Annotated in this window: 112 protein-coding genes, 1 tRNA gene, 1 other RNA gene and 1 pseudogene (2 of these 115 only partly in view); 86 read left to right on the top strand and 29 right to left on the bottom strand. The window is 50.8% G+C overall.

The features are described from left to right. Both hrcA and ACO0LH_RS09985 read left to right on the top strand, forming a co-directional pair. Positions 1-614, top strand: partial view of a heat-inducible transcriptional repressor HrcA gene (hrcA, locus tag ACO0LH_RS09980; RefSeq protein ID WP_422940919.1) — the 3' portion only. Its footprint begins 406 nt before the window's first position; 614 of the gene's 1,020 nt are visible here — the last part of the coding sequence; its start codon lies off the left edge, out of view; it ends in the stop codon at positions 612-614. Positions 615-706: 92 nt separating this feature from the next. Then, positions 707-1,090, top strand: coding sequence for a response regulator transcription factor (locus ACO0LH_RS09985; protein ID WP_422940920.1), 384 nt, complete (start codon positions 707-709; stop codon positions 1,088-1,090). A gap of 123 nt (positions 1,091-1,213) precedes the next feature. Here the strand turns inward: ACO0LH_RS09985 and fur are convergent, their stop codons facing one another. Further along, a complete protein-coding gene (gene fur, locus ACO0LH_RS09990) occupies positions 1,214-1,642 on the bottom strand; it encodes a ferric iron uptake transcriptional regulator (protein ID WP_422940921.1) in 429 nt (142 codons plus the stop codon). 76 nt (positions 1,643-1,718) lie between these two features. Between fur and ACO0LH_RS09995 the strand changes: the two genes are divergently transcribed. From ACO0LH_RS09995 to ACO0LH_RS10070, 16 genes are all read left to right on the top strand, one after another. Continuing rightward, positions 1,719-2,291: an outer membrane protein assembly factor BamE gene (locus tag ACO0LH_RS09995; protein WP_422940922.1), complete on the top strand. Its 573-nt coding sequence runs from the start codon at positions 1,719-1,721 to the stop codon at positions 2,289-2,291. Between the two features lie 7 nt (positions 2,292-2,298). After that, positions 2,299-3,105 carry a 4-hydroxy-tetrahydrodipicolinate reductase gene (gene dapB, locus ACO0LH_RS10000; RefSeq protein WP_422940923.1) on the top strand — a complete coding sequence of 269 codons (807 nt, stop codon included), beginning with the start codon at positions 2,299-2,301 and terminating at the stop codon, positions 3,103-3,105. Between the two features lie 39 nt (positions 3,106-3,144). Beyond that, entirely contained in the window at positions 3,145-3,813 is a 669-nt protein-coding gene (locus ACO0LH_RS10005) for a MotA/TolQ/ExbB proton channel family protein (RefSeq protein WP_422940924.1), read from the top strand. A gap of 65 nt (positions 3,814-3,878) precedes the next feature. Beyond that, on the top strand, positions 3,879-4,262 hold the full coding sequence (locus ACO0LH_RS10010) for an ExbD/TolR family protein (RefSeq protein ID WP_422940925.1): 384 nt from the start codon (positions 3,879-3,881) through the stop codon (positions 4,260-4,262). A gap of 162 nt (positions 4,263-4,424) precedes the next feature. Beyond that, positions 4,425-7,052, top strand: a complete 2,628-nt coding sequence (leuS, locus tag ACO0LH_RS10015; RefSeq protein ID WP_422940926.1) for a leucine--tRNA ligase — start codon at positions 4,425-4,427, stop codon at positions 7,050-7,052. Positions 7,053-7,136: 84 nt separating this feature from the next. After that, on the top strand, positions 7,137-7,673 hold the full coding sequence (gene lptE, locus ACO0LH_RS10020) for an LPS assembly lipoprotein LptE (RefSeq protein WP_422940927.1): 537 nt from the start codon (positions 7,137-7,139) through the stop codon (positions 7,671-7,673). 1 nt (position 7,674) lies between these two features. Continuing rightward, positions 7,675-8,694 carry a DNA polymerase III subunit delta gene (gene holA, locus ACO0LH_RS10025; RefSeq protein ID WP_422940928.1) on the top strand — a complete coding sequence of 340 codons (1,020 nt, stop codon included), beginning with the start codon at positions 7,675-7,677 and terminating at the stop codon, positions 8,692-8,694. Positions 8,695-8,894: 200 nt separating this feature from the next. After that, positions 8,895-10,160, top strand: a complete 1,266-nt coding sequence (locus tag ACO0LH_RS10030; RefSeq protein WP_422940929.1) for a glutamate-5-semialdehyde dehydrogenase — start codon at positions 8,895-8,897, stop codon at positions 10,158-10,160. Positions 10,161-10,189: 29 nt separating this feature from the next. After that, complete coding sequence (locus tag ACO0LH_RS10035; RefSeq protein ID WP_422940930.1) at positions 10,190-10,612, top strand: CopD family protein; 423 nt, start codon at positions 10,190-10,192, stop codon at positions 10,610-10,612. A 130-nt stretch (positions 10,613-10,742) separates the two neighbouring features. Further along, a complete protein-coding gene (locus ACO0LH_RS10040; RefSeq protein ID WP_422940931.1) occupies positions 10,743-11,957 on the top strand; it encodes a THUMP domain-containing class I SAM-dependent RNA methyltransferase in 1,215 nt (404 codons plus the stop codon). 117 nt (positions 11,958-12,074) lie between these two features. Continuing rightward, a complete protein-coding gene (locus tag ACO0LH_RS10045) occupies positions 12,075-13,556 on the top strand; it encodes an NAD-dependent succinate-semialdehyde dehydrogenase (protein WP_422940932.1) in 1,482 nt (493 codons plus the stop codon). Between the two features lie 74 nt (positions 13,557-13,630). Next, entirely contained in the window at positions 13,631-14,866 is a 1,236-nt protein-coding gene (locus ACO0LH_RS10050; protein WP_422940933.1) for a multidrug effflux MFS transporter, read from the top strand. 363 nt (positions 14,867-15,229) lie between these two features. Further along, positions 15,230-16,306 (top strand): porin, encoded by a 1,077-nt coding sequence (locus ACO0LH_RS10055; protein WP_422940934.1) that lies wholly within the window; start codon positions 15,230-15,232, stop codon positions 16,304-16,306. Between the two features lie 209 nt (positions 16,307-16,515). Beyond that, a complete protein-coding gene (locus tag ACO0LH_RS10060; RefSeq protein ID WP_422940935.1) occupies positions 16,516-16,965 on the top strand; it encodes a hypothetical protein in 450 nt (149 codons plus the stop codon). A 37-nt stretch (positions 16,966-17,002) separates the two neighbouring features. After that, entirely contained in the window at positions 17,003-17,968 is a 966-nt protein-coding gene (locus tag ACO0LH_RS10065) for a homoserine kinase (protein ID WP_422940936.1), read from the top strand. After that, positions 17,965-18,744 carry a BPSS1780 family membrane protein gene (locus tag ACO0LH_RS10070; RefSeq protein ID WP_422940937.1) on the top strand — a complete coding sequence of 260 codons (780 nt, stop codon included), beginning with the start codon at positions 17,965-17,967 and terminating at the stop codon, positions 18,742-18,744. Before ACO0LH_RS10065 ends, ACO0LH_RS10070 begins: the two co-directional genes overlap by 4 nt. On the opposite strand, the gene ACO0LH_RS10075 is transcribed toward ACO0LH_RS10070, so the two are convergent. Next, positions 18,729-19,184: an OsmC family protein gene (locus tag ACO0LH_RS10075; RefSeq protein ID WP_422940938.1), complete on the bottom strand. Its 456-nt coding sequence runs from the start codon at positions 19,182-19,184 to the stop codon at positions 18,729-18,731. The genes ACO0LH_RS10070 and ACO0LH_RS10075 overlap by 16 nt on opposite strands. Positions 19,185-19,602: 418 nt before the next feature. Between ACO0LH_RS10075 and rplM the strand changes: the two genes are divergently transcribed. From rplM to ACO0LH_RS10130, 11 genes are all read left to right on the top strand, one after another. Further along, positions 19,603-20,031: a 50S ribosomal protein L13 gene (gene rplM / locus ACO0LH_RS10080; RefSeq protein WP_422940939.1), complete on the top strand. Its 429-nt coding sequence runs from the start codon at positions 19,603-19,605 to the stop codon at positions 20,029-20,031. Positions 20,032-20,040: 9 nt separating this feature from the next. Then, the gene (rpsI, locus tag ACO0LH_RS10085) at positions 20,041-20,433 is read left to right on the top strand and encodes a 30S ribosomal protein S9 (protein ID WP_110255177.1); all 393 of its coding nucleotides are present in this window, start codon (positions 20,041-20,043) and stop codon (positions 20,431-20,433) included. A 153-nt stretch (positions 20,434-20,586) separates the two neighbouring features. Next, the gene (gene argC / locus ACO0LH_RS10090) at positions 20,587-21,624 is read left to right on the top strand and encodes an N-acetyl-gamma-glutamyl-phosphate reductase (protein WP_422940940.1); all 1,038 of its coding nucleotides are present in this window, start codon (positions 20,587-20,589) and stop codon (positions 21,622-21,624) included. 4 nt (positions 21,625-21,628) lie between these two features. Beyond that, on the top strand, positions 21,629-22,354 hold the full coding sequence (locus tag ACO0LH_RS10095; protein WP_422940941.1) for a DUF6776 family protein: 726 nt from the start codon (positions 21,629-21,631) through the stop codon (positions 22,352-22,354). A gap of 78 nt (positions 22,355-22,432) precedes the next feature. Further along, on the top strand, positions 22,433-22,822 hold the full coding sequence (locus ACO0LH_RS10100) for a bactofilin family protein (RefSeq protein WP_422940942.1): 390 nt from the start codon (positions 22,433-22,435) through the stop codon (positions 22,820-22,822). Between the two features lie 49 nt (positions 22,823-22,871). Further along, positions 22,872-23,222, top strand: a complete 351-nt coding sequence (gene erpA, locus ACO0LH_RS10105; protein ID WP_422940943.1) for an iron-sulfur cluster insertion protein ErpA — start codon at positions 22,872-22,874, stop codon at positions 23,220-23,222. Positions 23,223-23,405: 183 nt separating this feature from the next. Next, complete coding sequence (locus ACO0LH_RS10110; protein WP_422940944.1) at positions 23,406-23,894, top strand: ankyrin repeat domain-containing protein; 489 nt, start codon at positions 23,406-23,408, stop codon at positions 23,892-23,894. Positions 23,895-24,072: 178 nt separating this feature from the next. Beyond that, a complete protein-coding gene (locus ACO0LH_RS10115) occupies positions 24,073-25,551 on the top strand; it encodes an FAD-linked oxidase C-terminal domain-containing protein (protein ID WP_422940945.1) in 1,479 nt (492 codons plus the stop codon). 31 nt (positions 25,552-25,582) lie between these two features. Continuing rightward, on the top strand, positions 25,583-26,647 hold the full coding sequence (gene glcE, locus ACO0LH_RS10120) for a glycolate oxidase subunit GlcE (RefSeq protein WP_422940946.1): 1,065 nt from the start codon (positions 25,583-25,585) through the stop codon (positions 26,645-26,647). A gap of 5 nt (positions 26,648-26,652) precedes the next feature. Further along, positions 26,653-27,951 carry a glycolate oxidase subunit GlcF gene (gene glcF / locus ACO0LH_RS10125; protein ID WP_422940947.1) on the top strand — a complete coding sequence of 433 codons (1,299 nt, stop codon included), beginning with the start codon at positions 26,653-26,655 and terminating at the stop codon, positions 27,949-27,951. Between the two features lie 3 nt (positions 27,952-27,954). Continuing rightward, positions 27,955-28,491: a DUF2867 domain-containing protein gene (locus ACO0LH_RS10130; protein ID WP_422940948.1), complete on the top strand. Its 537-nt coding sequence runs from the start codon at positions 27,955-27,957 to the stop codon at positions 28,489-28,491. A 499-nt stretch (positions 28,492-28,990) separates the two neighbouring features. Here ACO0LH_RS10130 and ACO0LH_RS10135 read toward each other — a convergent pair whose 3' ends face one another. Genes ACO0LH_RS10135 through ACO0LH_RS10145 form a run of 3 tightly spaced genes read right to left on the bottom strand, consistent with a single transcriptional unit; the run spans position 28,991 to position 31,674 of the window. Further along, positions 28,991-29,473 carry a glutathione peroxidase gene (locus ACO0LH_RS10135; protein ID WP_422940949.1) on the bottom strand — a complete coding sequence of 161 codons (483 nt, stop codon included), beginning with the start codon at positions 29,471-29,473 and terminating at the stop codon, positions 28,991-28,993. Beyond that, the gene (locus ACO0LH_RS10140) at positions 29,470-30,606 is read right to left on the bottom strand and encodes a PilT/PilU family type 4a pilus ATPase (protein ID WP_422940950.1); all 1,137 of its coding nucleotides are present in this window, start codon (positions 30,604-30,606) and stop codon (positions 29,470-29,472) included. The genes ACO0LH_RS10135 and ACO0LH_RS10140 overlap by 4 nt, the downstream gene beginning before the upstream one ends. A 24-nt stretch (positions 30,607-30,630) precedes the next feature. Then, complete coding sequence (locus ACO0LH_RS10145; protein ID WP_422940951.1) at positions 30,631-31,674, bottom strand: type IV pilus twitching motility protein PilT; 1,044 nt, start codon at positions 31,672-31,674, stop codon at positions 30,631-30,633. A gap of 151 nt (positions 31,675-31,825) precedes the next feature. Between ACO0LH_RS10145 and ACO0LH_RS10150 the strand changes: the two genes are divergently transcribed. The 3 genes from ACO0LH_RS10150 to ACO0LH_RS10160 are packed head-to-tail and all read left to right on the top strand — an operon-like array spanning position 31,826 to position 33,724. Continuing rightward, a complete protein-coding gene (locus tag ACO0LH_RS10150; protein WP_422940952.1) occupies positions 31,826-32,530 on the top strand; it encodes a YggS family pyridoxal phosphate-dependent enzyme in 705 nt (234 codons plus the stop codon). Further along, positions 32,520-33,347: a pyrroline-5-carboxylate reductase gene (gene proC / locus ACO0LH_RS10155; protein WP_422940953.1), complete on the top strand. Its 828-nt coding sequence runs from the start codon at positions 32,520-32,522 to the stop codon at positions 33,345-33,347. Before ACO0LH_RS10150 ends, proC begins: the two co-directional genes overlap by 11 nt. Before the next feature lie 11 nt (positions 33,348-33,358). Continuing rightward, positions 33,359-33,724, top strand: a complete 366-nt coding sequence (locus ACO0LH_RS10160; protein WP_422940954.1) for a glyoxalase superfamily protein — start codon at positions 33,359-33,361, stop codon at positions 33,722-33,724. A gap of 27 nt (positions 33,725-33,751) precedes the next feature. On the opposite strand, the gene ACO0LH_RS10165 is transcribed toward ACO0LH_RS10160, so the two are convergent. The 3 genes from ACO0LH_RS10165 to ACO0LH_RS10175 form a co-directional block, all read right to left on the bottom strand. Next, positions 33,752-34,804 (bottom strand): NAD-dependent epimerase/dehydratase family protein, encoded by a 1,053-nt coding sequence (locus ACO0LH_RS10165; RefSeq protein WP_422940955.1) that lies wholly within the window; start codon positions 34,802-34,804, stop codon positions 33,752-33,754. Between the two features lie 8 nt (positions 34,805-34,812). Continuing rightward, a complete protein-coding gene (gene tviB, locus ACO0LH_RS10170; protein ID WP_422940956.1) occupies positions 34,813-36,087 on the bottom strand; it encodes a Vi polysaccharide biosynthesis UDP-N-acetylglucosamine C-6 dehydrogenase TviB in 1,275 nt (424 codons plus the stop codon). Positions 36,088-36,228: 141 nt separating this feature from the next. Next, positions 36,229-37,281 carry a DMT family transporter gene (locus ACO0LH_RS10175; RefSeq protein ID WP_422940957.1) on the bottom strand — a complete coding sequence of 351 codons (1,053 nt, stop codon included), beginning with the start codon at positions 37,279-37,281 and terminating at the stop codon, positions 36,229-36,231. Positions 37,282-37,468: 187 nt separating this feature from the next. Between ACO0LH_RS10175 and ACO0LH_RS10180 the strand changes: the two genes are divergently transcribed. Then, a complete protein-coding gene (locus ACO0LH_RS10180) occupies positions 37,469-37,723 on the top strand; it encodes a hypothetical protein (RefSeq protein WP_422940958.1) in 255 nt (84 codons plus the stop codon). A 113-nt stretch (positions 37,724-37,836) separates the two neighbouring features. On the opposite strand, the gene ACO0LH_RS10185 is transcribed toward ACO0LH_RS10180, so the two are convergent. The 4 genes from ACO0LH_RS10185 to ACO0LH_RS10200 form a co-directional block, all read right to left on the bottom strand. After that, positions 37,837-39,252, bottom strand: coding sequence for an MATE family efflux transporter (locus tag ACO0LH_RS10185; RefSeq protein ID WP_422940959.1), 1,416 nt, complete (start codon positions 39,250-39,252; stop codon positions 37,837-37,839). Positions 39,253-39,554: 302 nt separating this feature from the next. After that, the gene (locus ACO0LH_RS10190) at positions 39,555-39,854 is read right to left on the bottom strand and encodes a hypothetical protein (protein WP_422940960.1); all 300 of its coding nucleotides are present in this window, start codon (positions 39,852-39,854) and stop codon (positions 39,555-39,557) included. 36 nt (positions 39,855-39,890) lie between these two features. Continuing rightward, a complete protein-coding gene (locus ACO0LH_RS10195) occupies positions 39,891-40,097 on the bottom strand; it encodes a hypothetical protein (RefSeq protein ID WP_422940961.1) in 207 nt (68 codons plus the stop codon). Between the two features lie 363 nt (positions 40,098-40,460). Beyond that, on the bottom strand, positions 40,461-41,426 hold the full coding sequence (locus ACO0LH_RS10200) for a hypothetical protein (protein WP_422940962.1): 966 nt from the start codon (positions 41,424-41,426) through the stop codon (positions 40,461-40,463). A 409-nt stretch (positions 41,427-41,835) separates the two neighbouring features. On the opposite strand from ACO0LH_RS10200, the gene ACO0LH_RS10205 reads away from it, so the two are divergent. The 3 genes from ACO0LH_RS10205 to ACO0LH_RS10215 are packed head-to-tail and all read left to right on the top strand — an operon-like array spanning position 41,836 to position 45,433. Further along, complete coding sequence (locus ACO0LH_RS10205; RefSeq protein WP_422940963.1) at positions 41,836-43,272, top strand: GH39 family glycosyl hydrolase; 1,437 nt, start codon at positions 41,836-41,838, stop codon at positions 43,270-43,272. A 2-nt stretch (positions 43,273-43,274) separates the two neighbouring features. After that, positions 43,275-44,654, top strand: a complete 1,380-nt coding sequence (locus ACO0LH_RS10210) for a glucoamylase family protein (protein WP_422940964.1) — start codon at positions 43,275-43,277, stop codon at positions 44,652-44,654. After that, on the top strand, positions 44,651-45,433 hold the full coding sequence (locus ACO0LH_RS10215; protein WP_422940965.1) for a glucose 1-dehydrogenase: 783 nt from the start codon (positions 44,651-44,653) through the stop codon (positions 45,431-45,433). Before ACO0LH_RS10210 ends, ACO0LH_RS10215 begins: the two co-directional genes overlap by 4 nt. A 1-nt stretch (position 45,434) precedes the next feature. Here the strand turns inward: ACO0LH_RS10215 and ACO0LH_RS10220 are convergent, their stop codons facing one another. Then, entirely contained in the window at positions 45,435-45,887 is a 453-nt protein-coding gene (locus ACO0LH_RS10220; protein WP_422940966.1) for a MarR family winged helix-turn-helix transcriptional regulator, read from the bottom strand. Positions 45,888-46,018: 131 nt separating this feature from the next. Between ACO0LH_RS10220 and ACO0LH_RS10225 the strand changes: the two genes are divergently transcribed. After that, a complete protein-coding gene (locus ACO0LH_RS10225; RefSeq protein WP_422940967.1) occupies positions 46,019-46,975 on the top strand; it encodes a quinone oxidoreductase family protein in 957 nt (318 codons plus the stop codon). 27 nt (positions 46,976-47,002) lie between these two features. Here ACO0LH_RS10225 and ACO0LH_RS10230 read toward each other — a convergent pair whose 3' ends face one another. Next, positions 47,003-48,187 (bottom strand): hypothetical protein, encoded by a 1,185-nt coding sequence (locus tag ACO0LH_RS10230; protein WP_422940968.1) that lies wholly within the window; start codon positions 48,185-48,187, stop codon positions 47,003-47,005. A gap of 206 nt (positions 48,188-48,393) precedes the next feature. Here ACO0LH_RS10230 and ACO0LH_RS10235 point away from each other — a divergent pair, with 206 nt between their 5' ends. Further along, complete coding sequence (locus tag ACO0LH_RS10235) at positions 48,394-49,248, top strand: MIP/aquaporin family protein (RefSeq protein ID WP_422940969.1); 855 nt, start codon at positions 48,394-48,396, stop codon at positions 49,246-49,248. Positions 49,249-49,261: 13 nt separating this feature from the next. Next, positions 49,262-50,824, top strand: coding sequence for a GMC oxidoreductase (locus ACO0LH_RS10240; protein WP_422940970.1), 1,563 nt, complete (start codon positions 49,262-49,264; stop codon positions 50,822-50,824). A gap of 16 nt (positions 50,825-50,840) precedes the next feature. Here the strand turns inward: ACO0LH_RS10240 and ACO0LH_RS10245 are convergent, their stop codons facing one another. Together ACO0LH_RS10245 and ACO0LH_RS10250 are read right to left on the bottom strand one after the other, a co-directional pair. Next, complete coding sequence (locus ACO0LH_RS10245; RefSeq protein WP_422940971.1) at positions 50,841-52,979, bottom strand: hypothetical protein; 2,139 nt, start codon at positions 52,977-52,979, stop codon at positions 50,841-50,843. Beyond that, on the bottom strand, positions 52,976-54,913 hold the full coding sequence (locus ACO0LH_RS10250) for a prolyl oligopeptidase family serine peptidase (RefSeq protein ID WP_422940972.1): 1,938 nt from the start codon (positions 54,911-54,913) through the stop codon (positions 52,976-52,978). The genes ACO0LH_RS10245 and ACO0LH_RS10250 overlap by 4 nt, the downstream gene beginning before the upstream one ends. Positions 54,914-55,278: 365 nt before the next feature. Here ACO0LH_RS10250 and ACO0LH_RS10255 point away from each other — a divergent pair, with 365 nt between their 5' ends. The 3 genes from ACO0LH_RS10255 to ACO0LH_RS10265 all read left to right on the top strand — a co-directional run bounded on the left by ACO0LH_RS10255 (position 55,279) and on the right by ACO0LH_RS10265 (position 60,287). Continuing rightward, entirely contained in the window at positions 55,279-56,193 is a 915-nt protein-coding gene (locus ACO0LH_RS10255; RefSeq protein WP_422940973.1) for a helix-turn-helix domain-containing protein, read from the top strand. A gap of 239 nt (positions 56,194-56,432) precedes the next feature. Further along, positions 56,433-57,332, top strand: coding sequence for a hypothetical protein (locus tag ACO0LH_RS10260; RefSeq protein WP_422940974.1), 900 nt, complete (start codon positions 56,433-56,435; stop codon positions 57,330-57,332). A 312-nt stretch (positions 57,333-57,644) separates the two neighbouring features. After that, positions 57,645-60,287 carry a TonB-dependent receptor gene (locus ACO0LH_RS10265; protein ID WP_422940975.1) on the top strand — a complete coding sequence of 881 codons (2,643 nt, stop codon included), beginning with the start codon at positions 57,645-57,647 and terminating at the stop codon, positions 60,285-60,287. 249 nt (positions 60,288-60,536) lie between these two features. Here the strand turns inward: ACO0LH_RS10265 and ACO0LH_RS10270 are convergent, their stop codons facing one another. From ACO0LH_RS10270 to ACO0LH_RS10285, 4 genes are all read right to left on the bottom strand, one after another. Next, positions 60,537-61,292: an EAL domain-containing protein gene (locus tag ACO0LH_RS10270; RefSeq protein ID WP_422940976.1), complete on the bottom strand. Its 756-nt coding sequence runs from the start codon at positions 61,290-61,292 to the stop codon at positions 60,537-60,539. A gap of 1,182 nt (positions 61,293-62,474) precedes the next feature. Next, positions 62,475-62,864: a LysR family transcriptional regulator gene (locus ACO0LH_RS10275; protein WP_422940977.1), complete on the bottom strand. Its 390-nt coding sequence runs from the start codon at positions 62,862-62,864 to the stop codon at positions 62,475-62,477. A gap of 62 nt (positions 62,865-62,926) precedes the next feature. Further along, on the bottom strand, positions 62,927-63,781 hold the full coding sequence (locus tag ACO0LH_RS10280) for an SDR family oxidoreductase (RefSeq protein WP_422940978.1): 855 nt from the start codon (positions 63,779-63,781) through the stop codon (positions 62,927-62,929). Between the two features lie 59 nt (positions 63,782-63,840). Continuing rightward, positions 63,841-64,806, bottom strand: coding sequence for an MBL fold metallo-hydrolase (locus ACO0LH_RS10285; protein ID WP_422940979.1), 966 nt, complete (start codon positions 64,804-64,806; stop codon positions 63,841-63,843). Positions 64,807-64,973: 167 nt separating this feature from the next. Between ACO0LH_RS10285 and ACO0LH_RS10290 the strand changes: the two genes are divergently transcribed. Continuing rightward, the gene (locus tag ACO0LH_RS10290; protein WP_422940980.1) at positions 64,974-65,918 is read left to right on the top strand and encodes a LysR family transcriptional regulator; all 945 of its coding nucleotides are present in this window, start codon (positions 64,974-64,976) and stop codon (positions 65,916-65,918) included. A gap of 209 nt (positions 65,919-66,127) precedes the next feature. Here ACO0LH_RS10290 and ACO0LH_RS10295 read toward each other — a convergent pair. From ACO0LH_RS10295 to ACO0LH_RS10305, 3 genes and pseudogenes are all read right to left on the bottom strand, one after another. Continuing rightward, positions 66,128-66,418 (bottom strand): annotated as a pseudogene (locus tag ACO0LH_RS10295) (integrase core domain-containing protein); the annotation flags it as partial. A 236-nt stretch (positions 66,419-66,654) separates the two neighbouring features. Then, positions 66,655-68,616, bottom strand: coding sequence for a CocE/NonD family hydrolase (locus tag ACO0LH_RS10300; protein ID WP_422940981.1), 1,962 nt, complete (start codon positions 68,614-68,616; stop codon positions 66,655-66,657). A gap of 208 nt (positions 68,617-68,824) precedes the next feature. Next, positions 68,825-69,403: a YceI family protein gene (locus ACO0LH_RS10305; protein WP_422940982.1), complete on the bottom strand. Its 579-nt coding sequence runs from the start codon at positions 69,401-69,403 to the stop codon at positions 68,825-68,827. 100 nt (positions 69,404-69,503) lie between these two features. Here ACO0LH_RS10305 and ACO0LH_RS10310 point away from each other — a divergent pair, with 100 nt between their 5' ends. Then, complete coding sequence (locus ACO0LH_RS10310; protein WP_422940983.1) at positions 69,504-70,415, top strand: LysR family transcriptional regulator; 912 nt, start codon at positions 69,504-69,506, stop codon at positions 70,413-70,415. Positions 70,416-70,901: 486 nt separating this feature from the next. Here ACO0LH_RS10310 and ACO0LH_RS10315 read toward each other — a convergent pair whose 3' ends face one another. Then, the gene (locus tag ACO0LH_RS10315) at positions 70,902-73,388 is read right to left on the bottom strand and encodes an adenosylcobalamin-dependent ribonucleoside-diphosphate reductase (protein ID WP_422940984.1); all 2,487 of its coding nucleotides are present in this window, start codon (positions 73,386-73,388) and stop codon (positions 70,902-70,904) included. A 663-nt stretch (positions 73,389-74,051) separates the two neighbouring features. Between ACO0LH_RS10315 and ACO0LH_RS10320 the strand changes: the two genes are divergently transcribed. Beyond that, positions 74,052-79,193, top strand: a complete 5,142-nt coding sequence (locus ACO0LH_RS10320; protein ID WP_422940985.1) for a two-component regulator propeller domain-containing protein — start codon at positions 74,052-74,054, stop codon at positions 79,191-79,193. A 21-nt stretch (positions 79,194-79,214) separates the two neighbouring features. On the opposite strand, the gene waaA is transcribed toward ACO0LH_RS10320, so the two are convergent. Both waaA and ACO0LH_RS10330 read right to left on the bottom strand, forming a co-directional pair. Next, positions 79,215-80,498 carry a lipid IV(A) 3-deoxy-D-manno-octulosonic acid transferase gene (gene waaA, locus ACO0LH_RS10325; protein WP_422940986.1) on the bottom strand — a complete coding sequence of 428 codons (1,284 nt, stop codon included), beginning with the start codon at positions 80,496-80,498 and terminating at the stop codon, positions 79,215-79,217. A gap of 4 nt (positions 80,499-80,502) precedes the next feature. Then, complete coding sequence (locus ACO0LH_RS10330; protein ID WP_422940987.1) at positions 80,503-81,405, bottom strand: DMT family transporter; 903 nt, start codon at positions 81,403-81,405, stop codon at positions 80,503-80,505. 387 nt (positions 81,406-81,792) lie between these two features. On the opposite strand from ACO0LH_RS10330, the gene ACO0LH_RS10335 reads away from it, so the two are divergent. Beyond that, positions 81,793-82,719: an AraC family transcriptional regulator gene (locus ACO0LH_RS10335; protein WP_422940988.1), complete on the top strand. Its 927-nt coding sequence runs from the start codon at positions 81,793-81,795 to the stop codon at positions 82,717-82,719. A gap of 104 nt (positions 82,720-82,823) precedes the next feature. Then, entirely contained in the window at positions 82,824-83,933 is a 1,110-nt protein-coding gene (locus tag ACO0LH_RS10340; RefSeq protein ID WP_422940989.1) for an alpha/beta hydrolase family protein, read from the top strand. Between the two features lie 182 nt (positions 83,934-84,115). Here the strand turns inward: ACO0LH_RS10340 and ACO0LH_RS10345 are convergent. The 3 genes from ACO0LH_RS10345 to ACO0LH_RS10355 all read right to left on the bottom strand — a co-directional run bounded on the left by ACO0LH_RS10345 (position 84,116) and on the right by ACO0LH_RS10355 (position 85,573). Then, positions 84,116-84,200 (bottom strand) — tRNA-Leu (locus tag ACO0LH_RS10345). Between the two features lie 243 nt (positions 84,201-84,443). Then, a complete protein-coding gene (locus ACO0LH_RS10350) occupies positions 84,444-85,118 on the bottom strand; it encodes a hypothetical protein (protein ID WP_422940990.1) in 675 nt (224 codons plus the stop codon). Between the two features lie 23 nt (positions 85,119-85,141). Beyond that, positions 85,142-85,573 (bottom strand): helix-turn-helix domain-containing protein, encoded by a 432-nt coding sequence (locus ACO0LH_RS10355; protein WP_422940991.1) that lies wholly within the window; start codon positions 85,571-85,573, stop codon positions 85,142-85,144. A gap of 175 nt (positions 85,574-85,748) precedes the next feature. Between ACO0LH_RS10355 and ACO0LH_RS10360 the strand changes: the two genes are divergently transcribed. The 39 genes from ACO0LH_RS10360 to ACO0LH_RS10550 all read left to right on the top strand — a co-directional run. Continuing rightward, entirely contained in the window at positions 85,749-86,129 is a 381-nt protein-coding gene (locus ACO0LH_RS10360) for a helix-turn-helix domain-containing protein (RefSeq protein WP_422940992.1), read from the top strand. Between the two features lie 2 nt (positions 86,130-86,131). Then, on the top strand, positions 86,132-86,638 hold the full coding sequence (locus ACO0LH_RS10365; protein ID WP_422940993.1) for a hypothetical protein: 507 nt from the start codon (positions 86,132-86,134) through the stop codon (positions 86,636-86,638). After that, complete coding sequence (locus ACO0LH_RS10370) at positions 86,635-88,887, top strand: DDE-type integrase/transposase/recombinase (RefSeq protein WP_422940994.1); 2,253 nt, start codon at positions 86,635-86,637, stop codon at positions 88,885-88,887. Before ACO0LH_RS10365 ends, ACO0LH_RS10370 begins: the two co-directional genes overlap by 4 nt. Before the next feature lie 2 nt (positions 88,888-88,889). Further along, complete coding sequence (locus ACO0LH_RS10375; RefSeq protein WP_422940995.1) at positions 88,890-89,645, top strand: AAA family ATPase; 756 nt, start codon at positions 88,890-88,892, stop codon at positions 89,643-89,645. A gap of 2 nt (positions 89,646-89,647) precedes the next feature. Beyond that, positions 89,648-90,292, top strand: coding sequence for a hypothetical protein (locus tag ACO0LH_RS10380; RefSeq protein WP_422940996.1), 645 nt, complete (start codon positions 89,648-89,650; stop codon positions 90,290-90,292). After that, complete coding sequence (locus ACO0LH_RS10385) at positions 90,285-90,971, top strand: hypothetical protein (RefSeq protein WP_422940997.1); 687 nt, start codon at positions 90,285-90,287, stop codon at positions 90,969-90,971. Before ACO0LH_RS10380 ends, ACO0LH_RS10385 begins: the two co-directional genes overlap by 8 nt. Continuing rightward, the gene (locus tag ACO0LH_RS10390; protein WP_422940998.1) at positions 90,968-91,198 is read left to right on the top strand and encodes a hypothetical protein; all 231 of its coding nucleotides are present in this window, start codon (positions 90,968-90,970) and stop codon (positions 91,196-91,198) included. The genes ACO0LH_RS10385 and ACO0LH_RS10390 overlap by 4 nt, the downstream gene beginning before the upstream one ends. 1 nt (position 91,199) lies before the next feature. Beyond that, complete coding sequence (locus tag ACO0LH_RS10395; protein WP_422940999.1) at positions 91,200-91,460, top strand: hypothetical protein; 261 nt, start codon at positions 91,200-91,202, stop codon at positions 91,458-91,460. A gap of 15 nt (positions 91,461-91,475) precedes the next feature. Further along, positions 91,476-92,237, top strand: a complete 762-nt coding sequence (locus ACO0LH_RS10400) for a hypothetical protein (protein ID WP_422941000.1) — start codon at positions 91,476-91,478, stop codon at positions 92,235-92,237. Positions 92,238-92,380: 143 nt separating this feature from the next. Beyond that, a complete protein-coding gene (locus ACO0LH_RS10405; RefSeq protein WP_422941001.1) occupies positions 92,381-93,001 on the top strand; it encodes a DUF3164 family protein in 621 nt (206 codons plus the stop codon). A 119-nt stretch (positions 93,002-93,120) separates the two neighbouring features. Next, positions 93,121-93,193: hammerhead ribozyme type II (locus ACO0LH_RS10410), an RNA gene on the top strand. 8 nt (positions 93,194-93,201) lie between these two features. Next, positions 93,202-93,615 carry a hypothetical protein gene (locus ACO0LH_RS10415; RefSeq protein ID WP_422941002.1) on the top strand — a complete coding sequence of 138 codons (414 nt, stop codon included), beginning with the start codon at positions 93,202-93,204 and terminating at the stop codon, positions 93,613-93,615. A 2-nt stretch (positions 93,616-93,617) separates the two neighbouring features. Further along, positions 93,618-94,040: a gp16 family protein gene (locus ACO0LH_RS10420; protein WP_422941003.1), complete on the top strand. Its 423-nt coding sequence runs from the start codon at positions 93,618-93,620 to the stop codon at positions 94,038-94,040. Next, positions 94,037-94,456 (top strand): Mor transcription activator family protein, encoded by a 420-nt coding sequence (locus ACO0LH_RS10425; protein ID WP_422941004.1) that lies wholly within the window; start codon positions 94,037-94,039, stop codon positions 94,454-94,456. Before ACO0LH_RS10420 ends, ACO0LH_RS10425 begins: the two co-directional genes overlap by 4 nt. Before the next feature lie 15 nt (positions 94,457-94,471). Continuing rightward, positions 94,472-95,113 carry a DUF4124 domain-containing protein gene (locus ACO0LH_RS10430; protein WP_422941005.1) on the top strand — a complete coding sequence of 214 codons (642 nt, stop codon included), beginning with the start codon at positions 94,472-94,474 and terminating at the stop codon, positions 95,111-95,113. Between the two features lie 148 nt (positions 95,114-95,261). Continuing rightward, positions 95,262-95,612 carry a putative holin gene (locus tag ACO0LH_RS10435; RefSeq protein ID WP_422941006.1) on the top strand — a complete coding sequence of 117 codons (351 nt, stop codon included), beginning with the start codon at positions 95,262-95,264 and terminating at the stop codon, positions 95,610-95,612. Position 95,613: 1 nt separating this feature from the next. Beyond that, a complete protein-coding gene (locus tag ACO0LH_RS10440; RefSeq protein WP_422941007.1) occupies positions 95,614-96,249 on the top strand; it encodes a transglycosylase SLT domain-containing protein in 636 nt (211 codons plus the stop codon). Further along, a complete protein-coding gene (locus ACO0LH_RS10445; RefSeq protein WP_422941008.1) occupies positions 96,246-96,803 on the top strand; it encodes a hypothetical protein in 558 nt (185 codons plus the stop codon). Before ACO0LH_RS10440 ends, ACO0LH_RS10445 begins: the two co-directional genes overlap by 4 nt. Then, positions 96,796-97,026, top strand: a complete 231-nt coding sequence (locus ACO0LH_RS10450; protein WP_422941009.1) for a TraR/DksA C4-type zinc finger protein — start codon at positions 96,796-96,798, stop codon at positions 97,024-97,026. The genes ACO0LH_RS10445 and ACO0LH_RS10450 overlap by 8 nt, the downstream gene beginning before the upstream one ends. Beyond that, complete coding sequence (locus ACO0LH_RS10455; RefSeq protein ID WP_422941010.1) at positions 97,023-97,337, top strand: hypothetical protein; 315 nt, start codon at positions 97,023-97,025, stop codon at positions 97,335-97,337. Before ACO0LH_RS10450 ends, ACO0LH_RS10455 begins: the two co-directional genes overlap by 4 nt. Further along, positions 97,334-97,549, top strand: coding sequence for a hypothetical protein (locus tag ACO0LH_RS10460; protein ID WP_422941011.1), 216 nt, complete (start codon positions 97,334-97,336; stop codon positions 97,547-97,549). Before ACO0LH_RS10455 ends, ACO0LH_RS10460 begins: the two co-directional genes overlap by 4 nt. Before the next feature lie 4 nt (positions 97,550-97,553). Then, positions 97,554-98,054, top strand: coding sequence for a DUF1804 family protein (locus ACO0LH_RS10465; protein WP_422941012.1), 501 nt, complete (start codon positions 97,554-97,556; stop codon positions 98,052-98,054). Between the two features lie 11 nt (positions 98,055-98,065). Then, positions 98,066-98,380 carry a DUF6527 family protein gene (locus ACO0LH_RS10470; protein ID WP_422941013.1) on the top strand — a complete coding sequence of 105 codons (315 nt, stop codon included), beginning with the start codon at positions 98,066-98,068 and terminating at the stop codon, positions 98,378-98,380. Then, positions 98,368-100,014 carry a phage terminase large subunit gene (terL, locus tag ACO0LH_RS10475; protein ID WP_422941014.1) on the top strand — a complete coding sequence of 549 codons (1,647 nt, stop codon included), beginning with the start codon at positions 98,368-98,370 and terminating at the stop codon, positions 100,012-100,014. Before ACO0LH_RS10470 ends, terL begins: the two co-directional genes overlap by 13 nt. Before the next feature lie 15 nt (positions 100,015-100,029). After that, positions 100,030-101,571, top strand: a complete 1,542-nt coding sequence (locus ACO0LH_RS10480; RefSeq protein ID WP_422941015.1) for a DUF935 domain-containing protein — start codon at positions 100,030-100,032, stop codon at positions 101,569-101,571. 2 nt (positions 101,572-101,573) lie between these two features. Then, a complete protein-coding gene (locus ACO0LH_RS10485; RefSeq protein ID WP_422941016.1) occupies positions 101,574-102,749 on the top strand; it encodes a phage minor head protein in 1,176 nt (391 codons plus the stop codon). A gap of 99 nt (positions 102,750-102,848) precedes the next feature. Continuing rightward, positions 102,849-103,385: a phage virion morphogenesis protein gene (locus ACO0LH_RS10490; protein ID WP_422941017.1), complete on the top strand. Its 537-nt coding sequence runs from the start codon at positions 102,849-102,851 to the stop codon at positions 103,383-103,385. Between the two features lie 233 nt (positions 103,386-103,618). After that, a complete protein-coding gene (locus ACO0LH_RS10495) occupies positions 103,619-104,725 on the top strand; it encodes a phage protease (protein ID WP_422941018.1) in 1,107 nt (368 codons plus the stop codon). Positions 104,726-104,782: 57 nt separating this feature from the next. Then, positions 104,783-105,202 carry a hypothetical protein gene (locus ACO0LH_RS10500; RefSeq protein WP_422941019.1) on the top strand — a complete coding sequence of 140 codons (420 nt, stop codon included), beginning with the start codon at positions 104,783-104,785 and terminating at the stop codon, positions 105,200-105,202. 64 nt (positions 105,203-105,266) lie between these two features. Then, the gene (locus tag ACO0LH_RS10505; protein ID WP_422941020.1) at positions 105,267-106,160 is read left to right on the top strand and encodes a Mu-like prophage major head subunit gpT family protein; all 894 of its coding nucleotides are present in this window, start codon (positions 105,267-105,269) and stop codon (positions 106,158-106,160) included. 73 nt (positions 106,161-106,233) lie between these two features. Continuing rightward, on the top strand, positions 106,234-106,458 hold the full coding sequence (locus ACO0LH_RS10510; protein WP_422941021.1) for a hypothetical protein: 225 nt from the start codon (positions 106,234-106,236) through the stop codon (positions 106,456-106,458). 18 nt (positions 106,459-106,476) lie between these two features. Then, positions 106,477-106,893 carry a gp436 family protein gene (locus ACO0LH_RS10515; RefSeq protein ID WP_422941022.1) on the top strand — a complete coding sequence of 139 codons (417 nt, stop codon included), beginning with the start codon at positions 106,477-106,479 and terminating at the stop codon, positions 106,891-106,893. Next, positions 106,893-107,342 carry a phage tail terminator protein gene (locus ACO0LH_RS10520; RefSeq protein WP_422941023.1) on the top strand — a complete coding sequence of 150 codons (450 nt, stop codon included), beginning with the start codon at positions 106,893-106,895 and terminating at the stop codon, positions 107,340-107,342. The genes ACO0LH_RS10515 and ACO0LH_RS10520 overlap by 1 nt, the downstream gene beginning before the upstream one ends. Next, positions 107,339-107,548, top strand: a complete 210-nt coding sequence (locus tag ACO0LH_RS10525; RefSeq protein ID WP_422941024.1) for a DUF7210 family protein — start codon at positions 107,339-107,341, stop codon at positions 107,546-107,548. The genes ACO0LH_RS10520 and ACO0LH_RS10525 overlap by 4 nt, the downstream gene beginning before the upstream one ends. A gap of 57 nt (positions 107,549-107,605) precedes the next feature. Next, positions 107,606-108,361: a hypothetical protein gene (locus ACO0LH_RS10530; protein ID WP_422941025.1), complete on the top strand. Its 756-nt coding sequence runs from the start codon at positions 107,606-107,608 to the stop codon at positions 108,359-108,361. Positions 108,362-108,468: 107 nt separating this feature from the next. Then, entirely contained in the window at positions 108,469-108,954 is a 486-nt protein-coding gene (locus tag ACO0LH_RS10535; RefSeq protein WP_422941026.1) for a hypothetical protein, read from the top strand. Positions 108,955-109,102: 148 nt separating this feature from the next. Next, positions 109,103-113,032: a hypothetical protein gene (locus ACO0LH_RS10540; protein WP_422941027.1), complete on the top strand. Its 3,930-nt coding sequence runs from the start codon at positions 109,103-109,105 to the stop codon at positions 113,030-113,032. Continuing rightward, positions 113,029-113,430 (top strand): hypothetical protein, encoded by a 402-nt coding sequence (locus ACO0LH_RS10545; protein ID WP_422941028.1) that lies wholly within the window; start codon positions 113,029-113,031, stop codon positions 113,428-113,430. Before ACO0LH_RS10540 ends, ACO0LH_RS10545 begins: the two co-directional genes overlap by 4 nt. Before the next feature lie 2 nt (positions 113,431-113,432). Continuing rightward, positions 113,433-115,343: the 5' portion of a hypothetical protein gene (locus ACO0LH_RS10550; protein ID WP_422941029.1), read on the top strand. Its footprint extends 159 nt past the window's final position; only the first 1,911 of its 2,070 coding nucleotides appear in the window; the start codon lies at positions 113,433-113,435; its stop codon lies beyond the right edge, outside the window.

Consider the following 115,343-nt stretch of genomic DNA (forward strand, 5'->3'; position numbering starts at 1 on the left):
TAGAATTCTTGCGCCTGTCTGAAAAACGTATCTTGCTGGTCGTGGTCGCTCCGAATGGTGAAGTCCATAACCGCCTCTTGCTGACCGATGTCGATTACAACGCTTCACAGCTCGTACATGCGGCCAATTACCTGAACCAGAATTTTGCCGGGCTGAGCTTTAGTGATGCCCGTACCCGTATCAATAGCGAATTGCGACAATTGCAAAATGATATGACCCGCCTGATGCAGGCGGCGGTAGAGGCCGGCGGTGATGCGATGGATGCGCAAAATGAAGAAGTCGTCATTTCTGGTGAGCGTAATTTGTTGAATGTGCAGGACCTGTCTTCCAACACCGCGTCGCTGCGCAAACTGTTTGATATGTTTGAACAGAAAAACAGCCTCATGCAATTACTTGATGTTTCCAGCAAGGCTACGGGTGTACAGATCTTCATCGGTGGCGAATCGCAACTGGTGCCTATGGATGAAATGAGTATCGTTACCGCACCTTATGATGTTAACGGTAAGATAGTCGGGACTTTAGGCGTTATTGGGCCAACCCGCATGGCCTATGAACGGGTGATTCCTATTGTCGATATTACGGCAAAATTGTTGTCAAACGCTTTGAGTCAGTAGGGTTTGCCTCTGATGGATTCAACAATTGACAGCATTGTTTTAGCTTTACCAGCAGTCTTTCCTTTATATGCACTTAAAAGACAGATACTGATATGAATAATAAAGACGTCAAGATTTTACTGGTGGATGACAATGAAGTAACCAGGGAAGTGCTGCGTGTGATTTTGCGTAGTGAAGGTTATAACGTTGTTGGTGAAGCAACCGATGGGGGCACAGGCCTGGAAATGGCCTTGAAGCTCAAGCCGCATATGATCATGCTTGACGTGGTGATGCCAAAGATCAGTGGTATAGAAATTTTGCCACGTATCAGGGAACTGGTACCCGATGCCTGCATATTGATGGTGACCGCCAACAAGGACCAGGCCACCATAGCAGAAGCGGTCAAGACTGGCATACATGGCTACATTCTGAAGCCATTCAATGCGCAAAAGATTATTGATACTGTCGCTGGTGTGGTTGCCAAGATAGGTAAATAAAAATGCAAATGCCCGGTTTTGCCTGAAGTTACGGGCAATCCGCACAAGCTGTAAACAAAAAGCCCGATTTTCAGATCGGGCTTTCCTATTTTTAATTCCGGAACGACTTCCTGACAACTTGCCTTAGGTCTTATGCTCGCAATTGGGTTTTGTGCAATTACCGTAGATTGCCAGCGCATGCTCAGCTATCTTGAAGCCGCGCTGCGATGCCACCGTCTGCTGACGTTGTTCGATTTCTTCATCAAAAAACTCTTCGACCCTGCCGCAATCCAGACAGACCAAATGGTCATGATGCGAACCTTCGTTGAGTTCAAAAATGGCCTTGCCAGTTTCAAAGTGGTTGCGGTTTAGCAGGCCAGCCTGTTCAAATTGCGTTAATACGCGATATACAGTTGCCAGACCGACATCCATATTTTCGTTCAACAGGATTTTGTATACGTCCTCTGCCGTCAGGTGGCGCACCCGGCTATTTTGGAAAATCTCCAGTATTTTCAGACGTGGCAGGGTGGCTTTCAGACCGCTTGCCTTGAGGTTTGGAGTGCTGTTTGTCATGTTTTCGATCAAAAAATTGCTATCTGCTTTATGATATCGGGTTTTAGGGCATGTTGCTCGATATCTGAGGTTACCTATGCGATTGTTGTTTTCAGATTTAAACCGTACCAGGGTTTGCCGTGTGGCGGGTTTGGCTGTGCTTGCTTCCCTGACTGCTTGTACGACAGGGTTGCCGTTCTTGTCATCTGCTGACAAGACCTCAGTGTATGCGACACCTACGACAAGTGGCGACACCAGCGGCACGCAGGTGACCGCCCCTAGCGGTTTTAACAGGCTGCTCAGTTATATTTCGCCCTACAAGATTTCTATACAGCAAGGCAACTTCGTTTCGCAGGAAATGGTATCGCAATTAAAAGAAGGCATGACGCGCGAGCAGGTGCGTTTTGTGCTCGGTACAGCCTTGCTGACGGATATGTTTCATGAAGACCGCTGGGATTATCCTTTCCGCCTGAAAAAGCCAAATGGCGAGCAAATTACCAGCCGCGTTTCGGTATTCTTCAAAAACAATACGGTTTCCAAGTTTGAAGGCGGTAACCTGCCAAATGAAAAAGATTACCTGGCACGTATTACCGAGTCTTCTTTGGGGATCAACCGTGTTCAATCGGTAGTGGATATCGACGCGCCGAAGAAAAAAGACAAAGAGAAATAAGCAAACTATGACAGCCTTGAAAATTGCTGTGGCTGGTGCGTCTGGCCGCATGGGTAAAATGCTGATAGAAGCCATCAGTAATGCCGATGACCTGGTATTGGCAGGCGCATTGGGCCTGCCAGGTTCGCCCGAAGTCGGTACGGATGCTGCCGCAGGTCTGGGTAAGCCATCGGGTGTACTGATTGAATCTGATTTGGCAAAGGGCCTGGCAGATGCGGATTACCTGATCGATTTCACCCGTCCTGAAGGGACTTTGACGCATCTGGAATATTGTGCTGCGCATGGCATCAAGATGATCATCGGCACCACTGGCTTTGATGAAGCTGGCAAGGCAGCGATTGCCGCCGCCGCGCAAAAGACTGCCATCATGTTTGCGCCCAATATGAGTGTGGGCGTCAATGTCACCATGAAATTGCTGGAAATGGCAGCAAAAAGTTTCGCCGAAGGCTATGACATCGAAATCGTTGAAGCGCATCACCGTTTCAAGGTCGACGCGCCGTCTGGCACTGCGCTGAAAATGGGTGAAGTGATTGCTGGTGCCCTTGGGCGTGATCTCAACGAAGTTGGCGTATTTTCCCGTGAAGGCGTCACTGGTGAGCGCGATCCTTCGTCCATCGGTTTTGCCACTATCCGCGGCGGTGATATCGTCGGTGACCATACCGTGCTGTTCGCCGGTATCGGGGAGCGTGTTGAAATCAGCCATAAATCATCCAGCAGGGTCACTTATGCGCACGGCAGTTTGCGTGCTGCACGTTTCTTGCGCGACAAGCAAACAGGCTTGTTCGATATGTATGACGTGCTGGGTTTTCGCTGAACATTGAATATTAAGCTCGATCTTTGACAAAGTGTCTGCATGAATTCTGCGATTGCACATTACTGGGAGCAGGCTGACACGCTGGGTCAACTGGTTGGCTGGTTTCTCTTGCTGATGTCGGTATTGAGCTGGACCCTGATCCTGTTTAAAGCCTGGACCTTCTGGCGTATCAGAAAAACGGCCCTGGTTTTGCAGACCTTCTGGCTTGCCCCCACAATGACAGATGCCATTGCGATGCTGCGACATGCTGACAAGGCTGCCATGTTTGTCACACTGGCAGATACTGCCAGTGCCGCAGTCGACACCGGCCAACGTGCCACGACCTTCTCTGCCCACAGCGAATCAGACGAAGTGCTGACCCGCAACCTGCGTCAGGAATTGCAGAGACTGACAGTCAAGCTGGAGTCCGGCCTGACCTTGCTGGCATCGATAGGCGCTACTGCGCCCTTTGTTGGTTTGCTGGGAACAGTCTGGGGTATTTATCACGCGCTGACGGCCATCTCTTCATCAGGCGCGGTACAAATTGACCAACTGGCGGGGCCAGTGGGCGAAGCGCTGATCATGACGGCGCTGGGTTTGGTGGTTGCGATACCCGCCGTGCTGGCCTATAACGGCTTTAACCGCATCAACCGCATTACACTGGCTGAACTCGATGGTTTTGCCTTTGACTTGCATGCGCATATGAGCCAATCCCCGGCTAAGTGCTGAACGTCCTGACCATGTCCTTCGGTAAATTCCAGCATTCCGGTTCTTCTCCGCGACCATTAGCAACAATGGCAGACATCAATGTCACGCCCATGGTGGATGTGATGCTGGTGCTGCTGGTCATCTTTATCATTGCCGCGCCTTTCATGGCGCCGGCAATTCAGCTGGATTTGCCGCAGACGCGGGCAAGCGCCTTGCCAGACAAGGGTGAAGCTGTCCATATCGCCTTTGATGCAAAAGGTGTCTTGTACTGGGAAAAGCAGGCCCTGAGCATGGCTGAGCTGGAAACACGTCTGGCGGCGCTGGCGCAGCAAAATTCGCAGGCAGAATTGCAATTGCGCGCTGACAAGGCCACCCGTTACGAAATTATCGCCCAGGTCATGGCGGCGGCGCAGGCGCAGGGTCTGGCCAAAATCTCATTTGCCACAGAGAATAAGCTGCAAAAAAAATAGATATCCTTCTGTTTGCAGGCGGTAGCCCTGCATTTTTCTGCTGCTTTTTCCTTTCTTGATGCCTCTGGCAGGCAGATCCCGCCTGGCTTTGCTCAATAATGACGCTGAACCAGTTATAATCAAAGGTTCTGAGTCATTTCCGCATCTACTTCTGCTTACGCCATGCAAGAAAAATACACGCCTTCCGACGTCGAGCAATCGGCGCAATCCCATTGGAAAAAGATCGACGCCTATACGGCGATAGAAAATAATCCACGTTTCCCTAAAGGCAAGTATTACGCCTGTTCCATGCTGCCTTACCCTTCCGGCAAGCTGCACATGGGCCACGTGCGCAATTACACGATCAACGATATGCTGGCACGCCAGCTGCGCATGAAGGGCTATAACGTCCTCATGCCCATGGGTTGGGATGCATTTGGCCTGCCTGCAGAAAATGCGGCGATCGCCTATAAAAAGTCACCAGCAGAATGGACTTACGCGAATATCGAAGACATGAAGTCGCAAATGCAGCCCCTGGGCCTGGCATTTGACTGGACGCGCGAAGTCGCTACCTGTGACCCGGATTACTACCGCTGGAACCAGTGGCTGTTCCTGAAGATGCTGGAAAAAGGCGTCGCCTACAAAAAAACCCAGGTCGTCAACTGGGACCCAGTTGATCAAACCGTACTGGCGAATGAGCAGGTCATTGATGGCCGCGGCTGGCGCTCTGGTGCGCTGGTAGAGAAGCGCGAAATCCCTGGCTATTACTTTGGCATCACCCAATACGCAGATGAACTGCTGAACAGCATCGACAATCTCGACGGCTGGCCTGAGCAAGTGCGTACCATGCAGCGCAACTGGATAGGCAAGAGTGAAGGCGTGCGCTTTGCTTTCCCGCATCAGATCGCTGACGAAACCGGCGCACTGGTACAAGATGGCAAGCTGTATGTCTTTACTACCCGTGCCGACACCATCATGGGCGTGACTTTCTGCGCAGTCGCGGCAGAACATCCTATTGCGACGCTGGCAGCAAAGAATAATGCCGCACTGGCAGCCTTCATCGAAGTCTGCAAAGCCGGTGGCACGACAGAAGCCGAAATGGCGACCAAGGAAAAAGAGGGCATGCCGACTGGCTTGTTCGTTACTCACCCGCTGACTGGCGAGCAGGTCGAAGTCTGGGTTGGTAACTATGTGCTCATGACGTATGGCGATGGCGCTGTCATGGGCGTACCAGCACATGATGAACGCGATTTCGCCTTTGCGAAAAAATACAATATCGCCATCAAGCAAGTCGTGGCGATTGAAGGTGAGACATTCACGACTGAGGCCTGGGCAGAATCCTATGGTGACAAGCAGCGCGGCGTTACCATCAATTCCGGCAAGTACGATGGCCTGAGCTTCAAGGCGACTGTCGATGCAGTCGCTGCCGACCTCATTGCCAAAGAACTCGGCGAAAAGAAAACCACCTGGCGCTTGCGTGACTGGGGTATCTCCCGTCAACGTTACTGGGGCACTCCTATCCCTATCATTCACTGCGCAAGCTGCGGTGACGTGCCTGTGCCTTATGAAGATTTGCCGGTGGTCCTGCCTACCGACTGCATTCCTGACGGTTCTGGCAATCCATTGAAACATCGTGAAGATTTCCTGAATGTGCCTTGCCCTAAATGCGGCAGCCCGGCACACCGCGAAACTGACACCATGGACACCTTCGTTGATTCCAGCTGGTATTTCATGCGTTATACCTGCCCGGATGCGCCGACCATGGTCGATGAACGCAATGACTACTGGATGGCGATGGACCAGTACATCGGCGGCGTCGAACATGCAGTGCTGCATTTGCTGTACGCACGTTTCTGGACCAAGGCCATGCGTGACCTGGGTCTGGTCAAGATAGACGAGCCTTTCAAAAACCTGTTCACTCAAGGCATGCTGCTCAACGAGTCTTACTATCGTGAAGATGACAGCGGCAAGAAAACCTGGTTCTACCCGAATGAAATCGAAGTCCAGCATGATGACAAGGGGCGTCCAGTTTCGGCATCGCTGAAAAGCGATGGTCAGCCTGTGCAAATGGGCGGCATCGAAAAAATGTCCAAGTCCAAGAACAATGTGGTTGAACCTAAAGACATCATTGAGCAGTTTGGTGCTGATACCGCCCGTCTGTTCACCATGTTTGCCGGCCCTCCAGATCAAAGTGCGGCATGGAGCAGCAGTGGTGTCGAAGGTGCTTCACGTTACCTGCGCCGTTTATGGGCGTCTGCGCTCAAATTGTCTGCTACGGTCGCCGCCAGTACTGTTGCACCTGCCAGCTATGCGGCAGATGTCAAACTCTTGCGCCGCGAAGTGCACCTGACTCTGAAGCAGATTGATGCGGATTATGACCGTCTGCAATACAACACGGTTGTGTCCGGCGCGATGAAGTTACTCAACACCATAGAGTCGTTCAAGTCAGAAGCCGAAGGCCATGCAGCCGCTTTGCGCGAAGCTTTCAGCATCCTGTTGCGCGGCTTGTATCCAGTTTGCCCGCATATCACGCATGCCTTGTGGCAGGAACTGGGACTGGCAGCAGAATTAGGTGAAATCATTGATGCTCCATGGCCGCTGGTGGATGAGGCAGCATTGGTGCAGGATGAAATCGAATTGATGGTACAGGTCAATGGCAAATTGCGCGGCAGTATCAAGGTTGCCAAGGATGCTGACAAGGCAACGATAGAAGCGACCGCACTGGCCAATGAAAGCGTGCAGCGCTTCATCGAAGGTGCACCGAAGAAAGTCATCATCGTGCCTGGCAAGCTGGTCAATATTGTTGCCTGAGTTGTTGATAATATGTTGATACATAGTGCAGGCAGTCTGAGAAACCAGCTTATCAGGGCATTTAGCTATATTGGGGAAAACCGCATGCAAGCATCTCTTCGTCATTCATTTCGTCATTTCGTTTTAACACGTCTGCCATTGCTGGCGGCAGTGATGATGGCGATGAGCTTGCTGACGGCCTGCGGTTTTGCCCTGCGTGGCCCGGTCGCTTTGCCTTTTAAAAGCATCTACATAGGCATGCCAGAAAGTTCGTCACTTGGTGGTGAACTGCGCAGGCAGATTCGTGCCAATGGGCAAACGCAGATCATGGCCAATGCCGCCGATGCACAAGTCATTCTCGAAGTGATGGGCGAAACCAGGGACAAGCAAATCCTGTCGCTGAACAGCCAGGGTCGCGTGCGTGAATACAACCTGATCTATAACTTCCGTTTCCGCTTGCGCGACAATGTCGGCAAGGAATACCTGGAACCGGTAGATATCCAGCTCAAGCGCAATATCAGTTTTAATGAAACCCAGGTATTGGCAAAAGAGGCGGAAGAAGTCTTGTTGTACCGCGATATGCAAAGTGACCTGGTGCAGCAAATCATGCGCAGGCTGGCCGTTGTAAAGATGGACGACTGATATGCAATTGCGCTTTGATGCCCTGGATGGCCATCTGGCGAAAACACTGGCGCCACTGTATGTGATCACCAGTGATGAGCATTTGCTGGCGCTGGAAGCGGCGGACAAAATACGCCGCACCGCAAAAGCACAGGGTTTTTACGAGCGCGAAATCCTGACGGTGGAGCGCAGTTTCAAATGGGGCGCCTTGCTGGCAGCGAATCAGTCGCAATCGCTGTTTGGTGACAAAAAACTCATCGACTTGCGCATCCCCACCGGCAAACCCGGCAAGGATGGTGGCCAGGCCTTGCAGGAATATGTGACGAATCTGTCGCCCGATAACCTGACCCTGATCACGCTGCCCAAACTGGACTGGGCAAGCCAAAAAGCTGCCTGGGTAAGCAGCCTGCAACAGGCGGCGGTGTATATTGATATTCCGCTGGTAGAACGCAGTCAGTTACCAAACTGGATCAGTCTGCGCTTATCAGCCCAGCAACAAATGGCAGACCGGCAAAGCCTGGATTTTATTGCTGACAGGGTAGAAGGCAATTTATTGGCCGCCCATCAGGAAATCCAGAAACTGGCTTTGTTGCACCCGGCAGGCAAGCTGAGTTTTGAACAGATTCATGATGCAGTGTTGAATGTGGCACGCTACGATGTCTTCAAGCTGAATGAGGCCATGCTGGCAGGCGATGTCGCCCGTCTGGTGCGTATGCTGAATGGCCTGAAAGGCGAGGGCGAAGCCCTGCCATTGGTATTGTGGGCGATGGCAGAAGAAATACGCACACTGTTGAAATTGAAATCAGGCATGCAACAGGGGCGGCCCTTGTCAGCTTTGTTGAAGGAATACCGCATCTGGGGCCCGCGTGAAAGATTGATGGACCCGGCCTTGCGCAGGGTCAGTCTGACGACTTTGCAAGGCGCACTACAAGAAGCCTCGCAAGTCGACAAGATGGTCAAGGGTTTGCGCGCCAGGGCTTTTGCAGGCGACCCCTGGGATGCGCTTTTGCAATTGGGCCTGAAAGTGGCACGCGCCGCCTGATCTCGGTTCAGGATGAATCAAAAAAATAGTTTTGCCGCACCCACGATCTGGGCTCGGTCAGAAATCAACGTGATCAGCGTTTTTCATGTTTCCCCGGCGCCTTACTCAGGTGCTGCGAATGAACAGAATTATCCCGCGCTTTGCTGACGCGGCTTATCAATAAACTCTAAGGGTGCATGTGCATCCCGCCATTGATGATTATGGATATCAAGCAATATATGAAGGACCTCGGCGTCCGTGCCCGCGCAGCCTCGCGCGCCATGGCCAAAGCCGATACCGCTGCAAAAAACCAGGCCTTGTCGCTGATCGCTGCCGCTATCCGTCGCGAAGCACCGGTTTTGCGTGCAGCCAATGAACTTGATCTGGCTGCCGCCAAAGCCGCAGGCATGGAAGCGGCCATGCTTGACCGCCTGACTTTATCTGACAAGGCTATCGCCACCATGGCTGAAGGCCTGGAGCAGATCGTCAGTCTGGCTGACCCGATAGGCGAAATCTCAAACATGAAGTACCGTCCCACCGGCATACAGGTCGGGCAAATGCGCGTGCCTTTGGGCGTCATCGGTATTATTTATGAAGCACGCCCGAATGTGACTGTAGACGCTGCCGGTTTGTGCATCAAAAGCGGCAATGCCACCATCCTGCGGGGTGGTTCAGAAGCCATCCATTGCAACCAGGCTTTGGCAAAACTGGTCAAGGAGGGGCTGGCAGGCGCAGGTTTGCCTGCCGATGCAGTGCAGATCGTGGAAACCACAGACCGCGCAGCCGTAGGCGAACTGATTACCATGCCAGAATATGTGGATGTCATCGTGCCACGCGGTGGCAAGGGCCTGATTGCCCGCCTGATGCAGGAAGCCACCGTGCCCATGATCAAGCATCTTGATGGCATCTGCCATGTGTATATCGATGACAAGGCTGACTTGGAGAAAGCCGTCAACATTGCCTTCAATGCCAAATGCCATCGCTATGGCACCTGCAATACCATGGAAACCTTATTGGTAGCGCAAGGCATTGCAGCCGAGGTGTTGCCAGCAGTTGCCGAATTGTATGCAGGCAAGCAGGTTGAATTGCGTTGTGATGATGCCGCTGCCGCGATCCTGGCAGGTTATCCTCATCTGGCTAAAGCCACAGAAGAAGACTGGGGCACTGAATACCTGGCAGCGATACTGGCCATCAAGGTCGTCGCCGATATGGATGAAGCCATTACCCATATCAATGACTATTCGTCCAAACATACTGAGGCTATCATCACTGAAGATTACAGCCGGGCCATGCGCTTTTTGCGTGAAGTGGATTCCGCATCTGTGATGGTGAATGCGTCCACCCGTTTTGCTGATGGTTTTGAATATGGCCTGGGTGCCGAGATTGGTATCTCCAATGACAAATTGCACGCACGCGGCCCGGTTGGCCTGGAAGGTTTGACGTCCTTGAAATATGTGGTTTTTGGTCACGGCGAAGTACGTCAATAATAATGAAGATTCAATAAAGAAAGTTCATCATGCTCTGGGTTAAAGCTTTTCATATCTTGTTTGTCATGTCCTGGTTTGCAGGTTTGTTTTACCTGCCGCGCATTCTCGTCAATCTGGCCATGGAAAGCCATGCGGCAGCGACCGAGCGCCTGCTATTGATGGCGCGCAAGCTATATCGTTTCATGACGATACTGGCAGTGCTTGCCTTGGTCTTTGGTCTGTGGCTGTGGCAAGGTTATGGCATAGGCAAGGGGCCGGGCAATGGCTGGTTGCATGCCAAACTGGCCTTCGTCATTTTGCTGATCGGTTATCACCATGCTTGCGGCAGTTTATTGAAGAAATTCGAGAAGGGTGTTAACAAGCGCAGCCATGTCTGGTTCCGCTGGTTTAATGAAGTGCCGGTAATTTTGTTGCTGGCGGTATTGATATTGGTCGTCGTCAAACCCTTTTGAATTTGCATGGCGATAGCAGTAGATGCATTTGCTGATGCGAATCAGCGTGTATCAAATTTGTGAGCGTTTGCTTGCATTTGGCGGTGAAAATTTTTCACCATAGTTTTTTACAACGGATAAAAGGTTCCCCATGACACGTTATTCTTATTTTTGCCCATGCCCACGCGGCCTGGAAATTGCCCTGGCTGAAGAGCTCGGTGAAATCGCCGCCCTGGATAAAACCATGACGGTCCATAACCAGGTACCAGGCGGCGTGCATTGCTCAGGCAGCCTGCATGATGGCTGGCGCATCAACCTGCATTCACGCATTGCATCGCGTGTGTTGATGCGCATGGCGCATTCTGGCTACACCAATGAAAACGATATTTACGACCTGGTGCTGGATCAGCCCTGGGAAGACTGGTTTGGTTATCACCACACCATCCGTGTTGACGTCACGGCAGTCAAGTCACCGTTGAAAAGCCTGGACTTTGCCACGCTTAAAATCAAGGATGCGATCTGTGACCGTTTCCGTGACCAGTTCACCCAGCGCCCTTCGGTCAACACCAAGAACCCTGACATGCGTATCGTCGGTTTCATGGATGCACGCAATTTCACGGTGTATCTGGATATCTCAGGCGAGCCCTTGTTCAAACGTGGCTGGCGCATGGAGACCGGTGATGCACCTTTGCGTGAAAATCTGGCAGCAGGCTTGTTGCGCACCGCTGGCTGGAAACCGGGTACGCCTTTGTTTGACCCCATGTGTGGTTCCGGCACCATCCTCATTGAAGCAGCGCAAATCCTGGCAGGCATACCACCTGGCCTGAAACGTGACTTCGCTTTCGAGAAAATGCATCAGTTTGATGAAGATGCCTGGGCACAGATCAAGGCCAGCGCCAAGCCACATCCTCTGCCTGCTGAACCAACAATTTTTGGCAGCGATATTTCTGGCGACATGATCGTCATGACACGCAATAACCTGAACAAGGCGGGCATACGTTTTGACGTGCCACTGAAGCAGATAGAAGCGCAGGAAATCAAGGCACCAACGACAGAGCCAGGCGTCTTGCTGACCAACCCGCCATACGGCGAACGTATCGGTGTGCGCGGTGACAGCAGCATGGAAGAAGATGATATGGCCAAAGACTTCTTCAGCGCTTTCAGTACCACGCTCAAACAGCGTTTCGCTGGCTGGAGTGTATTCCTGTTTACTGCTGACCTGGGTTTGCCAAAAATGTTGCGCCTGAAAGAATCGCGCAAGACGCCGTTCTTCAATGGCGCACTTGAATGCCGGCTGTTCCGCTTTGATATGGTGGCAGGTTTCAACCGCAGGGAAGAAGCCAAGCCCAAAGATATTGCTGAATAATTTTCACGCGGCGCGTCACTCAGCTTCAGACAAAACGGCCAGGTCCAAGCAGACCTGGCCGTTTTGCTTTAGGCTTACTGGTATTGTGCTAATTTGCAAAAAAGTGGAGTTACTCTGATGTCACAACAAGCAACAGCAAAACAATTGAATCTGAAAGATCCTTCGCTGCTGCGCAGCCAGGCGTATATCAATGGCGCATGGGTCAATGCCACCGGCACTTTTGAAGTGAACAATCCGTCTACACTGGCGATCATCGCTACCGTGCCAAACATGGGCGCAAGCGATACCGAAGCCGCTATTGCCGCTGCGCAAGCAGCGTTTCCGGCGTGGGCGGCAAAGACGGGTAAGGAACGCGCTGGCCTCATGCGCAAATGGTTTGATCTGATGATAGCCAATGCGGATGACCTGGCCGCCATCATGACGGCAGAGCAGGGCAAACCACTGGCAGAAGCCAAGGGCGAGGTCATCTATGGGGCCAGCTTCATAGAATGGTTTGCTGAAGAAGCCAAACGGGTTTCCGGCGATGTCATGGCGTCGACATGGACAGACAAGCGCATGGTGGTATTGAAGCAGCCCATAGGTGTGTGTGCATCGATTACCCCGTGGAATTTCCCGATAGCAATGATCACACGTAAAGTCGCGCCTGCCGTGGCAGCCGGTTGTTCCATCGTGATCAAGCCGGCAGAGCAGACACCTTTGTCGGCGCTGGCGATGGCAGAACTGGCGCATCGCGCGGGTATTCCGGCAGGCATCATCAATATTATTACGGCAGATTCTGAACAATCCATCGCAGTGGGTAAAGTGTTGTGCGACAGCCCTGTGGTGCGTCATTTGTCTTTCACCGGTTCGACACCCGTTGGTCGCATTCTCATGCGCCAGTCAGCCCAGACCGTGAAGAAAATGGCACTGGAACTGGGCGGGCATGCGCCTTTCATCGTTTTTGAAGATGCCGACCTCGAAGCCGCCGTTGAGGGCGCCTTGTTGTCGAAGTTCCGCAATGCCGGACAGACTTGCGTCTGCACCAACCGTTTTTATGCGCATGAATCGATTTACGATGCGTTTGTTGAAAAGCTGGCTGCCGGTGCCAAAAAGATCAAGGTTGGTGACGGCTTTGCCGAAGGCGTTAATCAGGGGCCGATGATCGATGAGCAAGCCGTTGCCAAAGTCGCAGAGCATGTGGCTGACGCCTTGAAACAGGGGGCTACTTTGCTCACTGGTGGCAAACAAGATGCGGCTGGAGCACTTTTTTATGAACCAACTGTGCTGTCCAATGTCACATCAGGCATGCTGGTCATGAATGAAGAAACTTTTGGCCCGGTTGCTGCTGTGGTCAGGTTCAAAACCGAAGAAGAAGTTATCGCTGCGGCCAATAATACGGATTTTGGTCTGGCTTCTTATTTTTATTCACGCGATATTGGCCGTGTCTGGCGTGTCGCTGAAAAACTGGAATATGGCATGGTCGGTATCAATACCGGCCTGATATCAAATGAAGTGGCACCGTTCGGTGGTGTCAAGCAATCCGGTCTGGGGCGCGAAGGTTCCAGCTACGGCATGGATGAATATCTGGAAATGAAGTACCTGTGCATGGGCGGCATCTGATGTAAGCCCTCCAATTGTTTGTCCAAGCCCAATCAGTCGCTAGCGGCTGATTGGGGTGAAAGCTGAATCCGCTAATGACCTCTGCAATCAAGATCAGTAATGCTGGCCTGGCAACTTTGCTTGCCGCGCTGGCGATGCTGGGCCCGTTTTCTATCGATACTTACCTGCCTGCTTTCCCCAATATCCAGGCAACGATACATGCCACCTCACTGGAAGTACAGCAAACCCTGACGGCGTATATGCTGTCGTTTGCTGTCATGACCTTGTGGCATGGTGCCCTGTCGGACGCATTCGGGCGGCGCAATGTGATCTTGATCGCACTGGCAGTGTTTGCTGTTGCCAGTTTTGGTTGCGCATCTGCGCATAGCATTCACTACTTGTGGGGTTTCCGCATCCTGCAAGGTGTTTCAGCCGGTGCTGGCATGGTGGTAGGGCGAGCGATCATCCGTGATCTCTATGCAGGCGCACCTGCTGAACGGCTCTTGTCGCTGGTGACCATGATTTTTTCCATTGCCCCGGCGATTGCGCCTATTCTGGGTGGCTGGGTAGTCAGTTTTGCCAGCTGGCGTGCGATTTTCCTTTTGTTGTTTGGCTATACCATCCTGTTATGGTGGGCCTGTTACCGTTATTTGCCTGAATCCCTGCCCAAAGAAAGTCGTCAGCCCTTCAGTGCCGAGTTTTTATGGAGCAGTTATAGAAAGGTCTTCAAGTCTCCCCTGTTCCACTTAAAGGCAGGCACGATCGCGTTTAATTTTGCTGGATTGTTCCTGTATGTATCTGCAGCACCTGCTTTCATTACCCAGCACCTGAAACTGGGGCCGGACCAGTTTGGCTGGCAATTTGTACCGTCAGTGGGAGGTATCTTCCTCGGTGCACTGGCGGCTAATCGCCTGGCCGGGAAAATGACGGTCTGGAAGCAAGTCAACATCGGGTTTTGCTTTTTGCTCGGTGCGGCGTCGTTTAATGTGGTATTTCACTATTTTTCGCCACCCGTGTTACTGTGGTCAGTGATGCCCTTGTTTTTTTATACATTCGGTATGTCACTGGTTGCACCAGGGGCAACCTTACTGGTATTGGACCTGTTTCCTACCATACGCGGTATTGTCGCCTCTTGCCAGTCAGCGACAGTCACCATGCTTGGGGCCGTCATTGCAGGTGTCGTTGCACCAGCACTGGATCATTCAGTGTTGACACTGGCTTTAGGGCAACTTGCATGTGCTGGCATTGCCGCTATGATGTGGTATACGGGGCGCGCCTACTGGCGTGCCATGACTGCGCAAAAACCTAATGCATGGGAGGCCATAGAGTAGTTCAATACGTAAAAATAAGTAAATTTCGAGTCAGTTACTTGAAATGTAGATCAAGCACCATATATAATTGGTGCTTTGCAGCAAATTGTTAAATGTCATCTGGTATTGCTTTAAATATGGATGGCTACAATTTGTTTTGCATATGCAAATAAGATTTCCATCGTGTCCTTTTATTGCGAACTTGTCTAAAGTGTCGCTTTCTGGATATGCCGAATTCATCAAGTTGTCACTTTTCGCAGGTATCGTGCCGCTTGTCATTGGATCTCTTACCGATTCAAGGCTGTAAAACACCTGTAATTCTGTTTTTGCCGTGCTTGAAATAAAATTGGTAAAAACTCAACATTCATTTTTGGATACTAGATAATGAAAAAATCATTCCTTGCACTCGCTCTGATGAGTGCTTTCTCCGGCGTAGCTTTTGCTCAATCTTCCGTCACGGTCTATGGTATCGCTGATGCTGGCTTCCAAAGCCTGGATAACGGCACACCTGCTGGTCGCTTCAACAAAATCCAGAGCGGTCAGGAAAACGGTTCCCGTCTCGGCTTCAAAGGTACTGAAGATCTGGGCGGCGGTCTGAAAGCCAATTTCGTTTTGGAAATGGGCCTGAATATCGATGACGGTAGCTCTGCTCAAGGTCGTACATTTGGTCGTCGTTCCACAGTTGGCCTGTCTGGCGATTTCGGTGCTGTTGATCTGGGCCGTGACAAGACACCAACTTTCAAATTCTTCGACAACTTTGATCCGTTTGCATCCGGCTTTATCAACAGCGGCAATGGTTTGTCCAATTTGTACTTCATCGGTGGCACAGCGACAGTTGCTGGTGTTAACGCCAACTCCGGCGGCCGTGCAAGTAACGCAATCTACTACTACACACCAGCTAACCTGGGTGGTTTCTCCGCTGTTGGCGAATATGGCTTCGGCGAAGCAGCTGGCGACAATTCTGCTGGCCGCACATTGGGCTTGAACCTGCGTTACAACGCTGATGGCCTGGATGTAGCTTACTCTTTCGTTAAAGATAATGGCCAAGCTGCTGCTAACGGTCCTATCAATGCACGTAAAGGTAACACTTTGGCTGTTGCCTATGATTTCGGCGTAGCTAAACCAGTGTTTATCTATCAAAAAGTGAGCGACGACGCTGCTCTGCCTGTTGATCAAAAGATCTTCTCCCTGGGTGTAACAGTGCCGTTTGATCCAAGCAACAAAATTTTGGCTACTTTCACCAAGATCAAGGATTCCACTCTGATCGCTGCTAATTCTTCGGCAACAGTGGGCGATGCCAAGCAATTCGCTATCGGTTATCAGTACACATTCTCCAAGCGTACTGACCTGTACACAGCATTTGCAAGCACAACCCAAGATGCAAATTCTCAAAAAGTTGGCGCAGCTGTTAAAGGCGCAGACGTAAAAGAATTGACAGTTGGTATTCGTCACCAGTTCTAAATTGATTTTCATTAATCGGGCTATAGCCCGGTTGGTGTGAATGCGGAAGAGGCGCTATCGTCAAGGTAGCGCCTCTTTTATTTTACCCTCAGGTGTTGACGGATCTTGGCGCTGCGTTAGTTGATAGGTGCAGCAAAATCCTTATATTCCTGTCAGGCCGGGCAGGGTTTGTTACAATGCTTGCATACTTAGTTCAACAGGGCAGTATCATGAAAACCACTTCAAAAGCTACCTCCATATTGATTTCCTCCATGTTTGGCCTGTTCGTTGCCTTACCAGCGATGGCACAGACGCCACCACCTGCAAAAATTGATCCCGTTCCCCCAAGGCTGGAAAAACTGGAAGAAGGCCCGGCTGAGTCAGGTGTTGCGGTAGGCGCCAAGCCAGAGGCAAAAAATAAAACCACTGAAAAACGCAATAACGGCGGTAAAGTGACTGAAGTCCAGGTCAAATCCGGCAAGAGCAATTATGTCGTCAAGGCCAATCCTGAGTATGGCAATGCCCCTAAAGGTACCGTGCAGGGTGATGCCAATCGTGGCGCTCAGTGGAGCATACTTGAATTCGGCGGCAAGAAAGAAGTGAAGGAAGGCAATCCTCCTGATGTTCTGGCACCTGCACCAGTCAAACCGGCATCTGCCAGTTCTTCCGCAAGCAAATAAATATTCCCTCCGTTTCAGCTTCTAATTTTTAAATAACATGGCAGTTTTTACACCGGTAACACTGGAAGACCTTGGCCCCTGGATGACGCAATTTCCGCTAGGCCGGGCACTTGGAATCAAGGGCATTGCATCAGGAATTGAAAACAGCAATTTCTTTATTCAAACTGAAGCCGGTGAATTCGTTTTGACGATTTTCGAAAACCTGAATTTCGAACAATTGCCGTTTTACCTGAAATTGATGCGTCACCTGGCAGATCATGATGTACTCGTGCCAGCACCGATAGCCAATGACCAGGGCGAGTTGGTGGTGGCCCTGCATGGCAAACCTGCAGCCATTGTCAGCAAGCTGGAAGGCCATTCGCAGATGGCGCCTCAAGCCGTGCATTGTGCCGCGGTAGGCGCCATGCTTGCCCGCATGCACGTGACAGCGAAAGATTTCAGCATACGGCAGCCCAATTTGCGCTCGCTGGACTGGTGGCACGAGACTACGCCTAAGGTGTTACCTTTCCTGTCCGATGAACTACAACATCTGTTGCGCGCAGAGGTACATTTTCAGGATGCCTTTGACAGCACGCCGATCTACAAGGCCTTGCCGCATGGCCCTGTGCATGCTGACCTGTTCCGTAATAATGTCATGTTTGATGGCGAACGGTTGACAGGCTTTTTTGATTTCTATTTTGCCGGTTGCGATACCTGGCTGTTCGATGTGGCAGTGACCGTCAATGACTGGTGTATTGAAGTAGCAACGGGCGTGCTGGATGAAGAGCGCGTTGCGGCCTTGCTCAATGCCTACCACGCAGTGCGCCCGTTTACTGCGGAAGAGGCCATCGCATGGCCAGTGATGTTGCGCGCGGCGGCATTGCGTTTCTGGTTATCTCGCCTGTATGATTTTTATCAGCCGCGTGATGCTGAAATGCTGACGCCGCATGATCCTGCGCATTTCGAACGTATTTTACGCATGCGTGAATCCGATCGCGTACCGCCATTGCCTGTCAATAAATGAAAACAGTAGATGCAAGAACAGGCTGGACCTGGGTGACCCGCGGTTTTGCGCTATTCCGGCAACGACCCACAGAGCTGGTCAGTTTGTTTTTCTTATGGATGATGCTGACCCAATTACTGAAGTTCATTCCTGTTGCCGGGCAATTCCTCAGTTTGTTTCTGTTCCCTCTATTTTCAGTTGGACTTATGCAAGCCTGTCTGCTGGTTGAAAATGAACAAAAAATAACGCCCAACTTACTTTTTATTGGTTTTAAGTCTCATAACAAAGTCACTTTGCTCGGATCGGGTGCGATCCGTATATTGGCCATATTGATTGCAAGTTTGCTGTCTGATGCACTGGCTGATGGAGAGGTTGAAGCCTTTGTAAAAATTCTCCAAAATGCCGGGCCTGTAGATACGAATGCGTTGCAAGAAGCCCTTCCCTTCAAAGCCATCTTGTTTTTTGTACTGATCTACCTTCCATTTGCAATGTCATTTTGGTATAGCGTTCCGTTGATTGTGTGGCAACGAATGCCGCTGATGAAATCCATGTTCTATAGTTTCTTTGCCGTACTCCATTCTTGGAAGGCGTTCATCGTCTATGTTCTTGGCCTGTATGGAGTGATTATATTAGTCAGCCCGTTCGCAATCATCTTTGCTCAAATAAACATATATGTTGCGGCACTCATGCTTGCAGCACTTTCATTTCTTGTTTTTGTTGTAGCTTTTTGCTCTTCTTATCCGACTTACACAGATATCTTTGGCAAGCCGGATGAAGAAGCTCAGTCTGCTGCCTGATGTTCTGAAGCCAGATCCAGGTCTTCGATAATTTCAAAGCTATGGGTCATGGTGGCGGTTTTCTCCAGCATGATGGAGGCTGAACAGTATTTTTCATGCGACAGCTTGATCGCGCGTTCTACCAGGCTTGCCTTCAACTGGCGGCCACGGACGATGAAGTGGAAATTGATCTTCGTGAATACCTTGGGTTCAGTCTCTGCTCTTTCAGCCGTCAGTTTGACTTCACAGCCGCGTATATCCTGCTTGCCCTTGCGCAAAATCAAGACCACGTCATAGGCACTACAGCCACCTGTGCCCAGCAACACCATTTCCATCGGCCTTGGTGCCAGGTTGCGGCCACCGCCATCGGGTGCACCATCCATCAGCACGGCATGGCCTGAGCCGGTTTCGGCCAAAAACGACATTCCTGATAATCCCGTCCAACTTACAGTTGCTTCCATTTGCCCTCCATGAGCTTGATGTGAATCTGTTACAGATTGTAGCGCATCGCGCAAAAACGCGATTTTTCTAAAAATCCCGATAAATTTACCTTGCACTGCACAATTTCTTATCCTATTATTGACTCATCGGTTAGTTAATTGTGTTTTTGACTCTTAACGACCTCGCAATTGTCTCCTCCACCTACTCCTTTGGTGGATTCAACCCGAAGCCAGTCTTTGGGTTTTTTTTTGCTTTTCGCCTCAGGAACTGCACAAAAATTAAACAATCCTTGCACTAAGTCTTTGAAAATACTATAATTTCCGACTCTCTGTTAGCCCAAGGGAGAGTTACAAGGACGAGTCTGGTGATTTTCAATGCCAGAACCACCAAAGAACACAGATTATTATTGGGCGTTTCCAACTTTTATTAGGATTCAACATGAAAACCTTTTCCGCTAAGGGCCATGAGGTTCAGCGCGACTGGTTCGTGATTGACGCGACAGACAAGATACTCGGACGTGTTGCCAGCGAAGTGGCACTCCGTTTACGCGGCAAACATAAACCAGAATTTACACCACACGTAGACACAGGCGATTTTATCGTTGTTGTCAATGCAGGCAAATTGCGTGTGACTGGTACTAAAGCACTCAACAAAACATACTATCGCCACACTGGTTATCCAGGCGGTATCTATGAAACAAATTTCCAGAAAATGCAAGAGCGTTTTCCAGGTCGTGCACTCGAGAAAGCTGTTAAAGGCATGTTGCCTAAAGGCCCACTCGGCTATGCAATGATCAAGAAGCTGAAAGTTTATGCAGATGCAACACATCCGCACGCAGCTCAGCAACCACAAGTACTCGACATCTAAGGATTAGCCATGATCGGTAATTACAACTACGGAACTGGCCGTCGCAAGAGCGCAGTTGCTCGCGTATTCCTGAAATCCGGCAGCGGCAAGATCGTTGTCAACGGCAAACCAGCTAACGAGTATTTCTCTCGTGAAACTGGCCTGATGGTTATCCGTCAACCACTGGAACTGACTAATAATCTCGAAACTTTCGATATTATGGTTAACGTCCATGGCGGCGGCGAATCTGGCCAGTCTGGCGCAGTTCGTCACGGTATCACTCGTGCCCTGATCGACTATGATGCAGCTTTGAAACCTGAATTGTCAAAAGCTGGCTTCGTTACTCGTGATGCTCGCGAAGTTGAACGTAAAAAAGTTGGTCTGCGCAAAGCACGTCGCGCAAAGCAATTCTCCAAGCGTTAATTTTTTCTCGCTGGTACAGAAAAGCCGCCTGGATGGGCGGCTTTTTTGCTTATGGGAATGCATGGCAGAATACTGTAACGAGTTTTATCACGTTAGCATCACCAAAGTCGTCTGCTGTTAGAATAGCGTCAAAATTTCTTGCAAGGAACGAACATGATCAAAATAGGCATCGTCGGTGGTACAGGTTATACAGGCGTAGAGTTATTGCGCATTCTGGCCACACATCCCCAGGCGCAAATTACTGCAATCACCTCTCGCAAGGAAGATGGATTGCCGGTTGCTGAAATGTACCCTTCCTTGCGCGGTCGCGTTGATATCGCATTTTCTGCGCCGGACAAAGCCAATCTGAAAGAATGTGATGTTGTGTTCTTTGCGACTCCGCATGGTGTCGCGATGGCACAGGCCCCTGAATTGCTGGCTGCCGGTGTCAAGGTCATTGACCTGGCCGCTGATTTCCGCATGAAAAATGTGGCTGAATTTGAAAAATGGTATGGCATACCGCATACTTGTACCGACCTGCTTGATGAAGCCGTCTATGGCCTGCCAGAACTGAATCGTGCAGCGATCAAAAGTGCACGCCTGATCGGCAACCCGGGTTGTTACCCCACCACCATGCAATTGGGTTATTACCCCTTGCTCAAGGCAGGCATCGTCGATGCCAGTGATTTGATTGCCGATTGCAAATCCGGTGTTTCCGGTGCTGGCAGAAAAGCCGAACTGGGCCTGCTGTTTTCAGAGGTCAGCGATTCCTTCAAGGCCTATGGTGTCGCAGGACACAGGCATACGCCAGAAACCGTAGAGCAATTGCAGCGCATGAGCCAACAGGATATCGGCCTGGTTTTCACGCCGCATCTGGTGCCGATGATACGTGGCATGCATTCGACCCTGTATGCGCGCCTGAACACAGAAATCAGTAACGAAGATTTGCAGGCCTTATTTGAAAATGCCTATCAGGATGAAGCTTTTGTCGATGTGCTGCCATTCGGCTCACATCCCGAAACCCGTTCTACCCGCGCTTCAAATATGCTGCGCCTGGCACTGCACCGGCCAAACAATGGCAAAACCGTCATCGTACTGGTCGTGCAGGACAATTTGGTGAAAGGCGCTTCCGGCCAGGCCGTGCAATGTATGAACCTGATGTTTGGCCTGGATGAAACAACCGGATTGATGCACGTCCCGGTTTTACCATGATGACATGAGTAAGTCCAAACTTTCCAAACGGCGCTATCTGGCGCCAAAAATGACGATTACCAGCGAGCAGTCATGGCCTTTTAAAATCGCTGTGGCTGGTATCGTTATCGGTATTGCTGCCGTTGTTGCCTGGTGGACTTATGACCTGGGCAAGAGCTTTGCCTTTGGTTCCAAGATCAGTGGCGAGCAGGCTGAATTGCTGAACAAAAAGATAGAAGAACTGACTGCCGAGCGCGATAAACTGTCGCTCAGCGCCAATACCATAGAAAGCAAGGTCAATATCGACCGCTCTACGCAAAAAGAGCTCACTGATCAGATCAAGGCCCTGACCACAGAAAACCTCAAGTTAAAGGATGACCTGGCTTTCTTTGAAAGTCTGTCACCTTCCGCTGTCGGGGCAGAAGGCATCTCGCTGCAAAATTTCAAGGTGGAAATGTTGGCACCAGGTCAACTGCGGTATCGCGCCCTCGTCATGCAGGGAGGCAAAACCGGACGGGATTTCAATGGGGAAATGCAATTTAACCTGAACTTGGTACAAGCGGGTAAACCTGCTACGATGCTGTTTCCCGATCCTAAAACGGGCGATGCTGGCAAGTTGAAATTATCATTCCGGCATTATCAAAGACTGGAAGGAACGATTTCCTTACCAGAGGGAGCATCGGTCAAAGGTGTACAGGCCAAAGTGTTAGCGAATGGCCAGATCCGTGCTCAGCAAACGGTGAATTTATAAACCTCGCAAAGAAACTGCTGCGACAGAAACTATTTTACGCTGCGGATTCTGGCTCTTTCCCTGATTGAGGATGCAAGAATGTTTAATCGAAAAACCAAAAGCACCATAGACAGCCTGATAGGCGCAACCACCGTGATTGAAGGCGATTTGCGTTTCAAGGGTGGTCTGCGTATTGACGGGCATATACTGGGCAATGTCATCGCTGACCTGGAATCATCAAGTATGCTGGTTATTTCCGAACAGGCGAAAATAGACGGTGAAGTACGTGCTGCCCATATTGTTGTCAATGGCATCATTAACGGACCGGTATTTTCTTCAGAATTGCTTGAATTGCAACCTAAAGCCAGAATTTCAGGCGATGTCCACTATAAAACCCTGGAAATGCTCAGCGGTGCCGTCGTCTCCGGCAAGCTCAGCCATGACCTGACAGCAGAGCCCATGCTCAAACTTGCAGCGAACAATGCATAGTTTTCTGTGCGGGTCTATAATGATGGTAATCAGTTTGAAGGAGTAATATATGAACGCTGTTGCCGAAATGCCCGCACCGATAATCTTCACCGAAAGCGCCGCTTCCAAAGTGGCGCAATTGATAGAAGAAGAGGGTAACCCAGACCTGAAATTGCGCGTCTTTGTGCAAGGTGGCGGTTGCTCCGGTTTTCAATATGGTTTCACTTTTGATGAAATCACCAATGAAGATGATACGACCATGACCAAGAATGGCGTCCATTTGCTGATCGATTCCATGAGCTACCAATACTTGGTTGGCGCAGAAATCGATTACAAGGATGACCTCGAAGGCGCACAGTTCGTCATCAAGAACCCGAATGCAACAACCACTTGTGGTTGCGGTTCTTCATTCTCAGCATAATCTTCGTTGATTTGCCTGAAAAAGGACGCTGTGGCGTCCTTTTGTTTTTTTGATGCCTGATGTTGTATGTAAAATCAGAATTAATTGTTACAGTTTACAGGGTCTTGATAAATTGCTTATCAAATGATTTCCTGTAAGATTCCGCCCTCTGGTATTTTAATTAATTTGGCAAGGCGGTTCGATATGACAACTAAACTGGCATTGATCCTGGTATCCCTTTCACTCACGATGGCGACAGCCGTACATGCAGGCGAAGGTGAGTTAAGCAAATCAGAACGCCGCCAGTACAACGCCATGCTCAAGGCAATTGATGGTAATGACGGCGCTGCCGTAGAAAAGCTCATCAAGGACAAGATCAAGCTGGACTTGCAAGAGGACAGCCGTGCCGCTCCCACCTTCATGACACAGGCGGCATTGAAGGGTAACAATGACATCATCCTGGCCTTGCTCAAAGCTGGCGCCAGCATAGAATCTACCAATGGTGATGGGCATACACCTTTATTTTGCGCCGTGATGTCAGACAAGCTGGAAACAGTCCAGCTTTTGATCAGCAAAAAAGCTGACGTGAATGCTACCGCACCTAATGGTGATACACCTTTGTCATGGGCTAAGGGTGTTGCCAGGCCGAACAAGAAAATGATCGATGTTCTGGTCAAGGCCGGGGCCAAATAAATAATTTTTTTGCTGACAGTGCTGGTAATTTTTCACTCTGTAAAGCTGCCTCCTTGACAGATTGTTGTATACAGCACTTCTGCAAGGAGTAATGAAAAGTATTTGCGGCAATTTCTCAGAACAATTCATCACAAGACATGGAAAGCTGATTACACTCCTTGAATCAACAGGAGCCAGCATGGAAGCATCACTCGCCATATCTTCACGCCAGCAAGACCTTGTGCGCGCACTGCGTCAGCAATTGCCTGCGCATTGCATTTTGTATGATGAAGAAGATACTCGTCCTTATGAATGTGACGGTCTGGCTGCCTACCGCCAGTTGCCGATGGTGGTGACTTTGCCTGAGAATGAAAGCCAGGTCATCAGCATCATCAATATTTGCCGTGAAAAACAGGTTGCCATCGTGCCGCGTGGTGCCGGCACTGGTTTGTCTGGCGGTGCCATGCCGATTGCTGATGGCCTGGTGCTGTCAACAGCCAAACTCAATAAGATCATCAAAGTCGATGCCTATGCCCGTACCGCCGTAGTGCAGCCGGGCGTGCGTAATCTGGCGATTTCTGAAGCGGTCGCTGCCCATGGTTTGTACTACGCACCTGACCCGTCTTCACAAATCGCCTGCACCATAGGCGGCAATGTGGCAGAAAATTCTGGCGGTGTGCATTGTCTCAAATATGGCTTGACGGTACACAATGTCATGGCCGTACGTGCCATCACCATGGAAGGCGAAGTCATCGAGCTGGGCAGTGGTGCGCTGGATGCGCCTGGCCTGGATTTGCTGGCCGTGTTCATAGGTTCTGAAGGCATGCTCGGTGTCGTCACTGAAGTGACCGTTAAACTTATTCCCAAGCCGCAAACAGCACGCGTCATCATGGCTTCGTTTGATGATGTAGTCAAAGGCGGCAATGCGGTGGCCAGCGTGATTGCCGCAGGCATCATCCCTGCCGGGCTGGAGATGATGGACAAGACCTCTTCACGCATGGTCGAGCCCTTTGTACAGGCAGGTTATGACACCGATGCCGAGGCCATCTTGCTCTGTGAATCAGACGGGACGATAGAAGAAGTCGAAGAAGAAATCGCCCGCATGAGCGCCGTGCTGGAGCAGGCAGGTGCTACCGCACTGGCAGTATCCAGTACCGAAGCAGAGCGCCTGCGTTTCTGGTCTGGCCGCAAGAATGCTTTCCCCGCTGCGGGTCGTATCTCCCCCGATTATTACTGCATGGATGGCACGATACCGCGCAAGCATCTGGCACAAGTCCTGATCGGCATCACCGCCATGGAAGAAAAATATGGCCTGCGTTGCGCTAACGTCTTTCATGCTGGCGATGGCAATCTGCATCCCCTGATTTTATTTGATGCGAATAAAGAAGGTGAGTTTCATAGGGCTGAAGAATTTGGTGCCGAGATACTGGAGCTATGCGTCAAGGTTGGTGGCACGATCACCGGTGAACATGGCGTGGGCATAGAAAAAATCAATTCCATGTGCGTGCAGTTTTCGAGTGAAGAGATTACTGCCTTCCTCGCTTTGAAACGGGCTTTTGATCCGGATGCTTTGTTGAATCCGGATAAAGCCATACCTACTTTGCATCGTTGCGCCGAATACGGTCGCATGCATGTGAAGAAAGGCGTATTGAAATTCCCTGATTTGCCGCGTTTTTAAAGACAGAGGCTAGACTTAATTGGACGATGGCATGCAAACGACGCTAGATAATTTTCGTGATCGCATATTGGCTGCAAGCGCCAGTAGGACAGCGCTGCAGATACAGGGCGGTGGCAGCAAGCAATGGTATGGGCAGGAAGTGCAGGGTGAAGTACTGGATACCCGCGCCTACAGCGGCATCCTGGCATATGACCCGACTGAGCTGGTACTGACCGCCCGCAGCGGCACGCCGCTGACAGAAATAGAAACCGCCCTGGCAGCACAAAATCAGATGCTGGCATTTGAGCCGCCGCACTGGGGTACTGGTGCCACGATAGGTGGTGTCGTGGCTGCGGGTTTGTCTGGCCCACGGCGGCCTGCCGTCGGTAGCGTGCGTGATTTCGTACTCGGTGTCAGCCTCATGAATGGGCAAGGGCAAATACTGGAATTTGGTGGCCAGGTCATGAAGAATGTCGCTGGTTATGATGTCTCGCGCTTGCTTACCGGTTCCATGGGTTGCCTGGGTTTGCTGCTGGATATTTCCGTCAAGGTCTTGCCACGTCCCTTTGCTGAAACCACCCTGGTGTTTGCCCTGTCAGAAGCGGATGCACTGACGCGTTTGAATCAGTGGGCAGGCCAGGCTTTGCCCATCTCAGCCAGTTGCTGGCATGTAGGCCGCCTGATGTTGCGCCTGTCCGGTGCAGAGGCCGCAGTGCGCGCCGCCAAGACCAGACTGGGTGGTGAAGAAATGCAGGATGCCACGGCTTTCTGGACAGCTTTGCGTGAGCAGACCCTGGATTTTTTCCAGCAGGAAGAAGAACACGGTCTGTGGCGCTTGTCGCTGCCATCCACCAGCCCGGCTTTGAAGCTGACTGGCAAAACCATGATCGAATGGGGTGGGGCGCAGCGCTGGCTTTACAGCACTGAGAAACCAGAACTGATACGCCTGACAGCATTGGCTGCCGGTGGCCATGCGACATTGTTCCGCGGCGGTGACAAGAGTATAAGCGTGTTTACCCCCCTGTCTCCACCTATAGAAAAGATACACAGACGCCTGAAGAATACTTTTGACCCTGCCGGTATATTCAACCCCGGTCGCATGTACAAAGGCTGGTAAAGATAATGCAAACCAATCTCGCTGATTTCATCAAAGACACACGCGAAGGCAAAGAGGCTGAAGATATTCTGCGCAAGTGTGTGCATTGCGGATTTTGTACAGCCACCTGCCCGACGTATCAATTACTCGGCGATGAACTTGATGGCCCGCGTGGCCGCATCTATCTCATCAAGCAGGTATTGGAAGGCAAGCCTGCTACAGTGAAAACCCAGCAACATCTGGACCGTTGCCTGACTTGCCGCAATTGTGAAACCACCTGCCCATCCGGCGTGCAATATGGTCGCCTGGTTGATATAGGCCGCCAGGTCGTCGAAAAGCAGGTAGGCCGCCCGTTTTTCCAAAAGCTCAATCGCGCCGCGCTCAAAGCAGTGTTGCCACGCAAATGGATATTCAATCCCGCGATGAAGCTGGGGCAAAGCCTGCGCGCAGTCTTGCCGAGGTCCTTGCAAAATAAAGTGCCAGTCGCGCAAGATGCAGGCATCTGGCCGCAAACTGAACACACGCGCAAGATGCTCTTGCTTGACGGTTGCGTGCAACCTGCCATGTCGCCAAATATCAATGCCGCCACGGCCAGGGTGCTTGATGCCATGGGCGTGCAATTGCAGATTGCTCCCAAAGCCGGTTGCTGCGGTGCCATACGCTATCATTTGAATGAGCATGAAGATGGCCTTAACGACATGCGTCAGAATATCGATGCCTGGTGGCCTTATGTGGAGGCTGGTGCAGAAGCCATCGTCATGACCGCCTCTGGCTGCGGTGCTACGGTAAAAGAGTATGGGCATCTGCTGGCGCATGATGCAGCCTATGCAGGCAAGGCTGGAAAGATATCCATGCTGACCCGTGACCTTAGTGAAATCCTGCCAGAATTCCAGCCGCAACTGGTACAGCGCCTGCAAGGCAAACTGAGCAAGCGCATCGCCTGGCACCCGCCGTGCACCCTGCAACACGGCCAGCAGATACGCGGCAAGGTCGAAGGCCTGTTGACAGCCATCGGTGTCGATGTGAAGCTGTGTGCCGACAGCCATTTATGCTGCGGTTCAGCTGGTACTTATTCTGTCCTGCAACCCAAGCTCTCTTATCAATTGCGCGATAATAAATTACGCAATCTGGAAGCGACGGAGGCAGAGATGATCTTGTCGGCGAATATAGGTTGCCTCACGCATTTGCAATCAGGCACAGAATTGTCGGTGCAGCACTGGATAGAACTCCTAGACAGGGCATTGCAGGACTCTGCGGTAAGTCAGGATTTGCCTGAATCGGGCAGCACATCAATTGCTTTAAATAAAACTGAGAAAACCGAGTGATGCATGTCCAGCCAGCGTGTACTTCTTAGCGAATGCAGACATCCACAGCAAAGTGTGCTGATGCCCGAGGTAGTGCATGCAGCCTATTATCGCGATTCGTACAGAGTTGAGCCTGCTCATCGCGAACTGACAGTCAGCGATGCATTTCACGCGATTTTCATGCACAGACCAACATGGATGAAGTTCATCATGCTGGGCCGTAATTATTTGGTGTCCCTCTTTGGAGTCGTCGTGCCAGCCAAGGCAGAAATCATGCATCCACGCATGCGATCAGATTACCAAGTGGGTGAAAAGATAGGCGCATGGCCTATCTTTTATTTAAGTTCAGAAGAACTGGTTGCGGGGCGTGATAACAGCCATCTGGATTTCAGGCTTTCCATCGTGCGGGTCGAAGAGGGGCAGGCCATCTCTATCGTGGTATCGACGGTCTGCCTGGTGCACAACTGGTTTGGGCGGGGTTATACACAGCTGATACGCCCTTTTCATCGCTGGGGTGTAAAGTACCTGATACGGCGGGCAATACTGGCAGGACGCTTGTGAGCCGAAATGATTTGAGATGTTATCCAAAGATACTTGTCATTACTCAGCCAGTAATTTTTCTATATCTGCAAGTTAATAAGTGGCTAAACCCAAAACAGAACTGTAAACATCAAGGGGATAGTCAACAATGGAATGAACATTGCAATGCTTTGTCGACCTTTTATCGCAATCAGATAGGAAGATATCGCTATTAAGATAAAAATGCCTAGCCATGCAGGAAGCAAAAAAGAATAAAAGTAGTCAGCGTTATTATTGTTTCCCGCACCCGCCGCACCGAAAACTCCAATAATGAAACCCGCGATACCATTAGCGAGCAGTCGAACAGTTACATTAAAAAGAGGCTTGAAAAGGGGCATGTACTTAATGATCAATGGCTTTAATTAACCAATTGAGCTTATTTTTTTGAGCGCTGTCATACCTGGAGTTTTTAAAGTATGCATTTGAAGTACCATGCATACTACGTCAATGATTTCACTGAAAACAATACGATGGTTATGCCTTAGACCTCCAACAGCTTTTCTATATCATCCAGCAAATCCTTAGGTGGAGTCTGTGGCGCATAACGCTTGAAGACAGTGCCATCTTTCTTGATGAGGAATTTTGTAAAATTCCATTTGATTGCCTTGCTGCCCAATAAACCCGGCGCTTCGTTTTTAAGATACTGAAAAAGTGGATGGGCCTTGTCGCCATTGACATCGATTTTGTCAAACAAGGGGAAAGTCACACCGTAATTTTTTTCACAGAAAGCACCGATCTCGTCAGCAGAGCCAGGCTCCTGGTGACCAAACTGATTGCAGGGAAAACCCAGTACTTCCGCGCCTTTGTCCTTGAATTGCTGGTACACCGCTTCCAGCCCCTTGTATTGCGGTGTGAACCCGCAATTGCTGGCGGTGTTCACAATCAGCAATACCTTGCCTGCATACTGCTTCAGGTCAACGGGGCTGCCTTGCAGGTTGTTGGCTGTGAAATCAAGCGCGCTCATACTATCCCCAGGTGTTTGGTACCCGCAGTCAGGTCACGGTCTTTCGCGTCTTTACCCTGCAACATGATGGCCAGTCGCAATTCATTGACAGAGTCGGCGTTACGCAAGGCGTCTTCATAAGTGATCTGGTCAGCTTCATGCAGGTCAAACAGCGACTGATCGAAAGTCTGCATGCCCAGCTCACGTGATTTCTTCATGATCTCTTTGATTTCATGTACCTGACCCTTGAAGATCAGGTCAGAAATCAAAGGGGTGTTGAGCAAGATTTCAACCGCAGCAGCCCGGCCTTTACGACCTTTGAGCGGGATCAGGCGCTGGGAAATAACCGCCTTCAGATTCAGTGACAAATCCATCAGCAACTGGGCACGGCGTTCTTCAGGGAAAAAGTTGATCATGCGGTCCAGCGCCTGGTTGGCGCTGTTGGCATGCAGGGTTGCCAGACACAAGTGACCGGTTTCTGCAAAGGCAATCGCAAAATCCATGGTTTCACGGTCACGAATCTCACCAATCTGGATGACATCAGGTGCCTGACGCAAAGAGTTTTTGAGTGCAGCACCCCAGTCTTGCGTATCAATGCCAATTTCACGCTGGGTAACGATGCAATTCATGTGCGGGTGCACATATTCAATCGGGTCTTCGACCGTGATGATATGGCCATAGCTGTTCGAATTGCGATAACCAACCATGGCAGCCAGCGTGGTTGATTTACCGGAACCGGTCGCACCCACCATGATCACCAGACCGCGCTTGGTCATGACAACTTCTTTGAGGTTTTGCGGCAAGCCCAGATCTTCCAGTTTCGGGATGGCAGTGGTAATGGTACGCAGTACGAGACCAACCCGGCCCTGTTGCATGAAGGCGGAAACGCGGAAACGTCCCATGCCAGCAGGGTTAATCGCAAAATTACATTCTTTTGATGATTCAAATTCTGCCGCCTGTTTGTCATTCATGATTGCGCGCGCCAGATCGACGGTATGCGCAGGTGACAAAGGCTGGTTTGATACGGGTGTTACCTTGCCGTCAATTTTGAAAGCAGGGGGAAATTCAGCTGTGATAAATAAGTCAGAGCCATTTTTGCTGAGCATGAGCCTTAACAGGTCATGCATGAATTTGGTAGCCTGGTCGCGTTCCATGTTCTGTGTTTCCTATCTGCTCAATTAGCCTGGGAAGTTATCTGGAATTTTCGAGGCAAAGCGGGCAGCACTGACAGAAATCACATTGCGGCGTACCAGCTCGGTCAGGTTCTGATCCAGTGTCTGCATGCCGACATTGCTGCCGGTTTGTATGGCTGAATACATTTGCGCAATTTTGGCTTCACGTATCAGGTTACGTATCGCCGGCGTGCCTATCATGATTTCATGCGCTGCTACACGGCCGGAACCATCCTTGGTCTTGAGCAGGGTTTGCGAAATAACTGCCTGCAAGGATTCGGACAGCATCGAACGCACCATTTCTTTTTCTTCTGCCGGGAAAACGTCGACAATACGATCGATGGTTTTAGCGGCTGAGGAAGTATGCAGGGTGCCGAACACCAAGTGACCGGTTTCTGCGGCTGTCAGTGCCAGGCGTATGGTTTCCAGATCACGTAACTCACCGACCAGGATAGCATCAGGATCTTCACGCAGTGCAGAACGCAAGGCGGCGTTAAACGACATGGTATGCGGGCCGACTTCGCGCTGGTTGATCAGGCATTTTTTGGATTCATGCACGAATTCGATAGGGTCTTCCACTGTGAGGATATGACCATACTCATTTTCATTGAGGTGATTCACCATCGCCGCCAGCGTCGTGGATTTACCAGAACCGGTAGGCCCTGTGACCAGTACCAGGCCACGGGGTTTTAAAGCCAGGTCTGCAAAAATCTTGGGTGTATTCAATTGTTCCAGCGACAGAATCTTCGACGGAATGGTACGCATGACCGCTGCCGGGCCGCGTTCCTGATTAAAAGCATTCACACGGAAGCGCGCCAGCCCGGGGATAGAGAAGGAAAAATCGCATTCCAGCGTTTCTTCATAGGCCTTGCGTTGCGAATCGTTCATGATGTCATAGATCAACTCATGCACATCTTTATGCTCCAGCGGGGGCAAATTGATGCGCCTGACATCGCCATGTACCCGTATCATCGGGGGCAAGCCGGAAGATAAGTGTAAATCGGAGGCATTGTTCTTGACGGAGAACGCCAGCAGTTCTGAAATGTCCATTTATAATTCCGGTAGTGAATATCGCTGTTGTCTGAATGTAAGGCTGCGCCGTTAAAGCTGATGTTTAGCATATTAAGCCCGAATTGACCTGTATCAGCCCGTTTATTGCGGAAACCGACAACGAATTAGATCAATTATTGTTCCCCCGATTATGTCCTTAATTTCTGACAACTTGCAAGCCGTACGTGCGGATATCCACGCTTCTGCCATAGCCGCTGGCCGTGACCCGCAACATATACAATTATTGGCAGTTTCCAAGACCTTTGGTGCCGATGCCGTGATTGAAGCCGCAACAGCCGGCCAGCGCTGTTTTGGTGAGAATTATTTGCAGGAAGCACTCGATAAAATCCAGCAAGTGCAGGCCCAGGCACCACAACTGGTGCTGGAATGGCATTTTATCGGCCCCATACAAAGCAACAAGACCCGCCCCATTGCTGAAAACTTTGCCTGGGTGCATTCCGTCGACCGCCTGAAAATAGCCCAACGCCTGTCAGAACAAAGACCAGCCAGCCTGCCGCCACTCAATATTTGCCTGCAAGTCAATATTAGTGGCGAAGAAAGCAAGAGTGGTGTTTTGCCAGGCGAAGCCTTGGCAATGGCACAGCAAATACTTGCACTGCCAGGCTTGAAGCTGCGTGGCCTCATGGCGGTGCCGGAAGCAACTGATGATTTACAACAGCAGCGGCTGGCATTTCGCCAGATGCAGCAATTAAGCATGCAGATGCAGGCTGCCGGGATAGCGCTCGATACCCTGTCGATGGGCATGAGCAGCGACCTGCATGCCGCCATCGCAGAAGGCACTACCATGGTCCGTATAGGAACAGCCATCTTTGGAAACAGAAACTATGCAAAATAAACTGAAAATCGCCTTCATAGGCGGCGGCAATATGGCCAATGCCCTCATTGGCGGCTTGATTAGCGGGCTGACTTCGGCTGATCACATCCATGTCGTTGATCTGAACCAGCAATCGCTGACAAAGCTGGAAACGGATTTTGGCGTGACGACCTCGCTTGCCATCGATGCCAGATTGTTGCAGATGGATGCCATCATCCTGGCCGTCAAGCCCCAGAACTTGCGTGACGTAGTCAGTCAGCTTGCGCCGCATCTACAGGGACAGTTACTGATTTCCATCGCAGCGGGCATCCGTGCGACCGACATGGCGCGCTGGCTCAACGGCTACGAAAAAATCGTGCGTACCATGCCCAATACACCAGCATTGATAGGCAGGGGCGTGACGGGCTTGTACGCGATGGCAGGCGTCAGTGCCACAGAAAAACAGATGGCTGAACAGATCATGCAAGCCGTAGGGCAGACCACCTGGCTGGAGCAGGAAAACCTGCTGGATGCCGTCACTGCCGTGTCTGGCAGCGGCCCGGCCTATGTGTTCTACTTTATCGAAGCCATGCAGCAAGCTGCGCAAGAGTTGGGCCTGACAGCTGACCAGGGTACGCAACTGGCCATCGCGACCTTCAATGGCGCGGCGCAACTGGCCTTGCATGCGACCGAGCCTGTCTCGACCTTGCGTGAGCGTGTCACTTCCAAAGGGGGCACGACGTACGCAGCCTTAAGCAGTATGGAGGCAGCGGGCATCAAACAAGCCATCGTGGACGCCATCAAGGCCGCAGCAGCACGGGGCAAGGAGCTGGGTGATGAATTTGGCCAGCAGGCCTGAGGAGATAGCATATGGAACTATCAGCAGCCATCCCGATTTTGCGGATTTTTTCTGTCGACAAGGCCAAGGAATTCTATCTGGATTTTCTGGGCTTTACGCTGGTGTGGGAACATCGTTTTGAAGATAATTTCCCCTTGTATGCCGAAGTCAGGCGCTCCGGCCTGACCCTGCATTTAAGTGAACATCATGGCGATGCCACACCGGGTTCGACGATTTTTGTGCCAGTGAAAGAGATAGATGTCTTCCACGCTGAACTGCTGGCCAGAAATTATGGCTATGCCCGCCCCGGTGTCGAGACCGTGGATTGGGGGCGAGTCATGGAAGTGGCTGACCCGTTTGGCAATCGTCTGCGGTTTTGCGAACTGAACAAACAATAGATTCCTGCTTAATTCAATCAGAGTTTCCTAGTCAAGAAAACCAGAGCGGTGCGCTTCTACATACCAGGGTATCGCCTCCTGTATGCCGCCAGCAATCTTGTATTGCGCCTGATAGCCAAGCATGCTGCGTGCCTTACCGACATCAGCCTGGCTATGCCTGACATCGCCCGCACGGAAATCACGGTATTGCGGTGCGTTTGCATAGTCAACCCCGTTGTCATGCAATGCTTCCCTGATGGCAGCGAATAGCTGGTTCAGCGTGGTTCTGTCGCCAAGGGCGACGTTGTATACCTGACCCCTGGCTTCTTCTGTGGCTGTGGCGGCCAGCAGATTGGCTTCGAGCGCATTTTTGATATAGCAAAAGTCGCGGCTGGTTTCGCCATCGCCATTGATGAAAATGTCTTCGCCATTGATCATGGCACCAACCCATTTCGGAATGACAGCGGCATACGCGCCATTCGGGTTTTGCCGTTTGCCAAACACATTGAAATAGCGCAGGCCCGTGGCCTTGAATTGATAAGTACGATAAAACACGTCGGCATATAATTCATTGACCAGCTTGGTCACGGCATACGGTGACAGCGGGCTGCCAATTTTATGCTCGACCTTGGGCAGATCCGGGTGGTCGCCATAGGTAGAGCTGCTGGCCGCATAGGTAAAGCTGCTTGCCTGCGCATCCCTGGCAGCAACCAGCATATTGAGAAAGCCATCAATATTGGTGGCATTCGTCGTGATCGGGTCATTGATACTGCGCGGGACAGAACCCAGCGCCGCCTGGTGCAAGACATAATCGACACCCAGGCAGGCTCGCTGGCAATCTACAAGCTGGCGTATGTCACCCTTTATAAACTGAAAATTCGCCCATTGTTCTGACGTGACCTGGGTTTGCACTTCATCCAGGTTTCTTTGAAAACCGGTGGCGAAATTATCGAGGCCCGTGACTTTCTGGTTCAGCTTCAAAAGGCGTTCGAGCAGGTTGCTGCCAATGAAACCGGCGACCCCAGTCACCAGCCAGGTTTTAGGCTGGGCCAGCAGTTGCGCTTCCAGGGTTGCTATGGCTGTAATGGTTGTTATCGTCATACTCAAATTTAAAGACGTAAATCGCTTGCTTCGACGGGGAACAGGTATTTCAGGTCATACAAGACATGGCCGGGTTTACCAAACTGGCGTATCGCTTCAACCCCAAGATCGCGGAATTGCTGGTGTGCCACCGCGATGATGATGCCATCATAGGCATGTGCCTTCGGTTGTGTGACTGGCGTTAGTTGATATTCCCTTTGTGCATCTTCTGCACTGACCCAGGGATCATACACATCCACTTCGCAATGGTAATCCTTTAATTCCGTCACAATATCGATGACGCGGGTATTGCGCAAATCAGGGCAGTTTTCCTTGAATGCCAATCCCATGACTAATATATTCGCGCCATCAACCTGGATGCGTCGCTTGGTCATGGCTTTGACAAATTGCGATGCGACATAGGCACCCATGCCGTCATTGAGCCTGCGCCCTGCCAGGATGATTTCAGGGTGATAGCCTATGCTTTCTGCCTTGTGCGTCAGGTAATACGGGTCTACCCCTATGCAATGTCCACCGACCAGACCAGGGCGAAATGGCAGAAAATTCCACTTGCTACCAGCGGCCTGCAAGACCGCTTCGGTATCGATGCCCATCTTGTTAAATATTAGCGCCAGCTCATTGATGAGGGCGATGTTCAGATCGCGCTGGGTGTTTTCTATGACCTTGGCTGCTTCGGCCACTTTGATAGACGGTGCCCGGTGGGTGCCAGCGATGATAATTTCGGAATACAGTGCATCGACCAGATCAGCAATGTCAGGCGTCGAACCAGACACCACTTTCTTGATGGTGGTGACGCGATGTTCCTTGTCGCCGGGGTTGATGCGTTCCGGGCTATAGCCGCAGTAAAAATCCTGATTGAATTTCAAACCAGAAAAAGCTTCCAACACAGGCACGCAATCATCTTCGGTGCAGCCGGGGTAAACGGTAGATTCAAAAATAACCAGCCCGCCCGGCTGGAGTGCCTTGCCGACCAGCTCACTGGCTTTCAGCAAAGGCGAAAGATCAGGCTGCTTGTGGATATTGATGGGAGTAGGGACGGTAATGATGAAGCAATTGCATTGCTTCAAGGCGTCTGCGTCAGTGGTAAAGCTTAAATGCTGCGCCGCCTGTAATTCTGCCTGCTCGGTTTCCAGCGTATGGTCATGCCCCAGCCGCAATTCGCCAACACGCTTGGTATTGATATCAAAACCTACCACAGAACGTTTTTTGCCAAATTCGACAGCCAGTGGCAGACCCACGTAGCCCAATCCGATAACGGCGAGTTTTATGTCAGATAATTTCATGAAAGGCGTCTCGTTTCAGCATTATGCTTCTTTATCAGTCGCATTATGCGTGAAAGCCAGGCGTTTGTATGCAGCTTGTTAATATAGTAATATTTTATGCCATGTTTGCCGGTGTCCGAAATCAATCTCGGCACAGGCTCCCTAGTGCGGATGCTGATGATGCATGTCGGGGTAATGCGGGTGCGTGTGTCTAAGCTGGCCATGCTGGTGCTGATGTGTATGCGGTTCTTTACCATCCCAGGCAAAATCATGTTCATGCTGGTGATGCTCATCATGCGTATGGGCATGGGCATGCAACTGCGGGTCGTGCTGATGGTCATGCGCATGATGTTCACTCAAATGCAGCCAGATACCCACCGCCATCAATACCAGGGCAAGCCAAAACAGCGGGCCTGGCTGTTCGCCCAGCAGTAGCAGTGACATTGCTGCGCCGACAAATGGCGCAGATGAAAAATAGGCTCCGGTACGCGCAGCACCCAGATGGCGTAAGGCCAGTACAAACATCACCAGACTCAAGCCATAGCCGCAAAAACCGATCAGGCCTATGGAGACTAATTTTTCTGGCTGGGGCAACCGGTAATGCAATAGCAGGGCTATGGCAAGATTCACAGCACCAGCAACCAGGCCCTTCAAGCACGCAATTTGCAAGGCATCACCAGCGGCAATCTTGCGTGTCAGGTTGTTGTCGAGTGCCCAGCACAGGCAGGCGGCAATAATGGCCAGTGCACCCCACGGTACACCCAGCACTGGAATCTGCTCCCACGACAACAGTGCACCGGCAATGACAATCAAACCCATGCCTGCAACGATGCGGCGGTCAAAATTTTCCCTGAACACAAACCAGGCCAGCAAGGCGGTCAGCACACTTTCCATATTCAGTAGCAATGATGCAGACGAGGCCGGTGTCATGCTCAGACCCAGCATCAACAACACCGGGCCCATTACACCGCCAGCCAGGATGGCACCTGCAAGCCAGGGAATATCTTGCCGCACAATGCCAGCGCGGCTTTTATTCTTGTCATGGACAAGCATGTTCTGAACAACAAAGACGATCAGCAAACCCAAGCCACTACCCAGATACAGTGTGCCAGCCAGCATGACGGGTGCGATACCTGTGGCCAGGGTTTTGGCAAAAGGTGTGCTGGCACCAAACAGGGCTGCTGCGATTAACGCGTAAATCACACCTTTATGCATGTATCACCATGTGTTTAAGCTGAAGTAGGAGATTGCTGACAGATTCTGTCGCCTTTGCCTTGTAGATATTACCGGCATAGATTGGTATCTTGCCATACGTTTTAAATGTTTCGAAAAAAACAAAAACAGCCCGAAGATGGATAGCTTCCTCTCAAATATTTGAATTCACAACTTATTTTTACGCATCATGAAAATTATAGAAACAAGAGAAATACTTTTATACTGCTATGCAGAACTGGACAATGGCGTCACGCCTGGTGTGCCGGTAGATGCACTCGCAGATCGGGTACTCAAAAAGAACATCGATATAGATTCCTACTTCAAGGCCCTGAAGTCAGGTTTCAACAATGGTGAATTTACCATGCTGTCACCTGGCATTATTGCATTGCTGGTTGGCGAACATGCGCCATCCATTGGCTACATATCGGCGTTGACTTGTTAGACATTATTCCATAGTCTCGGAATGTATTTTTACGATGAGATGTATTCGTCTCATCGCGCCGCAGTGAATATCGATTCCTGCTGCAAGCTGGCCTGAACTTCAAAAAGAACCTATCACCGTATGCCATCTTCGATGATGGTTTCCTGACTGACGAGCGCTGTTTGCCTGTCATCGTCGGTGAGCCTGGTGGTTTTCCAGCTGCCTCTGGCAAACCAGCAGATAGCGATGAGTGCGACCACAATATTCGTCACTGGAAACGACCACCACAAGCCATGTGCATGCAACTGCGTATGCTTGGATAATACATAGGCCAGCGGAAACTGTATCATCCACTGCGACACCAGGGCAATGATCATGGCATTGAGCATATTGCCGGAGGCACGAAATGCCGACACGATGCAAAGCTGCACGCCTATGCCACCCCAGGCCAGACACATGATACGCAAAAAGTTCGCCGCCTCGGCAATGACTTCAGCATCATTGGGAATAAAAAAACTGACGATCAAAGGCGCCAGCGCATAGGCAATGACACCCACCACGCTAAGTACTGCAAAGCCGATCAAGGTACCAAGCACAGTAATACGCGAGGCACGCTCAATATTACCTGCCCCGATATTTTGCCCTACCAGTGTGGAAATCGCCATGGAGATACCCATGATAGGTATCGTGATGACTTGCAGAATATTCGCACCGACACCATAAGCAGCAATAGTGACGGTACCAAAACTCGATACCAGGAAAGACATGACGATCAAACCCAGACCGCGCGTGGATAGCTCGACAGAACCTGGCAGGCCGAGAAAGAATGCCCGGCGCACATAGGCAGGGTCAGGTTTCAAGGCGCGCCAGTTCAGTTGTATACCATGCCTGCCGCGCAGAAAAATGATCATGCCTATCATGGCTGCCAGTGCCTGCGTAACCAAAGTTGCATAGGCCGCTCCCATGACACCCAGCGGAGGAATGATATGCCAGCCATAAATGAATAAGGGATCAAGCAGGAAGTTCAGTAACACCGTACCCGAGACGATATACAAAGGTATCCTGGTCTGGCCGACGCCACGCATCAACGCTTGGAACATCGCATAAATGAAAACAAAAATGATGCCGATGAAAGATACGCGCATGAACCCCAGTGCGCCATCGTGCACCGCTGGCTCCACCCCCAGCAGTGTCAGCAAATGCGGTGCCAGGCTATAGCCGGTCAAACCCAGTATCACCGAACTGAGGGCGACCATGACCATAGTCTGCGCAGCAATATGGTTGACCATGTCTTGCCGGCCTGCCCCCACATACTGCGCAGTCAGCGTCGCACCTGCCATAGCCAGGCCTGATCCCAGCGCAATGACGAGAAAAGTGACTGGAAAGCTGATGGAAATCGCCGCTACCGCCGAGGCCCCCAGTCGACCAACCCAAAACGCATCGGTAAGCTGATAACCAGTCTGCAAGATGTTTCCCAGAATAATTGGCAGCGCCAGCGTGGCAAGTGCTTTGGTAATCGGGCCTTCCAGGAAAAGCTTTTGGCGTTCCACTTGATGTCCTTTAATGGCTGTTATCTGTTAGCTCAACATAGTGCACAGTGGTAAACATTATGCGACAGTAGCAAGCAGGGGATTGTACGGCATCGAACATTTATCGATTCGGTCTCTCACTACAGGGCAGGTAACAGTGTACGTCAAGCCATCGACATAATTGACGAAATGGAAAAAAGGGACTGTATCCGCCAATGAAAATACCCAACAAATCCAGTTCGGGTTTTGTCGGGTATCGGGTAATGCATTGTGAAACAAAGCTTTCAGGCACATGCCATGCTCAAAAGCTTTTCTGCTTGTTTTCAACTTGCTGACGATGCAGGCAGGTTTTTGGAGATATGGCTAGTATTTGCAGTCCTGCCATAATTGGGAAAGAAACCTGCCATCGACATATCGAGTGCGGCAGATTGAATCTGGCGCAAACCAGGCAGGTAATTAAAGCTGAAACCTGTACATGCAGTCAGCATGTTTTTAGCGAGTTCTTGCTGGTTTTGACAGGTTTTTGCAAACGTTGCATCCCATGATTCATTGAATGCGCCAGATTTCTCCGCAGCCCTGAAGGCGTTCGCGGTTTCATGTTGTTCTTGTGCGGCTTTGTCCATTGCTATTCCCCTTCCTCACTGTGTTTAAACTGGGTTTCAATGCAGTACAGGCAGGGCGGCACTGACAAATTCTTCACCTGCCTGCATCGCTGCTTCTTCGCTGATGTACAAGTCTTCATCGGGGTGGTGAACCAGGATGCCATTGACTTCAACGCCTACGGTCCATCCATTTCCATATTCTGTTGTAGTGAGACTTACTGTTGCCCTTGAAGCGCCTTTTCCCGTACCTCTGGTGATAATCATTTTGTTCCCTTCATTCTCGATTTGCTTTATTTGTTTTATCTCACCTTGTTCCCAAGTAGGTTCAAAGTGAGTTCCATGCACTTATTTTATTAATTTGTGTTATCTGCCGCTATCGGAATGAAGTGCCTATCCTTGTAAGAGAATGCCGCCTGACTTGGGATGTTGCTATTCAAGCCTGGCAAAGCAAAGAGGCCAGGTTGATCACCTGGCCTCTTTGCTTTGCTGCTGATGTTAGCGCACGAAGAGTGCAATCAGAATGATGATGGGAATGGGGATGCCTAACATCCAGAGTATGAGTGAACGCATGATTTTCTCCTGATAATGACTTGCTTGAAAAGTGGATCGATAGTTGTTGGTAATTACTTAAACAGCATGGGCATTAATGATCAGATGCGCAGCGTCACGACGTTTGCCGCCCAGTGTCGCTGCCAGCGCGGCCACAAATGCGCCACACAGCAAACCAATGAATACCCACAGCGCAGCATAGGCAGCGGCTTTACGGGCTTGATCGGCAGCTTCACGGGCTTTTTGCTCAGCCATCGTTTTAGCAGCCTCTACCTTGTTAAACAGATCGGTAACACGCTTCTCAGCATCGGCTGGTGCCATGCCTGTGCGTTTTGCAACCACTTGCGCCAGATATTGTTTATCTTCAGCACTCAAGCTGCCAGTACGCCAGCCATTTACCAGGATGCGGCCTGTTTCAGCGCGTGAATTACTATCAAGAGTTGCATCTACCGGTGTAGCCGTCGCTGGGTCAACGCGGAACAGGCTATCTACTGTATAGGCTGTCAAGCCGTTGTCATGATTGCCGGCACTGCCAGAGGGTGATTTTGACAGCATTTCAGGACCTGCTGTATTCGCCAAGCTCGCCACCGCCGTGCCAGCACCAGTCGCTACTGCTGCCGTTGCCGTTGCGCCTGTGGATGCGATATTGGCGACTGCGCTACCCAATATTGCCGCAGCAGTCAGGGTAGCAATAGCCCAGCTCAACAAGCCATGCGCAGTATCACGGAAATAAACTTCATCAGTATGCACTGCTGCCCATTTGGTGCGCAAACGGCCTGCCAGATACCCACCAATTGCACCGGCTGCTATTTGTGTGAAAGCAAGCCAGATGATGGAAGATTTGCCTAGCGTCGACGCGTCAATGCCATGATTGCTCCACGGTGAAATGGCAGAAAAACCCAGGCCGGCTCCAAGTACCAGCAAGATTAGTGACAATGCAGCGGCAGATGCCGCGCCTGCAAAGATAGCTGCCCAGGATACGCCCGAAGTGGCGGCTTCTTGAGCAGGGTAAGCGGGGTAAGAAACATCAGCTTCGTTATTCATATGACCTCCATGTAAAATTGTAGTGTTACAAAATCACGCAAATGTGTATGTGCGCCATGGCACTTAACAGCGATTTTTTCCAAAAAAATTCAGCAGGCGGATAATTTTTTGCATGATGCTTTGCTTGACAACAATTTATTTGGCGAGTCGTCAATATCTGGTTTTCCTATCGAAAACGCCTACCCATCAGCAAGTCAACAATGAGAATAACAACAGAAAAAAATGAGCCAGATTTTTTTCTTTTTTATTCTATCGATCTGGAAATTCATGTGCGTACATAATGAGTTCAAATCGAGTTTCAAACTGAGTTTCAAACTGAGTTTCAAATACAGGCTTATGTGCGATAGCGCACATCATCAATCAATTCACGGTGCTACATTCGCTCATCTCAATCAGCCTTGTAATCACCATGCCTATTACCTTGAATTGCGATTTAAATACCAGGCCAGTAAGCCTGCGTCATCCGTGGCGTACTTGCGTGGGTAGTGGCCATGCGACACTTGCGCTGCGTGCTGACTGGCAGGCACAGCTACGGCAGGTTCATGACGATCTTGGTTTTCAATACATCCGCTTTCATGGTTTACTTGATGACGACATGGGCACGCTGATTTGCCAGAGCAATCAATTCGTCTATTCCTTTTTCAATGCAGATCAGATTTTTGATTTTCTTGTTTCCATAGGTATGCGACCTGTTGTTGAAATGTCGTTCATGCCGTCGACGTTGTCCTCGGGGGGCGATATCGTCTTTCATTACAAGGGCAATATCACGCCACCACGTCACCCTGAAGAATGGGGTGAGCTCATGCGTCGTCTGGCCGCGCATTGGGTAGACAGGTACGGTATCGACGAAGTCGCACAATGGTATTTTGAAGTGTGGAACGAACCTAACCTGCCCGCTTTCTGGACAGGGGGGCAGCAAGCCTATTTTGACCTGTATGAAACCACGGTCAAGGCGATCAAGGGTGTGGATACCCGTTTGCGGGTAGGTGGGCCAGCTTCAGCAGGCAATGCGTGGATACCTGAATTCCAGGAATTTTGCAAATCCCGTGATTTGCCTGCTGACTTCATCAGCACGCATTATTATCCGACCGATGCCTTTGGCGAAATCGGTGCCGATACGGTGACCCAGCTTGAACACGCGCCGCTGGACGTCATGCGTGAACGTGCCCTGAGCGCAAAAGCCCAGGCAGAAGGAAAACCTTTGTTGTACACCGAGTGGAATATCACCTCCAACCCGCGTGACCCCCAGCATGATGGCTCTTTTGCCGCTGCGCTGGCGACCCGCATTGTCATGGGCGTGGATGACGTGGTTGATGCCTATAGCTACTGGACATTTTCCGACATCTTTGAAGAAAATTATTTCCCCAGCCAGCCTTTCCATGGTGGCTTTGGCCTGATGACCTTGCATGGCATAAAGAAGCCCATTTATCAGGCGTTGGCGATGGTTGCCAAGCTGGGCGAACGCCATTATCCGGTACCACAATCGCATCCCAACGTTATGCTATGGATAGGCGATGCGCATGTATTGTGCATCAACCAGGCGATGCCACGTCACGGCATCAGAGAAGAAACGATCGCACTGACACTCCAGCTACAGCCGGGCCAGCGGGCGCGCAAGGTGGACATTCATCGTATTGATGCAGACAATGCCAATCCTGCTGCCCTGTGGCAGCAATGGGGTGAACCGGGTTACCTGTCGACAGAGCAGGTTACCAGTCTGAAACTGGCTTCGGAACCGCAAGCTGTCAATGTCGAATTCACCAGCACGGCAGCGACCTTGAGCATGTCGTTTACCGCTGCTGCACAATCCGTCAATTTGCTCGCCATTGAGTGGGAGTCGGCCTGATCATGGACGATACCAATTTACTGACCTCTCTGCAAAGAGATTCTTTCGATTATTTCATTCACGAAGTCAATACTGCCAATGGGCTGATACGTGACAAGACAGCCGATAACTGGCCAGCCAGCATCGCCGCGGTAGGCATGGCGCTGACTGTCTATACGATAGGCGTGGAACGCGGCTTCATGTCGCGTGGCCATGCTGCGCAACGCACTCTCACTACCTTGCAATTTTTTGCTGACAGCGAGCAGGGCACGGGTGCCAATGCGACTGGCTATAAAGGTTTTTATTATCATTTCCTGGATATGGAAACCGGGCGCCGCGCCTGGGATTGTGAATTGTCCAGCATTGATACAGGTCTGCTACTGGCGGGCGTGCTGACGTCTGCACAATATTTTACGCAGGACAATGCGATCGAGCAAAAAATCCGTGAACTTGCTGACATGCTTTATCGACGGGTTGACTGGCAATGGATGCTGGCCGGATCGCAACTGATTTGTCATGGATGGAAGCCTGAAACCGGCTTCCTGCAATGGCACTGGGAAGGGTATGACGAAGCTCTGATCCTGTATTTGCTGGCACTGGGTTCCCCGACATTTCCTATCGGGCCAGATAGCTATGCTGCGTGGACCACCAGCTATGAATGGAAATGTATTTACGATATTGAATATCTGTATGCGGGGCCGTTGTTCATACACCAGATGTCTCATCTATGGGTGGATTTTCGCAATATCCGCGATGACTTCATGCGCACACATGATGCTGATTATTTTGAAAACAGCCGCCGTGCGACGCTGATACAACAGCAGTATGCAATCAAAAACCCCATGGGTTTCGAGCAATATAATGCCCTTTGCTGGGGTGTGACAGCCAGTGACGGGCCTGGCAATCTGGTCAAGAAAATCCGTGGCGTTGAGCGGCTGTTCTTTGACTATGTTGCACGTGGCGCACCTTTTGGCCCGGATGATGGCACGCTGGCACCCTGGGCAGTGGCAGCCTGCCTGCCATTTGCGCCAGAAATTGTCTTGCCCAGCATTTCACACTTCCAGCATCTGCGCCTGCGCGAAGTCAATCCCTATGGTTTCAAGGCTTCGTTTTCCCCCACTTTCCAGGCGGAAGAAACACATAAGGCAGGCTGGGTATCACCCTATCATTTCGGTATCAATGAAGGCCCCACGGTCATCATGATAGAAAACCATCTGCATGATTTTCCGTGGAAAATGATGCGCGAAAATCCTTACATCCATGCAGGTCTGATCAGCGCGGGCTTTGACGGCGGCTGGCTTGCCGCTGGAAAAACATCTGTTCAGAATGCAAACACTGCAAACACTGCAAACAATATCAACAAGGCAAACCCATCAGCCTTATCTGAGGACGAAAAAATATGAATATCCGGCTAGATGGAAAAGTAGCCCTGGTCACAGGCGGCAGTGGTGGCATAGGCCAGGCGATTGCCCGCTCGCTGGCGGCATCGGGTGCGGCGGTGGGGGTTAACTATATCGGTAATCGCGCATCTGCTGATGCAACAGTGAGTGGTATTACAGATGCCGGTGGCAAGGCGATTGCACTGGAGGCTGATATCGCCGACATGGCCGCCGTCCAGGCCATGTTTGCGCAACTTGATACCACACTGGGTTCGCCCGACATACTCATCAATTGCGCTGGTATTGATGGCCACGGTGCGCTGAGCTGGGATATTGACCCTGTCGCATGGCGACGTGTCATCGAGGTCAATCTGTTTGGCAGTTTTTATTGCTCCCGGCAGGCACTGCAACGCATGGTGCCGCGCAAGAACGGCGTCATACTGAATATCAGTTCAGTGCATGAAACCATCGCCTGGACCGGTTATAGCGCCTATACCTCAAGCAAAGCAGCTCTGTCGATGCTGACCAAGACCATGGCGCAGGAGGCTGCCCCTTTTGGCATCCGCGTGCTGGCAGTCGCGCCCGGCGCCATACAGACGGATATCAACAAAAGTGTATGGAGTGACCCTGAACAAATGCGTGATCTGGCCGAAAAAATCCCCCTGGGCCGCATGGGCCAGGTGCAGGAAATCGCCGGTCTTGTCACCTTCCTGGTATCCGACGGTGGCTCCTACGTTACCGGCACAACGGTATTCGCCGATGGCGGCATGACTGATTATCCTGATTTTTCGCACGGCGGATAATTTATAAAGTACCGACCCAGGCCAGTGCATCATCTGCAAACCGGCGTAGCAGGTGTGACAACTCGCGCACTTCTTCCGGTTTCCAGCCCGACAGCAAATTTTCTATGATTTTCTGGCGCGCAGCATCGAGCGCGTCAGTCATGATTTTTCCCTTGTCGGTAATGATGGCTGCGCGCACCCGGCCATCTTGCGGGCTGGGGCAACGGGCAACCAGACCCAGGCTTTCCAGTTTGCTTACCTGCCGGCTGACCGTGGTGTAATCACGACCTGCCAACTCGGCCAACTCAACGATGCCAAGCGGACCCTGGCGTTCTATGCGTGCCAGCAAAGGGAAAAGCGCACGGTCCAGGTCAACCCCTGCGGCTTCTATCAGCGCGCTATCAGGCTGAGGGCGATTCAACACGCCTGTCAGGTCGAGCAAGGCTCCCCGCAATTCACGAATATCTTTTTTCATAAAAATTCATTTTCCTGTTCAATCTTTTTATATGTGTATAATGCACATATATTCTGCATTGATGCTATCGCCTATATGTCTGATCAATTTGGAATTACCCATGCCTAACAACATAGTACAGGAGCGCAATCATGAAAGCAGCACTCGTCAAAGAACCCGGTACAGCGCCGGTTTACGCTGATTTTATTGAACCGGTTGCAACGGAAGGCATTGAGCGCATTACGGTGCAAGCATCGGCGTTGAGCCAAGTCACCAAAAGCCGTGCATCCGGCAAGCACTATAGCTCGTCCGCGCAATCGGCTTTCGTACCCGGCATCGATGGTACAGGTTTGCGTGCTGATGGCACACGCGTCTACTTCGTATTGCCTGAAGCACCCTATGGCGGCATGGCAGAATATTGCCTGGTCAAGACGGCACATTGTATTCCCTTGCCAGAGACTCTCGATGCTGTCTCTGCCGCAGCAATCGCTATTCCTGGCATGTCTGCCTGGGCTGCCTTGCAGGAACGTGGCAGGTTGCTCAAAGGCGAAACCGTATTGATCAACGGTGCAACCGGCGTGTCTGGCCGTTTGGCCGTACAGATCGCCAAATATCTGGGAGCAGGCAAGGTCATTGCCACCGGGCGCAATACCGCCGTGCTGGATACACTGCACGCGCTTGGGGCTGATGTGACGATCCATCTCTTGCAAGAACAAGCAGCTCTTGAACATGCTTTCCAGCAGCAATTTCAACAAGGTGTTGATATTGTCCTCGATTACCTGTGGGGCGAAAGTGCAGAATTGTTGCTGGTATCTGCTGCCAGGGCAGCGCCAGAAGCTGTTCCCATCCGCTTTATCCAGATTGGTGCTGCCAGCGGCAGCGACATCAATTTGCCCAGCGCCGTGTTGCGCTCATCTTCTATCGAACTGATGGGCAGTGGCATCGGCAGTATCCCCATGCCGCGCATCTTTGAATCGATCAGGCAAGTGCTTGAGGCTGCTGTTCCCGGTGGCTTTGTGATTGCAACAAAGCCCGTTCCTTTGTCAGAAGTAGAAAGTCACTGGGCTAATGATGAAAGTGCAGCACGGCTGGTATTTACCGTGGCCTGATATGTCAATGCCTGGGCTCATGCATTGTTATGCATCGCTTTCCCTGCCCATCAGATCGTCTATCATCGCAATCCAGCTTTCGTCATTTGACGCCTGGGCGTGTTGATAAGATTCTTGCAAAGCGTCTGAGAACAATGCCAGGTTTTTTTGAATGACGTCATACGCTTCGCCCGCACCTGGCCAGTTGGGGTCTGCCAAAAAGCTGATGATGTCGAGCTGGCACGCATGGCTTATTGGCGCTTCTGCCAGAACGTCGATCAGGCCTGGCCATGTATATTTGCCCAGGCTGATGCACTGGCTTACTATTTTTCTGGCCAATTGATCATCCTGTTTTTGATGTCTCAGATAGGCGATGGCGCGCTGGTATTCAAAACCTTCCCAGCCCAGACGGTCGCACCATGCTTCCAGTTCCAAAGCTTGTGGATCAGGCATTAGCCATGTATTTTCTTCCTCAGTTGCCTGTCCTGTAAGGACGTCAACAGGGGAAGCTGATTCCTGTTCCTGGATAAGAAATTTCTTGTCGGACGAAAAACGTGCAAGTACTTCCATCCCCAGAGACAGGAACACATCGCGGCGATGCGCAAAGAAGGCAGCATGTTCCAATTCATACGCGAAAACCCTCGCATGCACGGGTGCCAGTCTGGCATGCATCTCTGCCAGGACAGGGCTATCACCATTAAAAGTCAGGTCCTGCTCCAGCACCTTCAGCAGGGCACCTGTATGCAGATTGTGCAAACCCAGTGCGCCAGCAGCGACACCAAGGCGCACGCTGGTATAGGGATCTTTCCAGGTCGTATTGCGCACACCGTAAAAAGTCAGTGCCGCGTTCTTTTTCAGTGCCCAGGGTCCTGATTCAATCACTTCCATTTTTGCTGGTGGCGTATTGCCGGGCCAGCAAAATTCCAGAAAATCCGTCACATAGGGCGATGTATTGTCGCCAGGCATATTGATGGAGAAATGATTTTGCAGGATTTCCACGCCATGCTCAAAACGTACAAGCTGGGTGTTTTGTTTCAGTTCATCAAATGCGCGTGCATCGACAAAACGGCATTGCTGCTCATCAAACTGTGCCCCGTGTTGATTCACGCGATCAATTTCATTGCCAGCGATACCGTCAAAGCCTTGTAAAAATCCTCTCAGGATTTCGCTTAAATCGATTGCAGGATTTAATACCGCCCATAGTTCGGCTACACCATTTTTGATCTTTAACACGCCTTATCCTTGCATTGAATATGAATCTTGTGAATCTACACAATCTACAGCAGCAATCTATAATATTCCAGCCCCTGATAATCCATAATATCAATAATGTACGCTATCGCACTGAGTGAAATTGATCTCGGCGTATAGTGCTTTCATATCATTGATTGACGGGTCATGCTGGCTCACGCGATGAAATCTTTAAGCGATTCCCCACCATGAGCGCAGCAGATATTATCCGCAAACATTGGCCTTTATACCTGATTGAAGCCGGTGGCCTTGGCGTATTCATGCTGGCTGCCGGGCTCGCCTGCTCTGCGCTGGAAGCACCTGCATCACCGCTGCATGTCATGCTGACTTCGGCCTTGTTGCGGCGTTTTCTGATGGGGCTGGCGATGGGTGGCACTGCTGTCGCATTGATTTATTCTCCCTGGGGTGCCCGTTCAGGGGCGCATTTCAATCCCGCCCTGACACTGAGCTTTGCCATGATGGGCAAGATAAGCCGCATTGACGCTGTAGGCTATGTGGTCGCACAATTCCTTGGTGGCCTGTGCGGGGTGCTGTTGACGCTAGCCCTGGTTGGTGCACCGTTTGCCCGACCACCTGTGTCATTCGTGGTTACCACACCTGGGCAATATGGAACAGCCATCGCCTTCATGCTGGAAGTGCTGATTTCGGCAATGTTGATGGGCGTAAGCTTATACGCAAGCAACAAGGCCAGTTTGATGAAGTACACGGGTCTGCTGTGCGGCATGTTGATCGTCCTGTTCGTGACCTTTGAGTCACCGTATTCAGGCATGAGCATGAATCCTGCGCGTACTGTGGCATCGGCCATTCCCAGCGGGATATGGACTGCGGGATGGCTGTATTTTATCGCGCCACCAGGAGGCATGTTCATTGCGGCATGGATCTACTGCCGTTTCCACCCGCGTCATGTGATCGCCTGCGCCAAGCTCAATCATGACACTGAAACGCCTTGCCACTTCGAGTGCTGTTTTGCTGCACAGCGCATCCATGTGCCAAGCCTGATGCGCCGTGCGCGCTCTTGCAATCTCCTTCGCGATACCCTTTAGGAAGCATCTCAATATGGACAAGCACTACGACATTATCATCATCGGTACCGGTGCCGGCGGGGGCACGCTGGCCCATAGCCTGGCACCGACAGGCAAACGCATCTTGCTGATCGAGCGCGGTGATTTTCTGAAACGGGAACAGGACAACTGGAGCCCCGACGCCGTTTTCGTCAAAGCCAAATACCAGGCGAAGGAAATCTGGCATGATCAGCACGGCAAGGCATTTCATCCTGGCATTCATTATTTCGTGGGTGGCAATACCAAATTCTATGGTGCGGCCTTGTTCCGGTTGCGGGAATCCGATTTCGGTGAAATAAGACACCACGGCGGCATTTCACCGGCCTGGCCGATTTCTTATGCAGATCTGGAACCTTATTATTGTGCTGCAGAAAAACTGTATCAGGTGCATGGAACCCGTGGGCTGGATCCGACAGAGCCGCCAGCTTCTGCGCCATATCCTTATACTGCGGTAAGTCATGAACCAAGGGTCGCGCAGTTATCCGATGCGCTCAAGGCACAGGGGTTGCACCCCTTTCCTTTGCCACTCGGTATCATGCTGGACCAGGATGATGAAGGCCAGCCGACAAGGCATAGCAAGTGCATACGTTGCAGCGCTTTCGACGGCTTCCCTTGTATGCTTGATGCCAAGGCAGATGCGCATATCATCTGTGTTGAGCCTGCATTAAAATACCCCAATGTCACCTTGCTGACCAATGCCTATGCAGAAAAACTCGGTACTGATGCCAGCGGACGTATCGTCGATAGCGTTCATGTACGGCACGATGGCAAGGATGAAGTGTATAGCGCCGACATCGTCGTCGTGTCATGTGGTGCAATCAATTCTGCGGCCCTGCTGTTGCGCTCTGCTTCACCGCAACATCCAAATGGTCTGGCGAATGGCTCAGACGTCGTGGGGCGTCACTACATGCGGCACAATAATTCTGCCCTGATGGCAGTCAGCCTGAAACGTAATGAAACGGTATTCCAAAAGACCCTGGCGATCAATGATTTTTATGCCGGTGCACCTGATTGGGATTATCCGCTTGGACATATTCAAATGCTGGGCAAGTCACATGGCGATACCATCAAAGGGGAATTACCGGCCTGGTTGCCGTTCAAACCGCATTTTGCGCTGGAAGAAATCGCTGAACATTCTGTCGATTTCTGGCTGACCTCAGAAGACTTGCCAGACCCTGACAACCGCGTGACGCTTGATGAAAACGGCGGCATCGTCTTGTCGCTGAATCCAAATAACATGGAGGCGCATCACAGGCTCAAGATCAAGCTGAAAGAAATGCTGACCCACATGGACTTGCACCCGCATTTATGGGAGCGCAGTTTATATCTGGGCCAGAATATTCCTATCGGTGGCACCGCGCATCAGAACGGCACGATACGCTTTGGCCATGATCCGGCAACATCGGCACTGGATGTTAATTGCAAGGCGCATGAGGTGGATAACCTGTATGTCGTCGATGCCAGTTTCTTTGTATCCTGCGGCGCAGTCAATCCTTCATTGACGATTATTGCCAATGCACTGCGTGTTGCAGACCATCTGCGGAATCGCCTTGCCTGATCGTAATTAATTTGCACTAAGGCTTCAATCGCACAGGGATGGCGGCAGCGGCACCGATATTGAAATAGGGTCTGGTCGCCAGTCGCAAGCCACGGGCCATCTGCGCATTGGCGAAGCCTCCTGGTTCAAGTTCCAGATCTACTGTCTCGCCTGTGAGTTTGAAGGACTTTATCCGGTTGGCAGCGATGGTTTTGCCGTCGGCTTGCCTGAGCAGTATATCGTTGGCGCTTAGTCGCGAACGCTGGCGGATAAACCAGTTGCTCTCATTTTCTGCTTGTTCCAGATGGACCGTAAAATGCAAATGTCTAAGCTTGTGCAGGGATGCATTTTCCAGTGTGATTTTCCGGGTCAGTGGCGTGCTGCCACGCTTGACGACTGTCAGTGATGCTGTGTCTTCTTCGGTGTAGTAACGGCTATCCATTTTTGACGTGTCAGTTTTATGACCTATGCTGTCTATCTGGATTGTGACGCCTGTCACGGGGTCAGAGAAAACATCGCCGGCTTGCCAGGTCGCACCCTGCTCATAGCCATCGAGACTCTTGTCAATGGGGCGCCAGATACCCGTCAGATTGCGTTCGCCTCCTACTTCGGGGCTGTGATAATACTGCTTTGATATGATCTGCAATACGGGCTTCTCGCCACTCTTTGGCAATGATGTATCAACACGATACAGCAACACGCCAGCATGCTTGACTTGCTGGTCACCGCTGTTCACGCCCAGCCTGGTACGAAATTCAGCGATGTAAGCCGTCGACAAGCCCGTGCGTACGACGAGCATTTTGCTGCCGCCCGGCGTTTCAACCGGGCTGATGACATGATGACTGGGGTCTCCACCGGGCTGGCTGACGACATCAACCTGATCGTCGCGTATCCAGTGCATTTTCCATTTATGCCATGCAAGAAAATCATTGGATTGCCCGCCGATATTGCCCATCATGTCCCATCCGCCGACGTAGAAGAAGCGATCAACATCCTGCCCCTTGATCTTGGGCTCATACATATACAAGTCGGGCAGGCCAAAAGTGTGGCCAGTTTCGTGGATCAGCCAGCGGTAACCCCAGTAAAACAAGTCATTCCCGGCGGTAACGAAGGTGTCCAAAGTGTGTGCCTTGCCGTCGTGGTCAACCAGCACGACGCGCGAAGGCAGGTCTGCCTGCCCCATGTACTGGTCATTGATATTGGCTGGCCCGTTCGGCAAGCCGGACTTGCCTTGCGCAGGCACAATCAGCAGCAGATCATAGTCATCCACGCGGATGCCATAGCGCTCATAGGCGAGTTGCGCAACATCATGGCAATAGTGGAACATATCGCCGGTGTCTTCCATGCTGCCGCCCCATTTATATTCGTTGGCGTTTTTTCCCAGCATCAGCCAGTCCAGTTTGCGGTGATGCTGGGGCGCGAGCAATTTAAGTTGCAACTGCCCGTAAGATGAAGTACTGAACCAGGCAGCAGCTGGCTGCAAATAATTCAGGTAAGGGGCGAATTGCTGATAGGGTGTTTCTGCATCAGCCGCTTTACGGTCAGGAAATTCAACAAACAGTACCAGCATCGTTTTCGTACGCAGGGAAGGTGTAGTTGCCATGCTGCCCTTTTTTGCAATCTGGCGTCCGCTGGTATCGCGATCTGGCGTGGTATCGCTAAAGCGGTATAAACCGCGTTGCCCGGTCAGGGTATCGACATAGTTCGGGTCGCTGACAATGGTATTCCAGCCTTCGTCGGTCCAGCCGCTGGTGCCGATCAGGTGGCCGTTTTCAGATGGTTCTCCCTGCCTCAATACCGGTATTGCCCGGCTTGCACTGAACTTCCCAAATGGGCGGCTTGCTATGCTGGTGCCGTCAGCGCTGATACGGGCAAAAACGACTGCACTGAGCGATATCGATAGTTCGTTGTCATTGACCCTGAAGTCTAGAATATCGCTTGCCGCAACGATCAAGCCATCAGCACGCCTGATCATGATGTCGTTCGCGGTGATACCCGTCAACGGCAAGCTGCTGTGCAGTTTGATATTCGTAAGACCTTGAAACACGGCGTGATCCAGTTTTACATTACGCCTGGATTCAGCGAACGACGCTGACGACCCACATACCGATAATACGAATGCCATGAGCAGCCACACTGCCAGCAGGTGCCTCGTCGTTTGGAAGTACTTGCTCATGCCGTCACCTCATCTGATTTCATATATTTCCTGAACCAGTCAATACGGCGTAACCAGCTATCGATGCGATGAGCACGTTCGCGGAAGCTGCCATGGCCTTCACGTGGATAAATCGCCAGCTCTGTGTTGACGCCGCGTTCTCGCAAGGCTGCGTAAAATTGCTGTGCCTCACTGGGTGGTGTGCAGCGATCATCGCGACCATGTATGAATAGTGTAGGAGTCACCGGATCATGTGCGTGCATCTGCATCAGCGGTGAACGTTCAGTGGCAATATGCATATTGGCCTCTTCCATCAACGGCCCGCCATTGATGAAGGCGTGAAAATCATGTTCGCAGCCATAATGGCAACTGATATGGCTGGAAATGGACGATACAGATACGGCTGCCTTGAAACGCTGCGTGGTCGCCACTGCCCAGTTGGTCAGGTAGCCGCCGTAACTGCTGCCTGTAACGCCCAGTCGGCCTGCATCAGCCAAGCCCAGCGCGATGCAATGATCGATGCCGGCCTGTATATCATCGAATTCGGCACCTGCCGGATCACCCAGGTTCATACGCGCAAACTTCTGCCCCCAGCCTGTATTGCCGCGATAGTTCGGTAGAAAAACTGCAAAACCAGCTGACACATACGGCAAGGCATTGCCGGTATTGAAACTGTATTTGTTTGCATAGCTGGGGCCGCCGTGGATATCGACTATCATCGGTAGTGGTGATGAACCGCGATTGCGCGGCAACAAGACCAGGGCTTCCAGCGCGAGGCCATCCTTGCCACACCATGTTATATGACGTACTTCTGGATAATCTGGGAGCAAAGAAACGGTATGTGGGTTCAGATTGCTGATGCGCGTCCATTCAGGCTCATGCAGCTGCTTCCAGCAAATTTCTGGCGGCATGCCTGTCGATTCGTGTACGGTAGCAATAGTCTTTCCATCAAGCGATGCAATGACGCGGGCGGTATAGCCGTTTTCTGCAAGCGTCGCGTTTTCCCGTTGTTGCCATGCAATCTCACCATCGACTGACATCACGCCAAATATTGTTCCCAGACGGTCCCAGCCAGCAAACAACAATTTGCTGTTGTCCAGCCATTGGATAGAGTTCAGGTTCGATTGCCGCTCGCGGCCATGAACCGATACTCGCCCGGTAACCAGATCAAGTAGGCTCAAGTCACCGGCCACCAGGCCACGGTCACTGGCCCAGGCTTCCACAAAAGCGAGCTTGCTGCCATCAGGGCAGGTGGCCAGTCCCTGCAACTGCCAGGCAGGGGTGTGCAAAACTGTCGTTGCGCGATCAGCGAAATCAATCTGCAACAACTGCGCATGATGCCAGCCACGCTCGCTTGCATCGCGTGAAGCAATGGCGACTGCGCCACCCGGTACCAGGTCAAACTCCCATACGCTATGCGCGCAGGGGCCGACTTCTTCTGTCGTACCGCATGCGAGCATGACCCGGAATAACCGGCGGCGTACCGCATCACCACGTGTAATCTCAGGTTCCTGCGCGTCACCCCACCAGATCCTGGTGGCGGCGCGTGTGGCACCGCCATTCAAGCCGCGGTCGGCAGACAGTACGACGATAAAGTCGCCATCGGCAGACCAGCGCAAATCCTCTATCGTTCCGGGGATCTGGCCTATGCCTATTACTTCGCCCGACGCTGCAAGCAGGAAAAGAGCAAATTTGCCCGGGCAATCGCGGTCAGAAGCAAAGGCCAGCCTGTCGTCGCAAGGCGAGGGCCTGACAAGTAGGGCAGTTTGCGGGCCGTCAGTGAGTTGTCGTGCGCCAGTTGCGTCGAATCGCCAGATGTGGCTTGGGTTTGGCGATCCGGCCTCGCTGCTGGCGTTTCGAATGGTGGCAAACACGGCAGCGCCATCACGGGCGAAACACAGATTGGAAGCAAAGCGTAAACGGGCAAGTACATCAAGAGTTGCTTCTATTGTCATTGAATATTCCTTGGTAATGGTGCGCGCGTAGCGTTTGGCATGGCCTGGCTTAGCGGCAAATAAATGCAGCAAAGTTAATCACCATGCTTAAAAAAGTGCTTGATGCTTGTACACGATTATTTGCTCGAAATCGGCACAATCGCCAAGTCATAGCAGTTATACAAGTCGCTGTGCTGATTTCGGCATCGGCACGATGGGGAATCGTCAAGACGCGGCAGCTGTGCTTCTGCAATACTGGCTCAGCTCATGGGAAACGACATGCACATGGCAAAGAGTTCATGCTTGCCCGGAGCATGCCGATTTATCCAGTGAGTTTTGTCGAAATGATCAGGCTTGCCGTCATTGATATCTGAGGGGGTCTCAAAATGTCCGAACCAAACATTGACAACCCTGAAGGTCTGGTCGACTGGTTCCGGCGAGGTGGTGTCACAGGTCCCTTGCGCAACTGCATAGGGCCTTTGCCTATGTCCAGAGCATCCATCGTGCGCTGGTCTTCCGACAAGCCGGATACGACGATACAGACCATCGGTGCGCACGCGAACAATTACCGTATTGCCGTCTTGCTGGAACCGCTGGAATCACAGATCTGGAATGGTGAGCGCGCAGTGTGCGGTGGCATGATAGGCGCAAATCGCTTTCGTATCTGCTCACCCAGTTCTCAGGGGCGCTGGCGCCGCTTAAGCAGCTGCGATATTGTTAATATATTCATTCCCACCGACGCCATCACTGCACTGGGACGCCTGCGCGACGCCGAAACCCCGTCCTCGCTGGTTGATACCTCGTTCACGCCAGACCGCGTGGTCCTCGATCTGGTCGGAAAGCTGCTCAATGCACAATTGCTAGCCGGGTCGCTTGCTCAGCAGTTTTGCGACAGCATGATTACTGCTCTGGTAAGCTATTTGCTGGAAAATTATTCCCAGCCTTTGCCAGGGCAAAAGCCTAGCAGTCTTTGTGGTAGCCGTTTGCAAAAAGTGCTGACCCATATTTCGGAGAGTGTCGCAGAGGATGTATCGATTGCCGCACTGGCTGATTTCTGTGCGATGAGCGAATCGCATTTTTCGCGTGAATTCCGCAAAGCTGTCGGCTTGCCACCACATCAGTATGTGATGAAATTACGGCTTGAACGCGCCAGTAGCGCCTTGCTGGAAGGTGATGCCCGTATCATCGATATTGCGTTTTCTCTGGGTTTTAATAACGTCAGCCATTTTTCGCGCGCATTTGCCATGCGCTATGGTCTGCCGCCTGCCATTTTCAGGCGCAATCATCACAATTGTGTGTGACAGGCGCTTGTCGTAACAGGATCAGGCAATTTTGGCAGGATTTGTAGCGTAGCGCCGACACCAACCACGCAAAATGCGGCACGTTCTATGTACACTTGGACAAGTATACTCACGCATTAAGCTGATCGTTTTACTAGCTCTGTCCAAGTGTGATTTTTCCCGCTTCGCCAACCTCGCCCGACGAAAGGATGAGCCTTATGCGCCATCGTTTGCCAATTCCACACGCCGCTGCGTCAATAATGCGCGCAATCTTGCAGGTGCATGCTGCCGTTGCCTTGCTTTTTCTGTCCGCGTGCGTCGCGCATGCGCCGACGATTGGCAATTCCACCCAACCCGAAACTGACAGCCTGCGTGCCGAATGCCCCAGCGAAGTTCGCTACACAGCAGTGGCACCAGCGGGTGCCACGCTGGCCGAGTTAAAAGCATTGACAGAAGCACGCCTGGCCGCTCTGCATTTAAAAGCAGTATGGTCTGTTCCCGAAGGTGAAGCTTTTGTCGATAGCCAGCCTGATCACCTGCGCATGCAACGCCTGCTCAGTGTGGTGCTGCCATCGCTGGAACGCTATCCGGCCGTGCTGTTCGAGCGCATGCGTTTGACCCATATTGCCCTGGTCAAGAACCTGACCGTGGCTGGCCAGCGGCGACGGGCCATGCCGGCACCAGAGACTGCGAGTGTCGTCTATGCAGACAATGATGAAGATATTTGCCTGGCAGGGATGGAGTTACGCATACATCACGAGTTTTATCATTTTATTGAATATCGGGTATTTGGCGATTTTTACTATCGTGATCCTCTCTGGTTAGCAATGAACCCTGCCGCTGTCTCCTATGGCAGTGGCGGTGCAACAGCTTACGGCATTGGCTTCGTCAACCTGGGGCATCCTGCCGCTGGCATGGTGAGCCGCTATGCGCTGTATGGCCCCGAAGAAGACAAGGCAGAAATGTTCGGCTGGATGATGACGCCGGGCTACGCCCATCGTGTACTGCAATGGGTGGCCGAAGACACAGCACTTTCCGCCAAACGCCAGTTCTTGATCCGCTTTTTGCAGGAGCAAAGTAGTGACGCGATGGGGCCGCAATACTTCTTGCAACGGGCACAAGCTGTAGCAGCTACAGTACCACCGCAGGTTGGCCGGTAATTGTGTTGCCAAGTGTGCAAACAGGTGAGCCGGACAGCGCTTTTCTGAGCAGATTTGGGTAACTTCAGCAAGAAATGTAAAGCAGGGATCTTTTGCCAGGGCAATACTCAATTCCATCGAATCTGCGTGATTGATGTTTGATCAACGTATTCAATGAGCAAATGGAAGAGTGGAGCAGGGGCAGCATTCAGGACGTTTCAATGTAACTTCCATCATCATTGGTATCACCATGGTCTTCATCAACGCAGCGATATCCCGGCGCACCCAGAGGTGTCGGCGATTCACTCAAATAGCAAGAAGATTGGAGACGCAGTGATTAAGAAAAGTTTACATTATGGCAGTGCAATTCTGCTGTTGGGCGGCATTACCGTCGTCGCATCCGCACAGGAAGCCGAGAAAACAAAAGAAACGGAAAAGATAGAGCGCGTCACTGTCACGGGGTCGTCAATCAAGCGTATCGATGCGGAGACCGCACTCCCCGTGACCGTCATCAAGGCAGATGAATTTGTCAAAAAGGGCATGACGACGATAGAAGAAGTCATGACCTCATTATCAATGAACCAGCAAACCACGGTCGCTGCCGGAAATGTCGGCGCGGAAACCGGTGGCAAGTCTTCTGCCAATCTGCGTGGCCTTGGCGATGGACGCACGCTGATCTTACTGGATGGGCACCGCCTGCCAAATCACCCTTATGACGGTAGCAGCGCCGATTTGTATAGCATTCCTTTTGCCGCCATCGACAGGATAGAGGTACTGCGTGATGGTGCTTCGCATATCTACGGTACCGATGCGATTGCCGGGGTCATCAACTTTATCACCAAGCGTTCAGTCAAGGACACGACCGTGACGCTGGAAGCGGTTCTCCCTCAACAAAGCGGTGCCAAAGAAAAGCGCTTCAGCATCACCTCGGGTTTTGGTGATCTCGACAAAGATGGCTACAATATTTTCGGTGCCATTGATCATCATGAACAGGCAAGGCTGATGGCGACAGAGCGGGCATTTTCAGCAACCGGAATCTTGCCCGCCAAAGGCATCAGTAAAACCAGCGGTACGACCTTTCCCGCCAATTTCTTTTCTACTGCAGGCATTTCGGGTAACCCAAGTTTTGCGTCCGGCTGCATGCTGCCCGAGGCCATCAAGAGTACGACAAACCAGACTTGCCGCGAAGATTATGCGCGCTTCGTCGACGACATTCCCGAAACCAAACAGAGCAGCTTTCTCGGCAAGGCGACAATGAAGGTCGGCGCAGATGGCATTGCCGGGCTGGAGTTGCTGCATAGCGAGAGCACCAATATCAACCGTATCGCGCCACCACCGATGACGGGCCTGATCATGCATTCCACCAGCAAATGGTATCCGGGTGGCACAGGTGGCACGCCAGCCGTTGCCGGTTTGACTGGCGAAGACCTGGCAGTCAGCTGGCGCACGGTGGAAGGTGGCCGTCGCGAAGCCACCAATCTCGGCGTTTCTGACCGCCTTGTGGCCTCTTTGTCAGGCACCGTCGCAGGATGGGATCTAAGCGGCAGTATCACTGGTGCACGCACCAGGGTGACCGAAGATCTGACAGCCGGCTACCTGAATGACATGGCGATCCAGAACGGCATCAACAGCGGCGTTCTGAACCCGTTTGGTGCACAAGATGCGACCGGGGCCAGCTTGCTGGCGAGCGCCCAGGTGCGCGGCCAGGTCGTTGCCGCGACGGCACGCAATACCGGTTTTGATATGCGTGCAACACGCGACTTAATGGAGCTTCCTGCCGGCCCGCTGGGCTTTTCGGCTGGGATAGAAGGGAGGCGCGAGACATCTGAATTTCTGCTCAAACGCGGCCCGCTCGACCAGATGATGATATCTGGTGCAAGTGGCCTGGTTTCAGCCAAGGACACCAGCGGGTCACGCAGTCTTTCAGCCGTCTTTGCAGAAGCCAATATCCCCATTACCCGTGAACTTGAAACACAACTGGCTGCGCGTTACGATCGCTATAGCGATGCAGGCAACAGCTTCAATCCCAAGGTTGGCTTTCGCTATCAACCGTCGAAGCTGTGGCTTTTGCGCGGGTCGTTCAATAGCGGTTTTCGTGCCCCCACACTCTATGAGTTGAATGGTCCTATCGTCAGCAGTATTACATCGACGCAGTACAACGATCCCTTGTTATGCCCGGGTGGCGTGGCAAAACCTGGTGTGAATCCCAATATTTCCTGCAACATGAATTTGCCGACTCATGTGGGCGGCAACCGCGATCTCAAACCAGAACGCGCCAAGTCGTATTCGCTGGGCATGGTATTTGAACCAAATTCAGCACTGACGGTATCACTGGATTATGCAAAGATCTCGATTCGCGATGAAATCGGCGAAGTGTTGTATGAACAGATGATCCTGAATGATTTCGACAAGTACCGTGATCGCTATCACTACAATGCCGCCGGCACCGCACTTGACTACATCAATGTGTCATCGCTTGGCAATTCGGGAGAAGTCACGACACAGGTAGTGGATATGACAGCCCAATGGCGCCTGCCAGCGTTTTCTTTCGGCAGCATCGATGGCTGGTTCAACGGCTCCTATGTATTGAAAGATACTTACACAACCATCACGGGTGAAACGCCTGATAGCATCGGCGTCTACAACGGCGTGATACGCTGGCGCCATAATGCTGCCGTGCGCTGGTCACAAGGCCCATGGTCAGCCACCTTGTCCCAGCGGTACTCGGGTGGTTACACCGATCAAAACACAGTGGCCGATCAGTTCAAGCAAAATGTAGGTGCCAATTCCATATGGACCCTGTCTGGCAGTTACACAGGCTTCAAGGGGCTGACGTTGTCAGCGGGCATCAAGAACCTGCTCAACACCAATCCACCGTTCTCAAACCAGACACCAAATGCACAAACTGGCTACGACCCGCGATTCGCAGACCCGATAGGCCGTTCATTCTATCTGCGCGCCAGCTATAAGTTATAAGGTGAGTAGGGAAATGAAAACAGCTATTTGATGTTCTTTGACACTGGGCTGTATGCCAGGTGAAATGAATTGTTCCAGTGACCGGATCGCGTAGGTTTTCGATCCGGTCACTGAAGTTGACATTCAATGGTAATCCCCCCATTTTTAACTGTAGTTAAAAGTAGCACTAAGTCGCAAGGGCGAGTTTTTGTTTGGGAGTTGTTCCTGCCAAGGCCATTACAGTCCGGTTGTAATGTTCCACTCAGTGACCTAAGCCCATGCGTCGTCATGGATTGTGCCGAGTCCTTGGAAAACAGGCTTACAAAACCAATATCCTTGCAACAGATCAATGCCAACAGAAATCAAAAAATCTCGCTCTGCTCTGGTCTCAATTCCTTCAGCTAAAACCCGTATTCCAAGGTCTTTGCACATCTTCACGATCCCGGCAACAATGATTTGGCGAGGTCTATGTTGATCTATCCCTCTAACCAAATCCATGTCGATTTTTATGATATCCGGCTGGTATTCAGCTAATAAATTCAACCCAGCATAACCGGCACCGAAATCATCAATTGCCGTCTTGAATCCGAACCGGCGATACTCATGGAAAATGTTGACCAGATGTGGCCGGTCCTGAACCCTTTCTCCTTCGGTTACTTCAAAAATGATACGTTCAATTGGGAAATTATGTAGCTGTGCAGCAGCCAAAGTAGTTCTTATACAAATTTCAGGTTTATACACAGCGTTTGGCAAAAAATTAATGGAAAGAAATTCTTTCATCCCTAGCCGAGCAGCACCTGTCACTGCCTTTATTCGACAGGCTTGGTCAAACTGATAGCGGTTGCTGTCATTAATCTCAGCCAACACGCTGGCTGCGGATTGCCCCTCGGGACCTCGAACCAAAGCTTCATGCGCGAATACACTCTTGGTCGAAACTTCTACTATAGGTTGATATGCGTATTCAAATTGCAATTCAAATAATTGTCCATTACGGCAGCCAATACATGGAACAGGTGAAGCTGCCATTTGCATTTCTGAAAGAGGCTCAGCGTAGATAGGTATCATATATGTGGCAAAGTACCGACAAAAGTGGACATGCGTTCAGTATTTGTACTACTTATTGCTACTGCTAGATAGTACCTCAATCAGCTATTTACCGTCCTGTAATTTTCCTGCCTGTTCGTTTGCTAGCTGAATTGACCCTGGCCAGCTTGGCCTACCTTCCCCTTCCTGGCGAAAGCTGCCACCCGCTCATACGCCCCTTCAAATCGCAGTTCTTTTAGATCCAGATGAAGCTGTTTTAAACTTCGTCGCTGCTTACGATTCAAGCTGGATCCGGTTTAAGCCAGGTTGAACGCTGTAACGCATATTTGTCGATGGCATTTTTTTGTCGCTCTGCGTAGGCTGCCTCTATGACTTCAGAGTGCAGATAGCGCCGCGCGGACAGCGTCGCGCGGATAGCGTCGGACAGTGTTGCGGGAGATGTCCAGTCGTCTGGCAATCTCCCGTAATGGAATCTGGTCACGAATGTGACAGCGTCGAGTAATACTTGGTAGTGCCACGTCAATCACTCGTGTCCCCTACTTATCAAGATAAGTAGGATTGTGTGCTAAACGTGGGTCAATTTTAGATGCAAATTATCCAGCAATTGTCCGCACCCCCAGCGGATCTAATTTTAGTGAAAATCAACACGTAGTTTTTCAAGATGGCTTAGCAAGGACCTGGCAAGATAATCGAAGGTTGCACGAATGAGTGGGTTACCTTTAATTTCTCGGTGGACGACTAACCAACGCGGAATTAATAAATTGGTTGCCTTTGGCATAATGCCTCAACTGCGGTTAGTTTATGCGACACAAACTTAGGAAGTAAAGCTATTCCTTCACCTTCCTCAATTCACTTCGAATACGTAAATTGGTTATCTATCCTAATAACAAACGAATCACGGTTTACATTCAGTCCAATTCCATGAAGGCCTTGAATTGTGGATTTATCCTCATCCATGCCAGGCAAAATCATGCTACGTATGTTCGCTCAATCTTGTCGGACTACCCCGTCTGGCCAAGTACTCACTGGACGCATAAGCTCCCATCGGAAGGTCAGCAATTTTTTTGCGATTAAAGATGACTGTAAAGGATTCGTCATTCTCAATGCAATGTCGGCATCGCGTCGCAAAAAGTTACTGACTTAGTTCGTGATCACCAAATCTACTTAGAGGCGCGAAAATTCGCCGCACAATTGCGCGATGCAACCTGGCAACAAGTAGGTGCAAATTACTTCACTAGCTGAGATTCTTACTGTTCTCCAATCTTCGTTCGCCGAATTGCGCAGGCTAGAAACTGTATCCTGTGCAGCAGACGTCATATGGCGAGCAGCATCGACCATCGATAATGCCGCTTTGGTTGGTACTAGTCCACGGCCAGTATGCTCAAACAAGGTAACATCAAGCTGGGACTCTAGCTCATAAATCTGCCTTGAAAGAGTCGGTTGATTAGTTCCCAAACGCTTAGAAGCACCCCAAAGGCTACCTGCATCAATCACTGCAAGGAAGCTACGAAATAGCGACCAATCCAATTTTTTATATCGATCAAGTTTTGGCATTGGCGCCAGATGCTGGCTGGACCAATGCCCGACTTTAAGTCATTGCGCAGCTGAGTCAAGTTTTAGGTGTGTAATGCCGCTTTAATTGCATCGGAAAGCGCGGTCGACTTTCTGCCAAGAAGTTCAGACAGATCGCGAGCTGGACTATCCAATTCTCCCTGCACTGCATTGACGTCCGCATCAACCACGACATCGACGATGAATTGTGGTAAGCCAAAGCCGAGCAACATTGCGCCATATTCTGCCGGTGGCAGATTCTGATAAACAATTTTTCTGCCAGCCTGCTTTGAAACTTCTTCTGCCAATTCTTCCAGAGTGAAGGAATGGTCGCCTGCGAGTTCATAGGTTCTGTTTGTGTGACCGCTTTGGGTCAATACGGTAACAGCCGCAGCAGCATAATCAGCCCTTGAAGCGGAGGCAAACTTCCCTTGTCCCGCGCTGGCGTATATCGATCCACTTATGATGGCTTGCCCAAGCGCCTCAGTGTGGTTCTCCAGGTACCAGCCATTGCGTAACAACACGAAGTCTATCCCTAAATTCTTCAGATACTCTTCTGTTTCCTTATGTTCGGCTGCGAGAATCAGACTTGAGGTATCTGCGCGCAGCATGCTGGTGTATGCAATTAATTTCACACTGGCTCGTTTCGCAGCATCAATAACGGCCTTGTGTTGCCTGAGTCGTTGCCCTGGCTGTACTGCTGATATGAGCAGCACTTTTTCCACACCCTTGAATGCGGCTTCCAGACTTTCAGGACGGTCGTAGTCGGCTTCTCGTACTTCAACACCGAGGGCTTGTAAGCGGTCTGCTTTCGCAGTGTTACGAACCGCCGCAACAATCTGCGTTGCCGGCAACACTTGCAGAAGCGCCGAGACGACGAGTTGACCAAGTTTTCCATTTGCTCCAGTAATAGCTATCATTTCAGTTCTCTTTCTGTTCTTGGTTGAAAATGCGAATAATATTGATTTTTCAAATTTGCTTAATGAAAAGCAGTGACGCAGCCAGGAGCCTGCCCGAAGGTTAAAACAAAGGCATCGCGGTCATGTGCAGGAATGATGGCAATCTCTGGGTGATCCCGATGGAAGGCTGCTAACCGCTTCACTGTGATGTCGGCTAACGGCGCATCAAAGTCGGTGGCTGCGCTAATTGCCGGATTTTTGTCCAGGCCGCGCGAGACTGCTTCAAGCAAATTGGCGGCGTCTCCAATTAGAAACACCTGACGCTTTGATAGTTTGATGAAAACACCCAATGAACCAGGTGTGTGGCCAGGGAGGGGAACGACGACTAGAGATCCATCTTGATAAATATTTTGACTCTTATCGAAGCTAAGAAATGGTCCGGAATCATAGGGCAAGGCTTCAAATCGACTTTTTACTGAAGCAATCAATGATGGCGGTGTGATGGTAGCTTGAACAGATTGTTGCTCCAGCCATTTGATTTCCTCCGCGGCCAATTGGATAGGCGCGCTTAGTTCAGAGGTTCCGCCAAGGTGATCATAATGTGCGTGAGTAATTAGGATACGTTTCACCTGCTCAGGCAATTCGCCCAGTTTCGCCAACTCTGCAAGCAAGGGTTTGCGATTTTTTGCTCCAGCAATTATTTGCAAGCCGAAATCACGACTGGACGTTGGTAACTCGTTCATCTGCGCCTCGGCATTCGGTCCGAAGCCGGTATCGATCAGCACGTCCCCTTGCGGATGTCGAAAAAGCACACTGGAAATAGTGCTGTTCCAGACCTTCGTTTCTCGAATGTCAGCGCCTCCCATTTTTGCATCGATGCTGACAGCCGCGGTTTCTACCCAGCATGCCTCATTGCTGCGCACAGCAGCTTGGGCTTCGATAGACGCAGCCAGTAGCATCATAGCCCCTGCGGCCATTCCAAGCATCAGTCTTGAGCGATGCACTGTTTTCGAAGCTTGTCGGTTTTTTTTAAATTTGGTAGTCATGATTTCCTTTCGTTTACCTTACTTGCCTTAACTGAGCCTGCAAGATATGGATATAGTCAATATCGTGTAGTCGATAGCCCTGGCTGCACGACCTCGAGTTGTAGAATGTTACTTAAGGCAATCGAAATGATAAATAAGATAATCGGTAAATTAGTGTTCAGTTAAAATTGACAATATCTTTATGGAAAATGCGCTTAGGAAACGTTAATATGGACATCAATCTAAATCGCATCCAGTCATTTGTGGCAGTCGTAGATGCAGGCTCGTTGACGAGGGCGGCACTGGGTTTGGGCCTGTCCAAAGCGATGATTAGCATGCATTTGAAGCAACTCGAAGCAGAACTAGGTTGCGCTTTGCTTACCCGCACTACGCGCAGACTTTCACTCACTGATGTGGGTGATCGCTTTTATATGGATTGTGTACAACTGCTAAGTGATGCGCGAACGGCGATAGATAGTGCAAGGGCGGGCCATGCCAAGTTGACAGGAATATTGCGGGTTACCTCAACCCTTGAGTTTGGAATACACGTAGTCGTGCCAGGGATGGCTGCTTTCTCCAAAATTCATCCTGATCTTGGTATCGATTTTTCAGGATCGACGAGCCTGTCAGATCTGGTAGCAGATCGCTTTGATCTCGCTATTCGCCTGGGGCAGCTCAATGATTCTCGATACCGTGCCACCAGTCTGGGGAAATTTGAAATTGTGCTGGTTGCAACGCCCAATTACATAAAGGAACATGGTTTGCCGCGCACTCCAGCAGACCTGGAACGACTGCGATGGATCGTACTTTCTGGTTTCGATCAGCGCATCAAGATGTCAAAACGCGATGCCAGTACAGCACCTTTCGCTGTACCATTTCGTAGCAGTATCCAAGCTGATAGCGCTTTAGCGAAATTGCATTTTGTCTTGGCCGATCTGGGTATCGCTGTATTGCCTGAATGGGTGGTACGGGAAGACTTGAAAAATGGGCGCCTCGTGAAATTACTGCCCGACCATGGTATGCAGCCGCAAGGTATATTTGGGGTGTTTCCCAACACGCAGCACATACCTGCCAAAGTGCGGCAGTTTATTGATTTCATTCGCGTATTTTTAGCAGAGGATTTCGGCAAATGAATCAGGTTAATGTGCTGGCGAGGGCTGTCTTTTGCTAGCACGATTAAATCGACGAATTCCGTAAAATCTCATCAAAAGCACCCGCTTTAGGTGCGGCGACCTGCATTTTAAACGGCCTAGACATAACGATTAAAACGGCATCTTGCAATAGCAGTGGGGTGTACTGTCAATAGCGGACACACGTGATTCAAACAGCCTGGAGATAGTTGATTGAAATTATCAGCAAACAAGGCAAGTGGAATATAGCCGAGACGTGAGTGCCGACGCTGACGATTATAAAAGCTTAAGATGTATTCCTGAACAGTAGCCTGTGCATCAGCACGGGTCGGGTAGTGCTGGTGATGTATCAATTCATTTTTCAGGCTACCCCAGAAACTTTCCATGGGTGCATTGTCATAGCAGTTTCCTTTGCGTAAAGTGGTTGCTTGCATGGCGAATTGCTTAATCAACACCCTGTAGCTTAGCGTATATTATTGGTTGCCACGGTCTGAGTGGTGAATTGAAGTAGTTGTGACCCGATCTGACAGTCACATCTCTCCTTTTGCAAGGAACAACTGTCAGATCAAATCGAAACTAATACATATTAGTCCATGCCAGCCGATACACTCAAAAGTTCTTTTTGTGTCTGTTATTAATATTGCGTTCCGTCAAGAACGTTCTGATGATGTGCTTACCGTCCATATCTCCGCACACAACCAATTGAGGCATGTGCCTATGCTAAAAATTGAAGCCTTAATTACTCGTCCAGTGCGGGCAAAACCTTGACATGCAGGGCACTTGGTTGCTGGCTACCGAAATACACCTTATGCGTGGCTTTGATGAAATCACTGTCGTTGGCTTCATAGATGTTAGGCACAAAGGATTGTGGGTTGCGATCTATGAAGGGGAACCAGCTGGACTGCACCTGCACCATGATGCGGTGGCCGCGCTGGAAGGTATGGAAGACATCATTGATGGCAAACTTCACCTTGGTCATCTGGTTCGGTACCATGGGCTTGGCTGTTTCAAAACCATCGCGGAAACGGGCTCGGAAAGGTTCGCCGCGTACCAGGGTTTGCTGGTTGCCACGGTTTGTTTGCGCATCTATTTCCAGGTTGGGTGGATTGACATCAATGAGTTTGACAACGAAGTCAGCGTCGCTGCCAGTCACGCTGACAAACAGATCTGCACTCAATGGACCTGCCAGTGTCACGTTCTTTTCCAGCACTTCACTTTGCCAACTCACTACGTCAGGGCGACGGGTAGCAAAGCGCTGGTCAGCGGCCACATATTGATCGCTCCATCGCGAGCCTATCTCGGTGGTATAGGGCACAGGTTTGGCCGGATCGCTGATATATTCTGCGAACTGGGCATCCTGATTGGCCGGTGCGGTAAAGCTCAACTTGCCGTTGGCCTGGAAATATAGCGCCTTGTCCTTGCTTTCTTTCGGTGGCCAGGCATCAAAACCGCGCCAGCGGTTGGCTCCGGTTTCAAACATCCAGGCTTCGGCCAGCGTGGGCTTGTCACCAGTTTTCAGATAATGTTTGAAGAAGGCAAACTCCACAGGCTGATAAGTCTGCACCGTCTTGTACCCAAAGTTGGCATCGCCAACTTTGTCACCATCACTGCGGAACCATCCACCATGCGTCCATGGACCGATGACCAAAGTATTTTGTATGCCGGGGTTTTGTTTTTCTATGGCCTTGTAGGTATTCAGCGGGCCATACAAATCTTCTGTGTCATACCAGCCACCCACGGTCAGGACAGCGGCCTTGATGTTTTTCAGGTGCGGCAGGATATTGCGGCTTTGCCAGAATCTGTCGTAATTCGGATGTGCCGTGATGTCGTTCCAGAAAGGGATGCCGTTCTTGAAATAATGGGTGTTCGCATTCGCCACTGAACCCATGTCCAGGAAGAACTGGTAGCCATCAGCTGTGCCAAAATCAAACGACTTTGAGCTTGCACTCGTTGTGGGTTGTGTGCGTGGCTTGCCAAAGCTGGAGAAGAAGCCAAAAGCCAATTGCAGATTCAAAGCGCCATTCCTGTGCATGTCATCACCACGGAACCAGTCAGCGATCGGTGCTTGCGGCGAAACCGCCTTCAACGCAGGATGGCTGTCGATCGCACCAGCCGAAGTATAAAAACCAGGGTAAGAATTACCCCATTGGCCAACCTTGCCATTATTGTGTGGCAGGTGCTTGATCATCCACTCTATGCTGTCATATGTATCGCTGCTTTCATCGACATCGGTTTTGGATTTTTTGTCGTCTATATGCGGGCGCATGTTGACGAATTCGCCTTCTGACATATAGGTGCCACGCACATCCTGATAGACAAAGATAAAGCCGTCTTTTTCATAGTCGGCAGTTGGTCCCAGCTGAGTCTTGTACTGGTCACCGCCATATGGCGCAACAGAATATGGCGTGCGGATCATGAGGATGGGATAGCGCTTGTTGACGCTGGCATCGTTCGGTACATACACAGACGTGAACAAGAGCTTGCCATCGCGCATGGGGATGCGGTATTCAAACTTAGCATAGTTTTTACGGATATACTCAGCGCGCAATCTGGCAGAATCAGCCTTGTCGTCACTGGCCGTGCTGCTGGTGCTGACAATATTGTTGCTCAGGGCCAGCGTTGGTGTAGTGATGCTGGATAATATTACGCCCAGCATGATAGATAGCGTAGGCAGGGCCTGTCGCAACCGTGGTGTTCTCATGATATTCCTTTCAACAAAAGGGAAACGATTACTCTGAAAGATTCAGTACAATTTAATATGTATTGCTGTGATTGAGGGGCCTGCCGCATCTTCATGCAAACTAATTTTGCCTCTGCAACGTTTCTAATGTGAACGCGCGACTTATTGAAAGCAATGATTGTCTCGAAAGTACTCTATCGTTACGAGTCCAGCTTCTAATTTAAAAAATTTATGGCTTTTTATTCATTTCTAGTTGAATCGTCAATTCAACATCGTCGGTTATCGCTGGCAAATATTTGGTCATCCCAAATGCGCTACGGCTTACATGAGCGACTCCAGAAAAGCCAATCGCAGGCACCTTTAGAAAGGAGTTAGTGATCTGATCTGTCATGATCAGATCGAATTCAACTGGCACCGACCCTCCTCGCACAGTCAGGTCGCCCGAAACCGTATAATGTTTGAACGCGACATACTTGACGGCTTTAGACGTGAAAGTAATGTCGGGGTATGCATCGGAATCGAACCAATCACTACCGCGTAATGCGGCATCGCGAGTGGCATTCGCTGTCTCGACGGAGGCACTGGCGATGATTAGTTTGACGCTGGATGCACTAATATCGGATTCATTGAAATTGACCTGTCCACTGACAGATCGAAAGATGCCAGGCGTGCGAGTCAAACCCAAATGCCCAACTGAGAACGCGACATGCGTATGAGACGGCTCGATCTCCCAGGCCGCATGGCTAACTGACGGCACCCAGATCAAAATGGCCATTACGAAATTGCCTATAAATATTGATAAACGCATATTATTTCTTCCGGTAATATTGATAGCCCCATTGTCCATTGCATGGCGAACTGAATAAATACCTATAATTGAATACACTATTCCTTTTATGGAGCAATCAATGGACGTACTTGGTTATATGCGCCTGTTTGTAGAAGTCGGCAAGCGAAAAAGCTTCAGGCAAGCAGCCGAAGCCTTAGGAATTGCCAATTCCACGTTATCTCGTAATATCGCTGATCTAGAGTCTAGCATTGGCGTCCGGCTGCTGAATCGCTCGACGCGTAGAGTCGAATTGACGGAAACGGGAGAAGAGTATTTTAAACTTTGTCAAAGTATCGTCGAAGATGCACAAAACGCGCATGAAACCTTATTGAATGTAACGCTTCGTCCTATGGGGACATTGAAAATTTCGATGACGCATGAGTTCGCTGTTGGCTATCTCGCACCGATACTTAGTGAATTCGCTAACACCTATCCACTGATTAAATTTGAGTTTGACGTCAATATTCACCCTGTAGATTTCATTGCTGACCGTTTCGATCTGGCAATTCGAATGGGGAAACCGCCAGTGATTCCTGGCACCTTGGTGGTGCGCAAGCTCAGGCAGATACGGCGATATCTATATGCATCACCTGAATATTTGAAACTGGCGCCACCGTTAGAACATCCGACCGATCTGGCAAACCATGTGTTATGCATAGGCCGAAATGTCAGCAAGCCTACAGAGATCTGGCGTACCCTACACAAGGGATCTGAAAAAGTGGATCTAATGGGAGGATCTCGCTTCGTCATGAATACGACAGGTATAGCCCAAGCTCTTGCAGTGAATGGTTTGGGAATTGCTGCGCTCGATCCAGAAATGGCAAGGTGCGATGTTTCCAATGGGCGACTGCAATCCATACTGGCAGATTGGAAACTGGAACCGGTAAATATTTACATTGTCACTGAAACGCGCCATTTACCGGCAAAAACAAAAATATTCATCGCATTTTTACAGGAACGCTTAGGCACTGGAGAGACTGATAACTCTTGAGACGGAAAAAAAAGGGAAATGGTTATCGTAAATCACAATGATGCAGTTTATTTTCATAAATCACTAAATTGTAGTAGTTGTGACCCGATCTGACAGTCACCCTGTGCCCTGTTCAGTGTTTTTTTTGAACCGACAAGTCCTCGCCGCATTTTTATTTTTTGCAGAAGGTGGTATTTTTGAAGAAATTTCAACAAGGAAATTTTAATCAATACGTTGGAAAAAATTGATTAAGACAATGTAACTGCAGCCCACAACATTGGAATGCATGAAAGAAATTCTTGGAAAACATTCCGAAGAACGGACTGAAACCAAATACCTATTGTTTTAACAGAGGTATTTGATTTTCTTATACGCCTATTCTAGTTGATCAAAACTACCTTTTGCTAAGAATTAGCTCACGCTACCCACTATAGCAATTTATACCGTTAAAATAGCAGCTTGCGGTGTAAGCTACACTCGTCCATTACACAGAACTTGATCCTCCCATCAACCACAAGCCCCCACATATCCACAAGAAACACAACGGCTGCAACCGTCGATTTTTTGCAGGGCGTGAGCACCGCAATCCGGGCATTTCTTGCCTGTGGGGATATAGGTGATGGGCGCTGTTTCGCCTTCATAGGCCAGGTCATCCATGCCGTAGTGATGGGTCTTTTGTTTGAATTTTTCTGCCAGTACGGTGATGGGGATCTGGTTGCCGCCGGCGTCAAGAAAGCCGCGTTTCATCAGTATGCGTTGCAGTGAATAACCAATGGCAGCGACTTCAGATTCATGGAACAGGGGGGCTTGTGAGCCATCGTCCTTGGTGATCATGCCGCAGCGTACCGTACCCTTGTCCCACACCACTTCACGCATGTCTGCCAGTGCCTTGGCGATGGAACCGCCTGAGCGTGCTGCCATAGACAATAAACGCATGCTGGCCGATATCCATTGCTGGCCATCGTTCTTTTGTCCGGCAGGCATGAAGAATTCAAACGGGCGCTCTATGGTGACGCGTTCGCCACCGACCATGCCCTGGATATGGATGAAGCTGACGGTCAGGTAGACAGTTTTCTTGCCTTCGTAAGTCATGTACTGCACTTTGGAAGTGACTGATTCGAGATCACCAAAAGGGCGGCCATCGAACTGTTTGCGCAGCAGATCGTCATCAGGCGCGTGCGCGACTTCTGGCGCTGTTTCGGTAGCAACAGACAAGACGCTGCCTAGGATATTGTTAGGGCGGTAAGTTGCCAGCCCTTTCAGGCCAGCGCGCCAGGCATCCATGTACAGATTCTGGAAATCTTCATAGGGGTAATCGGCCGGTACATTGACGGTTTTGGAAATCGCCGAATCAATATAGGGCTGCACGACTTGCAGCATCTTCATATGGTCGCTGGCAGACATATTGAGCGCGGTCACGAAGGGTGCAGGCAATTTGCTGTCGTCAGACACGTCATTGCCCAGTTGGCGATACAGGCGCCACGCATGGTCAGCCACTTCATATGTTTTAGTGTCACCGGCGGCCATGCGTTTCTTGCGGTTATAGACCCATGAAAACGCGGGTTCTATGCCGTTTGATGCGTTGTCGGCAAATGCCAGGGTGATGGTGCCGGTGGGGGCAATCGACAGCAGGTGTGAATTGCGCAGGCCGTGTTTGGCAATGGCATTGCGGATGTTTTTAGGCAAACGTTTGGCAAAAGCACCGGCCAGGTATTTTGTGCTGTCAAACAACGGGAACTGACCTTTTTCTTTCGCCAGTTCAGCAGAGGCGAGGTAGGCTGCATCGCGCATGACTTCAGAAACTTTCTGGGCAAAGGCACGACCCGCATCAGTATCATAGCGTATGCCCAGCATGACCAGGCTGCTGCCGAGACCGAGGAAGCCGAGGCCGACGCGGCGCTTGGACATGGCTTCGGCCTTTTGTTGTGGCAAAGGCCAGGCAGTTGCGTCCAGCACATTGTCGAGCATGCGTGTGGCAACGGTGACGACTTCCTGGAAGGCGTCATAATCAAACAGGGGGGCGTCGGTAAATGCACCCTTGACGAAGCGGGTCAGGTTGATGGAACCCAGGCAGCAACAGCCATAGTCAGGCAGGGGTTGCTCTGCGCATGGGTTGGTCGCTTCGATTTTTTCGCAATAGTACAGATTGTTTTCTGTATTCATGCGTGACAGGAACAGGATACCTGGCTCTGCATGATCATAAGTGGATTTCATGACCTCATCCCACAGATCACGGGCGCGTACGGTTTCATGTACCCACAGGCCATCATCACGCAGATAGGCACCGGCTTCTTTTTTCTCATCGCCAGGTTCTGCCTTGTGAACGAGGCAGAAATCAGTATCTTTGGCGACAGCTTCCATGAATTCGTCAGTCACGCCAATGGAGATATTGAAGTTGGTCAAACCGCCTTTGTCTTTGGAACGGATGAATTCCAGAATATCAGGATGATCGCCACGCAATACACCCATCTGGGCACCACGACGCGCACCAGCAGATTCAACCGTCGAGCAGGACGCATTGAACACCTGCATGAAAGATACCGGGCCGGATGCGCGCGAACGCGTACCACGCACAATGGCGTCTTTCGGGCGTATGGTCGAGAAATCATAGCCGACACCACCGCCACGGCGCATGGTTTCAGCGGCATCTGCCAGGGCAGTATAAATACCGGGTTTGCCATCGGTCGCGCTGGAAACCGAATCACCTACCGGCTGCACGAAGCAATTGATGAGCGTGGCATGCAAATCCATGCCGGCGGCAGAATTGATGCGGCCAGCAGGCACAAAACCATTCTTTTGCGCCCACAGGAATTTCTCTTCGTAATAGGCCTGGAAATCGGCTTTCTCTACGCTGGAGAGGGCTTTGGCAACACGTGTCTGCACATCAAGGATAGTGACTTCATCACCTTTGGCATATTTTTCCAGCAAGACATCCAGGGAGATTTCTTGTGGTGACATTTCGGTCAGTCCTAATATTTTGTCGTTTGCGTTCATATTCTCTGGGACATCATTGCTGATGTTCTGTTAGACGGGTCTCTGAAAAACATTGCCATGAAAGAGCAAAAAGGCGGGCAATCAGATAATTCTTCAGATATAAAAAAAGGGAGCCGGATAGTAGCTTATTTCTGTGGATGCAGGTGTTTTTGATATCCTGCACGTCGGTCCGGATGGATGTGTTCATTATAAACTGAGGGGCACTTTTTTTCTTTGATCTGCTTCAAGTGAGGCGGGTATTTCTGGCGGTTTTTGCAAGCAATATTGCTTGCAAAAAATACAGGTGAAGCGGATTTAATCGCCAATGCCGGACGTTGGATTTCATATCGCCGATCATCTGTAAAACCATGTTTAGTATAAGGAATTAGCAAAAAAATTTAATTTTTAATGTTGCGCCTCGTCAATTATTTCAAACTGGCAAAAAAATGCTGGAATAGTTGCCCTGGAAATAAATGTGGAAAAATTGCATCTGGTAAAGGCAATCCACAGCTTTTCTGGTGACTGAATAACATATACTGTTTATGGCATGTTTTTCAGACAGTTTACGCATATAGAGGGCGCACAATGAGGCGGGACAAATTGGTTATCCAGTTCACATATCGTCAGCTTGTGTCCGTCTGTCTTCTTATTCTTTTCTGTCTGCTGTCTGGCAAGCATGTTGTCATGGCGGCCAGTGTGCATAGTTTGCGTTTTGAGCAAGTTGGTCGTGAGCAAGGTTTTCAGCATGAATCCATACAATCCATGTTGCAGGACCGGCAGGGCTATATGTGGTTTGGCACTCAGGGTGGCCTGCATCGCTATGATGGTACCAAGGTCATTTATTTTCGCCATGACCCAAACCGCGTCAACAGCCTGGCTGATAACTGGGTCTGGGCCCTGCATCAGGACAGCAAAGGGCGCATCTGGGCGGGTACCCGCAATGGCGGCTTGCATCGCTACGATATGGCCACTGAAACCATGGTCAGATACCGGCGTGATGCGGCTGACATCCATAGTTCCGGGGCAAATCAGATACAGGCCATCATCGGCGATGGTGCTGGCGACGGAAAAGATGGTCTGTGGCTGGCAACAGGCGATGGCCTAGCCCATTTTGATCCTGATACCCGGCACTTCATTATTCTGCGGCATGATGAAAAAGATGCCAGCAGCATTGCCAGCGACCAGGTCAATGCCCTTGCACTGGATGCAGAGGGTAACCTGTGGGTGGGCAGCAATGCCGGCTTGAGTTTTTTGCCCAGGGGACAAACAGTTTTCCAGAATTTCCGCCTTGACAGCGAGCAGGCACCGGACCCTCAGCGTAATTCCGTGGAAAGTATTTTGGTTGACCGCAGCGGCAACATCTGGATAGCCAGCGTTACCGGCCTCGACGTCTGGGATAAAACCACGAAACAAAGACACCGTTTTGGCGAAGCCGAGGGTATGGACGCGGGGCAGGTCAGTGCCATCATGGAAGACCGGGACGGTGTCATCTGGATAGGCAGCGACGATGGCCTGAAACGATGGGATAAAGCCAGTGCCAGGTTTTCTTCTTATCGCCACCACGCTGCTGACCGCCATAGCCTGGCGGATAACCGTGTAACGCGCCTCATGCAAGACCGCTCAGGTACTTTATGGGTAGGCACCTGGATGGGTGGTGCAAGCCATACCAATCTTGTCAGCGGTGGTTTTGAACGCATGCTGCATTTGCCAGGTGAACCGAATACGCTGAGCAATAATACCGTCCTGGCCATCACCGGTAAAAATGGCGTGATCTGGATAGCCACGGGCGATGGTCTTGACAGGCTCGACAAGGCAAGCGGGCAAGTTCGCGTGTTTCAGCATCAGAATGCCAGGGCCGATAGCCTGAGCAATAGCAAGATCAGGGCAGTCAGGCCTGGCCCTGACGGCAAATTATGGGTGGGCACGCAGGATGGTCTGAATTTATTTGATCCCGTCAGCGAACGTGCACAGTATTACAGGAATGACCCCACCAAACCGGACAGTATCAGTTCCAGTATCGTGCACGGCATGGCGTATGACCCTGCTGGTAGCCTGTGGGTGGCTACCGATGATGGGCTCAACCTGCTGGATGAAAAAACCGGTAAATTCAAGCGTTTCATGCATGACCCGCAAAACCCGGGTAGCTTAAGCCATGGCCGGGTAGTCTCGCTGTTGTTTGATCATCGTGGCCAGTTATGGGTTGGCAATTTTGGCGGCCTGGATAAATTCGATGCCCAGACGGGGAGTTTTGAACATTACCGTCATGACCCCGGCAATAACAGTAGCTTGAGCCATAGTCGTGTTTATGCCGTATATGAAGACCGCAAGGGTGTCATCTGGGTAGGCACCGCCAGCGGCCTGAACCAGATGGTGGTGGACAAGAATGGTGTCGTCAGCTTCAAGCGGTATGACGATGGCCTGGGCAATGATGCAATTGCCAGTTTTGCGGAAGACAAGGCAGGCAATCTGTGGATCAGTACCGATAGTGGTTTATACAAACTCGGCCCTGACAGGAAGCAAGCAAAGAAATATTCATCCGATGATGGCCTGATCGACGGCACCTATACCGTCGGCGCCAGTTTTGCTGATGCCGATGGCAAACTGTATTTCGGTGGTTTTCAGGGTATGGCCTGGTTTGCACCTGAAACCATACGCGACAAGACCGCTACACCCACCACGACCATTACGGATTTTCTGATTTTTAATCAATCCCTGCGTGGTGGAAAGCTGCCCGAGGGCGTGAAGATGGATGGCAATGTTTCCGATACCAAAGCCATTACACTATCGTATAAACACATGGTGTTTTCCATAGAATTCGCTGCGCTCAATTTTACCGATCCGCTGCATTACCGCTATGCCTACAAGCTGGAAGGCTTTGATGCAGACTGGGTGCCGGCAGAGCCTACCCACAGGTTTGCCAACTACACCAATCTGGAGCCGGGGCGATATACCTTCCGCACCCGCGCAGCCAATAAAGATGGTGAATGGGGCGAAGAGGGTGCCAGTCTGGTCATCACCATTACCCCGCCATTCTGGATGGAGTGGTGGTTCCGTATCTTGGTGACGGTGCTCTTGCTGGCATTGGTCTACCTGATTTACCGTTTGCGCGTCAGGCAGTTCTCACGCCAGCGCTTGCTGCTCGAAGCCCTGGTCAAGCTCAGGGCTGCCGAAACTGAGGCAGAGCGCAAGCGGCTGAAAGACCTGACCGATGCCTTGCCGCTGTCAGTATTTCAATTTCGTGAAATGGCGCATGGACAAAGAGAATATGTGTATGTCAGTGAAAACGTAAAAAACGTCCTGGGCGTATCGGCAGAAGACATTATTGCCGACAAGGCAGCCCGCTGGAAGACCACGCTGGATGAAGATAAAGCCGAGGCAGAAGCATTGGCAAGAAAAGCAGTGGAAACCCGGTCATCTGGCAATTTTCATCAACGCATCAAAATCCGCGGACAGATACGCTGGCTGCGCGCGCAGACCGTGACGCCGAAGCTGGTCGACGGTGAATGGATATGGAATGGTTTCTGGATCGATGAAACAGAAACCTATCTGCAAAAAGATGAATTGCGCGAAGCGAAAGAGCTGGCGGAACAGGCAACGGTTGCCAAATCTTATTTCCTGGCGAACATGAGCCATGAAATCCGCACGCCGATGAATGCCATCATTGGCCTGTCTCACCTCGCCAAGAAAACCAGCCTGTCTTTAAAGCAGCGCGACTACATCGATAAAATTCACAATGCCGGTACCTCACTGCTGGGTGTGGTGAACGATATCCTGGATTTCTCAAAGATAGAGGCAGGCAAACTTGATATTGAATCGGCAGAATTTGTACTGGCTGACGTGATCGACGATGTCGCCACCATCGTCAGCCATAAAGTCGCAGAAAAAGACATAGAGCTGGTGTTTGATATCGACCTGTCCGTACCCGCCAATTTGCAGGGCGACCCGTTGCGCCTGGGGCAGATCATTACCAATCTGGTCAACAATGCCATCAAGTTTACCGATCATGGTGCCGTGGTGATACTGGTCAGGCAGATCAAGTCCTCTGCTGACAAGGTGCAGCTGCAATTTACCGTGCGTGATACCGGCGTCGGCATGACGGAAGATCAGCAGAAAAACCTGTTCCAGGCATTTACCCAGGCAGATTCTTCCACCACCCGCAAATATGGCGGCACAGGTCTGGGTCTGACCATTTCCAGGCATTTGGTGGAATTGATGGGCGGTACGATCTGGGTAGAAAGCCAGGTCGGTGTCGGCAGCCAGTTTCATTTCGATTGCTGGTTTGAGCATGCCAATTCGCCTCAACGCAGCAGCCTGCCCGCTGCACTGCTGGCCGTGCGCGTGCTGGTGGTCGATGATCATGCCGAAGCACGCCAGCATCTGGTCAAACTGTGCAGCCAGTTCCAGCTCAATACCGATGCCGCAAGCAGTGGTGCCCAGGCTGTGATGATGCTGGAACAGGGAAGGCAGCAAGACCAGCCTTATGGCCTGGTCTTGCTCGATGCCCAGATGCCGGACATGAACGGCATGCAAACTGTCGATGCCATCCACGCCAGCTTTGCCACGTCTTCAGCGCTTGTACCTGACATCATCATGCTGACCGTCATCGGCTTTGATGAAGCTGCCATGCAGGCCAGACCCCATGCCCCGGTCGCCTATCTGTCCAAACCGATAGGGGCATCAGCTCTGCAACAGGTCTTGATACACCTGTATCGCAGCGGGGACGATGATGTCATGCATACCGCCAGCCTGGCACCTGAAAACAAGCGCTTTGATGGCCTGCGCGTCTTGCTGGTGGAAGACAACCACATCAATCAGCAGATTGCTGCGGAACTGATGACAGAGGCTGGCATACTCGTTGATGTGGCAGACAATGGCCGCATTGCGGTAGACAAGTTGAACAAGTCCGACAGTTACGACATCGTCCTGATGGATTTGCAGATGCCGGAAATGGATGGTTATGCCGCCACCACCATCATCCGTTCTTACCCCGAATGGCAAGACCTGCCCATCATCGCCATGACTGCTCATGCCATGAAAGAAGAACGTCAGCGCTGCCTTGACACAGGTATGAATGACCATATCGCCAAACCGATTAACCCTGATATTTTCTTTGATACCCTGGCGCGCTGGAGTGGACATCGCCTGCCCAGAAGCCGGCCAGCAGAACCACAGAAAAATGAAGTAAAACCCAAACCTGTTGTTGCAGAAGCCAGTGCTGTTGAATTGCAGATACCTGGTGTTGATGTCACTACAGCGCTGCGCCGTTGCGGGCAAAACCTGGATTTGTATTTACGTCTGTTGCAGCTGTTTGTAGAAACCGCCTCTGCCACGCCAGAAAAAATCCGCAGGCATTTGCAAAATGGTGACCGTGGATCGGCTGAACGCGAAGCCCATACCATGCGCGGCGCGGCTGGCAATATCGGTGCGCTGGCCCTGGCAGCGGTGGCGACAGAACTGGAGCTGGCGATAGAAAAATCCACGGAAGACACCGCTATCCTGCAAAGATTTGATGATGCCAGTCAGGAACTGATGCAAGAGCTCAGTAAGGCGCTGAAACAGGCTACCGAGCAGACTGTGCAAGAAGCTGTTGCAGTGCTGGATACGCACAGCACGCCAGGTATCAGGGATGCAGCAAGCCAGGCTTTAATCGGGCGCCTCAGTAATTTCCTGAAAGATTCGGATAGTGAAGCAGTAGATTATTTCCAGGTACACAGGACAGCCTTGCGCAGCCTGTTTGGTGCGCAGGCCGACAAGATAGAGCAGACCGTCAAGGCTTTCGAGTTTGAAGCTGCCTTGCAAATGCTGGAACAGTTCAGGGCAGATTAACAGACCTGGTTTTGGTTTAAATCAGGGCCGAAGATATGTTTCCAGCATCTGCATGGTGCGTGCCGTCGCCCCCTGATGCTGGAGGAAGAAAGCATAAGCCGCTTCGCCCATGCGCTGCCGTTTTGCAGTTTCTGCCAGCAAGGCGTGGGCTTGCTGGAACAAGCTTAATGCACCATCCACGCGAAATGCCGCGCCACTGGCGATAGCCTGATCGGTGATTTCAGAAAAATTGAAGGTGTGCTTGCCTGTCAATACTGGCTTGCCCATGGCGCAGGCTTCGATCAGGTTATGCCCGCCCAGCGGTACCAGGCTGCCGCCAACAAAGGCGATGTCGCAGGCTGCGTAATACATATACATTTCACCCATGCTGTCACCCAGCAGGATCTGCACATCACTCGTAATAGGCACGATTTCTTCGTGATTCAAAGACGACCGGCGCAGGTATTTGATGCCACGTGCTTCCAGCAAACCGGCGACATGATCAAACCTCTGCGGATGCCGGGGCGTAATGATCAACAGCGGATTGGTCAGCAACAAAGGCGTTTGCTCGACAAAGGCTTGCAGTATCAATTCTTCTTCGCCATCACGGGTACTCGCGCATAAAATCACCTGGCGCTCACCAAAACTGCGGCGCAGGGCTGCCCCGCGTTCTGCCATCAAAGGCGGTGGCGTGACATCGAATTTCATATTGCCCGTGACGCCGGGACGGCTGATGCCCAGTTCCTGCAAGCGTTGTGCATCGGGGTTGGACTGTGCTGCCACTCCGCTGATGGCGCGCGCAGCAGGCAAGATCAGAGAAGCCAGGCGCTGCGCTTTTTTAAGTGATTTTTCTGAAAGGCGGGCATTGACCAGTGTGACAGGGATGGCCCGCAAGGCGCATTGCGCAATCAGGTTGGGCCAGACTTCCGTTTCTATGAGCACGCATAGCTGTGGCGCAAAGTGGTCGAGAAAGCGCCGTATCATCCAGTTGATGTCATACGGCAAAAACGCCTGGGTCAGGCGCGGGGCGATATCTTCAAATAATTTGCCGCCGGTTTCCCGGCCTGTGGCCGTCATGTGCGTCAGCAAAATATGATGGCTGGGATAATGGGCCAGCAGTGCGCGTATCAAGGGTTCTGCTGCGCGGGTTTCACCGGCCGAGACTGCATGTACCCAGATGGTGGGTGTACCGGTGTAAGCAGGGTAAAAGCCCAGACGTTCAGCGATATGCTGGCGATAGCCAGGTTCTTTGCGGCCACGCCACCACAGCCTGAACAAGGCAAACGGCAGGGACAGGCCCCAGACCAGGGAATAAAGAAGACGCATGCGTTTATGTCCGACGGAAATTCACCAACAAGATACCACCACAAACCAGTATCGCGCCCATTGCAAAGCGTGGGCTGATGGGGTCGTGCATAAGAATGACACCGGCAGCAACGCCAAACAAGGGTGTCAGGAAAGAAAATACGGAAAGCCGTGAAACCAGGTAACGCCGCATCAGCCAGAACCAGGTCAGGTAACTGGCAAAGGCAATGACAATAGTCTGGAATAACAGGCTCAGTACGCTGGTGGTGTCCCATTGTGCAGGGAAATGTTCACCACGCAACATAGCAAACGCCAGCAGGATGACCGCACCCACCGTTAATTGATAAAACAGCGTGGTAGTCGGCTCAGCCTCAGACAGGCTGGATTTGCGTATGGTCACGGTTGTCGCTGCCCACAGCACCGCTGCCACAACCCCGAAGCTGTCGCCGATGAGCATATCGCGCAAATCTGCCTGACTGCTGCTGAAGGCCCCTGAAAAAGCAATGGCAACACCCGCAAAGGCCGACAGAATACCCAGCCATTGGGCGGCCTGCAAACGCTCGGCAGGGATCAGCCAGTGTAAACCCAGTACGGCGAAGATAGGGGCAGTATATAAAAACACCGACATATGCGAGGCAGTGGTGTATTTAAGACCGAGGGAGATGAACAGAAATTCGAGTGCAAACAGGGCTCCCGCAATGATGCCTGGCCAAAAATGCTTGTCTCGCAGTGAAAAAGGAATCTTTTTGATGAAAATAAGCAACAACACCAGCAAACCAGCCAGGCCAGAACGCAAGCCCAATTGCATGCTCGCACTGAGGACTGGCGCAGCCAGTTTGACCGCTACCTGCTGCAAGCCCCAGCACAGGCATAGCAAAAGCATAAGGGAAATGGCAAAACCATCAAGATTTTTACGGTGAGCAATCATCCGGCCTGGGGAGTATTAGCGAAGACGAAGGAATATACCTGAAAATACGGTACAAGAGTGCATGTCTTGTCTGGAGTTAAGGCGGATAAGAGAGGATGTGTAGCTTTTGATAAACCCGGTTTCTGGAAATGAACGCTTTACCGAATTTCTTATAGAACCTCTTTGATACCTGGATACCCGGCATTTCTATTCCTGCTCATCACAGGACTGACATGGCACTATTCCTGAAATAGTGTTTACATTAACAATGAGCAATCATGTTCATGTTTTACAATAGTCATTTGAATCATTTTTCGTATGTATCAATATACATACAGCGTACATACAGCGTACATACAGGGAGTTGCCTCATATGTTGATTTGCCATGCGCAAGGTGCAGCGTGACCATGCATGACCAGCAATCTGCCTACCAGGCCCGCATGCACAAGGTGCTGGAATACATAGACCGCCATCTTGACCAGCCGCTTGATCTCGACGTGCTGGCCGGTGTCGCGCATTTTTCTTCCTATCACTTTCACAGACTGTTTGCTGCCTGGATGGGAGAACGTCTGGGTGACTATGTACGTCGCCGCCGCCTGGAAGCAGCGGCATTCCGCCTGTTTGCACAAGCCAATACACCCATACTGGAAATTGCCTTGTCGGTGGGCTTTGGCTCTGCCGAAGCATTTACCCGCGCCTTTAAAGATCGTTTCTCTTATACGCCGGCAGCCTGGCGTGCTTACCAGATCGACTTGCACCGTCCAAATAGCAAGATTAATCAAGCGCCTGGCAAGAATGATCAGGTCCAGTCGTATGCGTCCTTTCATAATGGGGTCTCTTCCAATTTGAAACGGAGTGCAGAAATGGACGTCAAACTTATCAGCAGAGAAGTCATCAATGTTGCTTATTTGCGCCACATCGGGCCTTATGGTGCGCCTGTGGGCCAGTTCTGGAGCACCACGGTTGCCCCGTGGATGGCGATGCATCAATTATTCAACAGGGCGCGCTATGGTATCAGCCACGATGACCCCAGCATTACCGACCCTGCTTTGTGCCGTTATGATGCAGCGGTAGAAATCCCAGCCGGTGCCACAGCTTTCGGCAATGCCCTATTGACGACCATACCTGGCGGCCAATATGCGAGCATGGCGTTTAAAGGTACCAATGCCGATATCGTCGATGCCTGGAACTCTATCCTGCGCGACTGGTTGCCAGCCAGCGGCTTCCAGCTTGATGCCCGGCCCTGCTTTGAATACTACTCGCCTGATGCCTGCTTTGATCCGAACACCGGCGTATTCGACTGCGATATCTGCATCCCTATCGTCCCGTTTTAAATCTCTCTTCACTCTCCAATCGGATTCAGCACACTGCAAGCCCAGGCCCATGCCATGGGTCTGGCGCTTTCTTGTCATTTGAATTTTATTTATAGGATATTTTCATGTTTTCCCATTTTTCTCGTTTGGTGATCACGCTGGTCTTACCTTTTTTGACTGCTGTTTTGAACCCTGCTACCCAGGCGGCGGAAAACCCTGCGCGTCCTTACCCTGTGGGTTTGAAGATGATGCAATATGAAGACAGCACCCGCCTGGACTGGACAGGCAGCAAGCCACGGCCGCTGGCTACGGCAGTCTGGTACCCCGCAGATGCGGGCGTGGAAGAAAAAAACTGGGATGTCAGCATCTTCAAGGCCGGCAGGAATGCGATGGGTGCGCCTATGCTGAAAACACCGGAAAAACTGCCGCTGATACTGGTCTCTCATGGTACCGGCGGTTCTGCTGCTTCCATGGCATGGCTGGCAGAAAGCCTGGCGGCCAATGGTTACATCGTGGCCGCTGTCAATCATCATGGCAATACCGGCTACGAAGGTACGCCACGGCTTGAAGGTTTTGTCGTCTGGTGGGACAGGCCAAAAGATTTGTCTGTGCTGATCGACAAACTCATCGCTGACCCGGTGCTGGGCAAACGCATCGACACCAGCCGCATTGCCGTTGCCGGTTTCTCCATCGGTGGTTACACCGCACTTGCCAGCGTGGGTGGCAAAATCAGTTATGCGCAATGGGAAGAGTTTTGCAGCAAATTCGCATCCAATGCCAATTGCAAATTGCCACCTGAAGCCAGGTTCAGCAATGAAGAATTGCATGCCATGCTGAAAGACAATCAGCGCATCAAGAATGCCGTCGCTGTATCAGGAGCGTCATATCGTGATGACAGGATCAAGGCAGCTTATGCGATTGCGCCGGTCATGGGGCGGGTCATCACCAAAAGCAGCATGGCAGACATTAAAGTGCCGGTGCGCATTGTTGTCGGTGCTGATGACGACCAGGCCATCCCTGAATTCAATGCCCAGGTCTACGCCGCCAGCATACCCGGCGCCAGCCTGCAAATTTTGCCAGCAGTCACGCACTACACCTTCCTGGCGGAATGCACGATGATGGGCAAGGTAGTGGCAAGGCAATTCTGTGTCGATCCGGATGGCCTTGACCGTCAAGCCACTCATCAGCAAGTGGCTGGTGATGCCTTGAAGTTTTTCAGACAGACGTTGCACTGATTATATTGATTGCGATGTTGATATAAGCCCTGCTTCGAATGACAAACTTGACAGAGTTGCGGCGATTGCTCAGCCGTTGTGCAACAAGAATCCGGAGCAGGAGGCAAAATAATGGCGCTGGCAAGCGCGTCATCTGTCGACTCACAATTCGCAGCGGCAGACTTAACTCCCTGCTATAAAAATGGTGCGCGCGGAGGGACTTGAACCCTCAAACCTTGCGGTACTGGTTTCTGAGACCAGCGTGTATGCCAATTCCACCACACGCGCTATGAAAAATATTGCCTTGACCAACACTGCCCAAGTGAGCCGGTCAGGCATGAATAAAATGAAAACGGTGAGATTCTGTGGGGGAGTGCTTAAGATTGAATATCCTAACGTGTCCTGAAAAACCGTCAAAAGCCCGTGAATACAGCGTCTCCGCCGAGTTTGGGAATTTTAACGGTTTGAACAATTGCGATGAAAACTGACACGTTAATGAACTAGATTTGCGAATAACTTTGCACAGAATAACTAGATAACGTTAATAATTGCAGATTCATACATCTTCTCAAGTTCCGAGAATGATGTAGCTTCCAATACGCCGAGCATGCCAGACGTGCCAAACGGCTGTGTATTTCGATTGCTTTCCGCAATCATCTGGATCATGTAGCGTCTGAGTTCTTCCCTTTTCTTATGAAAATCAATACGGTCGCTAAATACCGTCTTTATGTTGGCCAAATACGTCCGAGCCGTTGCAAAATCAGAGGACACGATCTGATCGTACTTTCGAACCCCCATATTGGTATTTAACGCACTCATGATAGCGGCTGGATGTTTCGGAAGCCCGCATTCATTTGATAGATCCACAATCTCGTCTCGCAACTTACGTAGTTGCAGTTTTTGCGCAGAATTGATGGCATCTACAAGACTATTGGAAGGCGTTTCTTTAGCGGTATTCACCAAATGGTGAGCAGCAGCCTTCACCAATAGATTGCCAGGGGCAAGCTGGTTGTTTCCACCATGGATATTGATGTTGTTAATAACAGTGACGCCAGAGACAGCATTGCTATTGTCTTCTGTTTCAGATGATTGCAGCTCCTCCATTTTCTCCTTCGTAGCTTTGAGAATGGTTAATAGCTTGTTTTCTTCCTTCTGGCTGTTTTTTTGTGGAAATCTAAGTATGTTCTTACTATGTTTTTCGGGCATCTTCTAAATCTACCGTTAAATCATCATGCCGCAAGTTTTGCAATCATGATGGCCGTTGTTTTATCAATTTCACCAGTTTGCTTTGATGCTTGGTAAAGCGCATCAACCAAAGCCCTACGCTGTTGGTACGTAGCAGCCTTTTTCCCTTCCTGTAGCAGGTAATCAATCGCTTCCATCGCATCCGCATAGAGGCTCACATCGCCTTCAGCGGGCGAAATAGCACTGTCGGACAGAAGCATTTGACCTTCGCCAGACAATAGCCAATTTACATTCAAGCCTTGCTGATATAGCGATACCAATAATTTACTGTTAGGCAATGATCTGTTTGACTCATTGCTTTGTAATCCTGTCGTGGACATTTCCATAGCACTGGCAAACTGACTTTGAGTCAGCTTCTTGTATTCCCTAAAAATACGCAGCCTGTCGCCAATACTTTGTTTCGCACTTTCAACCATGCCAACTCCAAGAAAGTGCGAAATCAATTTCGCACTTTTGTTTCAGTTTCGCACTTAAATTAATGTGTTTAAAATCAAATACATACATTATTTTGTATGTAAAAGACCGTATTTCGAAGTGCGAAACACAATAAATAGATTGCATACACAATAATGTGTGTTTAGAATGTGTCACATGCAACAGTTAAACAACTCAAAAAAACCAGCCATGAAACCTTTACTCGCAAAAGAAAAGCCACAAGACTGGCACCGAGCCGACATTAAAGCGGAACTCGAAAAAGCAGGATGGACATTGCGCAAACTGGCACTCGCCAACGGTTACGTCGCTGGCGTAATGTGTCACCCGTTAAATCAGCAGTACCCAAAAGCCGAAGCAATCATCGCAAAAGCAATTGGCGTTCAACCGCAAACGATCTGGCCATCCAGATACAACCAAGACGGTACGCCCAAGAAACAAGCAACTTCAAGAGAACGCGCTGTTTATATCAAACCTGCTAGACAGAAGTTTAACACTCCCATTGCGCAATGCAATGTTGAAGTTTTCTCACGGAATTGACCATGGCACGCCGTCGATCACTCCCCCAGCCAGGTCAAATGCCCATCAACTTTTTTGCTGTGCCAGCGACGCCGACAAATGAAGCCGGTTCCTTGGACAAGGCACATGCAGTCCGCGATGTCCTGGTCGACATGCTCGCTGCCGCCAAGGTCGCAGGCAAAGACCGTTTTGACGTGGCTACGATGATTTCACGTCTGAGCAATCGGTCATTAACCAAAGACATGCTCGACCAATATTGCGCCAACTCAGCCGAGGGCAAACGCTTTCCTCTGGAAGCCTTACCTGCACTGACCGTGGCAACTGGCGATTACAGCCTGCTTGAATTTATCGCAGACGCATGCGGTTGCCGCATCTTGCGCGGTGAAGAGGCGATGGTCGCGGAACTCGGCGCACTGGCTATGCAGGAAAAAGCCATTAAAGAACGTCAGAAACATATCAATAACCACTTGCCAGCCGGAATTGCAGAAAAGCTGTCATCAGAAGCGTTAAAACGCCTTGGCCAAAAATGAATATTGATCTGAACATTATTTCAGCAGCGTTAAAACTCAGCAAACGCGCAATTGAAATACGCGCCAATCGCGAAAACTGGACATTCTCAACAGTCGCAGGTCGGGGTGGCCAGCGTAAGCTGTTTGAATTGGTCAATCTACCCAAAGAAGTCGCAAAACGCATCGAGATTCATCAACGTGGTGTGGCAGCATCCACAGAACTGGCCATCGTCGCCGAAGTGCGCGCACAGGCGGCAGCAAAACTGCAATGCACAAGGCAGAAGGCAGAGCTTAGCCTTCGCAAGGTTGCCGAAATCCACGCGCCAGCGCAGCAATCGCGTTTTGACAGTCGTTACACCATCGTTAAATCCTGGGAAGCCTGGTACGCCGCCCATCCTATGGGCAAGAAAGTCAGCTACTGGGCTTATGCCGACGCATTTAACGCCAACGAAATCAATCTGGATATTGGCCTCCTCCAAAAGTACCAGCCATTGCAAGGCCGGTCTGTTGAGCACTGGGTTTTGAAATTTAACAAAGAAGGCATGGCAGGCCTGATTGATGGTTGGACAGGCAAAGCACGAAAAGACGTAAATGTTTTTACCACACAGTCAGAGTTAGAAAAAACGGCGATTGCCATTTTGATCGAACGTCCGACTATCACCATGAAGACACTCACAGAGCTGCTTGGTTCCGCCGCGATTGATCGTACAACAGGCGAAGTCCTGTTTAACGCACCGTCCTATTTCGCAACCACACGGTTTTGCAACGCCTGGAAAACAAAAAATGAAGAATTTTTCATGGCGTCGACCAACCCAGACGAGTGGAAAAACAAACGCATGGTCGCCTTTGGCGATGCATCCGAGGGTGTGGAACGTCTGAACCAACGCTGGGAAATGGATGCAACCCCAGCAGACTGGATGCTCAAGACACCGGAAGGTGGTCTGCGCCGCTACAGCGTGTCCGTCATCATCGATGTCTACAGCCGCCGCTCTATCATGGTCTTGTCACCCACGCCCAGGGCAGAAACGCACAAGCTTGCACTACGCCTAGCTTTGTTGAACTGGGGCGTACCAGAGGAAATCGTGACAGACAACGGCAAAGACTACATCAGCCGCGATTTCGTCGGTACGTTAGCCACGTTAAACATTAAGCACAGCCGCACCAACCCATTTAGCCCATGGGAAAAACCCTTTGTAGAGCGCATGAATCAAACCATGCTGCACTCGGTCATGGAAGCTTATAGCGCCTTCATCGGCCACAACGTTGCCGAAAAAAGCGCCATCCAGGCGCGTACAAGTTTCGCTGAGCGCCTGTTTAGCAAAGACAAAGAGCCAATCGAAATGGCGATGCCTGCGGATTTACTCCAGGAGCGTATCAATCTTTGGTTAAAAGGCACTTACGAGCAAGAAAAGCATGATGGCCTGGGCATGTCCCCATTTGCCAAGGCATCAGCATGGGACGGCGAAACCTACCACATTGAAGATGAACGCGCATTGGATGTGTTGCTTGCCCCGCCTGCGGGTAAAGGGACTTATGTCGTCGGCAAAAAAGGCATCAATTACGACAACGCCTACTTCATCGCGATGGAACTGGCCCTGATCGCAGGCAAGACCGTGCAGGTGCGTTTAACAGACGACCTTGGCCAGATCGTGATCTACCACGAAGGCCAGTTTATCTGCATCGCTCGCTGCCCCGAGCGTACAGGCATTAACCGGCAAGAGTTGGCCGCTAAAGCGCGCCAGGTGCAACGTCAAAACATTGCCGACCAGCGCAGGGCCGCTAAAACCACCAAGGTCAGTACAGACGACCTGGTCGACAGCCTGTTACGTGATAAAGCGGAAGCCGCAGGCAAGCTGGCGACGCTGCCACGGGCATCAATCACGCACACAAGTACGGGCTTGACTGCTGCTGGCGAAGCAGCCCGCGCCCTGGATGGTGTTGTGTCAGAAACACAAGTCCCGGCAGAGCTGAAACGCTTAATCGACAAGCGCAAAGCTGATGAGACTGCACCCGTTAAACAGGTGGCAACCAGTAACGTCTCGGTGATACCTGAGACCGCCGAGCATCGCTTCAAGCAATGGTTAGACCTTGATCAACTTTTACAAAATGGAGGAACGATAGAAGACGCGAGACTGACACGCTGGTACGGAAGTTATCAGCAAACACCGGAATTCATGTCCAAAAAACGGCGCTTGGATGAAGGCAAAGAAAAACGCAACACGGCTGCAACCGTGCTGCGTCTGAATGGTACGACTAACAAACAAGGATGATTATGAATAAACAACCGAATTTAAGCAAGGCCAGGCCAGTTGGTGGCGTCGCGGCAATCGCTACTTTAGATGTGGTACAGGCGACACTGGAGCAATTGGCGTCACGTCGCCAAGGTGTTCCAGGTATCGGAGTCCTGTACGGCCCCAGCGGCTGGGGAAAGACTTTTGCAACCAACTCCCTGGCCAATGAAGCGCGAGCCTACTACGTGCAAATGTTGTCTGCCTGGCGCAGTAAAGACCTGCTGACAAAAATACTGGCAGAAATGAACGTAGCACATCGCGGCGGCACGGCATCAAAGCTTTTGGATTTGGTCACCGAACAGCTTTCCGCATCACGCCGTACCTTGATCATTGACGAATTTGATCATGCGGCAAAGTCAGATGCATTGATCGAATTGACCCGTGATATCTATGAAGGTTCGCAAGGCTCATTGCTCTTGGTCGGCGAAGAAATGCTGCCTCGCAAGCTGGAAGCATGGGAGCGCTTTCACAGCCGCGTATCTGCTTGGGCGCCAGCTCAACGCGTCAGCCTCGCCGACGCAGAAAAACTGGCACCGATCTACTGCCCAGACGTGCAATTGACCGACGATGTTTTAACCAAACTAGTCACTCTTTCAAAAGGCAGTGTTCGCCGTGTCGTGACCTGTTTAACGGCGATCTACATGCACAGTCAGCTGTATGCACTGGATCAGATCGGCATGGCGGAATTAAAGGAGGTTTCTCTGCCTGCTGACCGCGCACCAGATCGGAGGGTTTAACCATGGCGAGACAACCAGTTCAAATTGAAATGATTGGCGGCAAAAACCCACGCCAAAGGATGTGGGAAGCCATAAAGAAGTGGCATGCAAAAGGCAAGGTATTTACTCAAGCAGACATAGAGGTTGCGGCTAAAGTCGAACCAAGCGCTACCAAAGACTATTTTAAAGTCCTCGCTCTCGCGGGCTTTATAACAGTCTCTGGTGAAATCAAAGTCCGCCGCATCTATGTTCGATATACCTACCAACTCGCCAAGGACAATGGTGTAGAGGCACCACGCATCGACAAGAAAGGCAATCTCATCACGGAGGGCAGCTCGAACGAACGTATGTGGGGAACCATGCGCAGGCTGTTTGTTGGTAATGACTTCAATTACCGCGAATTGGCGGCGTTCGCCTCGACGCCGACGAACATTTGCAACGAGGCCAATGCAAAAACCTATGTGCTGATGCTGGCCAGGGCTGGCTATCTCAAATGCACTGCGCCAGCCAGGGTAGGTAAAGCCGCGTCACCAGCGCGCTTTACCCTGCTGAAAAGCAAGAACACGGGCGCACGTGCACCGATGATCCAGCGTACAAAAACGGTCTTCGATCCCAACGTGGGCCAGATCATGTGGCAAGAACCAGCAGGAGAACTAGATGATGAATGAACCCAAATTGAAACCTGAATATTTCAGCACCGACTGGTTTAAAGCTTTGCATGCAGAAACCAAAGCCAAAAGCATTTCGGCGGTAGCGTTAAAAATGGGCGTGGCACGTCCGACACTGTCCGTTTTTATAAATGGTCTGGGCGCGTATGGCGATGGCAGTGCCAGTCCGGCCAACTTGGAAATACGATATCGAAAAGCCTACGAGCAATTGACTTGCCCGCATACCGGCTCATTGGTCGGCGCAACACATTGCCGTGAAACTGCTTTGCGCACTGCCCCCAGCCATAACCCCATGCAAATGATGCAGTGGCAGGCATGCCAGTCTTGCCCGCATAAACCTGCGCCAATGCAGGAGCCGAAAGCAACGAAAACTACATCTAAGAAATCGGCAAGAGATATCCAAACGGATGGGCCAGCCACTGGCAAAGCTTCCAGCGGGTCTGAGGCCGAGGATGAAGGCTGGCATTGCATCGGTGGGCCTATGGATAACCCGTATCCCATCGAAGACAGCCGCCACGACTATTGGGAGCGCGGCTACAAAGGCAGGCGTGAATTTAATAAGAAGTTGAAAGATAGAGATTCGGTTCAGCAAGCGGGAATTATCGACACAGTCACCCTGCCACTACCTGAAGTGGGCGGGCCACAAATCCGAGAACAAACCAATGAGGTCGGCGCATGAACATTACGGCATCGAATAATCAGTCGTTCACTAACCGCGTTAAACGCACATTTGTAGCGTTTTTGATTCGCAGGCTTGATCGTCAGTACCAGCAGTTAAATAAAGACTTGGATTGGCTTGACGACGAATTGAAGCGCAGTACAGAGGCCGCGAAACAAAGCCGCATCGAGTTACTGAAACGCCGTTCCAAACTGCGTGTTCAGCTCATTGACTTAGGAGGGAATTGACATGGCTACGCCGATGGAAGAAATGGAAAAGAAATTAAGTACTGGGCAGCTTCCTTCCTATGACGAATTGGAAGCAACCCTTGCACAGTGCTTAAGTGAACGCAATGCCTATGAAGGCATGACAAAGGAATTTGGCAACTGGATGTCGGCCCTTGTTACTGCGCACGTCCAGAAGGATGCATTGGCTATTAAAAACATTCTGGATTCGTTCATTGAAAAACGAGTGAAGTTTATTCCAGCCGTTGAACCGCAAATCCACTGATCGAGCGAGAAAACCATGAGTAACTATTTAGAAAAAATTCTGGCCCTATTGACCAAAAAGCCTGACTTACGCGCAATCCAGATCAGCGACCAGCTCGACATCGATCCTGAAGTCGTGGAAAACACGCTGGCACAGGCAGTCAAAGACGGCAATCTCATTGCCATGCCAGTCCTTGGCCCGAACACGCTCAAAGTGAATGCCTACCGCGTCAATCCCTCCGTATTGGGCTGGGTCACCATTGAAGAACGTGGACGTGCAAAGACGGAAGATAAAGAAGACATGGCAGACGGCCAGAGTAAGAAGCTGACGAAAACAGACATGGCAATTGCATTCCTGACCGGAAAAAAATGGGTGATCGCAGACGAATTAGCAATCGCCATGCAGCTCGGTCACGAAAAATGCTCACCACGGCCTTACCTGGCCAAGGCATTACGAGATGGCACAGTGGTTAAAAATGGCACCTGGTATTGCCTGGCGGATGAGGCAGGTTTGCTGCTGCCAAATAACCAGGAGTCAGCCGCAGCGATTGAAGCAAATCAAACAGATCGCATTGATGCTATTCAGGCGGCTGCGCAGGAGCCGAGTCTGAACACTGAATTCATCGACATTCTTAGAGCCAAGCTCACTGGCGACGAGTTCCGTGGCTATCTCAAGGGCTGCGTCATCGAGCAAGTAATTTGTGCGGATTCACAAGTGGGTTACGACAAGGCTGTTAAATACGCTCGCTGCCTCGCAGAAGGATTTAACGCCGCAACACCAGGTGTTAATCATGCTTGAGATCATCAAAAAGCTGTTCAGGCGGAAGACACCAGTCATACCAATCACACAAGAACGGCGGAAGTATCGTGCCGCCCGCAAAGACCTGCCACGCAGTGTGGCCAACAAGTAAGCAAGTCTACTAACACGTAACGGAGAAGCATATGACGACAAATACAGAAGCAGTACCAGGTTACATGACGGATGCACAGGGGCGTTTATGGCCGGAAGGCAAAGTTAAACCAATAGACAAAGCACGTGACCAGCTTGTCCAGGAATTAATTGAGAAAGCACTCAACGTCAATGCCGAGCTGACGAAATTCAAGAAAGCAGCTTTCGGTGACATCGCCTCATTTATTGATCTGAGCGCCGAGCAGTATGACGCCAAGCTGGGCGGAAAAAAAGGCAATGTCACTTTGTTTTCATTCGATGGTCGCTACAAAGTGCAGTTTGCCGTATCTGACAACATCCAATTTGATGAACGCCTCCAGGCAGCGAAGTCCTTGATTGATGAGTGTATCAAAGAATGGAGCCAAGGTAGCAGTCCAGAAATACAAGTACTGGTTCAGGATGCCTTCAAAACCGATAAGGAAGGCAATTTGAATCATGGTCGGATTCTGGCATTGCGCCGCCTTGATATCAAGGATGAACGCTGGATTAAAGCCATGCAGGCTATAGGCGAATCCGTACAGGTTATCGGCAGCAAGCAATACATCCGTTTCTACGAGCGCCGCGCAGACACTGAGCAATACGATGCCATCTCGTTGGACATGGCCGCAATTTAAGCATATAGCCTCGCCCAGTAGCAGGTGGCGGGAAGAAGCATGTAACAGCTACAGAATGCGTTAGGGCCATCCTTCCTTGATGAGTGTTCCGACTGGCCCACGTTATGGGTTATTCGTTTATGCGAAACCACGCCGAAGTTATCCGGCCTGGTCTGCCGGGTGTGGTTACCCGGTACTGATGAGCAGCCGGAGAAATTGAAATGACGATAACAAAATTGCAGAAAGAGCAGATTGCAAAAGAATTGACAATGCCTTGGGGTAGAGTCGAGCTGATTTGTGACGGTTACAAAATTAACCTCGTGGTCGAACGATATAAAGAATTGAGCTATCGCGTTGCTACTTATGTGAATGGTTATATCAAAGGCGAATGGTTTTATTCAAAATCTGAATCGCCGGAGTCGCGTTTTTTGAGAAAAAGGGTTGTCCCGAATATCAGCCCAACCAAGAAAAAGAAGTTAGAAAAAATCTATGGAAAACGCGTCATTGCAAAAGATCCATTTTGGAGCGGTTCAGTAACCGTATTTTATCCAGACTGGCCAAGCGGAAAAGCTGCGCTAAATCATCTTTGCAAGATTTGTGATTCTGTCGAAATCGCACCTTCGGAGGAGGATTGAAAATGGCGATTCAACGAAATGCTACCCAATTGCGTAATGCCGAACTGGCCCAGATTCACCTGGCAAAAAAACAATTGGCAATGGATGACGACAGCTATCGCGCTGTCTTGCAGCGTATGACGGGCAAGGCATCATCTAAAGATTTGAGCTGGCAAGAAAGAAAGTCCTTACTGGATGAGTTCAAGCGCCTTGGATACAAAGTCAAAGCGAAACATCAACTGCCCAAGGTCGGCGCAGATCGCATGCCAAGAATGCAAAAAATTGAAGCCTTGCTGGCCGAGGCGAAACGTCCCTGGGCATACCTGAATCCACTCGTTAAAAACTTGGGACGGGATGACATTAAGTTTTGCGATGTCGACGACCTAGGAAAAATCATTACAGCGTTGATGAAAGATGCCCAAAGGAACGGGAGACCGACATCATGATAAACCGCGACCCAGAAGCAACCATCAAATTGATAGTTAGTACGATTGGTGAGGCCGCAGCTATTCGATTGATGGATGTCAAAAATTTTGGTGGCGGAAGCTTTGACTTTCCGAAATCTGAGACAGGGCTGGGTGCGCAGACGTTTGCTTTGCTAGCTGAAGTAGTAGGCATGAGTAATGCACAACGATTGTGTCAGCATTTTGGCGGAGAGCGCCTATATATTCCGAACCTTGCAAAACAATTCAGAGACGGGAGGAATAGAAATATTGTGGCGAAGTATAATAATGGAACTACAGTACGCGAGTTAATGAGAGAGCACGGATTATCAGATAGGCAAGTCTGGAACATTTTAAAGAATACGGATTTGACGCAGTCAAGCCAGCTTTCTAAATCCATTCAGGAAACTTTGTTTTAAGGCGAAAGGCCCATAATGAAAATGGTATTGTTCTTAATGTGTTTTTGTGTGGCATCGCTTGCTAGTGCAGAAACGTACAAATGCGTGGTCAATGGGCAGACAGTGTATCAAGATTTCCCATGTCAAGGCAGTGTGGCCAAAGCACAATCAACTAAGGTAGATTCAACTAAGCAACCGAATGATGGATATGAAAAATCTAAAAAGGATATTGCCGATTATTCACGCGGGCTCAAAGCCGAGTTAGAAGCGGCCAGAGATAAGCAAGAATTCTCACGCCAGCAAATTCAAAAAGACGTGAACGTTGATCAAAAAGTTAGCCGACCACAAGATAACGTTGGAGACATTAAAGTAGCACGGGAAAAATTTTTACAAATAGATACCACAAAAGTAAAAGCGATTGCGGACTGTCAAAAAGCTGGCTGCACGTCGTCAGAATATCGCAATTTACTTATAGGACGTCCTCCAGGGATGGTCGAAGACGTTCTTAAATGCAATACTCAAGAGGTTGGATCGGATCGAATTCGCTATTGTAACGTTACTCTAATTGATGCAGGTCGAGTTAGGAATGCTCGTTTGCAATTAATGACAGGAATGGTCGACGGACTACCAAATGGTGTAATACCGTACAATCGGATAAATGAAGTTAATGTTTATTAATTTGGTCTGATTTCTATAGGCCGCGAGCCAGAAGCTCGCGGCCTTTTTCTTTGTTACTGAACCCCATCACATAGTTTCAAGTCTCCCCCGTCTTTATCCTTGGTGGTGTCTTCCCTTCGGAAAACATCAACCCCACCAGGAGAGCTACGTGAAACTACCCCGCATGACAGGATGGCTGCTGATTGCCTTAGCCCTGTCGATAATCATCGCTGCAACCGCCCCGCAGCAACTACCAGTCAGCCTGTACAAATTGAACCTGATCACCATCGCCGGTGTCGTTGGGTATTGGCTGGATCGCAGCCTGTTCCCTTACGCCCGCCCTGACTCGTTCCTGGCCCGTGACCTGGAAGACATCGAAAACACTACCGAAGTAGAAGACCCGCCGTTGCAGTTTGAGCTGGAAACGTTCTTGCAAAACGACCTTTTGTTCGCGACGTCGATGTTGCGCCGGGCTTTGATTGTTGCTGCCAGCATGATCGCCGTGGGTCTGGGAGCCTAATATGCGTAATTTTCTATCCGCTCTTTCCTTGCCAGTGGTCTGCGCCTTGGCTGTCATTGTCCTGGTTAGCTGTTCATTGGCTTCAGCCCAGGCAGAGACTATTCCGAGAGCAGCCTACAAATACAAAGGGGATTTAACGCGCATCGCAAAAGAAGTATGGGGCCTTGATGCGCCTGTGCCGATGCTGGCCGCACAGATTCACCAAGAGAGCGGATGGAATCCTGATGCGGTGTCAAAGGTCGGGGCATTAGGTATGACGCAGTTTATGCCCGCCACCGCCAAATGGTGGTGCGACCTGAACAAGTTATCTGCCAGGGACTGTCAGCCACGTAACCCAATCTGGTCAATGCGTTCACTTGCTGGGTATGACCTCTGGATAGCCGACAGGACAAAGGGTGAAACAGAGTTCGATTTGTTGTGGGCTGCGCTGCGCGGCTACAACGGCGGTTTAGGCCATTGGCTGAAGGAAGCCGCCCTGGTACGGCCAGCGCTCAACCATGAGGCTATAGATGCCGCCTGTGGTCGCGCCAGCCGCAGTATCGTCCACTGCAAAGAGAACCTCGACTACCCAAACCGCATTCTCAATCGTCTCCAGCCTATTTATGCTGGCTGGGGCAGAACAGTGAGTCCAACATGATCGCGCTTGCTGAATTTTTCAAAGCATATTGGACACAAATGCTGTTATTCGTGGTCGGTGTTTCGATGGGCGGCTTCGCTAGCCACGTCTACGACACCGCCCAGGTTGCAAAAGTCAGAATCGAACTGGCGGACGTTAATGCCAAGCACAGTAGCGAAGAAGCGCAGTCAGCTAACGCTGCCATTGAGCGCTTGCAACTCGCCAATCAAAAAGCCAACAGCTTACAAACTGCGCTGGACATCACAGAACAACGTCTGGCCATCACTCAAACGGAGATGAATCGTGAAATCCAACGTAACACAAGTGGCCGTGCTTGTCTCAATGGTCGCACTGTCAGCTTGCTCAACAGTGCCGCCGCGTCAGGAACCCAGCCTACAACCTTGCCCAACACCACCAGCGGGGCTGCTGAAACGAGTACCGGCTTTACCACCGATACCGATATCGCAAATTGGATTAACAACGCAACCACCCAGTACAACACCTGCCGCGCCCGCCTCGACGCGCTGATCGACTGGCATCTATCGACCACAACCACTGAATTAAAGCATGACTGATATTTCCGACGAGGCGACCCGGCTGGAAGAAAAGGCGCGTGAAGACGCATTAAAGATTCAACAGCGCCGCGCTGGCCTGGACAACAAAACCGTTAAAGACAGCGCCTTGTTTTGTACCAGGTGCGATGAACCAATACCGTTAAACCGCCGTAAGGCAATGCCAGGTTGCCGCCTCTGTGTGGCTTGCCAAGACCTGGCAGAACGATCCAGGAGAGCGCGATGACAATCGATTTAACGGGCGCGCAAATTGTGCAAGGATTGTTTGGAATACTCATTTTGTGCTTAGGCTATCTGGTTCGCCAGTGGATGAATCGGACTCAAGCAGACGTGGACAGTATCAAGAAAAAGCAAACCGAATTTGCCGACAAATTCGCAGACGAATTTCATAATTTCCAATTGAAATGCGTGAGTGAATTTGCTCAAAAGGCAGACATCAGTAACGGGCGTTCGGAAATGATGGCGGCGCTCCATACAGTAGCCGAAAAAGTAGACAAAATTTACGACAAACTAGACAGGAAAGCTGACAAGCCATGATCAAAGAAGACTCACAAAATGAAGCGGTCAGCGAAGAACTGACCCTGCTGCGCAATATCAACACCAAGGTTGACGCCATTGATGGAAAAGTCGCAGGCATGAAGCGACAAGCCATCATTTATGGCACGACAGCTGGCGCAGCAGCGGGTGGCCTGTCTGGTGCGATTGTGGCAGCAGGCATTTTGACGGCTCGTATCAAGCTGGGGCTTTAATTCGATGGCGCACCCACCAGAAGTACGCGACAAAGTGCGTCGTGCCTATGTGTTTGATCGTCTGTCGCTGGAAGTTGCTGCGTTAAAGTGCGGCGTCAGTTATGGCACGGCGAGCCGATGGAAGTCCCAAGCCGCTGAAGGTGGTGACAATTGGGAAAAAGCACAGGCGGCTCAACTGATGGCTGGCGGGAGTATTGAAGACATAGGCCGTCAAATGCTGGCTGGCCTGGTTACTCAGTATCAAAGCAGCATGGAAGAACTGACCAAGGATGCCAACATCAACCCAGTGGTCAAAGTGCAGTTGCTTGCTAGCTTGGCTGATGCATTTAACAAGACTATATCCGCTTCCAAGCGCATCCTGCCGGAAACGTCCGAACTGGCTACGGCCATGGAAGTTGTTCAAAAGATGGCCATGTTTGTACGCCAACGTTACCCGCAGCATGCCAATGCCTTTACCGAGCTGCTTGAGCCGTTTGGTGATGAACTGTTCAAGGCATATGGATGAGGGAGTTACCGATGATTGCACTCTCTAAAGTTTTAGGACGTGGTTTAGGAAACAAGGTTTGGTTTGAATGCCCAGGGTGCATGATGGTTCATGCGTTAAATGTTACTGACGATGCCAAGCCACGTTGGTACTGGAATGGAAATGTGGACAAGCCAACCTTTTCACCTTCCGTTCTGGTGCGCTACACATGGGGCAATCCACCACAAGACAAGGTGTGCCACTCCTACGTTACGGATGGGAGAATCCAGTTTTTGACGGACTGTACTCACGAACTGGCGGGACAGACAGTAGATTTACCTCATTTGGACGAAGAATGGCTAAGTTAACAAAAAAAGAATTTCTCAGCCAGGTCGCGGAACTAGCCGCAGGCATGCGCTTGGCCATCGAATCAGAATGTGATGGCTTTGACCCTGATCCCGTAAAAGTACAAGAGCGACGCTTTCAGGCCCTTGGGTCTTTTCGTTTTTTTGCGCAGACCTATTTCCCGCACTACATCAAGCATAGCCCTGCGACGGTACACGAATATTTGTTTGATCGCTTCCAGGAAGTGGTCGATAACAAGATTGGCGACCACGACGCCATAGCCGCGCCACGAGGCCATGCCAAATCCACCATCATCACCCAGATCGGCACGTTGTGGTGCATCGTCACAGGTCGCAAGAGTTACCCACTCATCGTCATGGATGCGCTTGACCAGGCATTGCCCATGCTGGAAGCCATCAAGGCAGAACTCTGTTTTAACCCTCGCTTGCTGGTTGATTTTCCGGAAGCTACCGGGCAAGGCCGGGTCTGGCAAGTAGGCGTGATCGTTACCGCCAATGACGTGAAAGTCGAAGTCTTTGGTTCTGGCAAAAAGATTCGTGGCCGCCGCCACGGCCCACACAGGCCAGACCTGGTCATCGGCGATGACTTGGAAAATGACGAAAACGTCCGCAGCCCTGAACAGCGCGACAAGCTGATGACATGGGTGTTAAAAAGCTTGCTATCGCTTGGCCCGGCTGACGATAGCCTGGACGTTTTCATTATCGGCACTATCCTGCACTATGACTCCGTACTGTCCCGACTGATCAATAACAAGCTGTGGCGAGGCAGGAAATTCAAGGCCGTAGAACAGTGGCCAGAGGATATGGAAGCCTGGGACAGGTGGACAGAAATACTGTTAAACGAAGGTGAAGAAGTGGCGCTTGACTTTTATCGCGCCCATCCTGGTATCGAAATAGGCGCAAAGATATGCTGGCCAGGCGGAACGACTTTCTACAAGCTCATGATCAAGCGCGCCAGGGATGGCAAGGAAGCGTTTGACTCTGAACAGCAGAATGACCCGGTCTCGGGTGAAGATGCGCCGTTTGCAAACTGTATCCACTTCTGGGTGAATCGCCTGCCCGAATGGCTATTCTTCGGCGCGTGTGATCCTTCATTAGGAAAACAAGGCCGTAGCCGTGATCCTTCCGCAATTCTGGTTGGTGGAATGAACAGGGAAACAGGCGTCATGGACGTAGTTGAGGCCAGCATCAAAAAGCGCTTACCTGACCGGATCATTGAAGACGTGATTGCCTACCAGATAGCGTATCGATGTCTGCTCTGGGGGATCGAAGCTGTCCAGTTTCAGGAGTTTATGCGGACTGAATTGGTGAAACGATCCGCAGCCCGAAAGATACCGGTTCCAGCCCGCGCCATTATTCCATCAACAGACAAGATACTGCGGATAGAGGCATTGCAACCGCACATGGCCAACAAGCTGATACGTATACACAGCACACATTTAACGCTTCAAGACCAATTGCGACATTTCCCCAAGGCAGACCACGATGACGGCCCTGATGCCTTGCAAATGCTTTGGATGTTGGCTACGACAGGCTTTGCCTGCTTTGAATTCCAGGCTGCAAGTGGCGGGCGTGGACGCGGAAGCGCATACGAAGATCAGGACAACGAAAACTATTCAGGCGCTGGAGCTTGGTAAAACAACGGGAATAACATGGCAACGCTATTAGATCAACACGGCAACCCAATACAAAAAGAGATATTGTACGAACCTCAAGCCGCGAAACTGACGCAATTGCATCAGGAGTTTGCACAACATCCAAGTCGCGGCTTAACTCCGGCCAGGCTTGCTAATATCCTCGAAGGGGCTGAAAAAGGTAATCTAATGGCCCAGGCGGAGTTATTCGCCGACATGGAAGAAAAAGATGGCCATCTGTATGCCGAGATGTCCAAACGGAAAACTGCTATCCAATCTATTGATTGGGAAATACGACCACCGCGCAATCCCAGTGCTGAAGAAAAATCCCTTGCGGCATATTTAACTGAACTCGTCCAAGACATTCCGAAATGGGACACCGTCCTGTTTGATGCATTTGACGGAATCGGTCATGGTTATTCGTGCCAAGAAGTGGAATGGCAATTGCTGGGCAAAGAATGGTTTCCCAAGGCGATAACACATAGGCCACCCACTTGGTTCACCGTTAACCGTTTCGATCAAAACGACCTACGGCTACGCGACAACACCCCAAATGGCGCGCAGTTAATCCCATTTGGATGGATCACTCACAAGCATAAGGCAAAAACAAGCACACTTGCGCGAATGGGCCTACATCGGATTCTAGCTTGGCCATATCTGTTTAAGAACTACGCGATTGGTGATTTGGCCGAATTGCTGGAAATCTATGGTCTGCCTATCAGAATAGGTAAATACCCACCAGGTACAGGCGACGCTGAAAAGGCCACGCTTTTACGTGCGGTCACTCAGTTGGGCCATGCTGCTGCGGGCATCATCCCTGAAAGTATGACCATCGAGTTCGAGAGCGCTGCGTCGGGAAACCAAGACCCATTCGAAACCGTTATAAACTGGGCAGAAAAGACGATATCCAAAGCTATCCTGGGTGGAACGCTTACTAGCCAGGCTGACGGAAAATCCTCTACCAACGCCCTGGGTAAAGTCCATGATGAAGTAAGACGCGAGATTTTAACGTCCGACTCTAAGCAACTGGCCACCACGTTGACCAGTGATTTGCTTTATCCACTTGCTGTGTTAAACGGCAAGCAGATTACCGACCCGCGCAGGATGCCTCATCTGTTTTTTGATGTCCGCGAAGAGGAGGACTTCCAGCGCCTGGCATCAGCTTTGCCAGACTTGGTAAATATTGGTATGCAAGTGCCGATGTCCTGGGTCAATCGCAAATTGTCCATCCCTGTTCGCCAGGGAGATGAGCCATTGCTGACACCATCAAAATCAGGCAATTCGGGTTTCCCGACTGCCGCCAACCGCATTGCAGCGTTAAAAGTTGCTACGACAGATGCGTTACAAAGCAATGCTGAGCGCAAAAATGACGAGGCCTGGTCACAAGTAATCAGCCATATACAAGGTCTGGTCGACACCGCAGAAGACTTGTTGAGCCTGCAAAACACTTTACTGGAAGCATATAGCGGCCTGCCAATGGAAGACATGCAGTCTGTTATGGCACAGGGCTTTGCCTTGGCACAGTTGGCAGGCATGTTTGATGTCAAAGCAGGAAGATAGCCGTGCCAGCATACGAACAGCTACCACCCTGGAACAAACCCTTCGCCGAGCAGCTCGACTTCTTTAAAAAGAAACTGAACCTGCCGACTGAACGCTGGGACGATATCATGCGTGCCGCCCATGACCGGGCGTTTATGGTGGCGGGCGCGCAAAGTGCAGACTTGCTGGTTGATTTGCGTATGTCATTGATCAAGGCAATAGAGCAAGGAACAGGCATTGAAGCCTTCCGTAAAGACTTTAAGCAGATCGTCGCTAAGAATGGCTGGACGGGTTGGACTGGGGAAGAGTCATCGGCAAAGACTGCCTGGCGCACCAAAGTCATATATCAGACCAATATGTCCACCAGCTACGCGGCTGGACGCTGGCAGCAGTTGAACGATCCAGAATTGCTAAAAGTCACGCCGTACTGGAAATACAAACACAGCGATAGCGTGACTTTCCCGCGCCCTTTACACAAGAGCTGGGACGGTTTAACACTTCCACCGGACAACCCATTCTGGCAGGAACACTTCCCGCCCAATGGTTGGGGCTGTCAATGTCGAATTGTCCCGGCGACTAAGTCAGCGTTTCTGAAAGCAGCGGCCAATGGCCGTGGCCCGGCCAATGCGCCCGCACCAGGCGATACGGAAGGAATAGACGATGGCTTCCAGTATGCACCTGGCGCAAACATTGATATGCCTTTACGCCAGGCAGTCCAGGACAAGTTAATCATTTACCCGCCAGCGATTACCAAGGCGCTGACCGTCGACGTTAACAAACGCATTAACGCGCATGAGGAAATACCCGACTTTGTGAGGCGTGCGCAGGATGATTCTTCCGTGACTGAACCCTTGTTCCTGGGCTTTGTAGAAGATGCCAATAAGATTGGCCAGGTCGTCGGCCAGGATGTAACTGGCTATATGGTGACGCTTCCAGGCTCAGCATCTCGGCATGTCGACAAGAGCCATGGCCGTGATAGTGGTGACCAAAGAGCACCCGAGCCGGAAGACTTCCAGCACTTAATTCGGGTGTTAAATGATGCCGATGGCTTGCAGAAAGGCGCTGTATCTCGTCACGATTTGCAGACTTTGGTAGCCTGGAAAGACATAAACGGCGAGCAGTTCAGAGCAGTATTTGAGGTTTTAACGGGGAAGAAAAACCGGGCGCTTGCTTTGTTGACTTTCTTTATCAAGCGCTAATGAGGTGATAAGTAGGCGGGAGCTAATGTATACATCCCCTAACTATTACGTCCGAAACGAATCCGCCAATGCCTAAAATAATAGCACAGGTGCAGAATTATGATTGAAATTAAGTACAACGATACCGTAGCGCAGGCGCTCTTGCAGCGTATCGTGGACAAGACCAGCAACGCCGAACCCGTATTGCGCGCCATAGGCGAAACTGTCATGGAGATCAGTAAGCAGTCGTTTGAAACATCATCCTCGCCCGATGGGTCGCCCTGGGCGAAAAATAGCGATGTGACGATCCTGCGCTACCTGGAGCAACAAAGCGGCAATTTTAAGGGTGATGGCAATTTGTCAAAGAAAGGCCAGGCGCGCCAGGCTAGCAAAAAACCGTTGATCGGTCAGTCCAAAGACTTATCCAGGCAGTTCAGTTATGAGGTGACTGCTGATTCTGTCACAGTTAGCAATTCGATGGTCTACGCAGCAATACAACAGTTTGGCGGTACACGGTCACAGTTCCCACATCTTTGGGGCGATATCCCAGCACGTCCTTTTATGCCGATCGATGGGACAGGCAAACTAATGCCTCTGGCGGAAGCCGAAATTGTTGGTCTGATGCAGGAATACTTGGACGAGATAATCGAAGAATAGCAATATGCGTTTACAGGCTCGCTGTGGCCTTCAAACCTTGTTCAACGCCGATTCGTACCCATCAGGCCATTTGGGCGCGTTAAACAGGCGTTAAATCCGCTTCAATTGGCAAGCGCGTTACAAGTTTGCTTTTGGAACTACAGGTTTGGTAAAAATACGCGCTTTACAACCTACCCCACCTCACTGAAGCCCATCAGCTTTTTTGCACTTCCCAAGCAGTGCAAAGTGATGGCATGACAAAGCCCACTCACATCCTCGTCGCTTCGATGACGTTTGACCTGCCGACCAGCAGCACTGCTGGCTTGCAGTTACTTCCCGCTGGAGCCTTCCGTTCACGCGATGGCAGACCTACTGATTGCGCAGCCTGGATAACTACCGAAGGCATCGCAGCCAATTTAATTACATTGGCCAACAGTTCTGTCACGCGCCTGGTGATTGACTATGAGCACCAGACGCTCAATTCTGCGACCAACGGTCAACCGGCTCCAGCGGCAGGCTGGTTCCAGCAAATGGAATGGCGCGACGGTGTCGGCTTGTTTGCAATCGATACCGAGTGGACAGACAAGGCAGCAGGAATGATCGCTGCCAAAGAATACAAATATATTTCCCCCGTTTTCGCCTATGACAAGAACACGGGCGAAGTCTTGCAAATTCTGCATGTTGCTCTAACCAACACCCCAGCGCTGGACGGTATGCAGACCGTGGCGCTGAACACCTTACAGGCTGCGTTGCAGCTTTCCACCCAACCATCAGAGGAAACGATGAACCCATTATTGAAAGCATTGCTCGCGGCCATTGGCCTGGCAGAAACAGTAAACGAAAAAGACGCAGTCGCCGCCGTGACTGCCTTGAAAGCGAAGGCTGACTCGGTCGCTGGCAAGGACACCGAGATTGCCGCCCTGAAAGCTACCGTTGACCAAGTCGCTGTCAAGGATCAGGAAATCGCCGCTCTCAAAGCCACTGTGGCGAATACAGGCAACCCTGATCCAGCGAAATTTATGCCTATTGAGGCGGTTAAACCCCTGCAAGACCAGCTCGCTGCTTTGACCGCCAAGATTAATGGTCGTGAAGAAGACGAAGTGGTGACTGTGGCGCTCAAAGAAGGCCGAATCCTGCCAGGGCAAGAAGAATGGGCGCGTGACCTGGCGAAGAAAGACTTGGCTTCGCTCAAGACGTATTTGGGAAAAACCACCCCTATTGCAGCGCTGACCCAGACGCAGACCGGCGGCAGATCCCCGGTCGCTGATCCGAATGCCGCTTTGACTGTTGAGCAAGTCGCTGTCTGTAAGGCACTGGGCTTATCCACCGAAGATTTTAAAAAATCATTGGCCCAGGCATAAGTCACGCTCATAAAGCCAAATTCCACTCATCCGGTTTAACACTCAGGAGCAACACCTATGACAGCAGCAACCTCAGACCGCAATTCGTTACGCCGTGACGGTTCGGTTTATGAACATCCCATGAAAGCGGCAACCAAAATATACGCAGGAACGATGGTTGTTATTGATCCTGCCACTAACCTGGCTATACCAGGGAAAACAGCAACTGGCCTTAAGTCTGTGGGTGTTGCCCAATGCCTTGCTGACAATAGCACAGGAGCAGACGGTGATATCCGTGTACGTGTGTTCCGTGGCCCGGAAAATGTCTACCGTTTCGCCAATTCCGGTGGCGGAGATTTGATCGTCCTGGGGGACATCCAGGCACCTTGCTACATGGTTGATGATTCAACTGTAGCGAAAACAAGCGCTACTAATACGCGCAGCGTGGCCGGGACTATCCGCGATGTGGATGTCGGCGGGGTTTGGGTTGAGTTTTAACCAGACCTAAAGCTTCCAATGCAATAGCAAGAAATCAGAACATCAAACTTTACTGGAGCTATCCATGATTATTAACCAAAGCAATTTGAGCGCCTTGTTCCAAGGGTATAAGGTGATTTTTCAGCAGGCGTTTGCCAATGTGCAAAGTGACTACGGACAGATCGCCATGACCGTGCCGTCCAGCACTGGTACAGAAGTTTATCCGTGGTTGGGACAAACCACTCGTTTCCGTGAATGGATCGGTGATCGCGTTATCCAAAACCTGTCGACACACGACTTTTCCATTAAGAACCGCACATGGGAAGATACGATCTGCGTACCACGTGAAGCCATCGAAGATGACACGTATGGAGTGTTCCAGCCAACGATTGCACAATTAGGCCAAGATTCACAAACGCATCCTGATCAATTGGTGTTTTCTCTCTTGGCTGCGGGGTTCACCACCAAGTGCTATGACGGACAATATTTTTTTGATACTGACCATCCAGTGATGAACGCAGATGGATCAGTTTCCTCGGTATCGAATTTTGGTGGTGGTTCCGGCCCAGCCTGGTTTTTGCTAGATACCAGCAAAGTCGTCAAACCTATTATCTACCAAGTACGTAAGCCCTATAGCTTTGTCGCTATGGACAAAGAAACTGATGACAACGTGTTTAACCGCAAAGAATATGTGTATGGCGTTGATGCACGTAGCAATGTTGGTGTCGGCCTGTGGCAACTAGCGTATGCGTCCAAAGCCACACTGGATGAAGATTCCTATGGCGCAGCCCGCGCAGCATTGATGTCTCTCAAGGGTGATAACGGTAACCCGCTGGGTGTCCGTCCGACATTGCTGGTGGTTCCTCCCAACCTGGAAAAACAAGCGCTGAAAGTCCTCCAGGCCGAGAAAAACGCCAATGGCGCAACCAATATTTACCAAAACACCGCCAAATTGCTGACCACTCCCTGGTTGGCATAAGTAAGACACCTGTGGATGAGGCAACTGTCTCATCCCAGCCAAACCCGTATCTCGAATCATTTAGGAGTATCCCATGGCAAAAATCAAAGCATTACGTGTCGTAAGTAAAGCGGCCTCATTTCGTCGAGCCGGTTATCAGTTCACAGGAGAGCCAAAAGACATTCCTGTATCTGAACTGGACGAGCAACAACGTGCGGCTATTGACGGTGACCCAGCGTTAGTTTCCTTTGAAATTGAAATCGACGACCCTATCGCAGATGGGGACGGCGCAAAGATCAGTAAAACCGCCAAGAAGTAATTTAACGCCCATACCGCCATGAACTATTGCACTAAGACAGACTTGATTACCGCGTTCGGCATGGATGAACTTATTCAGACCACTGACCGAGAAAACGCCACAGTCATCAATGACGTAGTGTTAAACAACGCTATAAACGATGCTGAAGCAGAAATCAATGTCTGGCTTGCCGGGCGATATGTGCTGCCACTGCCTAGCGTTCCAGAGATTTTACGCAAGGTGGCAATGGACATTACCAGGTATCACCTCTGGATCGATGTCCAGGCCGATCACCCTGTCGCAGTCCACTATGATCGCCAGTTGAAGCTGCTGAAGTCTATTGCAACTGGGACAGCATCACTGGGCCTGGACGCCATTGGCGCGCCTGCGCTGACGACTGACACTGTGCAGATTGCCACTGGTCGTAATGACTTTGGCGATCGGAGGGCATGGTAATGGACGACTACCTGGTACTTGAAGATTTGCTTGTGGCCCAGCTCAAGGGCACGATGCCCGAGCTTAAGGCTGTCATGACAGCCATAGACCTGGCAGGTGTGAAGGATGCCAGGCAGGTCGAACCAGCCGCACACGTGATCTATATCGGCGACGACATTGGCGAAGGCAGTACGAGTCAAGGCAGCAACGGCCAGGCACAGGTAGTTACGCAGCAATGGATGGTGGTGCTGGTCGTTAAATTTGCAGGCACGGTCGCTACTGGCAAAGGCAACCGTGTTAAAGCCGGGCCACTGATCATCAAGCTATTAAAGGCGTTGGGTGGTTGGCAGCCTCCCAACGTGCTGTTTAGGCCATTACGTCGAATCAACGCACCAAAGGTGGCGTACCAAAACGGCTTCGCGTATTACCCCTTCGCATTCAAAACCTCTTTTGTTTTAGGAAAATCATGACTACTACTTCGCAAAACCTCGTCAAAGTTGCACTCAAAAAAAGCCACACCCATGCAGGTACGACGTATGAAGAAGGCAAAGAAATTGTTGTTTCCCAATTAGATGCGGACTGGCTGGCCAGCAATGCCATTGGTGAAGTCGTACCTGGCGAAAAAGAAGCTGAAGCCGAGAACCAGGGGCCACCCAGAGGTAAAGCAAAGACCTGACCCCTTCACACGCAGCAAACGAGCAGTTCAATTTAACATCAGCATTCAGGAGGCAATATGCCAACAACCTATCTGTTAGGGCAAGGTAAAGTCTATATCGCCAAGCGTGACGCTTTCGGCAATCCAAAGGCTTTACGCTGGCTCGGTGACGTATCAGCAGCAAAGCTCGCGTTGAAGGTAACGAACGCGGAACAAAAAGAATCCTATTCCGGCCAGCGTGGAACCGTTAAGCGCGTCCAGGTCGGAAAAGAGGCCACCATAGAATTGACAATGATGGAAATCAACACGGACAATCTGGCTTTGAACGTGTCCGGCGTCGTCACTAACACACCAAGCGGTTCTGTAACAGGCGAAGCACTGCCCGTAGTCGTAGCTGGAAATCGCGTTGCCTTCAAAAATCCAGGTGTTACTTCGGTAGTAATTACAGATTCTGCATCTACCCCTGTGACACTAGCAACGACCAAGTATAAGGTCGACCCAGCCTTTGGCGCGGTTGACTTCAAAGACGTGACTGGCGCTACACAGCCCTTTCTGGCAGCGTATTCTCATGGTGCAGTAGATAGCGTGGCGATGTTCAACGCACAGCAAGAAGACGATTTCCTTCGATATGAAGGTATCAACCTTGCTGAAAACGGCGCGCCTATCATAGTGGAACTCTATAAGGTGAACTCCGAGCCTTTGAAAGAACTGGCGTTGATTACCGATAAGTTTGCCGAAATGCAGATCACTGCTGCCGTGCTAATCGACGGTGCGAAGACACCCAGCGACGAACTGGGCCAATTCGGGCGAATCCTCCAGATCGCTGCAAGCTAAATAACACGTATCTCCGTAGCACCCTTCTCACTGAAGCCCATCTTGTTGGGCTTCTTTTCATTGCTCTTTAGACTTGATACATCCCATCCAGTCAACCAGGAGCAAGCATGTCAACCACCCCCGCAGCACAATCAGCAGACGATCTGAGCCAAGTAATCCCGACCGTTGAAACCGCGATCGTCGCTGGTGAAACGTTAGAAATTAAACACTTCAAAATTGGCCGCTTGCCGTTGGTCTTGCTTGCGGTACAGCCAATCAGTCACATGCTGATGAATCGTGTCCCTGGTGAACGACTCGATGTCCCTAGCATGTTTGTGACGTATAGCGCTGACTGCCTCCAATTGTTAGCAATCTTGGCTAATCGGTCGAGGGAATGGGTCGATGAACTTGATCCAGACGAAGCGGTAGAATTATTTGGACGCCTGCTGGAGGTAAATCTCGATTTTTTTATCGCCAAAGTCCTGCCGAAAATGACAGGCACGGCAACAAGGCTAACGCAAACAGTAAAAGGCAACGTCCAAGCAGTACAAACTCTTGGGCAGATGGCATCCAGCTACTCGTCCAAAGCGGCCACAACTTCAACGACATCTTAAATTACACCTGGCCGCAATACTTTGCGTTTTCGAAAAGTGTCCAAAAACTCAAGAAGCAACGCAATAGAGAATTGTTCACCTTGATGATACTTGCCGCGAAGGGCGATCAAGATGCCATCACAGGTGCGTTAAAAGATTTGGAGACTTAATGTCCACTACCCTAGAACTGAAGATTAAGAGCCTGGTAGAGGGCTTGCAAGGTGTAACTGACCTGGCAAAAGAGATTACGTCTTTGGGCAGTTCTGCAAAAGCTGCCGGAGCGAACGCGTCCGAAGGAAAGAAAGGCTTTACCGAATTAGGATCAGAAGCAGAGGCATACAAAACAATCGGTGTTCGCTCTTTTGCAGAGATACGGGCAGAAATTTCTAAGGTCAACCTGGCATATCAAGAGCTGACTAATAGCAATAAGCTGTCCGGTAAGGAATTGCAGGCAGTCACAGACGCGACTAAGACCAAATTAGCCGGACTAAACGCAGAACTCGCAGGCAGTGTCAACAAATCCAAAGAAGCTGGCGACGGCTTTGGTGGAATAAATACACCACTCGGGCAATTAAAAGACAGTGTTGCGAGCCTAATAACGGCATTTACGGCTCTTGCGATTGCATATGGAATTAAAGAATCGGCTGACTACGCTGCGCGAACTGAAGTACTTGGTACTACGTTGGGCGTGGTGGGCAAGAACGCTGGCTATTCTGCATCACAACTATCTGGCTATGAGAAAGAGGTCAAGGGCCTGGGTATCACTACTCAAGCTACACGGCAATCGCTAACCCAAATGATCCAGGTAGGTCTCGAAATAGGCCCTACTGCCGCTGAGCAAGTATCCCAGGTATCCAAACTTGCGCGTGCTGCACAGGACTTGGCGGTAGTAACAGGTGAGAATTCAAGTGCCACATTGAGTCGCTTGATCACTAATATCCAGCAAATGGATACTGAGGGCCTGCGTTATATGGGGCTCACAGTCAACATTCAACAAGCACAGGATAAATTTGCACTGTCCCTTGGGAAGACTTCGGAACAACTGACTCAGCAGCAGAAAATACAGGCTGTCGCTAATGCTGCCCTTAGCCAGGCCGCGAACCTGACAGGTGCTTATGAAGCATCAATGCAAAACGTCGGGAAACAAATCCAATCAATTAAGCGCTACCAAGAAGAATTAGCCAACGCAATTGGTGAAAAACTATTACCTGCCTATTTTGAATTGGTAAAAGCGGCAACTGATTTTTTAAAGGTTGCGGAACAAACCTTTAAATCAAGTGATATCAGTGGCCAAGGAGCCAGAAATTTGGCCGCTGGAACCAAAGAATTTTTTACCGGGTTAAGCGATTTCTTTTCTGGAATATTGAAAATCGGTGCAGAGGTAACGCCAGTCATGGAGACAGTGCTGGGTACTTTTCTGGATTTTGGTGGTGCAATACTTCGCAACGTAGCGGCGGTTCTTCAATTAGGGGATACCGTTGACGCAACAGGGACGCGAATCTCAAGCTTTGGACAGGCACTTAACGACACTATCATCATTCCGCTAGGAATATTAATAGCTGGATTGCGAGACGGCTTCGATTTCATCGGTGCTGTAATTTCAGGTCTTACAGGTGGCGTACTTGATTTTGCTGGGATATTTTTACAAGCGCTGGGAAAAATTGTCGGTTATTTCAAAAGCGATTTGGGTAAAGCAATTGCAGGCGCTGGCGACGATCTACGAGAAACCGCTAAAAGTCTCACTGGGTATGCAGATGAAACCGTGAATAAATTTGCACGAGGAGAGACGCAATTAAGTAAATTTAACGCAAAGCTTTCCGAATCAAAAGAAGCAGCGGTTGCACTTGCGAAATCAAGCAGTTTTGGAGATATCGAAGAACAAATACGAAAGCTTGTGGAAGCAAAACGTAAAAGTGCATTGACGGACACAGAATTAAAAAAATCCTCCGAAGACGTTGCTGCTGCAATTAAACGTTTGGGTATTGAAGTAGACGACGCAACTGGAAAAACTAAGCTCAGTGAAGATCAAATCAAGAAACTGAATGCCGAGCTATTGAATGTCACTAAAGAATCGGCTCAGCAGTTTTCTGAGGCCATTAATGACATGGGACTCAAGATTGCTAAATTCGGTGAAACAGAATATTTAACGCCGTTAAGCAAAGAGTTCGACAAGATCGCGGGTGACATATTGAAACTGGCAGACAACGCCACGACGACATCGCTCCAATTTAGGGAAGCCTTTGCCAAAGGTCTAGATTCAGCGAAAACACTAGCCGATTTAGACAAACTCTCTGACTCTCTCATTAATGCAAGAAATGCAGGCAAAGATCTAGGGGACGCAGCCAATCAAATAAATGGCAAGTTCCAGGAAGTATTTACCACATCGTTAAAGGTTGCGAGAACAAAAGACGACTTCGCATTGCTCACTGCTGAATTAAAGCAGATGGGCGACAAAGGTGAGCTGTCGGCCAAGATTGTCGATAAAGCCATCGCAGACTTGCAGGAGCGCATAAAGGGAACCCGAGCAGAAACTGCTCTGTTAGCTCAACAAGCTACCGACTCGGCCAGGTCATTGGTGGCTGTAGGCCAAGCGCATTTAGCAGTTGCACGGGCTGACTATGATGTTGGCCATGCCAGAATCGATGTTTGGAAGGCGCAAAATAAGTATGCAAAAGATGGCTCAGATTTGTCCCAGGAAGAATTGCGCTTAGCGCAGTTAAACTTGCAATTGGCGGAAGCAAGAGCGGCAGAGGCACGGCTTCACTATGTAGAGGCACAGCAATCCAATAAGGTACTAATTGCACAAGAAGAATTGATCCTGGCTACAAAGCGATTGGAGCGTGATGTAGACAATGAAGCCCTTATTTTAGCGAAAGATTCCGCGACCAAAAATTTGGAGGGTGCGCAGGCCAGCTACGAGGTTACCAAACAGAAAGCGATAAAACAGCAGGAAGTCGTTCTTAAAATAGAAGAAGAGGTCTTGCAGCAAAAGCTAGCTGTCGAGCAGGCCAGTGCCATTGCGGAACAAATGAAGGCCGCTGCCGAACAATCTGGAAATATCTCAAGCAATACCTCCAGCGCGTCTGAAAATATTAGGTCAGCAGCGTCACAGTCTCAAAATTTAACGTCAGGCTTAATTTCTGCTGCTGGAGCCGCCGCCTCTCTTACCACCAATTTAAAAGGTGCAAATGCTGAGCAGCTAAAACTTGCATCCGCCATTCAGGGGATAGCGGCTGCACAGAGGCGCCTTGACATCGCACAGGGCCACGGGACTGGCGTCTCGCAAATAGGTGGTGGTGGAAAAGCTGGCGGCGGCGTTGATGGCGTCCGCAACGTCGAACAAGAGACCACGTCATCCAGAAACAGCCGCATAACTGCCGAAAACCAAAAGACCCAGAGCGCTGCCAATGACCTGAACCATACAGGCGTGGCTACCGACAGCGATATCGCCGACATGCTGTTTGACTCAGAACATGGCAAACGCATCGAACCGACAGAAGAAAACAAGGCCAGAGCGCAAACTGCCTGGTTTGCTGCCCGTGCAAACAAAGAGATATTCGACGCTAACCGTAGCGCATTCTCTTCTGATGGTGCCGATTCTATCGTTAAGAATTTCAATCGAGCCAAGTCGTTAATGGAGTCACTGGGGCTGAACGCCAGTTACGGTGACAGTGCCGGCATTAACGATGGCAGCGGTGGCCAGGGCGGCTTCGGTAGCGGCAAATATGGTTTTGGCATGAAGAAAATCGATGGTTCACACCGTGGTGGGCTTGACCGTGTACCTAAGGACTACTATCTGGCTTTGCTGCATGAGGATGAAAAAGTCCTTACCGCACCAGAGGCAGACAGCTACCGCAAAGCGCCAACTGTCTCAGACTTGTCACGTCAACTGCTGGAGCGCATCAGTTACGAGAGCAAAGACAACACGCCTTCGCTATCAGAACAGGCTGTGAAGGCCAGCGCCACCCAAAAACCGAGCAAAACAATCCAGGTCAACTTTACAGATGGCAGCGGTAAAACAGTACCGATGACGACAGACTCAAGAAACGAACCGTCCTTGCTGGAACTGCTAAATCGCGCCAAAGGAGTCGCATCATGATTTTACGAAACATCCGTTTAGCCCAAAGTTTAACGCTTTCACACGACCTGCAATGGATTGATGAGCATCTATGGTCGCCTGTGGTATCGAACGCCGAGTACACGCTTGGTGGGGCCTTGCTGATCGAAAGCGCCACACGTCTCGCAGGCAGACCTATCAGCTTACAACCGCCAGATGCGGAAATGGCCTGGCATACCAGGGCAACCGCTGACCTGTTGAGGTCGTGGGCAACAGTACCAGGAGAGCAATTCATTTTATCGTTGGACGATGGCCGCATTTTCACAGTGGTGTTTCGCCATCATGAGCCGCCAGCGCTGGAAGCTGACCCGGTACGCAAGATGGCTACCTATGACGCCGATGACTACTGGCTGATCAAACTCAAATTTATGGAGATTTAACGATGGGTATTTTAAGCGGCGATATCGCCCTGGTGACTTCCCGCGTCATGGATGACGTGGCCGAAGGCGGAGGCGCGCCAACATCCGTTGCAATTGTCGACGGTGCTTCTAACGGGATATTCCCCGATGTCTCAGAGCTTGATCGCGCTGGTGGCCGTGTCAACTTGCGCAAGCTGTTCACAGCCGTGCGCACACTCAGCGTGGACAGCTACTTTGGCGCAAACGTGATCGTAGCGGAACCGCCATCAGACCCGCGTGTTTCTGTCACCTTGTTCTCAACAGGCCAAGTTTTTGACATTCGTTCATCCGCGAAGCAAAGGATAGAGTCCTACCTGTCCATCGGCTCCAGATACCCCGGTTATCTATTTGGCGATCACATCGCTGGCCAACGAATCGTGACACTACTTCAGCGCGAAAACATACCCACTCCCGCCGTAGGTGACACGTTGGTACTGCGCAAGAACCAAGGCTTAACCACGCAGTTTGAACAATATATCAAGGTGATTGCGGTCACATCGATTGTACGCAGCTTTACAGACGCTAGCGGTGATTTTACCCGGCTGGAAGTCTCTCTCACTCTCAGCGATGCTTTGACTGATGATTTCAAAGGGCTGGACGCAACCAAAGTCGAACCCTTGGAAAACGTCTATGAAGGCAAGACAAGAACGTTTTCTACCATTGTCGCTGACGCCGCCCGCTACTATGGCGTCGTGCCGTTAGTACAAGCAGCCAGCCTGGGCGACTTGTCGATAAAGGGTTCCGGTATCTTTACCCAGCTCGTGCCAAGTACGCGTATCGAAGTGCCGATCGCTGACGCCAGGATGAGCCAGCGCAAAACCACCCTGTTAAAAGCGGGTGAACCTGTCACCGCCAGCGTGGTTGCAGTCTTCAGTACATCGCAGGCTTTTTATATCGGTGGTCAAATCTTGCCTGGTTCGCTGAGCATTTCCGCAGGGCCAGTCGTTTTAAAGGACAAAGGCGGCGTACTTTTTAACGGTGATACTTCTGTCGGAAACGTTGATTACGACAACGGCGTAGCAACGCTGGCCAGCAATGTCTTAGGGACAGGCGGTAATAACCTCTCCTATACCTACACGCCCGCAGGTAATCCGACATCCGTCACCAATTCCATAGGCGTTCCTGTTACCACCCAGGGGCAGCGCTCAAACTGGGTGTTTTCCGTTTCGTCCATCCCAGCGCGTGGCAGCATGCAGGTAAGTTACCGGGCGTTGCAGCGCTGGTATGTGTTGACTGACGATGGCTCTGGCGCATTACGTGGCTCGGATAGCGCCATTGGTGCTGGCACGATCAATTTCACCACAGGCACAGTATCTGTGACTCTGGGTACATTGCCAGACGTTGGCAGTCAGATCGTCCTGCAATGGGTAGATTCTTCCGGCTCACGCCCTCTCAACCTGATACCTACGCAACCAGGTGTGTTGCCCAAAGCGTTCGGCAAAGTCGTAATTCTCAATGATGCGGTTAAGCCTGGCGCACTGCTGCTGACCTGGAATGATGGCGCGGCTCGGACTGCCACTGATGTAGCAGGAAATTTAACAGGCGACGCAACTGGCACGATTAACTATTCCACTGGCAAGATCATTTTCAGGCCAAACACTTTGCCTGCAAAGAACACGAACATATCGGTGACAACGACCAGCGCAGTCAGCATCGCGGACGGTGTCGCAGCCTTTACAGACAGCGGCGCTAACTGGACGTTTGTAGTCACTGCACCGATCAGACCAAGGACATTTCAAATGTCCGCCTTTACCAAGGCGCTAGGCGTGAACTGGATCGGTGACGAAGTGCAACAGCGCAGATTGCTACGAATCTTTGACGATGGGTCAGGCATTCTGCAAATCGCCAACACCACCGCCAACTTGAATGTCGGCACGATCAACTACGCCACAGGC

The sequence above is a fragment of the Undibacterium sp. TJN19 genome, assembly GCF_049339485.1.
GTDB lineage: Bacteria > Pseudomonadota > Gammaproteobacteria > Burkholderiales > Burkholderiaceae_D > Undibacterium.

Coding starts and splice junctions, on each gene's coding strand:
- proC (WP_422940953.1), top strand. CDS start 32,520: ATGCAAAATAAACTGAAAATCGCCTTCATAGGCGGCGGCAATATGGCC.
- ACO0LH_RS10310 (WP_422940983.1), top strand. CDS start 69,504: ATGGACGTACTTGGTTATATGCGCCTGTTTGTAGAAGTCGGCAAGCGA.
- waaA (WP_422940986.1), bottom strand. CDS start 80,498: ATGCGTCTTCTTTATTCCCTGGTCTGGGGCCTGTCCCTGCCGTTTGCC.
- ACO0LH_RS10525 (WP_422941024.1), top strand. CDS start 107,339: ATGACTACTACTTCGCAAAACCTCGTCAAAGTTGCACTCAAAAAAAGC.
- ACO0LH_RS10450 (WP_422941009.1), top strand. CDS start 96,796: ATGACTGATATTTCCGACGAGGCGACCCGGCTGGAAGAAAAGGCGCGT.
- tviB (WP_422940956.1), bottom strand. CDS start 36,087: ATGAAATTATCTGACATAAAACTCGCCGTTATCGGATTGGGCTACGTG.
- ACO0LH_RS10210 (WP_422940964.1), top strand. CDS start 43,275: ATGGACGATACCAATTTACTGACCTCTCTGCAAAGAGATTCTTTCGAT.
- lptE (WP_422940927.1), top strand. CDS start 7,137: ATGCAAGCATCTCTTCGTCATTCATTTCGTCATTTCGTTTTAACACGT.
- ACO0LH_RS10320 (WP_422940985.1), top strand. CDS start 74,052: ATGGCGGCCAGTGTGCATAGTTTGCGTTTTGAGCAAGTTGGTCGTGAG.
- ACO0LH_RS10235 (WP_422940969.1), top strand. CDS start 48,394: ATGAGCGCAGCAGATATTATCCGCAAACATTGGCCTTTATACCTGATT.
- rplM (WP_422940939.1), top strand. CDS start 19,603: ATGAAAACCTTTTCCGCTAAGGGCCATGAGGTTCAGCGCGACTGGTTC.
- ACO0LH_RS10480 (WP_422941015.1), top strand. CDS start 100,030: ATGGCAACGCTATTAGATCAACACGGCAACCCAATACAAAAAGAGATA.
- argC (WP_422940940.1), top strand. CDS start 20,587: ATGATCAAAATAGGCATCGTCGGTGGTACAGGTTATACAGGCGTAGAG.
- ACO0LH_RS10340 (WP_422940989.1), top strand. CDS start 82,824: ATGTTTTCCCATTTTTCTCGTTTGGTGATCACGCTGGTCTTACCTTTT.
- ACO0LH_RS10100 (WP_422940942.1), top strand. CDS start 22,433: ATGTTTAATCGAAAAACCAAAAGCACCATAGACAGCCTGATAGGCGCA.
- ACO0LH_RS10240 (WP_422940970.1), top strand. CDS start 49,262: ATGGACAAGCACTACGACATTATCATCATCGGTACCGGTGCCGGCGGG.
- ACO0LH_RS10460 (WP_422941011.1), top strand. CDS start 97,334: ATGATCAAAGAAGACTCACAAAATGAAGCGGTCAGCGAAGAACTGACC.
- ACO0LH_RS10445 (WP_422941008.1), top strand. CDS start 96,246: ATGATCGCGCTTGCTGAATTTTTCAAAGCATATTGGACACAAATGCTG.
- ACO0LH_RS10070 (WP_422940937.1), top strand. CDS start 17,965: ATGAAAACAGTAGATGCAAGAACAGGCTGGACCTGGGTGACCCGCGGT.
- ACO0LH_RS10285 (WP_422940979.1), bottom strand. CDS start 64,806: ATGACTACCAAATTTAAAAAAAACCGACAAGCTTCGAAAACAGTGCAT.
- ACO0LH_RS10250 (WP_422940972.1), bottom strand. CDS start 54,913: ATGACAATAGAAGCAACTCTTGATGTACTTGCCCGTTTACGCTTTGCT.
- ACO0LH_RS10455 (WP_422941010.1), top strand. CDS start 97,023: ATGACAATCGATTTAACGGGCGCGCAAATTGTGCAAGGATTGTTTGGA.
- ACO0LH_RS10530 (WP_422941025.1), top strand. CDS start 107,606: ATGCCAACAACCTATCTGTTAGGGCAAGGTAAAGTCTATATCGCCAAG.
- ACO0LH_RS10465 (WP_422941012.1), top strand. CDS start 97,554: ATGGCGCACCCACCAGAAGTACGCGACAAAGTGCGTCGTGCCTATGTG.
- ACO0LH_RS10110 (WP_422940944.1), top strand. CDS start 23,406: ATGACAACTAAACTGGCATTGATCCTGGTATCCCTTTCACTCACGATG.
- ACO0LH_RS10160 (WP_422940954.1), top strand. CDS start 33,359: ATGGAACTATCAGCAGCCATCCCGATTTTGCGGATTTTTTCTGTCGAC.
- ACO0LH_RS10505 (WP_422941020.1), top strand. CDS start 105,267: ATGATTATTAACCAAAGCAATTTGAGCGCCTTGTTCCAAGGGTATAAG.
- ACO0LH_RS10005 (WP_422940924.1), top strand. CDS start 3,145: ATGAATTCTGCGATTGCACATTACTGGGAGCAGGCTGACACGCTGGGT.
- glcF (WP_422940947.1), top strand. CDS start 26,653: ATGCAAACCAATCTCGCTGATTTCATCAAAGACACACGCGAAGGCAAA.
- ACO0LH_RS10470 (WP_422941013.1), top strand. CDS start 98,066: ATGATTGCACTCTCTAAAGTTTTAGGACGTGGTTTAGGAAACAAGGTT.
- ACO0LH_RS10140 (WP_422940950.1), bottom strand. CDS start 30,606: ATGGAACGCGACCAGGCTACCAAATTCATGCATGACCTGTTAAGGCTC.
- ACO0LH_RS10500 (WP_422941019.1), top strand. CDS start 104,783: ATGACAGCAGCAACCTCAGACCGCAATTCGTTACGCCGTGACGGTTCG.
- ACO0LH_RS10425 (WP_422941004.1), top strand. CDS start 94,037: ATGATAAACCGCGACCCAGAAGCAACCATCAAATTGATAGTTAGTACG.
- ACO0LH_RS10395 (WP_422940999.1), top strand. CDS start 91,200: ATGGCTACGCCGATGGAAGAAATGGAAAAGAAATTAAGTACTGGGCAG.
- ACO0LH_RS10075 (WP_422940938.1), bottom strand. CDS start 19,184: ATGGAAGCAACTGTAAGTTGGACGGGATTATCAGGAATGTCGTTTTTG.
- ACO0LH_RS10365 (WP_422940993.1), top strand. CDS start 86,132: ATGGCACGCCGTCGATCACTCCCCCAGCCAGGTCAAATGCCCATCAAC.
- ACO0LH_RS10045 (WP_422940932.1), top strand. CDS start 12,075: ATGTCACAACAAGCAACAGCAAAACAATTGAATCTGAAAGATCCTTCG.
- ACO0LH_RS10380 (WP_422940996.1), top strand. CDS start 89,648: ATGGCGAGACAACCAGTTCAAATTGAAATGATTGGCGGCAAAAACCCA.
- ACO0LH_RS10255 (WP_422940973.1), top strand. CDS start 55,279: ATGTCCGAACCAAACATTGACAACCCTGAAGGTCTGGTCGACTGGTTC.
- ACO0LH_RS10260 (WP_422940974.1), top strand. CDS start 56,433: ATGCGCGCAATCTTGCAGGTGCATGCTGCCGTTGCCTTGCTTTTTCTG.
- ACO0LH_RS09985 (WP_422940920.1), top strand. CDS start 707: ATGAATAATAAAGACGTCAAGATTTTACTGGTGGATGACAATGAAGTA.
- ACO0LH_RS10010 (WP_422940925.1), top strand. CDS start 3,879: ATGGCAGACATCAATGTCACGCCCATGGTGGATGTGATGCTGGTGCTG.
- ACO0LH_RS10370 (WP_422940994.1), top strand. CDS start 86,635: ATGAATATTGATCTGAACATTATTTCAGCAGCGTTAAAACTCAGCAAA.
- ACO0LH_RS10420 (WP_422941003.1), top strand. CDS start 93,618: ATGGCGATTCAACGAAATGCTACCCAATTGCGTAATGCCGAACTGGCC.
- ACO0LH_RS10030 (WP_422940929.1), top strand. CDS start 8,895: ATGGATATCAAGCAATATATGAAGGACCTCGGCGTCCGTGCCCGCGCA.
- ACO0LH_RS10050 (WP_422940933.1), top strand. CDS start 13,631: ATGACCTCTGCAATCAAGATCAGTAATGCTGGCCTGGCAACTTTGCTT.
- ACO0LH_RS10415 (WP_422941002.1), top strand. CDS start 93,202: ATGACGATAACAAAATTGCAGAAAGAGCAGATTGCAAAAGAATTGACA.
- ACO0LH_RS10360 (WP_422940992.1), top strand. CDS start 85,749: ATGCAACAGTTAAACAACTCAAAAAAACCAGCCATGAAACCTTTACTC.
- ACO0LH_RS10060 (WP_422940935.1), top strand. CDS start 16,516: ATGAAAACCACTTCAAAAGCTACCTCCATATTGATTTCCTCCATGTTT.
- ACO0LH_RS09995 (WP_422940922.1), top strand. CDS start 1,719: ATGCGATTGTTGTTTTCAGATTTAAACCGTACCAGGGTTTGCCGTGTG.
- ACO0LH_RS10150 (WP_422940952.1), top strand. CDS start 31,826: ATGTCCTTAATTTCTGACAACTTGCAAGCCGTACGTGCGGATATCCAC.
- ACO0LH_RS10130 (WP_422940948.1), top strand. CDS start 27,955: ATGTCCAGCCAGCGTGTACTTCTTAGCGAATGCAGACATCCACAGCAA.
- ACO0LH_RS10495 (WP_422941018.1), top strand. CDS start 103,619: ATGACAAAGCCCACTCACATCCTCGTCGCTTCGATGACGTTTGACCTG.
- ACO0LH_RS10190 (WP_422940960.1), bottom strand. CDS start 39,854: ATGGACAAAGCCGCACAAGAACAACATGAAACCGCGAACGCCTTCAGG.
- ACO0LH_RS10440 (WP_422941007.1), top strand. CDS start 95,614: ATGCGTAATTTTCTATCCGCTCTTTCCTTGCCAGTGGTCTGCGCCTTG.
- ACO0LH_RS10375 (WP_422940995.1), top strand. CDS start 88,890: ATGAATAAACAACCGAATTTAAGCAAGGCCAGGCCAGTTGGTGGCGTC.
- ACO0LH_RS10545 (WP_422941028.1), top strand. CDS start 113,029: ATGATTTTACGAAACATCCGTTTAGCCCAAAGTTTAACGCTTTCACAC.
- ACO0LH_RS10490 (WP_422941017.1), top strand. CDS start 102,849: ATGATTGAAATTAAGTACAACGATACCGTAGCGCAGGCGCTCTTGCAG.
- ACO0LH_RS10330 (WP_422940987.1), bottom strand. CDS start 81,405: ATGATTGCTCACCGTAAAAATCTTGATGGTTTTGCCATTTCCCTTATG.
- ACO0LH_RS10065 (WP_422940936.1), top strand. CDS start 17,003: ATGGCAGTTTTTACACCGGTAACACTGGAAGACCTTGGCCCCTGGATG.
- glcE (WP_422940946.1), top strand. CDS start 25,583: ATGCAAACGACGCTAGATAATTTTCGTGATCGCATATTGGCTGCAAGC.
- erpA (WP_422940943.1), top strand. CDS start 22,872: ATGAACGCTGTTGCCGAAATGCCCGCACCGATAATCTTCACCGAAAGC.
- ACO0LH_RS10400 (WP_422941000.1), top strand. CDS start 91,476: ATGAGTAACTATTTAGAAAAAATTCTGGCCCTATTGACCAAAAAGCCT.
- ACO0LH_RS10095 (WP_422940941.1), top strand. CDS start 21,629: ATGAGTAAGTCCAAACTTTCCAAACGGCGCTATCTGGCGCCAAAAATG.
- leuS (WP_422940926.1), top strand. CDS start 4,425: ATGCAAGAAAAATACACGCCTTCCGACGTCGAGCAATCGGCGCAATCC.
- ACO0LH_RS10430 (WP_422941005.1), top strand. CDS start 94,472: ATGAAAATGGTATTGTTCTTAATGTGTTTTTGTGTGGCATCGCTTGCT.
- ACO0LH_RS10515 (WP_422941022.1), top strand. CDS start 106,477: ATGAACTATTGCACTAAGACAGACTTGATTACCGCGTTCGGCATGGAT.
- ACO0LH_RS10510 (WP_422941021.1), top strand. CDS start 106,234: ATGGCAAAAATCAAAGCATTACGTGTCGTAAGTAAAGCGGCCTCATTT.
- ACO0LH_RS10540 (WP_422941027.1), top strand. CDS start 109,103: ATGTCCACTACCCTAGAACTGAAGATTAAGAGCCTGGTAGAGGGCTTG.
- ACO0LH_RS10175 (WP_422940957.1), bottom strand. CDS start 37,281: ATGCATAAAGGTGTGATTTACGCGTTAATCGCAGCAGCCCTGTTTGGT.
- ACO0LH_RS10135 (WP_422940949.1), bottom strand. CDS start 29,473: ATGAGCGCGCTTGATTTCACAGCCAACAACCTGCAAGGCAGCCCCGTT.
- holA (WP_422940928.1), top strand. CDS start 7,675: ATGCAATTGCGCTTTGATGCCCTGGATGGCCATCTGGCGAAAACACTG.
- ACO0LH_RS10270 (WP_422940976.1), bottom strand. CDS start 61,292: ATGGCAGCTTCACCTGTTCCATGTATTGGCTGCCGTAATGGACAATTA.
- ACO0LH_RS10165 (WP_422940955.1), bottom strand. CDS start 34,804: ATGACGATAACAACCATTACAGCCATAGCAACCCTGGAAGCGCAACTG.
- ACO0LH_RS10055 (WP_422940934.1), top strand. CDS start 15,230: ATGAAAAAATCATTCCTTGCACTCGCTCTGATGAGTGCTTTCTCCGGC.
- ACO0LH_RS10195 (WP_422940961.1), bottom strand. CDS start 40,097: ATGATTATCACCAGAGGTACGGGAAAAGGCGCTTCAAGGGCAACAGTA.
- fur (WP_422940921.1), bottom strand. CDS start 1,642: ATGACAAACAGCACTCCAAACCTCAAGGCAAGCGGTCTGAAAGCCACC.
- ACO0LH_RS10390 (WP_422940998.1), top strand. CDS start 90,968: ATGAACATTACGGCATCGAATAATCAGTCGTTCACTAACCGCGTTAAA.
- ACO0LH_RS10335 (WP_422940988.1), top strand. CDS start 81,793: ATGCATGACCAGCAATCTGCCTACCAGGCCCGCATGCACAAGGTGCTG.
- ACO0LH_RS10145 (WP_422940951.1), bottom strand. CDS start 31,674: ATGGACATTTCAGAACTGCTGGCGTTCTCCGTCAAGAACAATGCCTCC.
- ACO0LH_RS10115 (WP_422940945.1), top strand. CDS start 24,073: ATGGAAGCATCACTCGCCATATCTTCACGCCAGCAAGACCTTGTGCGC.
- ACO0LH_RS10225 (WP_422940967.1), top strand. CDS start 46,019: ATGAAAGCAGCACTCGTCAAAGAACCCGGTACAGCGCCGGTTTACGCT.
- ACO0LH_RS10535 (WP_422941026.1), top strand. CDS start 108,469: ATGTCAACCACCCCCGCAGCACAATCAGCAGACGATCTGAGCCAAGTA.
- ACO0LH_RS10205 (WP_422940963.1), top strand. CDS start 41,836: ATGCCTATTACCTTGAATTGCGATTTAAATACCAGGCCAGTAAGCCTG.
- ACO0LH_RS10180 (WP_422940958.1), top strand. CDS start 37,469: ATGAAAATTATAGAAACAAGAGAAATACTTTTATACTGCTATGCAGAA.
- ACO0LH_RS10305 (WP_422940982.1), bottom strand. CDS start 69,403: ATGCGTTTATCAATATTTATAGGCAATTTCGTAATGGCCATTTTGATC.
- ACO0LH_RS10520 (WP_422941023.1), top strand. CDS start 106,893: ATGGACGACTACCTGGTACTTGAAGATTTGCTTGTGGCCCAGCTCAAG.
- ACO0LH_RS10280 (WP_422940978.1), bottom strand. CDS start 63,781: ATGATAGCTATTACTGGAGCAAATGGAAAACTTGGTCAACTCGTCGTC.
- ACO0LH_RS10245 (WP_422940971.1), bottom strand. CDS start 52,979: ATGAGCAAGTACTTCCAAACGACGAGGCACCTGCTGGCAGTGTGGCTG.
- ACO0LH_RS10315 (WP_422940984.1), bottom strand. CDS start 73,388: ATGAACGCAAACGACAAAATATTAGGACTGACCGAAATGTCACCACAA.
- rpsI (WP_110255177.1), top strand. CDS start 20,041: ATGATCGGTAATTACAACTACGGAACTGGCCGTCGCAAGAGCGCAGTT.
- ACO0LH_RS10405 (WP_422941001.1), top strand. CDS start 92,381: ATGACGACAAATACAGAAGCAGTACCAGGTTACATGACGGATGCACAG.
- ACO0LH_RS10385 (WP_422940997.1), top strand. CDS start 90,285: ATGAATGAACCCAAATTGAAACCTGAATATTTCAGCACCGACTGGTTT.
- ACO0LH_RS10350 (WP_422940990.1), bottom strand. CDS start 85,118: ATGCCCGAAAAACATAGTAAGAACATACTTAGATTTCCACAAAAAAAC.
- ACO0LH_RS10220 (WP_422940966.1), bottom strand. CDS start 45,887: ATGAAAAAAGATATTCGTGAATTGCGGGGAGCCTTGCTCGACCTGACA.
- ACO0LH_RS10275 (WP_422940977.1), bottom strand. CDS start 62,864: ATGCCAAAACTTGATCGATATAAAAAATTGGATTGGTCGCTATTTCGT.
- ACO0LH_RS10300 (WP_422940981.1), bottom strand. CDS start 68,616: ATGAGAACACCACGGTTGCGACAGGCCCTGCCTACGCTATCTATCATG.
- dapB (WP_422940923.1), top strand. CDS start 2,299: ATGACAGCCTTGAAAATTGCTGTGGCTGGTGCGTCTGGCCGCATGGGT.
- ACO0LH_RS10040 (WP_422940931.1), top strand. CDS start 10,743: ATGACACGTTATTCTTATTTTTGCCCATGCCCACGCGGCCTGGAAATT.
- ACO0LH_RS10035 (WP_422940930.1), top strand. CDS start 10,190: ATGCTCTGGGTTAAAGCTTTTCATATCTTGTTTGTCATGTCCTGGTTT.
- terL (WP_422941014.1), top strand. CDS start 98,368: ATGGCTAAGTTAACAAAAAAAGAATTTCTCAGCCAGGTCGCGGAACTA.
- ACO0LH_RS10215 (WP_422940965.1), top strand. CDS start 44,651: ATGAATATCCGGCTAGATGGAAAAGTAGCCCTGGTCACAGGCGGCAGT.
- ACO0LH_RS10200 (WP_422940962.1), bottom strand. CDS start 41,426: ATGAATAACGAAGCTGATGTTTCTTACCCCGCTTACCCTGCTCAAGAA.
- ACO0LH_RS10355 (WP_422940991.1), bottom strand. CDS start 85,573: ATGGTTGAAAGTGCGAAACAAAGTATTGGCGACAGGCTGCGTATTTTT.